General features: G+C 60.1%; 100 protein-coding genes, 1 other RNA gene and 1 pseudogene (2 of these 102 only partly in view). 55 read left to right on the forward strand and 47 right to left on the reverse strand.

What is annotated here, in order from left to right:
* The 4 genes from FPT15_RS05255 to hemN form a co-directional block, all read left to right on the forward strand.
* On the forward strand, nt 1-1,729 hold the 3' portion of the coding sequence (locus FPT15_RS05255) for a heavy metal translocating P-type ATPase (RefSeq protein ID WP_145159051.1). It extends 722 nt beyond the left edge of the window; only the last 1,729 of its 2,451 coding nucleotides appear in the window; the start codon falls outside the window, past its left edge; its stop codon occupies nt 1,727-1,729.
* A 22-nt stretch (nt 1,730-1,751) separates the two neighbouring features.
* Nucleotides 1,752-1,964 (forward strand): cbb3-type cytochrome oxidase assembly protein CcoS, encoded by a 213-nt coding sequence (gene ccoS / locus FPT15_RS05260; protein WP_017735332.1) that lies wholly within the window; start codon nt 1,752-1,754, stop codon nt 1,962-1,964.
* Entirely contained in the window at nt 1,957-2,640 is a 684-nt protein-coding gene (locus FPT15_RS05265; protein ID WP_145159053.1) for a sulfite exporter TauE/SafE family protein, read from the forward strand. The genes ccoS and FPT15_RS05265 overlap by 8 nt, the downstream gene beginning before the upstream one ends.
* Nucleotides 2,641-2,742: 102 nt before the next feature.
* Nucleotides 2,743-4,125: an oxygen-independent coproporphyrinogen III oxidase gene (gene hemN / locus FPT15_RS05270; protein WP_145159055.1), complete on the forward strand. Its 1,383-nt coding sequence runs from the start codon at nt 2,743-2,745 to the stop codon at nt 4,123-4,125.
* Between the two features lie 7 nt (nt 4,126-4,132).
* Here hemN and FPT15_RS05275 read toward each other — a convergent pair whose 3' ends face one another.
* Nucleotides 4,133-4,603 (reverse strand): hypothetical protein, encoded by a 471-nt coding sequence (locus tag FPT15_RS05275; protein WP_145159057.1) that lies wholly within the window; start codon nt 4,601-4,603, stop codon nt 4,133-4,135.
* 153 nt (nt 4,604-4,756) lie between these two features.
* Between FPT15_RS05275 and fnr the strand changes: the two genes are divergently transcribed.
* Nucleotides 4,757-5,491 carry a fumarate/nitrate reduction transcriptional regulator Fnr gene (gene fnr, locus FPT15_RS05280; RefSeq protein ID WP_106576340.1) on the forward strand — a complete coding sequence of 245 codons (735 nt, stop codon included), beginning with the start codon at nt 4,757-4,759 and terminating at the stop codon, nt 5,489-5,491.
* A gap of 81 nt (nt 5,492-5,572) precedes the next feature.
* Entirely contained in the window at nt 5,573-6,121 is a 549-nt protein-coding gene (locus FPT15_RS05285; protein WP_145159059.1) for an adenine phosphoribosyltransferase, read from the forward strand.
* Between the two features lie 132 nt (nt 6,122-6,253).
* Here FPT15_RS05285 and FPT15_RS05290 read toward each other — a convergent pair whose 3' ends face one another.
* The 5 genes from FPT15_RS05290 to dnaX form a co-directional block, all read right to left on the reverse strand.
* Nucleotides 6,254-7,402 (reverse strand): acyl-CoA dehydrogenase family protein, encoded by a 1,149-nt coding sequence (locus tag FPT15_RS05290; protein ID WP_145159061.1) that lies wholly within the window; start codon nt 7,400-7,402, stop codon nt 6,254-6,256.
* A 188-nt stretch (nt 7,403-7,590) separates the two neighbouring features.
* Nucleotides 7,591-8,193 carry a recombination mediator RecR gene (recR, locus tag FPT15_RS05295; protein ID WP_106576337.1) on the reverse strand — a complete coding sequence of 201 codons (603 nt, stop codon included), beginning with the start codon at nt 8,191-8,193 and terminating at the stop codon, nt 7,591-7,593.
* A 66-nt stretch (nt 8,194-8,259) separates the two neighbouring features.
* On the reverse strand, nt 8,260-9,294 hold the full coding sequence (locus tag FPT15_RS05300) for an NADP-dependent oxidoreductase (RefSeq protein WP_145159063.1): 1,035 nt from the start codon (nt 9,292-9,294) through the stop codon (nt 8,260-8,262).
* 133 nt (nt 9,295-9,427) lie between these two features.
* Nucleotides 9,428-9,766: a YbaB/EbfC family nucleoid-associated protein gene (locus FPT15_RS05305; protein ID WP_083357362.1), complete on the reverse strand. Its 339-nt coding sequence runs from the start codon at nt 9,764-9,766 to the stop codon at nt 9,428-9,430.
* A gap of 43 nt (nt 9,767-9,809) precedes the next feature.
* A complete protein-coding gene (gene dnaX, locus FPT15_RS05310) occupies nt 9,810-11,879 on the reverse strand; it encodes a DNA polymerase III subunit gamma/tau (protein ID WP_145159066.1) in 2,070 nt (689 codons plus the stop codon).
* Nucleotides 11,880-12,012: 133 nt separating this feature from the next.
* On the opposite strand from dnaX, the gene FPT15_RS05315 reads away from it, so the two are divergent.
* Together FPT15_RS05315 and FPT15_RS05320 are read left to right on the forward strand one after the other, a co-directional pair.
* Nucleotides 12,013-12,780: an ABC transporter substrate-binding protein gene (locus FPT15_RS05315; protein WP_145159068.1), complete on the forward strand. Its 768-nt coding sequence runs from the start codon at nt 12,013-12,015 to the stop codon at nt 12,778-12,780.
* A 55-nt stretch (nt 12,781-12,835) separates the two neighbouring features.
* A complete protein-coding gene (locus tag FPT15_RS05320) occupies nt 12,836-13,207 on the forward strand; it encodes a VOC family protein (RefSeq protein ID WP_145159070.1) in 372 nt (123 codons plus the stop codon).
* Here FPT15_RS05320 and FPT15_RS05325 read toward each other — a convergent pair.
* Nucleotides 13,121-14,080 carry a DMT family transporter gene (locus tag FPT15_RS05325; protein WP_145159072.1) on the reverse strand — a complete coding sequence of 320 codons (960 nt, stop codon included), beginning with the start codon at nt 14,078-14,080 and terminating at the stop codon, nt 13,121-13,123. The two genes, FPT15_RS05320 and FPT15_RS05325, sit on opposite strands and share 87 nt — an antisense overlap.
* Nucleotides 14,081-14,181: 101 nt before the next feature.
* On the opposite strand from FPT15_RS05325, the gene FPT15_RS05330 reads away from it, so the two are divergent.
* On the forward strand, nt 14,182-15,045 hold the full coding sequence (locus FPT15_RS05330; protein ID WP_145159074.1) for a LysR family transcriptional regulator: 864 nt from the start codon (nt 14,182-14,184) through the stop codon (nt 15,043-15,045).
* A gap of 59 nt (nt 15,046-15,104) precedes the next feature.
* On the forward strand, nt 15,105-16,001 hold the full coding sequence (locus FPT15_RS05335; protein ID WP_145159076.1) for a DUF2167 domain-containing protein: 897 nt from the start codon (nt 15,105-15,107) through the stop codon (nt 15,999-16,001).
* 56 nt (nt 16,002-16,057) lie between these two features.
* Here the strand turns inward: FPT15_RS05335 and FPT15_RS05340 are convergent, their stop codons facing one another.
* From FPT15_RS05340 to FPT15_RS05385, 10 genes are all read right to left on the reverse strand, one after another.
* The gene (locus FPT15_RS05340) at nt 16,058-16,381 is read right to left on the reverse strand and encodes a hypothetical protein (RefSeq protein ID WP_145159078.1); all 324 of its coding nucleotides are present in this window, start codon (nt 16,379-16,381) and stop codon (nt 16,058-16,060) included.
* Nucleotides 16,382-16,444: 63 nt separating this feature from the next.
* Complete coding sequence (locus FPT15_RS05345; RefSeq protein WP_145159080.1) at nt 16,445-17,035, reverse strand: hypothetical protein; 591 nt, start codon at nt 17,033-17,035, stop codon at nt 16,445-16,447.
* Between the two features lies 1 nt (nt 17,036).
* Complete coding sequence (locus tag FPT15_RS05350; protein WP_145159082.1) at nt 17,037-18,083, reverse strand: N-acetylmuramidase family protein; 1,047 nt, start codon at nt 18,081-18,083, stop codon at nt 17,037-17,039.
* A 156-nt stretch (nt 18,084-18,239) separates the two neighbouring features.
* Nucleotides 18,240-19,241 (reverse strand): N-acetylmuramidase family protein, encoded by a 1,002-nt coding sequence (locus tag FPT15_RS05355; RefSeq protein WP_145159084.1) that lies wholly within the window; start codon nt 19,239-19,241, stop codon nt 18,240-18,242.
* 217 nt (nt 19,242-19,458) lie between these two features.
* Nucleotides 19,459-19,555, reverse strand: an RNA gene (gene ffs / locus FPT15_RS05360) — signal recognition particle sRNA small type.
* Between the two features lie 115 nt (nt 19,556-19,670).
* Complete coding sequence (locus FPT15_RS05365) at nt 19,671-20,834, reverse strand: putative zinc-binding metallopeptidase (protein ID WP_145159086.1); 1,164 nt, start codon at nt 20,832-20,834, stop codon at nt 19,671-19,673.
* A 139-nt stretch (nt 20,835-20,973) separates the two neighbouring features.
* Nucleotides 20,974-23,340 carry an NAD-dependent DNA ligase LigA gene (gene ligA / locus FPT15_RS05370; protein WP_145159088.1) on the reverse strand — a complete coding sequence of 789 codons (2,367 nt, stop codon included), beginning with the start codon at nt 23,338-23,340 and terminating at the stop codon, nt 20,974-20,976.
* A gap of 87 nt (nt 23,341-23,427) precedes the next feature.
* Complete coding sequence (gene zipA / locus FPT15_RS05375) at nt 23,428-24,291, reverse strand: cell division protein ZipA (RefSeq protein WP_034119293.1); 864 nt, start codon at nt 24,289-24,291, stop codon at nt 23,428-23,430.
* Between the two features lie 285 nt (nt 24,292-24,576).
* Nucleotides 24,577-28,065, reverse strand: a complete 3,489-nt coding sequence (gene smc / locus FPT15_RS05380) for a chromosome segregation protein SMC (RefSeq protein WP_145159090.1) — start codon at nt 28,063-28,065, stop codon at nt 24,577-24,579.
* A 2-nt stretch (nt 28,066-28,067) separates the two neighbouring features.
* On the reverse strand, nt 28,068-28,727 hold the full coding sequence (locus FPT15_RS05385) for a GntR family transcriptional regulator (protein ID WP_145159092.1): 660 nt from the start codon (nt 28,725-28,727) through the stop codon (nt 28,068-28,070).
* A gap of 280 nt (nt 28,728-29,007) precedes the next feature.
* Here FPT15_RS05385 and xdhA point away from each other — a divergent pair, with 280 nt between their 5' ends.
* From xdhA to guaD, 4 genes are all read left to right on the forward strand, one after another.
* Complete coding sequence (gene xdhA, locus FPT15_RS05390; RefSeq protein ID WP_145159094.1) at nt 29,008-30,456, forward strand: xanthine dehydrogenase small subunit; 1,449 nt, start codon at nt 29,008-29,010, stop codon at nt 30,454-30,456.
* Nucleotides 30,449-32,848, forward strand: a complete 2,400-nt coding sequence (xdhB, locus tag FPT15_RS05395; RefSeq protein WP_145159096.1) for a xanthine dehydrogenase molybdopterin binding subunit — start codon at nt 30,449-30,451, stop codon at nt 32,846-32,848. The genes xdhA and xdhB overlap by 8 nt, the downstream gene beginning before the upstream one ends.
* Nucleotides 32,849-32,966: 118 nt before the next feature.
* Nucleotides 32,967-33,806 (forward strand): xanthine dehydrogenase accessory protein XdhC, encoded by an 840-nt coding sequence (gene xdhC, locus FPT15_RS05400; protein ID WP_145159098.1) that lies wholly within the window; start codon nt 32,967-32,969, stop codon nt 33,804-33,806.
* Between the two features lie 12 nt (nt 33,807-33,818).
* A complete protein-coding gene (guaD, locus tag FPT15_RS05405; protein WP_145159100.1) occupies nt 33,819-35,123 on the forward strand; it encodes a guanine deaminase in 1,305 nt (434 codons plus the stop codon).
* A 139-nt stretch (nt 35,124-35,262) separates the two neighbouring features.
* Here the strand turns inward: guaD and FPT15_RS05410 are convergent, their stop codons facing one another.
* Nucleotides 35,263-36,027 carry a GntR family transcriptional regulator gene (locus FPT15_RS05410; protein ID WP_017134778.1) on the reverse strand — a complete coding sequence of 255 codons (765 nt, stop codon included), beginning with the start codon at nt 36,025-36,027 and terminating at the stop codon, nt 35,263-35,265.
* Nucleotides 36,028-36,253: 226 nt separating this feature from the next.
* Here FPT15_RS05410 and FPT15_RS05415 point away from each other — a divergent pair, with 226 nt between their 5' ends.
* Complete coding sequence (locus FPT15_RS05415; protein ID WP_145159102.1) at nt 36,254-37,444, forward strand: benzoate/H(+) symporter BenE family transporter; 1,191 nt, start codon at nt 36,254-36,256, stop codon at nt 37,442-37,444.
* Nucleotides 37,445-37,481: 37 nt separating this feature from the next.
* On the opposite strand, the gene FPT15_RS05420 is transcribed toward FPT15_RS05415, so the two are convergent.
* Nucleotides 37,482-37,826: a YggL family protein gene (locus FPT15_RS05420; RefSeq protein ID WP_016979277.1), complete on the reverse strand. Its 345-nt coding sequence runs from the start codon at nt 37,824-37,826 to the stop codon at nt 37,482-37,484.
* Nucleotides 37,827-38,062: 236 nt separating this feature from the next.
* Between FPT15_RS05420 and dacB the strand changes: the two genes are divergently transcribed.
* Entirely contained in the window at nt 38,063-39,523 is a 1,461-nt protein-coding gene (gene dacB, locus FPT15_RS05425) for a D-alanyl-D-alanine carboxypeptidase/D-alanyl-D-alanine-endopeptidase (RefSeq protein ID WP_145159104.1), read from the forward strand.
* Nucleotides 39,524-39,661: 138 nt separating this feature from the next.
* Here the strand turns inward: dacB and FPT15_RS05430 are convergent, their stop codons facing one another.
* Nucleotides 39,662-42,046, reverse strand: a complete 2,385-nt coding sequence (locus FPT15_RS05430; RefSeq protein WP_145159106.1) for a diguanylate cyclase — start codon at nt 42,044-42,046, stop codon at nt 39,662-39,664.
* Nucleotides 42,047-42,195: 149 nt separating this feature from the next.
* Nucleotides 42,196-44,460, reverse strand: a complete 2,265-nt coding sequence (rlmKL, locus tag FPT15_RS05435; RefSeq protein ID WP_145159108.1) for a bifunctional 23S rRNA (guanine(2069)-N(7))-methyltransferase RlmK/23S rRNA (guanine(2445)-N(2))-methyltransferase RlmL — start codon at nt 44,458-44,460, stop codon at nt 42,196-42,198.
* A 532-nt stretch (nt 44,461-44,992) separates the two neighbouring features.
* Here rlmKL and rmf point away from each other — a divergent pair.
* Complete coding sequence (gene rmf / locus FPT15_RS05440) at nt 44,993-45,208, forward strand: ribosome modulation factor (RefSeq protein WP_002553055.1); 216 nt, start codon at nt 44,993-44,995, stop codon at nt 45,206-45,208.
* Nucleotides 45,209-45,392: 184 nt separating this feature from the next.
* Here rmf and FPT15_RS05445 read toward each other — a convergent pair whose 3' ends face one another.
* The 4 genes from FPT15_RS05445 to sctC all read right to left on the reverse strand — a co-directional run bounded on the left by FPT15_RS05445 (nt 45,393) and on the right by sctC (nt 49,035).
* A complete protein-coding gene (locus tag FPT15_RS05445; RefSeq protein WP_145159111.1) occupies nt 45,393-46,418 on the reverse strand; it encodes a quinone-dependent dihydroorotate dehydrogenase in 1,026 nt (341 codons plus the stop codon).
* Nucleotides 46,419-46,504: 86 nt separating this feature from the next.
* Nucleotides 46,505-46,960, reverse strand: a complete 456-nt coding sequence (locus tag FPT15_RS05450) for a transglycosylase SLT domain-containing protein (RefSeq protein ID WP_145159113.1) — start codon at nt 46,958-46,960, stop codon at nt 46,505-46,507.
* A complete protein-coding gene (locus FPT15_RS05455) occupies nt 46,953-47,354 on the reverse strand; it encodes a winged helix-turn-helix domain-containing protein (protein ID WP_145159115.1) in 402 nt (133 codons plus the stop codon). Before FPT15_RS05455 ends, FPT15_RS05450 begins: the two co-directional genes overlap by 8 nt.
* A 202-nt stretch (nt 47,355-47,556) precedes the next feature.
* On the reverse strand, nt 47,557-49,035 hold the full coding sequence (gene sctC, locus FPT15_RS05460; RefSeq protein ID WP_145159117.1) for a type III secretion system outer membrane ring subunit SctC: 1,479 nt from the start codon (nt 49,033-49,035) through the stop codon (nt 47,557-47,559).
* Nucleotides 49,036-49,294: 259 nt separating this feature from the next.
* Between sctC and FPT15_RS05465 the strand changes: the two genes are divergently transcribed.
* From FPT15_RS05465 to cobA, 8 genes are all read left to right on the forward strand, one after another.
* Complete coding sequence (locus tag FPT15_RS05465) at nt 49,295-50,521, forward strand: CmpA/NrtA family ABC transporter substrate-binding protein (protein ID WP_145159119.1); 1,227 nt, start codon at nt 49,295-49,297, stop codon at nt 50,519-50,521.
* 13 nt (nt 50,522-50,534) lie between these two features.
* Nucleotides 50,535-51,110 (forward strand): ANTAR domain-containing response regulator, encoded by a 576-nt coding sequence (locus FPT15_RS05470; RefSeq protein WP_083357333.1) that lies wholly within the window; start codon nt 50,535-50,537, stop codon nt 51,108-51,110.
* A gap of 211 nt (nt 51,111-51,321) precedes the next feature.
* Nucleotides 51,322-52,533, forward strand: coding sequence for a NarK/NasA family nitrate transporter (locus tag FPT15_RS05475; protein ID WP_145159121.1), 1,212 nt, complete (start codon nt 51,322-51,324; stop codon nt 52,531-52,533).
* Complete coding sequence (locus tag FPT15_RS05480) at nt 52,533-54,203, forward strand: bifunctional protein-serine/threonine kinase/phosphatase (protein ID WP_145159123.1); 1,671 nt, start codon at nt 52,533-52,535, stop codon at nt 54,201-54,203. Before FPT15_RS05475 ends, FPT15_RS05480 begins: the two co-directional genes overlap by 1 nt.
* A 235-nt stretch (nt 54,204-54,438) precedes the next feature.
* Nucleotides 54,439-56,892: a nitrite reductase large subunit NirB gene (gene nirB, locus FPT15_RS05485; RefSeq protein ID WP_145159124.1), complete on the forward strand. Its 2,454-nt coding sequence runs from the start codon at nt 54,439-54,441 to the stop codon at nt 56,890-56,892.
* Nucleotides 56,889-57,206 carry a nitrite reductase small subunit NirD gene (nirD, locus tag FPT15_RS05490; protein WP_145159126.1) on the forward strand — a complete coding sequence of 106 codons (318 nt, stop codon included), beginning with the start codon at nt 56,889-56,891 and terminating at the stop codon, nt 57,204-57,206. The genes nirB and nirD overlap by 4 nt, the downstream gene beginning before the upstream one ends.
* Nucleotides 57,206-59,914: a nitrate reductase gene (locus FPT15_RS05495; RefSeq protein WP_145159128.1), complete on the forward strand. Its 2,709-nt coding sequence runs from the start codon at nt 57,206-57,208 to the stop codon at nt 59,912-59,914. The genes nirD and FPT15_RS05495 overlap by 1 nt, the downstream gene beginning before the upstream one ends.
* Nucleotides 59,915-59,923: 9 nt before the next feature.
* Nucleotides 59,924-60,667 carry a uroporphyrinogen-III C-methyltransferase gene (gene cobA, locus FPT15_RS05500; RefSeq protein WP_145159130.1) on the forward strand — a complete coding sequence of 248 codons (744 nt, stop codon included), beginning with the start codon at nt 59,924-59,926 and terminating at the stop codon, nt 60,665-60,667.
* Nucleotides 60,668-60,727: 60 nt separating this feature from the next.
* On the opposite strand, the gene FPT15_RS05505 is transcribed toward cobA, so the two are convergent.
* The 8 genes from FPT15_RS05505 to ppsA form a co-directional block, all read right to left on the reverse strand.
* Nucleotides 60,728-61,711, reverse strand: a complete 984-nt coding sequence (locus FPT15_RS05505; protein ID WP_145159132.1) for an OmpA family protein — start codon at nt 61,709-61,711, stop codon at nt 60,728-60,730.
* A gap of 107 nt (nt 61,712-61,818) precedes the next feature.
* Nucleotides 61,819-62,409 (reverse strand): RNA polymerase sigma factor SigX, encoded by a 591-nt coding sequence (gene sigX, locus FPT15_RS05510; protein ID WP_003193286.1) that lies wholly within the window; start codon nt 62,407-62,409, stop codon nt 61,819-61,821.
* An 87-nt stretch (nt 62,410-62,496) separates the two neighbouring features.
* Nucleotides 62,497-63,321 carry a mechanosensitive ion channel domain-containing protein gene (locus tag FPT15_RS05515; protein WP_145159133.1) on the reverse strand — a complete coding sequence of 275 codons (825 nt, stop codon included), beginning with the start codon at nt 63,319-63,321 and terminating at the stop codon, nt 62,497-62,499.
* A gap of 2 nt (nt 63,322-63,323) precedes the next feature.
* Nucleotides 63,324-63,569, reverse strand: a complete 246-nt coding sequence (locus FPT15_RS05520) for a hypothetical protein (protein ID WP_005790375.1) — start codon at nt 63,567-63,569, stop codon at nt 63,324-63,326.
* An 86-nt stretch (nt 63,570-63,655) separates the two neighbouring features.
* Nucleotides 63,656-64,651 carry a zinc transporter ZntB gene (locus FPT15_RS05525; RefSeq protein WP_145159135.1) on the reverse strand — a complete coding sequence of 332 codons (996 nt, stop codon included), beginning with the start codon at nt 64,649-64,651 and terminating at the stop codon, nt 63,656-63,658.
* Between the two features lie 25 nt (nt 64,652-64,676).
* Nucleotides 64,677-65,168 carry a ribonuclease E activity regulator RraA gene (gene rraA, locus FPT15_RS05530; protein ID WP_145159137.1) on the reverse strand — a complete coding sequence of 164 codons (492 nt, stop codon included), beginning with the start codon at nt 65,166-65,168 and terminating at the stop codon, nt 64,677-64,679.
* Between the two features lie 230 nt (nt 65,169-65,398).
* Nucleotides 65,399-66,388, reverse strand: a complete 990-nt coding sequence (locus tag FPT15_RS05535; RefSeq protein WP_145159139.1) for an alpha/beta fold hydrolase — start codon at nt 66,386-66,388, stop codon at nt 65,399-65,401.
* 106 nt (nt 66,389-66,494) lie between these two features.
* Nucleotides 66,495-68,870 (reverse strand): phosphoenolpyruvate synthase, encoded by a 2,376-nt coding sequence (ppsA, locus tag FPT15_RS05540; RefSeq protein WP_106576300.1) that lies wholly within the window; start codon nt 68,868-68,870, stop codon nt 66,495-66,497.
* Nucleotides 68,871-69,048: 178 nt separating this feature from the next.
* Here ppsA and FPT15_RS05545 point away from each other — a divergent pair, with 178 nt between their 5' ends.
* Complete coding sequence (locus FPT15_RS05545) at nt 69,049-69,867, forward strand: pyruvate, water dikinase regulatory protein (protein WP_058412273.1); 819 nt, start codon at nt 69,049-69,051, stop codon at nt 69,865-69,867.
* A 127-nt stretch (nt 69,868-69,994) separates the two neighbouring features.
* Here FPT15_RS05545 and FPT15_RS05550 read toward each other — a convergent pair whose 3' ends face one another.
* Nucleotides 69,995-71,419, reverse strand: a complete 1,425-nt coding sequence (locus FPT15_RS05550) for a PLP-dependent aminotransferase family protein (RefSeq protein ID WP_106576709.1) — start codon at nt 71,417-71,419, stop codon at nt 69,995-69,997.
* A gap of 160 nt (nt 71,420-71,579) precedes the next feature.
* Between FPT15_RS05550 and FPT15_RS05555 the strand changes: the two genes are divergently transcribed.
* Genes FPT15_RS05555 through FPT15_RS05575 form a run of 5 tightly spaced genes read left to right on the forward strand, consistent with a single transcriptional unit; the run spans nt 71,580 to nt 77,068 of the window.
* Complete coding sequence (locus FPT15_RS05555) at nt 71,580-72,473, forward strand: DMT family transporter (protein ID WP_164487959.1); 894 nt, start codon at nt 71,580-71,582, stop codon at nt 72,471-72,473.
* 38 nt (nt 72,474-72,511) lie between these two features.
* Entirely contained in the window at nt 72,512-74,374 is a 1,863-nt protein-coding gene (gene moeB, locus FPT15_RS05560) for a molybdopterin-synthase adenylyltransferase MoeB (RefSeq protein WP_145159141.1), read from the forward strand.
* A 15-nt stretch (nt 74,375-74,389) separates the two neighbouring features.
* The gene (locus tag FPT15_RS05565; protein WP_145159143.1) at nt 74,390-75,304 is read left to right on the forward strand and encodes a PLP-dependent cysteine synthase family protein; all 915 of its coding nucleotides are present in this window, start codon (nt 74,390-74,392) and stop codon (nt 75,302-75,304) included.
* A 37-nt stretch (nt 75,305-75,341) separates the two neighbouring features.
* The gene (locus FPT15_RS05570) at nt 75,342-76,334 is read left to right on the forward strand and encodes a serine O-acetyltransferase (RefSeq protein WP_106576296.1); all 993 of its coding nucleotides are present in this window, start codon (nt 75,342-75,344) and stop codon (nt 76,332-76,334) included.
* Nucleotides 76,335-76,336: 2 nt separating this feature from the next.
* The gene (locus FPT15_RS05575; protein ID WP_145159145.1) at nt 76,337-77,068 is read left to right on the forward strand and encodes an alanyl-tRNA editing protein; all 732 of its coding nucleotides are present in this window, start codon (nt 76,337-76,339) and stop codon (nt 77,066-77,068) included.
* A gap of 57 nt (nt 77,069-77,125) precedes the next feature.
* Here FPT15_RS05575 and FPT15_RS05580 read toward each other — a convergent pair whose 3' ends face one another.
* Entirely contained in the window at nt 77,126-78,091 is a 966-nt protein-coding gene (locus FPT15_RS05580; RefSeq protein ID WP_145159147.1) for a hypothetical protein, read from the reverse strand.
* Nucleotides 78,092-78,421: 330 nt separating this feature from the next.
* Here FPT15_RS05580 and FPT15_RS05585 point away from each other — a divergent pair, with 330 nt between their 5' ends.
* Nucleotides 78,422-80,167, forward strand: a complete 1,746-nt coding sequence (locus FPT15_RS05585; protein ID WP_145159149.1) for an ABC transporter permease subunit — start codon at nt 78,422-78,424, stop codon at nt 80,165-80,167.
* Nucleotides 80,168-80,181: 14 nt separating this feature from the next.
* Nucleotides 80,182-81,501: an AAA-associated domain-containing protein gene (locus FPT15_RS05590; protein WP_145159151.1), complete on the forward strand. Its 1,320-nt coding sequence runs from the start codon at nt 80,182-80,184 to the stop codon at nt 81,499-81,501.
* Nucleotides 81,502-81,657: 156 nt separating this feature from the next.
* Here FPT15_RS05590 and prpD read toward each other — a convergent pair whose 3' ends face one another.
* The 6 genes from prpD to FPT15_RS05625 all read right to left on the reverse strand — a co-directional run bounded on the left by prpD (nt 81,658) and on the right by FPT15_RS05625 (nt 90,121).
* Complete coding sequence (gene prpD, locus FPT15_RS05600; RefSeq protein WP_145159153.1) at nt 81,658-83,142, reverse strand: 2-methylcitrate dehydratase; 1,485 nt, start codon at nt 83,140-83,142, stop codon at nt 81,658-81,660.
* A 213-nt stretch (nt 83,143-83,355) separates the two neighbouring features.
* Nucleotides 83,356-84,546, reverse strand: coding sequence for a 2-methylaconitate cis-trans isomerase PrpF (gene prpF, locus FPT15_RS05605; RefSeq protein ID WP_145159155.1), 1,191 nt, complete (start codon nt 84,544-84,546; stop codon nt 83,356-83,358).
* 10 nt (nt 84,547-84,556) lie between these two features.
* Nucleotides 84,557-87,151: a Fe/S-dependent 2-methylisocitrate dehydratase AcnD gene (acnD, locus tag FPT15_RS05610; protein WP_145159157.1), complete on the reverse strand. Its 2,595-nt coding sequence runs from the start codon at nt 87,149-87,151 to the stop codon at nt 84,557-84,559.
* 199 nt (nt 87,152-87,350) lie between these two features.
* Nucleotides 87,351-88,478 (reverse strand): 2-methylcitrate synthase, encoded by a 1,128-nt coding sequence (gene prpC / locus FPT15_RS05615; RefSeq protein WP_145159159.1) that lies wholly within the window; start codon nt 88,476-88,478, stop codon nt 87,351-87,353.
* A 42-nt stretch (nt 88,479-88,520) separates the two neighbouring features.
* Nucleotides 88,521-89,414, reverse strand: coding sequence for a methylisocitrate lyase (prpB, locus tag FPT15_RS05620; protein WP_025854214.1), 894 nt, complete (start codon nt 89,412-89,414; stop codon nt 88,521-88,523).
* An 11-nt stretch (nt 89,415-89,425) separates the two neighbouring features.
* Nucleotides 89,426-90,121, reverse strand: a complete 696-nt coding sequence (locus FPT15_RS05625) for a GntR family transcriptional regulator (RefSeq protein WP_119742083.1) — start codon at nt 90,119-90,121, stop codon at nt 89,426-89,428.
* Between the two features lie 270 nt (nt 90,122-90,391).
* On the opposite strand from FPT15_RS05625, the gene FPT15_RS05630 reads away from it, so the two are divergent.
* The 6 genes from FPT15_RS05630 (at nt 90,392) to FPT15_RS05655 (ending at nt 95,798) form a co-directional block, all read left to right on the forward strand.
* A complete protein-coding gene (locus FPT15_RS05630) occupies nt 90,392-90,928 on the forward strand; it encodes an ATP-dependent zinc protease (RefSeq protein WP_119742081.1) in 537 nt (178 codons plus the stop codon).
* Nucleotides 90,929-90,933: 5 nt separating this feature from the next.
* The gene (locus FPT15_RS05635) at nt 90,934-92,466 is read left to right on the forward strand and encodes an inactive transglutaminase family protein (protein ID WP_106576285.1); all 1,533 of its coding nucleotides are present in this window, start codon (nt 90,934-90,936) and stop codon (nt 92,464-92,466) included.
* On the forward strand, nt 92,466-93,452 hold the full coding sequence (locus FPT15_RS05640; RefSeq protein ID WP_106576284.1) for an alpha-L-glutamate ligase-like protein: 987 nt from the start codon (nt 92,466-92,468) through the stop codon (nt 93,450-93,452). The genes FPT15_RS05635 and FPT15_RS05640 overlap by 1 nt, the downstream gene beginning before the upstream one ends.
* A gap of 116 nt (nt 93,453-93,568) precedes the next feature.
* Nucleotides 93,569-94,912, forward strand: a complete 1,344-nt coding sequence (gene pabB, locus FPT15_RS05645; RefSeq protein WP_145159161.1) for an aminodeoxychorismate synthase component I — start codon at nt 93,569-93,571, stop codon at nt 94,910-94,912.
* 227 nt (nt 94,913-95,139) lie between these two features.
* Complete coding sequence (locus FPT15_RS05650; protein WP_145159163.1) at nt 95,140-95,442, forward strand: type II toxin-antitoxin system HigB family toxin; 303 nt, start codon at nt 95,140-95,142, stop codon at nt 95,440-95,442.
* The gene (locus tag FPT15_RS05655; protein WP_145159165.1) at nt 95,442-95,798 is read left to right on the forward strand and encodes a type II toxin-antitoxin system HigA family antitoxin; all 357 of its coding nucleotides are present in this window, start codon (nt 95,442-95,444) and stop codon (nt 95,796-95,798) included. Before FPT15_RS05650 ends, FPT15_RS05655 begins: the two co-directional genes overlap by 1 nt.
* Before the next feature lie 117 nt (nt 95,799-95,915).
* On the opposite strand, the gene thrH is transcribed toward FPT15_RS05655, so the two are convergent.
* The gene (thrH, locus tag FPT15_RS05660; RefSeq protein WP_145159167.1) at nt 95,916-96,533 is read right to left on the reverse strand and encodes a bifunctional phosphoserine phosphatase/homoserine phosphotransferase ThrH; all 618 of its coding nucleotides are present in this window, start codon (nt 96,531-96,533) and stop codon (nt 95,916-95,918) included.
* A 152-nt stretch (nt 96,534-96,685) separates the two neighbouring features.
* Here thrH and FPT15_RS05665 point away from each other — a divergent pair, with 152 nt between their 5' ends.
* The 3 genes from FPT15_RS05665 (at nt 96,686) to FPT15_RS05675 (ending at nt 100,161) form a co-directional block, all read left to right on the forward strand.
* Complete coding sequence (locus FPT15_RS05665) at nt 96,686-97,420, forward strand: phosphoadenylyl-sulfate reductase (RefSeq protein ID WP_106576281.1); 735 nt, start codon at nt 96,686-96,688, stop codon at nt 97,418-97,420.
* A 469-nt stretch (nt 97,421-97,889) separates the two neighbouring features.
* On the forward strand, nt 97,890-99,419 hold the full coding sequence (locus FPT15_RS05670) for an NCS1 family nucleobase:cation symporter-1 (protein WP_145159169.1): 1,530 nt from the start codon (nt 97,890-97,892) through the stop codon (nt 99,417-99,419).
* Between the two features lie 13 nt (nt 99,420-99,432).
* The gene (locus tag FPT15_RS05675; protein ID WP_145159171.1) at nt 99,433-100,161 is read left to right on the forward strand and encodes an aspartate/glutamate racemase family protein; all 729 of its coding nucleotides are present in this window, start codon (nt 99,433-99,435) and stop codon (nt 100,159-100,161) included.
* A 106-nt stretch (nt 100,162-100,267) separates the two neighbouring features.
* Here the strand turns inward: FPT15_RS05675 and FPT15_RS05680 are convergent, their stop codons facing one another.
* Nucleotides 100,268-101,191 (reverse strand): LysR family transcriptional regulator, encoded by a 924-nt coding sequence (locus FPT15_RS05680; RefSeq protein ID WP_145159173.1) that lies wholly within the window; start codon nt 101,189-101,191, stop codon nt 100,268-100,270.
* Between the two features lie 106 nt (nt 101,192-101,297).
* Here FPT15_RS05680 and FPT15_RS05685 point away from each other — a divergent pair, with 106 nt between their 5' ends.
* Nucleotides 101,298-102,044: a 3-oxoacyl-ACP reductase family protein gene (locus FPT15_RS05685; protein WP_145159175.1), complete on the forward strand. Its 747-nt coding sequence runs from the start codon at nt 101,298-101,300 to the stop codon at nt 102,042-102,044.
* 112 nt (nt 102,045-102,156) lie between these two features.
* On the opposite strand, the gene FPT15_RS05690 is transcribed toward FPT15_RS05685, so the two are convergent.
* On the reverse strand, nt 102,157-102,846 hold the full coding sequence (locus tag FPT15_RS05690; protein ID WP_145159177.1) for an HAD-IA family hydrolase: 690 nt from the start codon (nt 102,844-102,846) through the stop codon (nt 102,157-102,159).
* Between the two features lie 238 nt (nt 102,847-103,084).
* On the opposite strand from FPT15_RS05690, the gene FPT15_RS05695 reads away from it, so the two are divergent.
* Complete coding sequence (locus FPT15_RS05695; protein ID WP_145159179.1) at nt 103,085-103,441, forward strand: DUF2784 domain-containing protein; 357 nt, start codon at nt 103,085-103,087, stop codon at nt 103,439-103,441.
* On the opposite strand, the gene FPT15_RS05700 is transcribed toward FPT15_RS05695, so the two are convergent.
* A complete protein-coding gene (locus FPT15_RS05700; RefSeq protein ID WP_145159181.1) occupies nt 103,428-104,396 on the reverse strand; it encodes an NAD-dependent epimerase/dehydratase family protein in 969 nt (322 codons plus the stop codon). The genes FPT15_RS05695 and FPT15_RS05700 overlap by 14 nt on opposite strands.
* A gap of 92 nt (nt 104,397-104,488) precedes the next feature.
* Between FPT15_RS05700 and FPT15_RS05705 the strand changes: the two genes are divergently transcribed.
* The 6 genes from FPT15_RS05705 to FPT15_RS05730 all read left to right on the forward strand — a co-directional run bounded on the left by FPT15_RS05705 (nt 104,489) and on the right by FPT15_RS05730 (nt 108,782).
* Complete coding sequence (locus tag FPT15_RS05705) at nt 104,489-105,373, forward strand: LysR family transcriptional regulator (RefSeq protein ID WP_145159183.1); 885 nt, start codon at nt 104,489-104,491, stop codon at nt 105,371-105,373.
* A gap of 54 nt (nt 105,374-105,427) precedes the next feature.
* Nucleotides 105,428-106,006 (forward strand): DUF4337 domain-containing protein, encoded by a 579-nt coding sequence (locus FPT15_RS05710; RefSeq protein ID WP_145159185.1) that lies wholly within the window; start codon nt 105,428-105,430, stop codon nt 106,004-106,006.
* 207 nt (nt 106,007-106,213) lie between these two features.
* Entirely contained in the window at nt 106,214-106,873 is a 660-nt protein-coding gene (locus FPT15_RS05715) for a M24 family metallopeptidase (protein WP_145159187.1), read from the forward strand.
* A gap of 9 nt (nt 106,874-106,882) precedes the next feature.
* On the forward strand, nt 106,883-107,236 hold the full coding sequence (locus FPT15_RS05720; RefSeq protein ID WP_145159189.1) for a gamma-glutamylcyclotransferase family protein: 354 nt from the start codon (nt 106,883-106,885) through the stop codon (nt 107,234-107,236).
* Between the two features lie 101 nt (nt 107,237-107,337).
* Nucleotides 107,338-107,673, forward strand: coding sequence for a hypothetical protein (locus FPT15_RS05725; RefSeq protein ID WP_106576263.1), 336 nt, complete (start codon nt 107,338-107,340; stop codon nt 107,671-107,673).
* A gap of 68 nt (nt 107,674-107,741) precedes the next feature.
* Complete coding sequence (locus FPT15_RS05730) at nt 107,742-108,782, forward strand: DMT family transporter (RefSeq protein WP_145159191.1); 1,041 nt, start codon at nt 107,742-107,744, stop codon at nt 108,780-108,782.
* A gap of 427 nt (nt 108,783-109,209) precedes the next feature.
* On the opposite strand, the gene FPT15_RS05740 is transcribed toward FPT15_RS05730, so the two are convergent.
* A complete protein-coding gene (locus FPT15_RS05740; protein ID WP_145159196.1) occupies nt 109,210-110,184 on the reverse strand; it encodes a hypothetical protein in 975 nt (324 codons plus the stop codon).
* 505 nt (nt 110,185-110,689) lie between these two features.
* Here FPT15_RS05740 and FPT15_RS05745 point away from each other — a divergent pair.
* Both FPT15_RS05745 and FPT15_RS05750 read left to right on the forward strand, forming a co-directional pair.
* Nucleotides 110,690-110,959: a short-chain dehydrogenase gene (locus FPT15_RS05745; protein WP_145159198.1), complete on the forward strand. Its 270-nt coding sequence runs from the start codon at nt 110,690-110,692 to the stop codon at nt 110,957-110,959.
* A 187-nt stretch (nt 110,960-111,146) separates the two neighbouring features.
* Nucleotides 111,147-111,521, forward strand: coding sequence for a cytochrome c (locus tag FPT15_RS05750; protein WP_145159200.1), 375 nt, complete (start codon nt 111,147-111,149; stop codon nt 111,519-111,521).
* 432 nt (nt 111,522-111,953) lie between these two features.
* Here FPT15_RS05750 and FPT15_RS05755 read toward each other — a convergent pair whose 3' ends face one another.
* On the reverse strand, nt 111,954-112,145 hold the full coding sequence (locus FPT15_RS05755; protein ID WP_145159202.1) for a hypothetical protein: 192 nt from the start codon (nt 112,143-112,145) through the stop codon (nt 111,954-111,956).
* A gap of 873 nt (nt 112,146-113,018) precedes the next feature.
* Here FPT15_RS05755 and FPT15_RS05760 point away from each other — a divergent pair.
* The 3 genes and pseudogenes from FPT15_RS05760 to FPT15_RS05770 form a co-directional block, all read left to right on the forward strand.
* Nucleotides 113,019-113,235: pseudogene (locus tag FPT15_RS05760) on the forward strand (hypothetical protein).
* Nucleotides 113,236-113,903: 668 nt separating this feature from the next.
* Nucleotides 113,904-115,058 carry an AAA family ATPase gene (locus FPT15_RS05765; RefSeq protein ID WP_178119655.1) on the forward strand — a complete coding sequence of 385 codons (1,155 nt, stop codon included), beginning with the start codon at nt 113,904-113,906 and terminating at the stop codon, nt 115,056-115,058.
* A gap of 1 nt (nt 115,059) precedes the next feature.
* Nucleotides 115,060-115,343, forward strand: the beginning of a protein-coding gene (locus FPT15_RS05770) for a DUF4435 domain-containing protein (protein WP_145159206.1). 754 nt of this gene lie beyond the right edge of the window; the window shows 284 of its 1,038 coding nt (coding positions 1-284); its start codon is at nt 115,060-115,062; its stop codon lies off the right edge, out of view.

Raw genomic sequence — 115,343 nt, forward strand, 5'->3', positions numbered from 1 at the left:
GCGCACGCGCCACCTGACGATGGACGTGTCGGTGTCCCTGGCGATTGGCGGCGCGTATCTGGCCGGCATCTGGACCGCTATCACCGGCGTCGGCGAGCTGTATTTCGACGCGGTGGGCATGTTCGCGCTGTTCCTGCTGGCCGGCCGTTACCTGGAGCGCCGAGCGCGGGAACGTACGGCCGCCGCCACCGCTCAACTGGTCAACCTGTTGCCCGCCTCGTGCCTGCGCCTGAAAGCTGACGGCCAGAGCGAACGCATTCTGCTCAGCGAATTGGCCGTGGGTGACCGCGTGCTGGTACACCCCGGCGCGGTGCTGCCGGCAGACGGCGTCATCCTCGACGGCCAGTCAAGCATCGATGAAGCCCTGCTCACCGGCGAATACCTGCCGCAGCCACGCCACGTGGGCGATGTGGTGACTGCCGGCACACTCAACGTCGAAGGTGCGCTGACGGTTGAGGTCCGCGCCCTGGGCCATGACACGCGCCTGTCCGCCATCGTGCGCCTGCTGGAGCGCGCCCAGGCCGAAAAACCGCGCCTGGCGCAAATCGCCGACCGTGCTGCGCAATGGTTTCTGCTGTGCTCGCTGATCGCCGCGGCGTTGATCGGCCTGCTGTGGTGGGAATTGGATGCCTCGCGGGCGTTCTGGATTGTGTTGGCGATGCTGGTGGCGACCTGCCCGTGCGCGCTCTCTTTGGCCACGCCAACCGCCCTCACCGCCGCCACGGGTACGCTGCATAAACTCGGGCTGTTACTGACTCGCGGGCATGTGCTGGAAGGCCTGAACCAGATCGACACGGTGATTTTCGACAAGACCGGCACCCTGACCGAAGGCCGCCTGGCGTTACGTGCGACCCACCCCTTGGGCGCGCTGAACAGCGATGATTGCCTGAGCCTCGCCGCCGCCCTGGAAAACCGCTCCGAACACCCGATTGCGCGGGCTTTTGGCCGTGCGCCGCTGGCCGCCGAAGAAGTCCTGAGTTTCCCCGGCCTGGGCCTGGAAGGCCGTGTGGGTGAGCGCCAACTGCGTATTGGCCAACCGGGATTTGTCTGCCAATTGAGCGGTTGCCCAACTCCCGTCTCGCCAGACGACGCGGGCCAGTGGCTGCTGCTGGGTGATCGTGACGGCGCACTCGCCTGGTTCGTGCTGGATGACCGTCTGCGCAGCGACGCGCCGGCCCTGTTGGCGGCATGCAAAGCGCGCGGTTGGCGCACGTTGCTGCTGTCCGGTGACAGCTCGCCGATGGTCGCCAGCGTCGCCTGCGAACTGGGCATTGACGAAGCCCACGGCGGCCTGCGCCCCGACGACAAACTGCAGGTGCTGCAACAGTTGCACAAGGAAGGCCGCAAGGTGCTGATGCTTGGCGATGGCGTCAACGATGTGCCGGTGCTCGCCGCTGCCGACATCAGTGTGGCAATGGGCTCGGCCACGGACCTGGCGAAAACCAGCGCCGATGCCGTGCTGTTGTCCAATCGTCTCGACGCGCTGGTGCAGGCCTTTACCCTGGCGCGGCGCACCCGTCGGGTAATCCTCGAAAACCTGCTGTGGGCCGGGCTGTACAATGGCCTTATGCTGCCGTTTGCCGCGCTCGGCTGGATCACGCCGATCTGGGCGGCGATCGGCATGTCCCTCAGCTCGTTGACTGTGGTGCTCAACGCCTTGCGCCTGACTCGCCTGCCGAGCGCGCCGACTGCAAGCGCCCCCTTAGTAACCCGCCCGCTGCCGGCCTGAGCCGCGTGGGCATGGAGTGCAGATGCCAGCTCTATACGTGATGATTCCAGCGGCGCTGCTGTTAGTCGGCGTCGCCATCTACATCTTCTTCTGGGCAGTGGACAGCGGCCAGTACGACGACCTCGACGGCCCGGCCCATAGCGTGCTGTTTGACGATCAGGACCCGAACCACCTGGCGGCTGTCGACGAAGCCAACGGGCCCGAGCAACCGCCCAAAGATCCGCCCCATGCTTGAACTGGCGCCGCTGCTGGTCTCTGCGCTGATCCTTGGCCTGCTGGGCGGCGGCCATTGCCTGGGCATGTGCGGCGGGTTGATGGGCGCACTGACCCTGGCGATCCCCAAAGAGCAACGCAGTCGGCGCTTTCGCCTGCTGCTGGCGTACAACCTGGGGCGTATCCTCAGCTATGCCGCCGCCGGCTTACTGATCGGCCTGGCCGGCTGGGCGGTGGCCAACAGCCCGGCGGCGATGTTCATGCGTGTGCTTGCCGGTTTATTGCTGATCAGCATGGGCCTGTACCTGGCCGGTTGGTGGAGCGGCCTTACGCGCATCGAAAGCCTCGGTCGCGGCTTGTGGCGCTACCTACAGCCCGTCGCCAACCGTTTGCTGCCGGTGTCCAGCCTGCCGCGCGCGTTGCTGTTGGGCGCGCTGTGGGGCTGGCTGCCGTGCGGCCTGGTCTACAGCACGTTGCTGTGGGCGGCGAGCCAGGGCAATGCCGCGGACAGCGCGTTGCTGATGCTGGCGTTCGGGCTCGGCACCTGGCCGGTGTTGCTGGCGACCGGGCTGGCCGCTGAACGCGTCACAGCCGTGCTGCGCAAACGCAGCGTGCGTGTGGCGGGAGGCTTGCTGGTAATTCTATTTGGCCTGTGGACCTTGCCCGGTCCGCATCAGCACTGGCTAATGGGCCATTAATCGCCATGTGGCATAGCGCCGCTCCCCGTTGATGCAAATCAACATGCCCTGCCCGGCGCGCCCCTAGACTCGGCCCACTAGCCAATCCGGGGGACCGCCCGCATGCTCGACGCCATTCGTTGGGACACAGATCTGATTCACCGCTACGACTTGGCGGGGCCGCGCTACACGTCCTACCCCACCGCCGTGCAATTCGACAGCCAGGTCGGCACTTTCGACCTGCTCCACGCCCTGCGCGACAGCCGCAAGGCCGTGCGCGCCCTGTCGCTGTATGTGCATGTGCCGTTCTGCGCGAACATTTGCTACTACTGCGCCTGCAACAAGGTCATCACCAAGGACCGTGGCCGCGCCCAGGCTTACCTGCAACGCCTGGAGCAGGAAATCCAACTGGTGGCCTGCCACCTCGACCCGAAACAGCCGGTCGAGCAGTTGCACTTCGGCGGCGGCACACCGACCTTTCTGAGCCACGACGAACTGCGCCAGGTCATGGCACGCCTGCGCCAGCACTTCAATTTGCTCGACGATGATTCCGGCGACTACGGCATTGAAATCGACCCGCGTGAAGCCGACTGGGCGACCATGGGCCTGCTGCGTGAACTGGGTTTCAACCGTGTGAGCATCGGCCTGCAAGACCTCGACCCCGAGGTGCAGCGTGCGGTCAACCGCCTGCAGAGCCTGGAAGAAACCCGCGCCGTGATCGATGCGGCGCGCACCTTGCAGTTTCGCTCGATCAATATTGACTTGATCTACGGGCTGCCCAAGCAAACGCCGATCAACTTCGCACGCACCGTGGAGGAAGTGATCAGCCTGCAACCGGATCGCCTGTCGGTGTTCAACTACGCGCATTTGCCGGAGCGTTTCATGCCGCAACGGCGGATCAACACCGACGACCTGCCCTCCCCGGCGGAAAAACTGCTGATGCTGCAAACCACCATCGAGCAGTTGACCCGCGCGGGCTATCGCTACATCGGCATGGACCACTTCGCGCTGCCGGATGACGAACTGGCCATCGCCCAGGAAGAAGGCACGTTGCAGCGTAACTTTCAGGGCTACACCACCCACGGGCATTGCGACCTGATCGGGCTGGGCGTGTCGGCGATCAGCCAGATCGGCGACCTGTACTGCCAGAACAGCAGTGACCTCAACCACTACCAGAACGCCCTGGCCGGTGCGCAACTGGCTACCAGCCGTGGCTTGGTGTGCACCACGGATGATCGGTTGCGGCGCGAAGTGATTCAGCAGTTGATCTGCACCTTCAGCCTGAAATTCGAGCAGATCGAACAGGCCTTCAACATCGATTTTCGCGGCTATTTCGACGAGCTATGGCCGCAGTTGCAGACGATGGCCGCCGATGGCCTGATCGAGCTAGATGCTCAGGGCATTCGCGTATTGCCTGCCGGGCGTTTGCTGGTGCGCTCGGTGTGCATGGTGTTCGATGCCTACCTGGAGCACCAGAACAGGCAACGATTCTCGCGGGTGATCTAGGCCTGAATTATTTGGACAGCAGCGTCATTGCTTCCATTTGAGCTTCAGGCGACTCATCTTTCAGCGACTTGGACAACTGCCCCTGAGCGGTCATCAACCCGGACTGAATCGAAGCAATATCCCCCTGCAAACCGGCGACCTTCGCCTGGCGTGCCTCCGGGCTCAGGGCCGTGTCATTCATGGCTGCTGAAAGCTGAGCCATCTTCTCGGCAAGCTGTTTCCTGAGTTCGCGGATCATTTTCAGCAGCTGTTTGATGTTGTCTTTCAGATTGCTGTCGTCGATGTCCTGGTTAGGGTTGCTACCGGCTTGAGAAGCCTTGAGCCCTGCCCCGGATATCTTCACCACCACACCTTCGCCGGGCGTGGGTGGAGGCGCAGGTTTGTCATCGACCTTCTTGCCCGCAAGCGCATCAGCGGCCGTCAAAACCTGCGGGGCCTTGGTAGTAATGACAGGGTTATTGAAAGGGATTACCGACATGACCTGAGCTCCAGCTCATAGGGATTCACCTATGTATCGGCGTCGATACATAAACCTTTATGCACGTGCCGCTTTTTTGTACACGCTGGTCTGATCCCCCCTCGGTGCGTTACCCTTACGTCTTATGTGTGTTTTCCCACAAGGATTTAAGAAATGTCCGAGCCAGTCAAACTGCGCGCTCACAGCCAGGCTCACTGCAAGGATTGCAGCCTGGCTCCCCTCTGCCTGCCACTTTCGTTGAATCTGGAAGACATGGAAGCGCTGGACGAAATCGTTAAACGCGGCCGCCCGCTGAAAAAGGGCGAGTTTCTGTTTCGCCAGGGCGACAAATTCGATTCCGTTTATGCAGTGCGTTCAGGCGCGTTGAAGACGTTCAGCCTCAGCGACAGCGGCGAAGAGCAGATCACCGGGTTCCACCTGCCCAGCGAACTGGTCGGGTTGTCCGGCATGGACACCGAGATTCACCCGGTGTCGGCCCAGGCGCTGGAGACGACATCGGTGTGCGAAATCCCCTTCGAGCGCCTGGATGAACTGGCCCTGCAGTTGCCGCAGCTGCGTCGCCAATTGATGCGTGTGATGAGCCGCGAGATTCGCGACGACCAGCAGATGATGCTGTTGTTGTCGAAGAAAACCGCCGACGAGCGAATCGCCACGTTCCTGGTCAACCTGTCGGCGCGATTCCGTGCCCGTGGGTTCTCGGCCAATCAGTTCCGCCTGAGCATGTCGCGCAATGAAATCGGCAACTACCTGGGCCTGGCGGTGGAAACCGTGTCCCGCGTGTTCACGCGCTTCCAGCAAAACGAGCTGATTGCCGCTGAAGGCAAGGAAGTGCATATCCTCGATCCGATCCAGCTGTGCGCGCTGGCCGGCGGCTCCCTGGAAGGTTGATCCAGCCGCTTGCGGCCGCGCCAATCGGCGAGGCCGCAGGTATACTTCGAGTCCGTTTTCCGTTCCCAGGACTCTTCGACGATGACCTTCGATTCGTTCGACATCAAATCCCTGATCCGCCCTGTCATCGACTTCCCCAAGCCTGGGGTTATCTTTCGTGACATCACCCCGCTGTTCCAATCGCCCCGCGCCCTGCGCCTGGTCGCCGACAGCTTTGCCCAGCGTTATGTCGAGGCCGATTTCACCCACATCGGCGCGATGGATGCACGCGGCTTTCTGATCGGCTCGATCATCGCCTACCAACTGAACAAACCGCTGATTCTGTTCCGCAAACAGGGCAAGCTGCCGGCTGACGTGCTGGCCGAGGGTTATCAGACCGAGTACGGCGAAGCGTTTCTTGAAGTGCACGCAGACAGCCTGTGCGAAGGCGACTCGGTGCTGATGTTCGATGACCTGATCGCCACCGGCGGCACCCTGATCGCGGCGGCCAATCTGGTGCGGCGCATGGGCGCGAGGATTTTCGAGGCGGCGGCGATTATCGACCTGCCGGAACTGGGCGGCTCGCAACGCCTGCAAGACATGGGCATTCCGACGTTTTGCCTGACGCAGTTTGCGTTGACCGAGCGTTAGTCACTCAGTTGATCTGTGCGTTGCCTAGGTGGCCGTCTTCGCGAGCAAGCCCGCTCCCACATTTGAATGTGTTCACAAATCAAAATGTGGGAGCGGGCTTGCTCGCGAAGAGGCCCTCAAAAACACTGCAGATCAAAGCCCCATCTGCTTGCTGATGATTTCATTCATCACCTCGCGCGTGCCCCCGCCAATCGACAGGATGCGATTGTCGCGGTACAGCCGCTCCACCAAATTGCCGCGCATGTAACCCTGGCCGCCAAGGATCTGCACCGCGTCATAAGTCACGCGGTCGGCGGTGTCGGTGGCCAGGTTCTTGGCCATGGAAATCTCCTTGATCACACTCTTGCCGGCCGCCATCTTCGCCGCCTGGCGGTAGGTGAATTCCCGCGAAACCTCCACCGCCGTGGCCATTTCCGCCAGCCGGTGCTTGAGCACCTGGAATTTGCCGATGGGTTTGCCGAACGCTTCGCGCTGGGTGGCCCATTTGAGACTCTCCTCCAATGCAAGCTGCGCGGTCATATTGGCCATCAGCGCCAGGGCCAGGCGCTCACTCTGGAAGTTGCCCATGATGCAGGCAAAGCCCATGTTCTCGACGCCGATCAGGTTGCCCACCGGCACGCGGCAATCGTCGAAGAACAACTCAGCCGTGTCCGACGCCCACCAACCCATTTTCTTCAGCGGCTGGCCGACCGTGAAACCGGGCGTGTCTTTCTCGATGAGCAATAAGCTGATGCCGCCAAAGCCCGGCCCGCCGGTGCGCACCGCGACCGTGTAGAAGTCGGCACGCACGCCGCTGGTGATAAAGGTTTTGCTGCCGCTCACGCGGTAATGCTCGCCATCGCGGATGGCGCGGGTTTGCAGGTTGGCGACATCGGAGCCGCCACCCGGCTCGGTAACCGCCAGCGCGCTGATCTTCTCGCCGGCCAATACCGGAGGCGCAACACGCTCGCGCACCTCGGGCTGTGCCCATTTGACGACCGGTGGCAGGCCGATATCCAGCGACCCCAGGCCGGCCACCACACCACCGGAGCCGCAGCGCATCAGCTCTTCGCTGGCGGCGACCTTGGCGAACAGGTCACCCTCGTGACTGCCGCCCAGGCTTTCGGGGTAACCAATGCCGAGGATTCCCGCCGCGCCGGCCTTGAGGTACAACTCACGCGGAAAGCTTTGCGCTTCCTCCCATTGCTCAATGCCCGGCAACATCTCACGCTCGACAAAACGGCGCACGCTGTCGCGAACCAATTGGTGGCTGGGGTCGAAGTAGTCCTGATAGGCAGACATCGGCAAGCTCCACGGTGGGGTGGAGCGAAATTACCAAGCGCTTGCTTGGTTTTCAAGGTCCCCCTTACACCACAAAACCACTGTGGGAGCTGGCTTGCCTGCGATGGCGTTGGAGCAGAGACGTCGATGTCGCCTGACACTCCACCATCGCAGGCAAGCCAGCTCCCACATTTGAACAGCGGTGTGGCTTAGAGGGCGATCGGCTTGCGGCCTGCAAACGAATGCGCCAGCGTCCCGCCGTCCACCAATTCCAGCTCGCCGCCCAACGGCACGCCATGGGCGATGCGCGAGGTAATCAAGCCTTTATTGGTCAGCAGCTGGGCGATGTAATGCGCGGTGGCTTCGCCTTCCACCGTCGGGTTGGTCGCCAGGATCACCTCGGTGAACGTGCCCTGCTCTTCTATGCGCGCCACCAGTTGCGGAATGCCGATGGCTTCCGGCCCCAGGCCATCGAGCGGCGACAAATGGCCCTTGAGCACGAAGTAGCGCCCGCGATAGCCGGTCTGTTCCACCGCGTACACATCCATCGGCCCTTCCACTACGCACAGCAGCGTGTCGTCGCGACGCAGGTCGGCGCATTGCGGGCAAAGGTCTTCTTCGGTGAGAGTGCGGCATTGACGACAGTGGCCCACACCGGTCATGGCCTGGCTCAAGGCCTGGGCCAACCGGGTGCCACCGCTGCGATCACGCTCCAGCAGTTGCAGCGCCATACGCTGGGCGGTTTTCTGACCGACACCCGGCAAGGTGCGCAAGGCGTCGATCAGTTGGCGAATCAGGGGGCTGAAGCTCATGAGCGAATGGTCCGACAAAACAACGAGACGCGGTTTATACCCGCGCCCCGGATTAGCGTCAAATGGTCAATCCTGCGCGACGCGTACTACCAACTTGCCGAAGTTGCGTCCCTCGAGCAAACCGATAAAGGCTTCGGGCGCCTGCTCCAGGCCCTCCACCACGTCTTCGCGGAACTTGATCTTGCCGTCCCGCACCCACGGCGCCATGGCGCTGAGGAATTCGGGCTGGCGATCGCCATAGTCGTCAAACACGATAAAACCCTGGATGCGCACGCGTTTGGTCAGCAAGGTGCGCTGCAACGCGGGCAGTCGGTCCGGCCCGCTTGGGGCTTCATGGGCGTTGTAGCCGGCAATCAGGCCGCACAAGGGAATGCGTGCCTTGGGATTGAGCAGCGGCAACACCGCGTCGAAGACCTTGCCACCGACGTTTTCATAATAGATGTCCACGCCGTTGGAGCACGCCAGGGCCAGCTCTTGGGCAAAGTTGGCGCTCTTGTGATCGACGCAGGCGTCAAAACCCAGCTCGTCCACCACGTAGCGGCACTTGTCTGCGCCACCGGCGATGCCCACCACGCGCAAGCCCTTGAGCTTGGCCACCTGGCCCACCACCGAGCCGACTGCGCCGGACGCCGCCGCGACGACCAGGGTTTCGCCGGCCTGAGGCTGACCAATATCCATCAACCCCATGTACGCCGTCATGCCCGGCATCCCCAGCACACCCAGCGCCATCGACGGGCTGGCCAGGCCACCGGGCACCGGCATCAGGTTACGGCCGTCGCTGATGCTGTGGCTCTGCCAGCCCGTGGAACCGACGACCAGGTCGCCAACTTCAAATTTCGGATTACGCGACTGCTCAATACGGCTGACAGCGCCACCGGTCATTACCTCGTCGATTTCCACCGGCGCCGCGTAGGACGGTGCGTCGCTCATGCGGCCGCGCATGTACGGGTCGAGCGACAGGTACAGCGTTTTCAAGAGCACCTGGCCGTCCGCCAGCTCCGGCAGGTTCACGCGCTCCAGGCGAAAGTTTTCCGGGGTTGGCGCACCTTGCGGGCGCGAGACCAGCACGATGCGCTGGTTAAGAATGGGTTCTTGAGGCATGAGGGGGCTCCTTTATCGAATGCGTCGGTATAGGGTGCAGACCATGCTTGCCACGCCAGGGTTCGATTGGATCGGCACAAACAAAAATGCCAGGCACTGGGCCTGGCATTTGATTCTAGCCAAGGCTAGACCATCAGAACGGCATCTTCATGCCCGGTGGCAGTTGCATGCCAGCGGTCACGCCGGACATTTTGTCCTGACTGTTGGCTTCGATCTTGCGCACGGCGTCGTTGACGGCCGCGGCGAACAGCGCTTCAAGCATTTCCAGGTCATCTTCGCTGGTGCCTGGCAATACGCTTGGGTCGATGCTCACGCGCTTGATGTCGTGACGACCGGTCATCACCACGCTAACCATATCGCCACCGGCTTTACCGGTGACTTCGGCGTTGGCCAGTTCTTCCTGCATCTTGGCCATCTTTTCCTGCATCTGCTGCGCCTGCTTCATCAGGCCGGCCATGCCACCTTTCATCATGGGAATCACCTCAAAAGTACGTGGATCAATTAATAGCCCGGTGTCATGACGCTTGGGGCACCGGGGCTTCGACAGGTTCAATAGTATCGTGACGCACGACCGCACCGAACTGTTGCATCATTTGCTGGATGAGCGGATCAGCCTGGATCGAGTTCTCGGCATCACGCTGACGGTTGATGCGTCGGCGTGTCGCGGCCTGGGCCGGGGTTTCCTGCTCGGGCTTGATCAACTCGATGGTGATGGTCAGCGTGCGCTCATGGTACTGGTTCAATGCATCGTTGAGCCGACGTTGCTGGGTCGCGTTGAACAGCGCGCTGTGCGCCGGGTCCAGGTGCAACAACCAGTGGTCGCCATCGATGGCAATCAAGGTGCAGTTGGCGGCGATGCTGCCGGTCATGCCGGAGATCGGCAACTTCGGAAACAATTCCAGCCATTGCAGCGCCAGGCCGGTGGCCGGGGCCGCAGCCGGTTCCGCCTCGGGCTCGGGTGCAGGCTCAGCGGTGTGTTCGCTGGCCAGGTCATCGAGGTAGCTGTAGGCCGAATCCATGTCCGGCTCGATGTAATCTTCGTCCAGTGGCGGTTCATCATCGAGGTCGATACCGGGTGTTGCGGCTTCAACCTGGGCGACGGTCGGCTCTGGAACCGGGGCAGACACCCACTCGGGTGCGTCCGGCACCACGCTGTCGGGCGTCGGCGTCGGCATTGGTGTCAGTTCGGGCTGCTCACCGCTGGTTTCCAGCACAGGCTCCACGGCAGGCTGCAGTTCGACGTCGGGCTCGGCGTCTACCGGGTCATTCCACGGCAGGTCGACCACGGCTTCGGGCTCGGGCTCAGTCACCGGCGCCGGCGCGATGGCTGGCGTCACCGGCTCTGGCGCAGCCACTACCGGCTCAGGCGCGGGCGCCACGGGCGCAGGCGCAGCAACTACTGGCGCGACTACGGCCGCGCCAGCCACTGGTTTGGCGGAATCAACTGTGGCCTGGCTGATCCCCACTGGCTTTAGCGGCTGTCTCGGCGCGTCGGCCGCATCCGCCGGTCGGAACGCCAGCATCCGCAGCAGGACCATTTCAAAGCCACCGCGCGGGTCCGGTGCCAGCGGCAGGTCGCGGCGCCCGATCAGGCCCATCTGGTAGTAGAACTGCACATCTTCGGCCGGCAATGCCTGGGCCAGCGCCAATACGCGGTCGCGGTCGCCATGGCCGTTGTCGACACCTTCAGGCAACGCCTGGGCGATCGCAACGCGGTGCAAGACGTTGAGGATTTCCGACAGCACGCCGTTCCAGTCCGGGCCTTGTTCCGACAAGTGGCGCACCGCTTCAAGCAACGCCTTGGCGTCGCCCTCGATCAGCGCGTGCAGCACGTCGAACACCTGGCCATGGTCGAGGGTACCGAGCATGGCGCGCACGTCGGCGGCCATCACCTTGCCTTCGCCAAAGGCGATGGCCTGGTCGGTGAGGCTCATGGCATCGCGCATCGAACCATCGGCCGCGCGGCCAAGCAGCCACAGCGCGTCGTCTTCGAACGGCACGTTCTCGACACCCAGCACGTGAGTCAAATGCTCGACCACGCGCTCAGGGGTCATGTTTTTCAGGGAAAACTGCAGGCAGCGCGACAGAATCGTTGCAGGAAGTTTCTGCGGGTCGGTGGTGGCCAGGATGAATTTGACGTACGGCGGCGGCTCTTCCAGGGTTTTCAACAACGCGTTGAAGGAATGGCTGGAAAGCATGTGCACTTCGTCGATCAGGTAGACCTTGAAGCGGCCACGGCTCGGTGCGTACTGCACGTTATCGAGCAACTCGCGGGTGTCTTCGACCTTGGTGCGGCTCGCGGCGTCGATCTCGATCAAGTCGACGAAACGCCCTTCATCGATCTCGCGGCACACCGAACACGTGCCGCAAGGCGTCGAAGTGATACCGGTTTCACAGTTCAGGCATTTGGCGATGATGCGTGCGATGGTGGTCTTGCCCACCCCTCGCGTGCCGGTGAACAGGTAGGCGTGGTGCAGCCGTTGGCTGTCCAAGGCATTGATCAGAGCCTTGAGCACATGGGTCTGGCCGACCATTTCGCGGAACGAGCGCGGACGCCATTTACGTGCAAGAACCTGATAACTCATCGAAAACCGTCGCAACTGGGAAGCGGAAGCCGGTAATGCTAGCGGAGCAAGGGGGAAATTGCATCCGGCACGCTCGTCTAATCTGACTAAGCTCTGCTCAATGGGCCCGCAAAGGCCTGAACCCGGAGAGTGTATGCGCGTAGTCCTGGGCGCCTTATGGATGATTTCCCTTGCCAGCCTCGCGGCGCCTGCGCCGTTGCGTTTCTCGGTTTCCGACAGCTGGGCGATGCCGATGGCCCAGGTGGAGGACAGCCAGCCCACTCAGGGCATTTTGTATGACTTGATGTTAAGCCTGGCCACCCAGGTCGGGCGCCCGGCCGAGTTTCACGTGCTGGCGCGGGCACGCATCGCCAACGCCATGGCGCATGGCGACATTGATGTGCGCTGTTATGTCGCCCAGGCCTGGGTCGACAGCCTGTCCGGCGACTACACCTGGAGCGTGCCACTGATGGTGCAACGCAATGTGCTGGTAAGCCGCCACGCGACGCCGCAGCCTGCAGAAGTCGGCACGCTGACGCCTCAGCCGATCGGCACGGTGCTCAACTACCGCTACGCCGTCCTCGACCCGCTGTTTGCCACTGGCCAGCTCACCCGCGACGATTCGCGCAGCGAAGCCTTGGTGCTGCAAAAGCTGGTCGCCGGGCGTTTTGAATACGCCGTGATTAACGAATGGATACTCGAACGCTTCAATTTGAACCTGCCGCCGAACCAGCGGCTGCAAAAGATCGCGATCATCGACGAGCAAAGCCTGGGTTGCATCGTGCGCAACGACCCGAACGTGCCGGTACAGCGGATCTTGCGTACGCTGCTGCGGATGAAGATGTCGGGGGAAATCGACGACATCATCAACCTGTACACCGGCGAAGGTGAGCGATCACCGCTCACTCCTGACAAGAACTGACAGGGCATCCCTCTAGACTGGGCGCACTTGAACGCCCATTCCCAAGGAGCCTGCAATGCACACCGTCGCCCATTACTTCCTGCTCTACGTCGACAGCCCGGCCACCAGTGCCAACTTTTATAGCCGCCTGCTGGATAAGCCGCCGGTGGAACTGAACCCCACCTTTGCCCTGTTCATCCTCGACAACGGCGTAAAGCTGGGGCTGTGGTCGCGCCACACGGTGGAGCCTGCGGCCCGGATGACCGGCGGCGGCGGTGAGGTGGGCTTTTCCCTGCCAGACCAGGCCGCCGTAGACGCCCTGCACGCTCAGTGGGTGGCGCGCGGCGCAACTATCATTCAGTCACCGACCCGTTTGGATTTCGGCTACACCTTTGTCGCCCAGGACCTCGATGGCCACCGGCTGCGCGCGTTCTGCATGAGCGACTGACCGCCAGCGGCCCTCCAGGCTGATGGCCGCCACGCTGGCCAGCACCATCACACCGCCCAGCATCACCTGCACGGCAATGTGCTCGCCCAGCAGCGTCGCGGCCATCACCATGGCGACCGGCGGGATCAGGTACATCGCCACCGACGCTCGGCTGACCTCGACGTGCTTCAACACATAGGCCCAGGCGAGGTACGCCAGGGCGCTGGGGAAAATGCCGAGGGTCAGCACCGCGAGGTTTTCCGGCAGCGGTGCCTGCTCCACGGCATTGGCCAGACCTGGCAGGTTCACGCACAGCATCAGGGTGCCCGCCCACACCATGTAACACGCCATGGTCAGCGGGCTGTAGCGATGGGCATAGTGTTTCTGGATGGCGAAATACACGCTCCATGACACTGCCGCCAGCACAATCAGCAAACCGCGCGGGTCAATATCGCCCACGCCATGATCGCCCCAGATCACCACCAGCACGCCAAGCAAGCCCAGCAACACACAACCCCAGCGCCAGGCACTGACGCGCTCTTTCAAACACAAACACGCAATCAGCACACTGAACAGTGGCGCCGACTGCGCCAGCACGCTCGACGCCGCCGCCGTCACCCATTGCTGCCCATAATTGAGGCTGGTGTGGTGCAAAAACACGCCGAAGAACCCCAGCACCAGTAACCACGGCAGGTCGCGCAAACGCGGCCGGCCAATGCCTACCGCCAATGCCACACCGGCCATGAACACCGACGCAATCAGAAATCGCAGCAACGCCAATTGGCCGGGGCTGTAGCTGTGCAACCCCATGTGCACGCCAATCGGCGAATAGGCCCAACAGAGGATGACGCCGGAGATGACTAGCGTAAGCTTTGCGGGTGACGGGGTATTCATCGGCGGCGTCCGGCAACTGAGTAGGATGCCGTCAGTCTTGGCCCCGGCAAGGCGCAGGACAATTAAGCGTTTCTGACTTCTGAAATCACTGGAACTGAGCAATGGAACTGGCCCAACTGAAAATGGTGCGAGCCGTGGCGCAAACCGGCAGCGTGGCCCAGGCCGCCCTGCAATTGCATTGCGTGCCGTCCAACATCACCACGCGAATCAAGCAGTTGGAAAGCGAGTTGGGCACGCCCTTGTTTATCCGTGCCGGGCGCGGGCTGGCAATCAGTGCCGCCGGGGAAATCTTCCTGGACTACTGCGAGCGCATTCTGGCGCTGGTAGACGAATCCAAACGCGCAGTGGATGCCGACGCCATCCCCCGCGGCACCTTGCGCATCGGCGCGGTGGAATCCAGCGCCAGCGGCCGCCTGCCGCCCTTGCTGGCGGAATACCATCGGCGCTACCCGGACGTCTCGCTCGAACTGGTCACTGGCGCCTGGGCGCAGTTGCTGGACGACCTGCAACACCATCGCCTCGATGTGGCGCTGGTGGCCTGTGGTGGCAAACGCGCCAAGCTTGAACACAGCGTGGTCTACAGCGAACGCCTGGTGCTGATCGCCAGCGCGTCCAGCGCCCCGATCAACAGTGCCCAAGACTTGGCCGGTCGTACGCTGCTGGTATGGCCAGCGGGCTGTCCGTATCGCGCGGCGCTGGAGAACTGGGTCAAACCGCATGCTTTCAAACCGAGCATCGCCAGCTATGCCAGCTGGGGCACGATCATCGGTTGTGTCAGTGCGGGGATTGGCGTGGCATTGGCGCCGGAAGGCATCCTGGCCCGTTATGAGCAGGCCAATCAGTTGGCCTCCTACCGGTTTGAAGAGCTGCAGGCCGTGGACAACCTGCTGTTCTGGCACAAGGACACCCAGCGGCATTTGGCACGGGACGCGTTTGCCGGGCTGCTGCGGGAGACTTTTGGCTGACCCGGGCAGCAAATTTCAGTATTCTTCCGCGAAATTAATTCAAAATGTAAGGGACTACCATGAATTACTTCCGCGTGTTGATAGCGGCGGCTGCGCTGAGCCTGTCTGCCCTACCCGTCTTTGCTGCACCTGCGCCCGCCGACGCCAGCGCGCCGGCTGAAACGGCTGAACACTTCCTCGCCTCACTTAAGCAGAAGACCGGCACGGTCACGCTGCCCAGTGGCATTGCCACGCTAAAGCTCAACGACGAGTTCTACTACCTCGACCCCGCCGACACCGAGCGCCTGTTGACCGATGGCTGGGGCAACCCACCCGGCTTCAAAACCCTGGGCATGATCGTGCCAAAAGCAGTCAGCCCCTTGTCGGAACGCGGCTGGGGCGTGATCGTCAGCTACAAGGCTGACGGGCACGTTTCCGACGAGGACGCGGCAAAAATCGACTACGCCGAACTGCTCAAGCAAATGCAGGAAGAAGACGAGGAAGATAACAAGCAACGTCAGAAACAAGGCTACGCGGGCCTGCACCTGCTGGGCTGGGCCGAACCGCCGCACTACGACGATGCCACCCACAAAATGTACTGGGCCCGCGAGCTGAAAGCCGACGACGCCCAGCAAACCACCCTCAACTACAGCATCCGCGTGCTGGGCCGTGAAGGCGTGCTGGAACTCAACGCCGTCGCCGCCATGGCCGACCTGTCCACCATCAAGCAGGAAATGCCCAAGGTTTTGGCCTTTACCAACTTCACCGACGGCAACCTGTACACCGACTTCAACCCCAAGACCGACAAGCTGGCCACTTATGGCCTGGCGGCCCTGGTGGCCGGCGGGATAGCGGCCAAGGCCGGGTTGTTTGCCAAGATCGGCATCTTCCTGCTGGCGGCGAAGAAGTTCCTGGTGGTCGGCGTTGTGGCGCTGTTCGCCGTGATCCGCAAGCTGTTCAACCGCAACAAGGCCTGAACCCCGGGCATAAAAATGCCGCAACGTGCATGACACGTTGCGGCGCAGGGGTTGGCTCAGTGCTGCGCAGCAGGCTCTGGCGGCTGCGCGCCCGGGCATGGGTTGACGATCGCAAACTCATCCACAGCCGCCATCCCTGGCTTGTAGCCCGGCACCGTTACATAGCGCAGCACCCGATTACCGGTGAGCTTCACAAATGAGCCCTCGATACCGGTGAACACCTTCTGCTGATGGCTCAACAGGTAATCGAAGATCTTGTCCTTCATCGGCACGTTGATTGCGCCGCGCGGCGTGATCGGGGCAAGCATGAAGGCATCAGCGTGGGTAAACACGTAGAAGGTTTCGGGTTTGCCGCGCCCATCCGTCACTTTTGCGCACATCAACTCATCGACACGCAGCGTCCTGACCGGCAGGTAAGACTTGTCCTGATAGAGGGGCGCGGTTCAGCTTTTGGGCGCAGTCAGGCGGCTGTATTGATCCTGGCGGATCCAGCCGGTGAACGAGCGGTCCTTGGCATTGGTGAATTCAACCTGGGCCCAGCCATCTTTGAAAGCCAGTACGCCGACCACATCGTCCTTGACGATATACGGACGCTTGCCCGCACTTTCGCCAGGGGTTTTGAGCAGATAAGCCTTGTCGGCAGTGACCGTCACCAGGCCGATCCACTGTTTGCTGGCGGTTTGGGTCAGGTCCAGCCCGGTGGCGATTTCCGGCATCAGCACGCTGAGGCAACCGGGGTGCTGGCGGCCTTGTTCCACGGTCAGCGTCACGCCATCGGACGAGGCCGTCACGCTGCCAGGGTAGGCGTCGTCGACCCAGGTCGTCAGCGCTTCGGGCGCGCCTTGCAGGTAAAACGTACAAGTGCGGGTTACGCCCTCACCCAACGCTTCCGAATAGAAACCTTCGACTTGATGCTCAGGGGTGACCGCCAGCATCAGCCCTTCGTACTTGCCTGAGTGCAAGGCTGTTTCGTCTGCACATGCAGGCGCGATAGCGCACAACGACAAAACACCCACTGCCAGAAAACGCATCATCTTATTTCTTCCCTTCCAGTGCTTCGTAGGCCTTCTTGATACGGCGGTCATAGTCGCCGTAATCCTCGCCGTTATAGTTGCGCGCCATGGCCACGTAGTCTTTGTCTTTCATGGCTTTGATCAACGCCGGGCTTTTGCTGCAAAAACCGAGGAACGCCTTTAATTGGTTGCCGGCATTGATCTTTAATGCCGCGGCAAATTCGAACACGGTCTTGTAACCACAGGAGGCGTAGTTGAACCCCATGATCTGGAACATACCCCAGGACGCCGACATCAAGGCCGCTTTCTGATCCAGCGCAAAGGCGGTGGCCATGGTTTCCCAGGCCTTGGCCTGGTCCTTGTTGTTGACTTGCCACTGCGGCCCGGCCTTCCTCACGTAGACATACGACAGCAGTGGATGTGCCTGGTCGTAGATGTGCTTGGTGTACTTGCGAAACAGGTGCCCTTCAAAAGCGATCACCGGCAGCTGGGCCGGCCCGAAACCGGAACGCCCGCCGGACTCCACAGTGGCGAACGCCTTGATGATATTCACCGAAATACCGCTGCCCAACTGCGTGGCGGCGTTCTGGAAGTCGGTTTCGGTGAGCGTCATGCCGCCGTCGCACGTGGGCTGGAGCATCAATTGCCGGTTGCGTCGCTCGGCCTCGACCATCGCACGCATGCGGTCCAGGTACACATTGACCGTGGCCTGCACCGCATCGCCGTTGTTATTGCCGAACGCGTTGAGAAAGCTTGGAATGCGCATCGTCGGAAACGCCTTCACCGGCACTTTCACCGCTTCTTCGATCAGGCTGTTGAACGTACGACCGGTGGGGTCGATCACCCCATCGGGGTGCGCGTATTTAAGGTGGCGAAACTGATACTGGCTGATGCACTGCACCAACTGGCCGTCGCACTTGCCATTTTCGGCCAGCGGAAAACCCATCTTGGGAATGATCAAATTGAATAAATACTGGATGCACTGAACATCGGCAGGCAAGTTGCGCGCTTTACCGGGCGCGCCCACCGAAGCACTGATAAGACGGGGCAACCCTTGCAGGCTTTTCATCACTGACATCCTTGTAAGTTAAAGAAGTGCTGGCACTTCAATATCAATGCAGCGCTCTTGTTACACCTCGAAACAAGTGGCTGGCGGAAACTAACAAGATGGTTTTGGGTTGTCCAGTGGGCGCTTTGCACGTTGTGAAACAACCGTCATGCACGGCTACTTTTTCTTCTCCAGCGCCTCAAAGGCCTTCTGGATTCGCTTGTCGTAATCGCCATAATCCGCCCCGTTGTATTGGGCAGCCATGCCCGCGAAGTCCTTGTTCTTCATGGCCTTGAACAAGGCCGGGTTCTTGCGGCAAAAGCCGACGAACGCCATCAGTTGCTGGCCGGCGTTGAGTTTCATCGCGCTGACGAAATCGAAGACGCTCTTGTAACCGCAGGCGGCGAAGTTGAAGCCCATGATCTGAAACATGCCGTACGACGCCGACATCAACGCCGCTTCCTGGTTTAACTTGAACGCATCGGCCAGGGTCTGCCACGCCACCGCCTGGGTTTTGTTGTTGGCTTTCCATTGCGGGCCGGCTTTTTCCCGGTAGGGGTATGACAGCAGGGGATAGGCCTTGTCGTACTTCTGCTGGGTGTATTTGCGAAAGATGTGACCTTCATACGCGATCACCGGCATCTGGGCGGGGCCGAAGCCGGATCGCCCACCAGATTCCACAGTGGCGAACGCCTTGATGATGTTCACCGAGATACCGCTGCCCAGTGCTGTCGCGGCGCTTTGAAAGTCAGCATCGGTCAGCGTCACACGTCCATCACAGGTGGCTTTTGTAACCCAATGCAGTGTGTCTGGTTGGGCCGGAGCAGGCGCCGGAGGGCGTGGCGGGGTTGGGGCGACAGCGGCACCGGCCGAGTCGTTGGCCGGGGTCACGGGAGTTGCCTTGCGTGCATCTTCGAGCAGGGCGCTGAACGTTCGGCCTGCCGGGTCAATCACGCCGTCGGGTGTGGCGACCTTGAGACGATTGGATTGATAGTCCTTGATACGCTGGACCAGCAGCGGGCCGCACTTGCCATCCACCAGCAAAGGCGAAGCGGGTTTGGCGGTGATCAGGTTGAATAGATTCTGAATGGATCGAACATCATCAGAGTCATTGCGGGCCTTGCCGGCGGTGCCGACGGAACCGCTGATACGGCTGGGTATACCTTGGAGGCTGTGCATGGCAATCATCCTTTCTGATTGAAGGAGTGCCATCACTTCTTTACTACTCCAGCACCACGGTCATTTTTTGAAAAAAACCCATGATTGACGCTAGCAGACGGTCGAAGGTTGTCCAGCAAAAAGCCGTCATGGCTGCGCACTACAAATGGGCAGATGACTGAAGAAACGTTTTTTGATTTGAAACAGAGGGGGTTGCGGGAGAGCGTTATGGAGGCAACCCCACCAGCCACACCCCGGCACACAATGTTCCCGCTGTGGCTGCTGCCTTCCGGCTCTGACCAGGTTCACGGGTAATCGTTGCGGGGGGACCGATGGGGTCACCATAACGACGCTCGCCTCTCGGCAAGCCGCGCCATTGTACCGATCTCATCGGAAGTTACAACCGTTGGTTCAGGATTAAAAATTCAAGGGGCTCAAGCACTTGTGCCCCTACAGAATCACGGCTTCATCTGCCCTGCCGCCCTCTTCCTGGATGACCAGGTGAATAAAGTGCAGCTTGGCGATCACCGCCGGCGGCAGCACAAAGGGATAAAAATCCGGCTGGCCCATGCTGCGCGACAGTTCATTGAGCATGCCGGCCAGTTCAATCCAGGCGTTGACGAACGACAGGAACGCCGTACCGCCTGGGTGTTCGGGGTCGTAAAGGGTGCTGAGGGGAAATGGCTGGTAATCCAGGTCCATCTCGCGGGCACTCATGCCAAAGCCCAGGGCGGTGTCGACGGCGTCCATCATGTGCAGGTAGTGGGCCCAGGTTTCGGCCCAGTCTTCCCAAGGGTGCATGGTGGCGTAGGCGCTGACGCAAGTCTGCTGCCAGTCGGGGCGCGGGCCGTTCTGGTAATGATGGTCGAGTGCATCGGCGTAGCTGGCGCGTTCGTCGCCGAACAAGGCGCGAAAAGGTTCGAGCCAGTTGGTATCGGCGATCAGGCGGTCCCAGTAGTAATGGCCGACCTCATGGCGAAAGTGGCCAAGCAGCGTGCGGTAAGGCTCGCGCATTTGTACGCGAACTTTCTCACGGTGGGCGTCGTCGGCTTCCTTGATGTCGAGGGTAATCAGACCGTTGGCGTGGCCCGTCATCGGAGCATTGCCTTCCAGGTCGACGCCGACGAAGTCGAAGGCCAGGCCGTTGTCTTCATCGACGCTCTTGGGCACCACGTTCAGGCCGAGGCTGATCAGTTGCGCCACCAAACGGTGCTTGGCAGTTTCGACCTTGCGCCAGCGCTCGGCGTTTTCCGCGATCGACAGGTCGGGAATGGTGCGGTTCAGACTGCACGCCACGCACAGCGGCGCCGTACTGTGCGCCGGGATCAGCCAGTTGCAGGCGGCGGGAGTGTCGAGGTTGGCACAGCGACGGAAGGCGCCGGCGTCAAGGTTGTCGTCCTGCAGCCAGGTCCCGACAACCGGGCCCGGCTGTAAGGACGATACGCGGCTTTGCTGCGGCTGATAACCGAGCAGCGCCTGGCAAGCGAGGCACTGGCTGTTGCGAAAGAACAGCGATTGGCCACAGCGGCACTGCCACACCTTGCTGTTACGAGATGCGCCCGCCGTGAACGGTGCTGCGATGCGTGAACTGAGTTGCTCGAAGTAGCGGAACATGGCGATCTCTCTCTGGGTGACCAAGACTAGATCATTTCCCGTGAGAGATCGTTCCACTGGTGAGGGGGCTGCTGCGCAGGCCGACGCGGGGCAAGCCCGCTCGCCACAATAAGCAGCAGCTCACTCCCCGCACGCGCCATCAGACCGTGATGTTGTGCTTGGCCAGGAATGCCACGAACGCTTCTTCGTCCAACACCTTCAAGCCCAGTTCGCTGGCCTTGGCCAATTTCGAGCCGGCGCCCGGCCCGGCCACCACGCAGTGGGTTTTCGCCGAGACGGAGCCGGCGACCTTGGCGCCGAGGCTTTCAAGCTTGTCCTTGGCCACATCGCGGCTCATCAGCTCCAGTGAACCGGTGAGCACCCAGGTGTGCCCTGCTTCGGGCAAGCCTTCAACGACCTTCTTCTCGCTCTGCCAGTGCATGCCGAAGTCCTTGAGCTGCTGCTCGATGGCCAGGGCGTGTTTGGCGTTTTCCTGGATATCGAAAAACTCCCGAACGGTCTTGGTTTGTTTCTCGGGCAGTACTTGGCGGATATCGAACCAGGGAGCCTCGATCAACTTTTCAAGAGACTCGAATTTGTCGGCCAACTTTTGCGCAGCGCCCGGTCCAACCGAAGGAATATGTAGTTTGTCCAGAAAGCCACCGAATGTAGTACTGGCGGCGAACTCGGCACTCAGGTCGCCCTGATCCTGCAGTTGCAGGCCGCATTGCTCCGGCGACAACAGCGCGCCAATCACCTCCTGGTTATGGCTGTCTTCAAAGAAGCTGTGAATCTCGTGCGCCACTTCCAGGCCCACGTCGGGCAGGTACGTCAGCACTTCCGGCAAGGCCTTCTGCACACGCTCCAGAGACGCCAGGGAGCGCGCCAGCACCTTGGCGGTCTCCTCGCCCACATCCGGGATGCCCAAGGCGTAGATAAAGCGCGCCAGGGTTGGGGTCTTGCTGTTTTCGATGGCGGTGATCAGCTTCTTGCTGGAAATATCGGCAAAGCCTTCCAGGTCGATGATCTGCTCGTACTTGAGCTTGTAAAGGTCGGCCGGCGAACCGATGAGTTTTTCGTCCACCAACTGCTCGATGGTCTTGTCGCCTAGGCCGTCGATGTCCATGGCACGGCGCGAGACAAAATGGATAATCGCCTGCTTGAGCTGCGCGCCACAGGCCAGGCGCCCGACGCAGCGGTACACCGCGCCTTTGCTGACGGTTTCCTTGCCCTTGCTGCGCTTGACCAGTTGCGTGCGCTCCACGTGGGAGCCACACACCGGGCAGCTTTCGGGGACCTGCACCGCGCGGGCGTTTTCCGGGCGGCGTTCGGTGACCACCGAGACGACTTGCGGGATCACGTCACCGGCACGGCGGATGATCACCGTATCGCCGATCATCAGGCCCAGGCGCGCGACTTCATCCATGTTGTGCAAAGTGGCGTTGGACACGGTCACACCCGCGACCTTGACCGGCTTGAGGCGCGCAACGGGGGTGACGGCGCCGGTACGACCGACCTGAAATTCGACGTCGAGCAATTCAGTCAGCTCTTCCATGGCTGGGAATTTATGCGCGATGGCCCAGCGCGGTTCACGCGCGCGAAAACCCAGTTCACGTTGGGCAGCAATGCTGTTGACCTTGAACACCACGCCGTCGATTTCATAACCCAGGCTGTTACGCCGCTCGCCGATATCGCGGTAGTAGTCCAGGCATTCCTGGATACCCTTGGCCAACTTAAGTTCGTGGCTGATCGGCATGCCCCACTTCTGCAACTGCTTCAAGTTGCCGATGTGGGTGTCGCTGATGTCTGCGGTGACCTGGCCGATGCCATAGCAGCAGAACTCCAGCGGGCGGCTGGCGGTAATCTTCGAGTCCAACTGGCGCAGGCTGCCAGCCGCCGCGTTGCGCGGGTTGGCAAAGGTCTTGCCGCCGACTTCCAGCTGCGAGGCGTTCAGGCGCTCGAAACCGGCCTTGGACATGAACACTTCGCCGCGCACTTCCAGGGTCGCTGGCCAGCCGCTGCCGTGCAGCTTCAGCGGGATATTGCGCACAGTGCGCACGTTGACGCTGATGTCTTCGCCCGTCGTGCCATCGCCACGGGTGGCGCCGCGTACCAGTTCACCGTCTTGATACAGCAGGCTGACCGCCAGGCCATCCAGTTTGGGCTCACAGCTGTATTCCACCGCCGCGCCGCCGCCAAACAGATCGCCCACCGGCAGGTCGAGCCCTTCGGTGACCCGGCGATCAAATTCGAGCATGGTGGTTTCGTCAAAGGCGTTGCCGAGGCTGAGCATCGGTATTTCGTGCTTCACCTGAGTGAACGCCGACAACGCCGCACTGCCGACCCGCTGCGTCGGTGAATCACGCGTGACCAAATCCGGATGCTCGGCTTCCAGGGCTTTGAGCTCGTGGAACAGCCGGTCGTACTCGGCGTCCGGAATGCTCGGCTCGTCGAGCACGTGGTAACGGTAATTGTGCTGATCCAGTTCAGCGCGCAATTGGAGGATGCGGGTATGGGCGGCGGTCATGGGTGTTCTCTCAGAAAGCAAAAGAGCAGCCGAAGCTGCTCAATATGTTAGTGCGCTTATTCTACTGACAACGCTGAAGACCAATCCTCAGCGTTTCTGTGTCAGGGCGCGACGCTCGAACTCGACGATGCGCTGACGGTAGTGTTCGATGGTCTGGGCGGTCAGGACGCTGCGTTGGTCGTCCTTGAGCTCGCCGTTGAGTTCCTGAGACAGCTTGCGGGCCGCGGCCACCATCACGTCGAACGCTTGTTTGGGGTGACGCGGGCCTGGCAGGCCGAGGAAGAAGCTCACCGCCGGGGTGCTGAACAGGTCGATGTCGTCCAGATCGAAGGTGCCCGGCTTGACCGCGTTGGCCATGGAGAACAGCACTTCGCCGTTACCGGCCATGCTTTCGTGACGGTGGAAAATATCCATCTCGCCAAACCGCAAGCCGCTTTCCAGGATATTCTGCAACAGCGCCGGGCCTTTGAAACCGGCGGCGTCGCGGCAGATCACGCTGATCACCAAGACTTCTTCAGCGGCCGGCTGGTCATTGACCGACTGGCGTGGCGCGCTTTTGGTCGGGGTCTCGTCGGGGAAATCGTCATCGCGGCTGCTGAAGCTCGGGCCATCATCGACGTCAAGGTTCAGGTCGCCCTGATGCGGCTCGGCAACAGCGGCGCTGCCGCGTTTGCCACGCTTGGAAGAGGGTTCACGGGCTTCACGTACCGGCGCGCTCATCGACGGCAAGTCGTGTTCGTCCAGTTGCGGCTCTTTATGGGTATCCAGCACGCGAGGCGGCCCCAGCAGTTCGGCGCTGCCATCATCGTCAGGCAAGTTGGACAGGTTGCGGTCCAGACGGAACTTGAGCTTGCCCTTGCCACCGCGCATGCGGCGCCAGCCATCAAAAAGAATACCGGCAATGACAATAATGCCGATGACGATCAGCCACTCGCGCAGACCGATTTCCATGTAATCCCGTGCCTCTAATAAAAAATGCTGAAAAATAAGGGGTTTAGCAACATCCAAACCGCTTTAAAACGTGGCGCCAACTCTATGTTCTGACTGACGTTTTGCCCACGCATACGAGGAATTGACAATAAACTAGCACGACCTTCGATAACTTTACACAGTTGGCGCGAAATGTGTCGATTTGCCATGATTGGGCCACATGAAAGATCGCTTGCGCCAGCCGCCAACTGTGAGCTTCAAGCTGCAAGCTCTAAGCCTCAAACACGTGTAACCAGCAACTCGCCGCTAGGCATCCACCAGCGCCATCGCTTCTTCGACATCCACCGCCACCAAACGCGAACAACCGGGTTCGTGCATCGTTACCCCCATCAATTGATCGGCCATTTCCATGGCGATCTTGTTGTGGGTGATATAGATGAACTGCACGGTCTGGGACATCTCTTTAACCAACCGAGCGTAGCGTCCAACGTTAGCGTCATCCAGCGGGGCGTCAACTTCGTCGAGCATGCAAAACGGCGCCGGGTTCAACTTGAAGATCGCAAATACCAGCGCCAATGCCGTCAGTGCCTTTTCGCCACCGGACAACAAATGGATGGTGCTGTTCTTCTTGCCCGGAGGCCGCGCCATGATCGTCACCCCTGTATCGAGTAGATCTTCGCCCGTCAGTTCCAAGTAAGCGCTGCCACCACCGAAAACTTTCGGGAATAACGCCTGTAAACCGCCATTAATCTGATCAAAGGTATCTTTGAAGCGATTACGGGTTTCCTTGTCGATCTTGCGGATCACATTTTCCAAAGTGTCCAGGGCTTCCACCAGATCGGCGTCCTGGGCATCCAGATAACGTTTGCGCTCGGACTGCTGCTGATACTCGTCGATGGCTGCGAGGTTGATCGCGCCGAGTCGCTGAATACGCGCAGCAATTCGTTCAAGTTCTTCTTCGGCATCTTTCTCGTTGGCCTGGGCGGTCAACGTATTAAGCACGCCGTGCAGGTCGTAGCCGTCTTCCAGCAACTGGTCCTGCAGGGTCTTGCGGCGAACCGTCAGGGCCTGCCATTCCATGCGCTGCTGTTCGAGCTGGCCGCGAATCAACTGCGATTGCTGCTCGGCCTGGGTCCGGCGTTTTTCCGCATCGCGCAGTTCGCGGTCGGCGTCTTCCAGAGCGATTTGCGCAGTCTTGAGTTCTTCGTCGACGGTCATGCGCTTGTCGAGCAATTCTTCGAGCTTGAGCCGCAACTCTTCCAGCGGCGCTTCGCCCTCCTCCAGGTTGAGGCTCAGTTGCTCGCGCTTTTCGGTGAGGCGTTCGGATTGCATCTCCAGGCGCTCAAGGGCCTGACGCGTGGACGCGTGCTGAGCCTGCAACGAACCGAGGCGCACCGCCAATTGGTGAGCGTGATCCTTGTGCTGGCGCGCTTCCTGACGCACGCGGTCAAGGCGTTCGCGCAGGCTGTCGCGCTGGGCCAGCAGCAGTTCGCGCTGCTCGGTGTCCAGCGCCATGCTGTCGAGGGCTTCCTGCAGTTGCAGGCGCGCCTCACCGATTTGTTCGTGCTCAAGGGCGCGTTGCTCGCCCATCTCCGCCACTTCTTCGTCAAGACGGGTGCGGCGCAGGGTCAGCTGCTCGACCTTGGCCTTGCTCGCCGACAGTTGGGCCTTGAGTTCACCTTGCTGGCGCGCTTCGTCCTGCAACAGGCGGCGCAGGTGTTCGCGGCCAGTCTCTTGCTGGCGCTGGGTGGCGCGCAGGGTTTGCAGTTCGGTTTCCAGGCGCTCGAGAGTGGCTTCGCGTTCTTCGCGCTCGGCGCTCAGGTTGACGATTTCCTGGCCACGGGCCAATACGCCGCTTTCCGCTTCGCTGGCACGGCGCACACGCAGGAAGTGGCGACCCACCCAATAACCATCGCGGCTGATCAGGCTTTCGCCCGCGCCCAGTTGGCCGCGCTGCGCCAGGGCTTGCTCCAGGGAATCCACCGGTTTGACCTGCCCCAGCCAGGGCGACAGGTCAATCGCCGCCTCGACCTTGTCCAGCAGACTGCCCGGCACGCGCGTGCCATCGGCCGCCGGGCTGAGCAAACGCAGATCGCCCTGAGTAAAGCCAGCCAGGTCGAAGCCACCAAAATCGTCGACCAGCACCGCCTGCAGGTCGGCGCCGAGCACGGTCTCTACCGCCAGCTCCCAACCCGCTTCAACTGTTAACCCTTCAGCCAGGCGCGGGCGCTCGGCCAAATGCTGGTCGCGCAGCCACTCGGCAGTGCCGGTGCCGGGGTCCAGCGCGGCTTGCTGCAAGGCCTCCAGCGACGCCAATCGGCCGTTCAGCCGCTGCAAATCGCCCTGGGCCTGCTGCTGCGACTGGGTCGCCTGTTGCAGTTGCTGACGCAATTGCTCCAGGCGCTCCACTTGTTGTTCTTCGCTGGCTTCCAGCTCTTCCAGCGTCATCTCGCTTTCGGCCAGTTGCTCGCTCAGTTCCATGATCGCCGCGTCTTCCGGGTCGGCGGCGAGCAACACGCGCTCTTCCTGCAGACGCCGTTGGCGCTCGGCCAGACGCTCCATGCTGGTTTCCAGCTGCTGGATGCGCGACTGCTGCACCTCAGCCTGGCGGCGCGGCTCGGCGGATTGCAGGTTGAAAGCGTCCCACTGCTCCTGCCAGCCGTGCATGGTGGTTTCGGCTTCTTCCAGGGCGGCGGCGGCTTCTTCGGCGGCGGCGCTGGTGATTTCCTGCTCGGGGGTGAGCATGTCCAGCTCTTCGCCGAGGGTCAGCAGCAAGGTGCGGTCATGGCCCAGGTGCGATTCGGTCTCCAGGCGCGCGCGCTCGGCTTCCTTCAAATCATCTTGCAGTTGGCGCAGACGCTGCTGGCCATGCTGAATGCTCTGCTCGACCCGGGCGATGTCGCCACCCACCGAATAGAAGCGGCCCTGCACCAGATTGAAGCGCTCGGACAGGTCATGGTGACCGTCACGCAGGCGCTCGATGCTGGCGTCGGCATTGCGCTGTTCGGCCACCAGCGCTTCAAAGCTGATTTCCTGGGTGCCGATGATCGCTTCGCGCTGGCCGACCTGATCGTTCAGCGCCTGCCAGCGCAGGGCCGAGAGTTGCGCCTTGAGCTGGCGTTCTTCGCCCTTGTATTCCTGATACTTCTCGGCCGCCTGGGCCTGGCGGTGCAGGCGCTCCAACTGGCGCTCCAACTCTTCGCGCAGGTCGGTCAGGCGGGCGAGGTTTTCGTGGGTGCGGCGGATACGGTTTTCGGTCTCGCGGCGGCGCTCCTTGTACTTGGAGATGCCGGCTGCTTCTTCAATGAAATTACGCAGGTCTTCGGGCTTGGCTTCGATCAGCTTGGAGATCATGCCCTGCTCGATGATCGAGTAGCTGCGCGGGCCCAAGCCGGTGCCGAGGAAGATGTCGGTGATGTCCCGGCGCCGGCACTTGGTGCCGTTGAGGAAGTAGCTGTTCTGGCTGTCGCGCGTCACTTTGCGGCGAATGGAAATTTCCGCGTACGCCGCGTATTCGCCGATCAGGGTGCCGTCGGAGTTGTCGAACACCAGCTCGATGCTGGCCTGGCTCACCGGTTTACGGCTGGTGGAGCCATTGAAGATGACGTCGGTCATCGACTCGCCGCGCAGGTTTTTTGCCGAACTCTCGCCCATCACCCAGCGAACGGCGTCGATGATGTTCGACTTGCCGCAGCCATTGGGCCCCACCACCGCCGCCATGTTACTGGGGAAGTTCACCGTGGTCGGGTCGACGAAGGATTTGAACCCCGCCAGTTTGATGCACTTGAGCCGCACGTTTAGGCGTCCGCCAACGCAGCGATGACCAATGAACAACTGCGCTGGCCGTAGGCGGACAGCACCAGGCGAATCTGCGCCAGGTCACGCGCCAGCACGGCGGCGAGCAGTTGCTCGAACAGCGCCAGGTACTCGCTCATGGACGCCTTGCGCTGATCCAGCGCCAGGTAATAGGCGCGGTTCATCGCCGGCTGCAGGTTCTCGACGGTTTCCTGCAAATACGGGTTGTTGGCAAAAGGGTACGCGGCGCGCATCACGTTGAAGCTTTCTTCGACGAAGGCGCGGATGTCCTGACGCTCAAAACTGTTCACCAGACGCTGCTGGATCTGCAGGAACGGCGTCATGTCGGCCTGCACCTTCCAGCCCTCGGCCACCGCGTTGCCGAGCAGGATGTACAACTCGCCCATCAGCGTGCACAGGCTCTGCACCTTGTGCGCGGTGAGCTCGGTGACGTGGGCGCCACGGCGCGGCAGGATCGCGATCAGGTGGCGGCGCTCGAGGATCAATAAGGCTTCACGCACGGAACCACGGCTGACATTGAGCGCCAGCGTAACTTTCTGTTCCTGGATCCGCTCCCCAGGCTTGAGATCGCCGCGAATGATACGTTCGGCGAGGTGGTGAGCAATTTGCTCGGCGAGACTGTCCGGCGCCTTGAACGTCATGTTTTCCCTTCAGAATCTTCTATCAGTACAAGCGCGGCAGTGTAGCGCATTGGCCCGCTGATGGCGCTACGCCCACGGTGGCGAATTTGGCATGAAATAAGCAGCGATGAAAACCCACAAGCCGCCAAAAACAACGGTTCCAGAAGACTGGACCATAATTGAAAGTGTTGTGACCGCAATTTCTTGACCTCCTGGTCAGAAAATCATTGACCGAAAAGTCAGACATGACTAGATTCGGCGCAAAGCGGTTAACAACAATAATGAGTCTGCGAGGCCTTCCGTGATCCAGTTTTTACTCAACCAGGAACTCCGTAGTGAGCACGCCCTGGACCCCAACCTGACCGTGCTCAACTATTTGCGTGAGCACGTTGGCAAACCCGGTACCAAGGAAGGCTGCGCCAGCGGCGATTGCGGGGCGTGCACCGTCGTGGTCGGCGAGTTGCACCGCGACGAACAAGGCGCGGAGCAGATTCGTTATCGCAGCCTCAACTCATGCCTGACCTTTGTGTCGTCGCTGCACGGCAAACAGCTGATCAGCGTTGAAGACCTCAAGCACCAGGGCCAACTGCACAGCGTGCAAAAAGCCATGGTCGAGTGCCACGGCTCGCAATGCGGCTTTTGCACGCCGGGCTTTGTGATGTCGTTGTTTGCCCTGCAAAAGAACAGCGACGCCCCCGACAGCCAAAAAGCCCACGAAGCGCTGGCCGGCAACCTGTGCCGTTGCACCGGCTACCGCCCGATCCTGGCCGCCGCCGAACAGGCCTGCTGCAACAAACCCGTCGACCAGTTTGACAGCCGCCAGGCCGAGACCATCGCGCGCCTCAAAGCCATTGCGCCAACGCAGACCGGCGAACTCAACAGTGGCGACAAACGCTGCCTGGTGCCGCTGACCGTCGCCGACCTGGCCGACCTCTACGACGCCTACCCGCAAGCCCGGCTGCTGGCCGGCGGCACCGACCTGGCGCTGGAAGTCACGCAGTTTCATCGCACGCTGCCGGTGATGATCTACGTCGGCAATATCGAAGAAATGAAGCGCATCGAGCGCTTCGACGACCGCCTGGAAATCGGCGCCGCCACCGCCCTCTCCGACTGCTACACCGCGCTGCACCACGAATACCCGGACTTCGGCGACTTGCTGCACCGCTTCGCCTCCCTGCAAATCCGCAACCAGGGCACCTTGGGCGGCAACATCGGCAACGCTTCGCCGATTGGTGATTCGCCGCCGCTGCTGATCGCCCTGGGTGCACAGATCGTGCTGTGTAAAGGCAACGTGCGCCGCACCCTGGCGCTGGAAGACTACTTCATCGACTACCGTGTCACCGCGCGTCAGGACAGCGAGTTCATCGAGAAAATCATCGTGCCCAAGGGCCACACACTGTTCCGTGCCTACAAGGTGTCCAAGCGCCTGGACGATGATATTTCCGCGGTGTGCGCCGCTTTCAACCTGAAGATCGAGAACGGCGTGATCAACCAGGCACGCGTCGCCTTCGGGGGCATGGCCGCCACGCCCAAACGCGCGAAAAGCTGCGAAGCCGTGCTGGTGGGCGCCACCTGGAACGCCGCCACGGTGGAAAAAGCCTGCGCCGCCCTGGCCGAGGATTTCACCCCGCTGTCGGACTTTCGCGCCAGTAAGGAATACCGTCTGCTCAGCGCGCAGAACCTGCTGCGCAAATACTTCATCGAACTGCAAACGCCGCACATCGAGACTCGGGTGACCGCTTATGTCTAACCATCACGCCGTCGTTAAAACCCAGGCCGAACTCGCCGAGTTGTTCGCCCAAGACCTGACCTCCGGGGTCGGCCGCAGCGTCAAGCATGACAGCGCCGCCAAGCATGTGTCCGGCGAGGCGCAGTACATCGATGACCGCCTGGAATTTCCCAACCAACTGCACCTGTATGCGCGCATGTCCGACCGCGCCCACGCCCGCATCCTCAGCATCGACACCGCGCCCTGCTACGCCTTTGACGGCGTGCGCATCGCGATCACCCACGAAGACGTGCCGGGCCTGAAAGACATCGGCCCGCTGATGCCCGGCGACCCGTTGCTGGCCATCGACACGGTGCAGTTTGTCGGCCAGGTGGTGCTGGCCGTGGCCGCGCGCGACCTGGAAACCGCACGCAAAGCGGCCATGGCGGCGGTGATCGAATACGAAGACCTGGAGCCGGTGCTGGACGTGGTCGAGGCCTTTCGCAACAAGCATTTCGTGCTCGACAGCCACACTCACCAGCGCGGCGACTCGGCAGGTGCACTGGCCACGGCGAAAAACCGTATCCAGGGCACGCTGCACATCGGCGGCCAGGAACACTTCTACCTGGAAACCCAGATCTCGTCGGTGATGCCCACCGAAGACGGCGGCATGATCGTCTATTGCTCCACGCAAAACCCCACCGAAGTGCAGAAGTTGGTGGCCGAAGTGCTCGACGTGTCGATGAACAAAATCGTCGTCGACATGCGCCGCATGGGCGGCGGTTTCGGCGGCAAGGAAACCCAGGCCGCCAGCCCCGCCTGCCTGTGCGCGGTGGTGGCACGTCTCACCGGCCAACCGACCAAAATGCGCTTGCCGCGCGTCGAAGACATGCTGATGACCGGCAAGCGTCACCCGTTCTATATCGAATACGACGTGGGCTTTGACGACACGGGTCGCCTGCACGGGATCAACCTCGAACTGGCGGGTAACTGCGGCTGCTCGCCGGACTTATCGAACTCGATTGTCGACCGCGCGATGTTCCACGCCGACAATTCGTATTACCTGGGCGACGCTACGGTCAATGGCCATCGTTGCAAGACCAACACGGCCTCCAACACCGCGTATCGCGGCTTCGGCGGGCCACAAGGCATGGTCGCCATCGAGGAAGTGATGGACGCCATCGCTCGGCACCTGGGTCTGGACCCATTGGCGGTGCGCAAGGCCAATTACTACGGCAAGACCGAGCGCAACGTCACCCACTACTACCAAACCGTCGAGCACAACATGCTCGAAGAGATGACCGCCGAGCTTGAAGCCAGCAGCCAATACGCCGAGCGCCGCGAAGCGATCCGCCTGTACAACGCCCACAGCCCGATCCTGAAAAAAGGCCTGGCGCTGACGCCGGTGAAGTTCGGTATTTCGTTTACCGCCAGCTTCCTGAACCAGGCCGGTGCGCTGATCCACATCTACACCGACGGCAGCATCCATTTGAACCACGGCGGCACCGAGATGGGCCAGGGCTTGAACACCAAGGTCGCACAAGTGGTGGCCGAAGTGTTCCAGGTCGACATCGACCGCGTGCAGATCACCGCCACCAACACCGACAAAGTGCCCAACACCTCGCCCACCGCCGCGTCCAGCGGTGCCGACCTGAACGGCAAGGCTGCGCAGAACGCCGCCGAAACCATCAAGCAGCGCCTGGTGGAGTTTGCCGCACGCAAGTACGACGTGAGTGAAGCGGATGTGGAGTTTCACAATGGTCACGTGCGGGTACGCGACCAGATCCTGACCTTTGAAAGCCTGATCCAGCAGGCGTATTTCGCCCAGGTCTCGCTGTCGAGCACTGGCTTCTATAAAACCCCGAAAATCTTCTACGACCGCAGCCAGGCGCGGGGCCGGCCGTTCTATTACTTCGCGTTCGGCGCGGCCTGCTGCGAAGTGATCGTCGACACCCTCACCGGCGAATACAAGATGTTGCGCACCGACATCCTGCACGACGTGGGCGCCTCGCTGAACCCGGCCATCGACATCGGCCAGGTGGAAGGCGGCTTTATCCAGGGCATGGGCTGGCTGACCATGGAAGAGCTGGTGTGGAACAACAAAGGCAAGCTGATGACCAACGGCCCGGCCAGCTACAAGATCCCGGCCGTGGCTGACATGCCCCTGGATTTACGCGTGAAGCTGGTGGAAAACCGCAAGAACCCGGAGGACACGGTGTTCCATTCCAAGGCCGTGGGTGAGCCGCCGTTCATGCTCGGGATCGCCTCGTGGTGCGCGATCAAGGATGCCGTGGCGAGTGTGGGTGAGTATCGCCATCAGCCCAAGATTGATGCACCGGCCACACCCGAGCGGGTGTTGTGGGGGTGTGAGCAGATGCGGCAGTTGCAGGCGGCAAAGGCTGTTGAGGCTGAAACCGAGATGGCTTCGCTCTAAGACCGAGGCGCTGCCATCGCAGGCAAGCCAGCTCCCACATTTGATGGTGTTCACACATCAAAATGTGGGAGGGGGCTTGGCCCCGATAGCGGCCTGACAGACGCCACAAGAGGTGACTATGAACAACTGGATCAGCGCCCTCGCCGACCTGCAGAACCGCGGCGAACCCTGCGTGCTGGTGACCATCATCGAAGAGCTCGGCTCCACGCCGCGCAATGCCGGCTCGAAGATGGTGATCAGCGCCGCGCAGACCTTCGACACCATCGGTGGCGGGCACTTGGAATACAAGGCGATGCAGATCGCCCGCGACATGCTCGTGCGCGGCCAGCAAAACACGCATCTGGAGCGCTTCAGCCTCGGTGCAAGCCTGGGCCAGTGCTGCGGCGGTGTGACTGTGCTGCTGTTTGAACCCATGGGCCAGGTGCAGGCGCACATTGCAGTGTTTGGCGCCGGCCACGTCGGCCGCGCGTTGGTGCCGCTGTTGGCGAGCCTGCCGTGCCGGGTGCGCTGGATCGATTCCCGCGACCAGGAGTTTCCGGAAGACATTCCCCAGGGCGTGCGTAAAATCGTCAGCGAGGAGCCTGTCGACGAAATTGCCGACCTGCCAGTGGGCAGTTACTGCATCGTCATGACCCACAATCACGCGCTGGACCTGGAACTGACCGCCGCGCTGCTCAAGCGCAATGACTTTGCCTACTTCGGGCTGATCGGCTCGAAAACCAAACGGGTCAAGTTCGAACACCGCCTGCGTGATCGCGGCTTCGACACCGCGCAGCTGCAACGCATGCGCTGCCCGATGGGCCTCACCGAGGTGAAGGGCAAACTGCCGGTGGAGATCGCCATCTCCATCGCCGGCGAAATCATCGCCACCTATAACGCCAATTTCGGCCAGCACACCGCGAGCGCCGAACCCATTGCCAAACTGCTGCCGGCCTCGCGCCGCAGCCAAGCACTCTAAATTGAGATAACCATGCCTTTGACTCGCAAAGCCTACCGTGCCGCCATCCTGCACAGCATCGCCGACCCTGCTGAAGTGGGGATCGAAGCGTCCTATGAGTATTTCGAAGACGGCCTGCTGGTGATCGATAACGGCCAGATCAGCGCCCTGGGCCACGCCAGCGATTTGCTGCCGACGCTGCCCACCGATATCGACGTTACCCATTACCAGGATGCGCTGATCACGCCGGGCCTGATCGACACCCATATCCACCTGCCGCAAACCGGTATGGTCGGCGCCTATGGCGAGCAGTTGCTGGATTGGCTCAACACCTACACCTTCCCGTGCGAAAGCCAGTTCGCCGACAAGGCCCATGCCGAAGAAGTCGCGGATATCTTCATCAAGGAACTGCTGCGCAATGGCACCACCACGGCGCTGGTGTTCGGCAGCGTGCACCCGCAATCAGTCAATTCGTTTTTTGAAGCGGCCGAGAAACTCGACCTGCGCATGATCGCCGGCAAGGTAATGATGGACCGCAACGCGCCGGACTATCTGACCGACACCGCCGAATCCGGCTACCAGGAAAGCAAGGCGCTGATCGAACGCTGGCACGGCAAGGGCCGTTTGCACTACGCGGTCACGCCACGTTTTGCCCCGACCAGCACCCCGGCGCAACTGACGCTGGCCGGGCAATTGCTGGGCGAATACCCGGACCTGTACATGCAGACTCACATCAGTGAAAACCTGCAGGAAGTGGCATGGGTGAAAGAGCTGTTCCCGGAGCGCAAGGGCTACCTGGACGTGTATGACCACTACAAATTGCTGGGTGAGCGTTCGGTGTTTGCCCACGGCGTGCACCTGTGCGATGACGAGTGCGCGCGCCTCGCCGAAACGGGTTCGGCGGTAGCGTTCTGCCCGACCTCGAACTTCTTCCTCGGCAGTGGCTTGTTCAACCTGCCGATGGCCGAGAAACACAAGCTGAATGTCGGCCTGGGCACTGACGTGGGCGGCGGTACCAGCTTCTCGCTGCTGCAAACGTTGAACGAGGCCTACAAGGTCATGCAGTTGCAGGGCGCGCGGTTGAGCCCGTTCAAGTCGCTGTACCTGGCCACTTTGGGCGGCGCGCGAGCGCTGCGTTTGGCAGACAAGATCGGCACCTTGCAGCCGGGCACTGACGCGGACTTTTTAGTGCTGGATTACAACGCCACGCCGCTGCTCAGCTATCGCTTGAAGCAGGCGAATAATATTGCCGAGACGTTGTTTGTGCTGATGACGCTGGGGGATGACCGGGCGGTGTTGCAGACATATGCGGCCGGCAATCTCGTGCATCAACGCTGATCTAAAGCACACCGAGAAACAAATGTGGGAGCGGGCTTGCTCGCGAATACGGAGTGTCAGTCACCAGATGCATTGACTGATCTACCGCATTCGCGAGCAAGCCCGCTCCCACATTTCTGGCCCTGGTGAGTCAGGGAAATTACAGTTTTACGGACGAGCGTCCCGGCTTTTTCGTCTGCAACAAATGCGAGAACACCGCGTGCAAATCGTCCGACGCGCTTTCCTCATCGAGGTTGAGCTTGCTGTCGATGTGATCCATGTGGTGCATCATCAGGTTCACCGCCAACGTTGCATCGCGTGCTTCGATCGCATCGATCAGCTGCGTGTGCTCATCGTAAGAACAGTGCGAGCGGTTGCCGCTTTCGTACTGGGCGATGATCAACGAGGTCTGCGACACCAGGCTGCGCTGGAAGCTGATCAGCGGCGCATTCTTCGCCGCCTCCGCCAGCTTGAGGTGGAATTCGCCGGAGAGGCGGATACCGGCACCGCGGTCGCCGCGGGAAAAGCTGTCGCGCTCGTCGTTGACCATCTGGCGCAGCTCGGCCAGCTGTTCGGCCGTGGCGTGCTGCACTGCCAATTCCGTGATCGCCCGTTCGACCAGACGCCGGGCCAAAAATACCTGACGCGCTTCTTCTACACTCGGGCTCGCCACCACCGCACCACGATTGGGCCGCAGCAGTACCACGCCTTCATGGGCCAGACGCGAGAGCGCGCGGCGAATGATGGTGCGGCTGACGCCGAAGATTTCGCCCAGTGCCTCTTCACTCAACTTGGTTCCGGGCGCCAGGCGTTGTTCAAGGATGGCCTCGAAGATATGCGCGTAAACGATATCGTCCTGGGTTCCGCTGCGACCGGCCTTGCCGGCTCGCGGTTGTTTCTTGAGAGGTTGCAACTGTTCGTTCATGGGCACTCGGGTTTGGAGAACGGCGGCGAATTAACGGTAATACGGCAAGCGCGGGTTGCTGGCAAGTATCACCTAAAAACAGGGCACATTGTACACAACCCAATGCGCCAACACACTGTACGGCTGTTTGCAGCGTCGGCTGTATCGCAACGAGTAGTTACGTTTGAGTTTAGGCTTGAATCTGCGCCTTCACTGACAAATACCCAGGTAAAAGGAACACCTCTCCATGAACGACGCCACCCAAGCGCCTTTGCGCCCGTTGGCCGACACTTCTGCGTCGGCCATCGTCGCCGGCTTCATTGCCATGATGACCGGCTACACCAGCTCGCTGGTCCTGATGTTTCAGGCCGGCCAGGCCGCCGGGTTGACCACGGCGCAGATTTCTTCGTGGATCTGGGCCATCTCCATCGGCATGGCGGTGTGCAGCATCGGCTTGTCCCTGCGCTATCGCACGCCCATCACCATTGCCTGGTCCACACCCGGCGCGGCGCTGTTGATTACCAGCCTGGGCGGCGTGAGTTACGGCGAGGCCATTGGTGCCTACATCACCTGCGCCGTACTGGTGACGCTGTGCGGGCTGACCGGCAGTTTCGAAAAACTGGTCAAGCGCATCCCATCGTCGCTGGCGGCGGCCTTGCTGGCGGGAATCCTGTTCAAGATCGGCAGCGAGATTTTCGTCGCCGCGCAGCATCGCACCGGCCTGGTGCTGGGGATGTTTTTCACGTACCTGATCATCAAGCGCCTGTCGCCACGCTATGCGGTGCTCGCCGCGCTGGTGCTCGGCACTGTGCTGTCAGGGCTGATAGGGTTGCTGGATTTCAGTGGTTTTCACCTCGAAGTGGCGATACCGGTGTGGACCACGCCGCATTTCTCGCTGGCGGCGACCATCAGTATCGGCATTCCGCTGTTCGTGGTGGCAATGACCTCGCAGAACATGCCCGGCGTCGCCGTGCTACGTGCCGATGGCTACACCGTGCCCGCCTCGCCTTTGATCACCGCCACCGGCCTTGCCTCGCTGGTGCTCGCACCCTTCGGCTCCCACGGCATCAACCTGGCGGCAATCAGCGCGGCCATCTGCACCGGGCCGCATGCCCATGAAGACCGCAACAAGCGCTACACCGCCGCGGTGTGGTGCGGCGTGTTCTACGGGATTGCCGGAGTATTTGGCGCGACCTTGGCGGCATTGTTCGCAGCATTGCCAAAGGAACTGGTGCTGTCGATTGCAGCGCTGGCGTTGTTTGGCTCGATCATCAATGGCTTGAGCATCGCCATGAATGAGCCGAAGGAACGCGAAGCGGCGCTGATCACCTTTATGGTCACCGCGTCAGGCTTGACGTTGTTTTCCATCGGTTCGGCGTTCTGGGGGATTGTGGCGGGGGTGTTGACGCTGCTGATTCTGAACGGGCGCAAGGCATAAAAAAACGGCGACCCGAAGGTCGCCGTTTTTTTCAGTATCACTTAGCCGCGTTGATCGGCTTTTCTGGATACCACACGTCCAGCAACGGGCTGACTTCAGCCTTGGTCAGCTCGGAACGGGTTTTCAGCCAGGCTTCAACAGCAGCACGCTGCTCTTCGGAGACCGAGCCACGCTTCTGCAGGCAAACCAGACCGAAGTCATCGCCGCCGACATAGCCCAGACCGTTGGCTTCCATGGCTTCTTTGATGAATGCTTCGAGGAAAGCGTCGATAGCTTCTTCACTCAGGCCTTCGTTGAAGTCCAGGTTCAGTTCGAAACCCAGCTCTTGAAATTCATCAACGCACAGTTTTTTGCGCAGACGCTGGGAACGGTTAGTCGCCATTGGAACAATCCTCATAAGTAATAACGGGCGGCACTTTAGCAGTTTAAGGCAAGGATTGCCCGACTCTCTGGGACAGGCGGCTATCTGTCTGCAAAAAAACGCGCAATACCAGCTATCGTTCAGCTACAACTGGATCCACCTTGGGGCATAATGCCGACACTTTCGTGACCAATGAGGGATTTTCTTCCATACCCCTCGCCTTTTTCACCCTTCTCAGCAGTAGGGTTTTATTCCTTATGATCAAATCTTTTCGTTCCGTGTTATTGGCCAGCGTTCTTCTTCCACTGGCCTTTTCCGCCGCTGCCGCCCCAATCAACAACACCCTGCCACCCAACGTTGCGCAGGCCCTGCAGAAAGCCAAGCTACAAAATACCGCGCTGTCGCTGGTGATGCTGCCCCTCACCGGCCCCGGTACCCCCACCGTGTTCAACGCCGACGTGTCGGTGAACCCCGCCTCCACCATGAAGTTGGTCACCACCTACGCTGCCCTGGAAATGCTCGGCCCCAACCATCAGTGGAAGACCGAGTTCTACACCGACGGCACGCTCAGCGGTGGCGTCTTGCACGGCAACCTCTACCTCAAGGGCGGCGGCGACCCGAAGCTGAACATGGAAAAACTCTGGCTGCTGATGCGCGACCTGCGTGCCAATGGCGTGCAGCAAGTCACCGGCGACCTGGTGCTCGACCGCAGCTTCTTCAACCAGCCGCAATTGCCCGAATTCAATGACGACGGCAATGACGAGAACAAGCCGTTCCTGGTCAAGCCCGACGCCCTGCTGGTCAACCTCAAGGCCCTGCGCTTCGTAACCCGCAATGATTCGGGCCGCGTGATCGTATCGGTCGAGCCGCCGATTGCCAGCATTCGCATCGACAACCAGGTGAAAGTCTCCAACGCCAAGCAATGCACCGGCGACGTGCGCTACAGCCCGGTCACCGCCGCCGACGGCAGTGTCACCGTGACAGTCAGCGGCCAACTGGGCGATGGCTGCAGTTCGCAGACTTACCTGTCGCTGCTCGACCACGCCACCTACACCGCCGGCGCTGTGCGTGCGATCTGGCAGGAATTGGGTGGCACCATCCAGGGCCGCGACATCCAGGCGCCCGTGCCCAAGGACGCCAAAGTACTCGCCCGTGCCTTCTCGCCGGACCTGGCGGAAATCATCCGCGACATCAACAAATACAGTAACAACACCATGGCTCAGCAGCTGTTCCTGAGCCTGGGCGCGCAATTTCGCAACGATGCCGACGGCGACGACGCCAAGGCTGCGCAACGTGTGGTCCGTCAGTGGCTGGCGAAGAAAGGCATCACCGCGCCGCACCTCGTCATGGAGAACGGCTCCGGCCTGTCGCGCGCCGAACGTGTCAGCGCCCGCGAGATGGCGGCCATGCTGCAAGCCGCCTGGAAAAGCCCGTACGCGGCGGAATACATCAGCTCGCTGCCGATTGCTGGCACCGACGGCACCATGCGTAAACGCCTGAAGACCACCGCCATGCGCGGCGAAGCCCACGTCAAGACTGGCACCCTGAACACCGTGCGTGCCATCGCCGGGTTCAGCCGTGACAACAACGGCAACACCTGGGTGGTGGTGGCGATCCTCAACGATTCGAAACCGTGGGGCGCCTCATCAGTGCTGGACCAGGTGCTGCTGGACCTGTATCGCCAGCCGAAGCTGGCGGCGGCTGCGCCGGTGCTCTAAAGGCAACACAGATCAAATGTGCGAGCGGGCTTGCTTGCGATAGCGGTGTATCAGTATCAGATTCGCTGACTGACACGCTGCAATCGCAGGCAAGCCAGCCCCCAACATGAATGCGCGACGTCTGAAAAACTCTGTCAATCAAGCCCTGATTCGCTCAGCCTCCACCCGGTCCCTGCCCGCCTGCTTGGCCCTATACACCGCCGAGTCCGCCCGCAGCAGCAGCCCGTCAATGCCGTCATCGATCCGCCAACTGGCCACACCGAAGCTGGCGGTCACGATGCCCACCGTTTCCATCGGCGCACTGCGCAACGACTGCCACAACTCCATCGCCAGGCTGTACGCCTGCTCGCAATCAGTGTGCGGGCACAACACCACGAACTCTTCGCCGCCCAGTCGGCAAAACACATCCGTGCGCCGCAGGCGCTGACTGATGCGCTTGCACACCTCCTGCAACACCCCATCGCCTACCGCGTGACCGTACTGGTCGTTGATGCGCTTGAAGTGGTCGATATCCAGCATGATCAACGACAGCGCCCCACTGGTGCGGTTGAGCCTGAGCATCTCGACCTTGAGACGATCCTGGAAATAACGCCGGTTATGAATGCCCGTCAGCGAATCGGTGATGGACAGTGCCCGCAGCTCTTCCTCCACCCGTTTGAGATCGGAAATATCCGACACATAGCCATGCCACAGCGTACCGCCGCCCGGCAGTTCTTCAGGCGTGGCTTCGCCGCGAATCCAGCGCAGACCGCGTTGTGGCAACAGCACGCGGTACTCTTCGCGCCAGTGGCTCAGCTGCAACGCCGACAAGCGTATCGACAGGCGGACCCGCTCAACGTCTTGGGGATGAATGCGCTCGAAGACCTTGGCCGCGTCCTGTTGCAACACGCCGGTTTCGATTTCATAGATATCGCGCATGCCATCGCTGGCATAGATAAAACGCCCGTTGCCCTGAGGCTCGAGGGTGAACTGGAAGATCCCGCCGGGCACATGGGCACTGAGTTTTTTCAACAAACGATCGCGCACCGCCAACGCCTCGTAGGCGCGTTTCTGCTCGGTGACATCCAGGTAAATCGCCAGATGCCCGATCCACAAGCCATGGTCATCCAGCAATACGGTGCCGAGCATGTTCACCGTCAAGGGGCTGCCATTTTCGCGTAACAGGGTCCACTCGCGCGCCTGGTGCAGGTGGTCCGGGCTCTCCACCAGCATCGCCTGGCTTGGCGGGATGCGCTTGCCCATGGCCGCGCTCAAGCGGGTGGCGCGCGCTTCGAGTTCAGCGGCCAGGTGCAGGCTTTCCAGGGTCATGCGCCCCAGTACCTGGTCGGACGTGTACCCCAGCATTTGCTCGGCCCCCGCATTGAACGTGTTGATCACCCCGCGCAGGTCAGTGGCGATGATCGCGACCTGGGTGGCCGCATTCAGCACGCTGCGCAATTGCCCGTGCGCACCGCGCAATTCCTGTTCACGCAGGCGCAACTGCTCGGTGCGCTGTTCCACCAGTTTCAGCGCGCGCTGGCGTTGGCTGACCACCACATACAACAAGGCACTGAGCAGCAGGCTGAGCAACCCGCCCATGGTCAGGATGGTGCTCATCGAGGAGTGGTTGGCCTGATCGAAGACCTGGCTGCCACGCAACGTGAGGGCATACACATGGTCGCCGAGGGTCAAACGGCGCGCGGCGCTGAGGTCGCTGGCGCCTACCGCATTGCTCGAGGCATACAGCACGCGCTGCTGGGCGTCGGAGGTATCGACGATCTGCATCACCAGGTTGTCGCGGTTCGGCTTGGGCAAACCGTCGGCCACCAGCTGTCGCATGCTGATCACCGCCATCACAAAGCCGCTGGGCTCTGCCTCAGCCGGCTTGCGCACGGGCGCCACCAGCAAAACCCCGGCCGCATAGGCCGGTTCCACACCCACCAATTGCATCGGCTGGGATACCGCGGGCGTACCGCTTTCTTGCGCACGTTCAAGGACCGAGCGCCGAAGCGGCTGTGCCAACAGGTCGAAACCGAGCGGCGAGCCCAGCAGACTTTGGGTTTGGCTATACAACACCGGCACGTATTCATCGCGCTCGGCGGCAGGCGCCAACTCCCCTGACGAATTCAGTTCACGGATAGCAAAGGGCGCGCCGCGCTGGCGCGCGATCTCCTGTTCAAACGGCTTGCGCTGATCGCGAAAAATCCGCGGTGCCCAGGCATACGCGCGGGCGCGCAACAGCAAGGGTTGGGCAAATCCATCGAACTCGGCGCGGGACACATCACTGGAATTGACGAAGAAGCGCTGCAGGCTGGCCAGGCGTTGCTCCTGGTCTTCGAGGCGCTCCTGCAGGCGGGTGTAGCGTTCATTGACCAGCAACTGGAAACGCTGGCGAACCTGTTGCTGATACAGATCGGCGGCGGCCCAGGCAATAATTACCGTCAGCGCGCAACCTGCCAATAACACCACCAATGCCACCAGCCAAGCCGACGCCTGCTCACTGATAAAGCCTAGGATTTTGGGGCGTACGGCATGCATCGGCATAGGCAACACTCACAACGCCAGCGTGCGGGGCTGTCACTTTGGCTAGGGCTTCAGTTATAGCCATGAGGCCACTGTTTGACCAGCGCAAAAAAGCCGCAAACCCGGAATACGCCAGGCTTGCGGCTTTTTGTTCCAACTTGGTGCAGCAATCAGCGCGCAGTGATTTTCCACGCCCGGTGGATCTTCGCGTTACGCGCGAAATCCGGGTCGAGGGTCTTGTCGCTGATTTCCTCGACCGCATAGCGTTCGCTGAGGTTGTCCTCGAGCACGAACTTGCGGAAGTTGTTCGAGAAGTACAACACGCCGCCCGGTGCCAGGCGCGCCATGGCCAGGTCGAGCAACTGCACGTGGTCACGCTGCACGTCGAAGATGCCTTCCATGCGCTTGGAGTTGGAGAATGTCGGCGGATCAATGAAGATCAAGTCGAACTCATCGCGGCTGGCTTCCAGCCACGCCATCACGTCGCCCTGCTCCAGACGGTTCTTGTCGGAGAAACCGTTAAGCGAGAAGTTGCGACGTGCCCAGTCCAGGTAGGTCTTGGACAAGTCGACGCTGGTGGTGCTGCGCGCGCCGCCCTTGGCCGCGTGCACACTGGCGGTAGCGGTGTAGCAATACAGGTTGAGGAAGCGCTTGCCGGCCGCTTCCTTCTGGATGCGCATGCGCATTGGGCGGTGGTCGAGAAACAGGCCGGTGTCCAGGTAATCGGTGAGGTTGACCAGCAGCTTCACGCCGCCTTCGCTGACCTCGGTGAACTTGCCCTGGGCGCTCTGGCGCTCGTACTGCTTGGTGCCGCTTTGGCGCTCGCGACGCTTGACCACCACGCGGCTCTTGTCGACGTTCAGCGCCTGGGGAATCGCGGCCAGCGCATCGAACATGCGTGCGGAAGCTTTTTCCGGGTCGATGGATTTCGGCGCGGCGTATTCCTGCACGTGCACCCAGTCGTGGTAGAGGTCGATGGCCATGGAGTATTCCGGCATGTCGGCGTCGTACACACGGTAGCAATCCACGCCTTCGCGCTTGGCCCACTTGCCCAGCTGCTTGAGGTTCTTCTGCAGGCGGTTGGCGAACATCTGCCCGCCTTCGCTCAGGCGCGCCTGTTCAACCACCGGGGCCGGGGCTGGCTTGATCGGGTTACCGTTCTTGTTGTACTGGCGCTCTTGCGGCTCGGTCGGGGCCTGATCGTAAGCGGCTTGCTCACGTTCGGCCTGACGCTGCTCCGGGGTGCGGCGCTCGCCGGTGACGAACTGGTCCGGGTTGACTTTGATCAGCAGCAATTTGCACGGCAAGGCGCCGTTCCAGAACGAATACTGTTTGTGACTGCGAATGCCCATGCGCTTGCCCAGGTCCGGCGCGCCGGTGAACACCGCCGCTTCCCAACCCATGCACGCCTGACGCAGACGCTCGCCGAGGTTCTGGTAGAGGTACAAAAGGCTGGCTTCGTCACCCAGACGCTCGCCGTACGGCGGGTTGCAAATCACCAAACCTTTTTGATTCTGGTCAGGACGCGGCTCGAAGGTGCCGACTTCGCCCTGGTACACCTTGATCCAGTGGCTCAGGCCAGCGCGCTCGATGTTATTGCGCGCGGGTTGAATCAAGCGTGGGTCGGCTTCGTAGCCTCGCACCCACAACGGCGGCTTGTTCATGCCGATGGCAGCCCGCTCGGTCGCTTCGGTGTGCAGCTTTTTCCACAGCGCCGGAACGTGGCCGAGCCAAGTGGTGAAGCCCCACAGTTCGCGATTGAGGTTGGGGGCCATGTCGGCGGCGATCATTGCGCCTTCGACCAGGAAAGTACCCACGCCACACATCGGGTCGGTCAGCGCGCCGCCTTCGGCCGCAATGCGCGGCCAGCCGGCGCGAATCAAAATCGCCGCCGCCAGGTTTTCCTTCAACGGTGCCGCGCCCTGCTGCAGGCGGTAACCGCGCTGGTGCAGGCTGTGGCCGGACAGGTCGAGCGACAGGATCGCTTCGCCGCGGTCCAGGCGCAGGTGAATACGCAGGTCCGGGTTGATCTTGTCGATGGAGGGGCGTTCGCCGGTCGGGGTGCGCAGCTTGTCGACGATCGCATCCTTGACCTTCAGCGCGCCAAAGTGGGTGTTGTCGATGCCCGAGCCGTGACCGCTGAATTCCACCGCCAGGGTGCCATCCGGGACCATGTGGTCGGCCCACTCGATGTCCAGCACGCCATGGTAAAGGTCTTCAGCGTCCTTCATCGGGAAGCGCTTGAGCACCAGCAATACGCGGTTGGCCAGGCGCGACCAGAGGCACAGGCGGTAGGCGGTTTCCATGTCGGCCATGCCGCGCACGGCCGAGGTGTGCTCGCGTGCGTCCTCAAGGCCAAGCCCGACGGCTTCCTCGATCAGCAGGCCTTCGAGGCCCTTGGGGCAAGTGAGGAAGAGTTCAAAACGGTCCGACATGGGGCATTCCAGGCTTTTCAGCAATAAATGAACAGGCAACGCATCGCCGGCTCGGTTTTTAATCAAGCACTTTTCTCGAAGAGTGCTCGCGTGGCACGAATGTGCCGTCCCACCCCGGCTGCCGGGCCTTTGGGCCAGAATTTCCGGGGCAGAGAAATAATTGATTGCAACAAAAAGAAATATTCCGACCCTTCGTCGAATAATAACCGACTGCAACGGGCGGACATTCTTACTAAAGGATTAAACCCATCCTCTATGCAGGGCACATCATAGCTGGCTTTGCCCGATAAAAGGGGCGAAGAGCCATCCCAGCTTATGGCTATAGCATCGTTATCGTTACGTGCTTATGACAAAACGATCATTGAATCCATGTGACCTATTGGTTAGAACTCAACACAGGTTGGCGCCGTAACGACGCCGACACATCGGCTCGCCACGCCGGCAGCGAGCCCACCAACGGCAGAAAAACTCTGCCCGGCCTCAGACGAGGCCGAAGGATATCAAGACAGTCAACAAGTGAGGGAAACACCCTATGAGAAGACTTAAGCGTGATCCGTTGGAAAGAGCATTTTTACGCGGATATCAATATGGCGTTCATGGCAAATCCCGTGAGCTTTGCCCATTTACTCTACCGTCGGTACGCCAAGCCTGGATCAACGGCTGGCGAGAAGGACGCGGCGACAACTGGGACGGTATGACTGGCACTGCGGGAATCCACAGACTCAACGAACTTCACGCCGTCGGCTAACACAGGGCACTTAATCCGACACACCACCTTGAATATGTAACGACTTAACCACGCACGCCCCATCAGGGCGGCGGGCTTCGGCCCAGGGGCTCCTTTAGGGAGCCCTTTTTATTGGGTCGGTGGCGATGCGGACTACACACTCACAGGTGTATTTTTAGCCTGCCATCGCCAACAAGCCGGGCGCCTACCTTTTTGGCAAGGCCGCTATCGCATCCACCGACTCGCGAATCAGCGACGGTCCTTTATAGATAAAACCTGAGTACAGCTGCACCAGGCTTGCACCGGCGGCGATCTTCTCGGCCGCGTGCTTGCCTTCGGTGATGCCGCCCACGGCGATGATCGGCAAGCGCCCGGCCAACTCAGCCGCCAGCACCTTGACGATGTGAGTGCTCTTGTCGCGCACCGGTGCGCCCGACAGCCCACCCGCTTCATCACCATGCGCCAGCCCTTCGACACCCACACGGCTGAGGGTGGTGTTGGTGGCGATCACCGCATCCATGCCCGAATCCACCAGCGCCTGAGCGACCAGCACGGTTTCTTCATCGCTCATGTCCGGTGCAATCTTGATGGCCAACGGCACACGTTTGCCATGACGTATGGCCAGGTCTTCCTGGCGCTGACCCAAGGCTTCGAGCAGTTGCTTGAGCGAGTCACCGAACTGCAGGCTACGCAGACCCGGCGTATTCGGCGAGCTGACGTTGACGGTGACGTAGCTGGCGTGGGCGTAGACCTTGTCCAGGCAAATCAGGTAATCATCGACGGCGCGCTCTACGGGCGTGTCGAAGTTCTTGCCGATATTGATGCCGAGGATGCCCTTGTATTTAGCGGCTTGAACCCGTGAAAGCAGATGATCAACGCCCAGGTTGTTAAAGCCCATGCGATTGATGATCGCCTCGGCTTCCGGCAGGCGGAAGATCCGTGGTTTTGGGTTGCCCGGTTGCGGGCGTGGCGTCACGGTGCCGATTTCGACAAAACCGAAACCCAATTGCGCAAACCCGTCGATGGCCGCACCGTTCTTGTCGAGGCCGGCAGCCAGCCCGACCGGGTTGGGGAAGTCGAGTCCCATCACCGATACCGGCATTTTTGCCGGTGCCTTGCATACCAGGCCATTGAGCCCCAGACGACCACCGGCACCGATCAGGTCCAGGGACAGATCGTGGGAAGTTTCCGGAGAGAGTTTGAACAACAGCTGGCGGGCCAGGGTATACATGGGCGGGCTAGACTCGGATGGCGGCGAAAGGTGGCGCCGATTATAGCCGGGGTGGCGCGCCAGGTGCGAGGTGCGCCGTCCAATCGTCAATGACGTTGTGCCACCAACGCCTCATACCGCGCCCATATTTTTTCTGCGTAACGCAAACGCAACGCTTCACGCTCAGGTGCCGCGCCGGCGTTGTAGGAGCCCACGGCTGTCCAGTTGTAACCGAAACGCTGGATAAACCCGGCAAGTATCGAGGCGCCCACCTCGACCGACAAGCAGGGCTCACTCAATAACCGCTCCTCGGTAATGCCCTGCTTGGCCAGGCGAGGCAAGTGCATGCTGTTGATCTGCATCAGACCAATATCCCGGGAGCCATCGCTGTTGAGCGCGTTCACAGCGTGCGCGCGGTAACCCGATTCCACAGCGGCGATGGCCTGTAAAAGCTCAGGTTCGAGGTCATAGCGGCTAGCCACCTCTTCCCAGCAATTGGCCCAGGCCTGATGGCTGCCCATCAGCAGGCTCAACACCAACGCTTTGCCCAATCGATTAATCATGAGTCACCTGCCCACAAGCCGAGCAGATGCGTTGCACGCGCCCTGGCCCCGTCTGGAGAATGGCGTGCTGCTCGGCTTTCACGGCACAGGTAAAGCGATACCCCCTGCCGTAAATTGTCTTGATAAAGCCCTTGTCCTTCTTCAGCTGCTTGCGCAATGCGTAGATACAGCGCGTCAGCGATTCCTCTGCAACCTCCCCTCGGGGCCAGACCAACTCAAGCAGACGATCCTTGGTCATCAACGCTCCGTCAGACGCCAACAGCAGCCGCAGTACATGCCACTCCTTGGGCGGCAACTGAATATCCGCGCCTTCGCCGATCAATCGGCCATCGCCCTGCAAGGTCCACCCGGCAAACACCCAGGCAGCCGTCAGCCCATCATTCACGAGGGTCATGCACACCTCTGCACCCGACTACTGACATTGAATTCCTTGTTTCCAGAAACGGCCGATACGCCAACATCACGACTATAAAAACCCGAGCCGCGAACAACGTTAGGAAAAAACCCATGTCATCAAGGCTTTCGGCGGGCACCACGTAGGACTTTTCGCAGTCGCCGACCACAAAGCGTTTCAGGGCTCTGACCAACGGGTTGTGTCACTCAAGGACATCACGGCGTTCGCGCACAAACGCACGCTGCACACGCTCATATTGGCTCGGGGTCAGCGGCGGCGGGCCGACAGCACCGGCCAGCATCCGCGGCTCACTGCCAACCGCCCGCGCCTGGATCACAAAGAGCCGCACCTGCGCGCGTCGACCACGGAGGGTCGCCTCGCCCTCACGGTGAAAACCACCCAGCCACAAGCGTCTGCCTTGAGGTACGCGCACCACAGAGCTGACCGCCATTCGCCCCACCGCTCCTGCCGAGCCGGGCTTGAATGTGCTGTCCATCTGACGGCCATCCTCGAGGTTCACCAGCATCTCGATCTGATGCGCTCCGGCGAAGCGCGGGAGCACACTGGCTTCAATGCCATACCGCACGGGCTGCCAATCACCCTTATCGTCGCCGGGCCGTGGCAGGTAAAACGTATGGTTATCCTGGAAAACCGCAGGCACGTTTTCCTGGGTAAGGATTACGGGAAACGCGACGACTTTGGCCTTGCGCCGGCGCTCCAGTACACCGAGCTGTGCCATCAAGCGGTTGTCTTCCAAAGGTTCCAGTACGCGCGTCACGAAAGCCCCGGTCTGGGTTTCCTGAGCCCAGGCCGCGCCCATTCTGGCGAATTCACTGCGCTCCACCTCCACTTGCCACAGCGACACCTCAATCGGTCGCTTGGGCTTGTCGAGCTCCGCCACCAGCTCCTCAAGCACCTTCACCTGAGCAGGTTTGCCCTTGATCAACAGGCTGTTTGAATCCGGATAAGCCATCACCACCAGGCTCTTGTCGGCCAGCAAACCCGGGGGTCGTTGCGTGTCCTTCTTTTGCTCGCTGGCCAGCACGGTTTCGATCATCGAGGCCATGCCCGGAACGTTGACCTGGTCGTCGCCCATCGAATACGTGCGATCCGCCACGTGCGTGTTGAACACCTGCACCACGCCGAAGGTTTGCGTGCCGACGCGGACCTCAGTGCGCTGCTTGTCCATCAGTTGAGCCAAGTGCAATACCTGGTCGACATAGTTAGGTGGCCCGGACACATAGAACGTCCGCCCGCCGCTCTCCCTCAGGGGAAAGCGCGACTCATCAAGCCCGGAACGGCGCATGAACCCGCGCAGCCTGTCGACCGAGATATGCCGCAGCGCTACCGCCGAGCTTTTTGCCTCCCCGGCGTCATACAGGTAAAGCACTTGCCCGTCGCTGTACCAGATCAGGCCTTGCTGCTCGGCGACGGTTTCCAGCGTGTGCTGCGCCGCCCCAAGGTCGAATTGCCCGGTGATGGTTTTACGCGCCACCTCGCGGCTGACAACGACAGGCAAGCCCAAGGGCACCGACAGCGCGGTAAAAAAGGTATGCAGGCTTTCATCCCGCGCCTGATAGCTATCCCCCAAAGCGCACGCGTTTGCCAACAGCAGTGCACCGCACAGCAGCCAGCGGCATAACCTGCGGTAACTGCGCATAGTTGGGGAATAGATAGACACCGTGGATGTTCCTCGCCGCCTGACGCAAAGAGGCGGCCATACTGGAAGGCAGCTGAGTTTCAATCTTGATGGAAAACTGACGGCGGACTGCGCTTGAAGCCCCGTGGCATGTGCCTTGCTAAGGGCTATGTATTAAAGCCTGCACCAACGTCGGAGCAGGCTTACGGACAATGGCGTCGTTTCCCTGCAATGGCTTGCGCTGCCACCCGCGCAACCCTCAAGGGTTACGACGCTTTTTTTTGAGCAAAGGTGAGTGTTGATGAACGATTCGGTCGGCAACAGCCCGGTGAGCCATCCGCTGGCCTGGGTGAACGGCAGTGACGCCCCGGAAAAGAGCAGCCTCGACCTGGGCTTCATGGCGCTGACCGATTGCGCCTCGCTGGTGGTCGCCGCCACCCAGGGCTTCGCCCAACCCTACGGCCTGACGCTGAACCTCAAGCGCCAATCGTCCTGGGCCAACCTGCGCGACAAACTGGTCAGCGGCGAACTGGACGCCGCCCATAGCCTCTATGGGTTGATCTATGCCGTGCACCTGGGCATCGGCGGCGTAGCGCCGACCGACATGGCCGTTCTGATGGGGCTCAACCAGAACGGCCAGAGCATCAACCTGTCCCGCGGCCTGCAACAGCAAGGGGTGATCACTCCTGAAGCACTGGACCGCCACGTGCACCAAAGCCGCACAAAACTGACCTTTGCACAGACATTTCCCACAGGCACTCACGCCATGTGGCTGTATTACTGGCTGGCGAGCCAAGGCATTCATCCGTTGCAGGACGTCGACAGTGTGGTGGTGCCGCCGCCGCAGATGGTCGCGCACCTGCAAGCCGGGCGCATCGACGGGTTTTGCGTGGGCGAGCCCTGGTGTGCCAGCGCGGTGAAGCAAAACCAGGGGTTCACCCTGGCGACCACCCAGGCGATCTGGCCGAATCATCCGGAAAAGGTTCTAGGTTGCACCCAGGCGTTTGTCGATCAATACCCGAACACCGCTCGCGTCCTGGTCATGGCGATTCTCGAGGCCAGCCGCTTTATCGAGCAAAGCCAGGAAAACCGCCGCTCCACCGCACAATTACTCAGTGCTTGCGACTACCTCGATGCGCCGCTCGACTGCATCGAACCACGCCTGCTGGGTGCTTATGACGACGGCCTCGGCCACCAGTGGCAAGACCCGCATGCCCTGCGGTTTTTCGGCGATGGCGAAGTAAACCTGCCGTACCTTTGCGACGGTATGTGGTTCATGACCCAGTTTCGGCGCTGGGGCTTGCTGCGCGAAGATCCGGACTACCTGGGCGTCGCCCGCCGCGTGCAGCAACTGGCTTTATACCGTCAGGCCGCTGCCGCCGTCGGCGTCAACGCAAACGCAGCGGACATGCGCAGCAGCCAGCTGATCGACGGCAAAATCTGGGACGGCTCCGACCCCGCCGCCTACGCGCGCAGCTTCCGACTGCACGCCATGGCAGACCACCCCAGCCACGAAGCGCAGCGCTGACAGGACGACCTTTATGTTACGCATCCTGTTAATCAACGATACGCCGCGCAAGGTCGGGCGCCTCAAGGCCGCATTGATCGAAGCCGGGTTCGAGGTGATCGATGAGTCCGGCCTGACCATCGACCTGCCCGCGCGCGTCGAAACGGTGCGCCCGGACGTGATCCTGATCGATACCGAGTCACCTGGCCGAGATGTAATGGAGCAGGTGGTACTGGTCAGCCGCGATCAGCCCCGGCCGATCGTGATGTTTACCGACGAACACGACCCGAACGTGATGCGCCAGGCCATCAAATCCGGGGTCAGCGCTTATATCGTCGAAGGCATTCAGGCCCAGCGCCTGCAGCCGATCCTGGACGTGGCCATGGCCCGCTTTGAAAGCGACCAGGCCTTGCGCGCCCAGCTCCAGGCGCGCGACCAGCAACTGGCCGAGCGTAAACGCATCGAGCTGGCCAAAGGCATGCTGATGAAAATGAAGCACTGCAACGAAGAAGAGGCCTACACGCTGATGCGCCGCCAAGCCATGAGCCGCCAACAGAAACTGATCCAGGTGGCGGAGCAGATTATCGCCATGAGCGAGTTGCTTGGCTGATCTGGCGCAGCTCTTGCTAAGCATTCACCACAGGTAACCAACGGCGGTTGCCCCTTCTACGACAAAGACGTCGCCCATCCGGTTTGCCCTCGCGAACCCGATGGCGGCGTTTTTTCGTTTTGGCCCCAGCGCCTGGGGCCGATGGGGCGGCTTTTAGCCAGCGGCCCCATCACTCGGCCTTCTTACAAGACCCCAACCGTTGAGGTGCGTGATGAAATCAAGCTTCTGGAAATCCGGGCACACCCCGACCCTGTTTGCCGCGTTCCTGTATTTCGACCTGAGTTTCATGGTCTGGTACCTGCTGGGCCCGCTGGCGGTGCAGATCGCCGCCGACCTGCACTTGACCACCCAACAGCGCGGGCTGGTAGTGGCCACGCCGATCCTGGCCGGCGCGGTGCTGCGTTTTCTGATGGGCATGCTGGCCGACAAACTGTCGCCTAAAACCGCCGGGCTGATCGGCCAGGTCATTGTGATTGCCGCACTGTTCGGCGCCTGGCAACTGGGCATCCACAGTTACGAGCAGGCCCTGCTGCTGGGCGTGTTCCTGGGCATGGCGGGCGCGTCGTTTGCGGTCGCCCTGCCGCTGGCCTCTCAGTGGTATCCCGCGGAACACCAGGGCAAGGCCATGGGCATCGCCGGTGCCGGCAACTCCGGCACCGTGTTTGCTGCATTGCTGGCACCGGTACTCGCCGCCGCGTTTGGCTGGAGCAATGTGTTCGGCTTCGCGCTGATTCCATTGGTCATCACGCTGATCGTCTTCGCCTGGCTTGCGCGCAATGCCCCGGAACGCCCGAAGGCCAAATCCATGGCCGACTACTTTAAAGCCCTGGGCGACCGCGACAGCTGGTGGTTCATGTTCTTTTACAGCGTGACGTTCGGCGGTTTTATTGGCTTGGCCAGCGCCCTGCCCGGCTACTTTAACGACCAATACGGCTTGAGCCCGGTGACCGCAGGCTACTACACCGCCGCCTGTGTGTTTGGCGGCAGCCTGATGCGCCCGTTGGGTGGTGCCCTGGCGGACCGTTTCGGCGGGATTCGCACCTTGCTCGGCATGTACAGCGTGGCGGCAATCTGCATCGCGGCGGTGGGTTTCAACCTGCCAAGCTCTTACGCGGCCTTGGCACTTTTCGTCTGCACCATGCTCGGCCTCGGCGCAGGTAATGGCGCGGTGTTTCAACTGGTGCCCCAGCGTTTTCGCCGCGAGATCGGCGTGATGACCGGCCTGATCGGCATGGCCGGCGGAATCGGCGGCTTCGCCCTCGCGGCAGGCATGGGCGCGATCAAGCAAAGCACCGGCAGTTATCAAATGGCCCTGTGGCTGTTCGCCAGCCTCGGCGTGCTGGCCTGGTTCGGGCTGCACGGGGTCAAACGTCGCTGGAGAACCACCTGGGGTTCGGCCGCCGTGACCGCCGCACGCGTCTGATGGGCTTGCAACTGAGTGTCGCGCAAGCCAGCGCCATTGGCCCTCGAGCCGAAAACCAGGACGCCCTGCGCGTCGTCACACCCGTGGCGGAACTGGCGGCGAGTAAAGGTTACCTGTGCGCCATCGCCGATGGCGTCAGCCAATGCGCCGACGGCGGCCTGGCGGCGCGCTCGACCTTGCAGGCGCTGGCGATGGACTACTACGCCACGCCGCAAACCTGGGGCGTGGCCCAGGCGCTCGAGCGTCTGTTGCTGGCGCAGAATCGCTGGTTGCAGGCCAACGGCGGCGGCCAGCCGCTGCTGACCACCTTGAGTGCGCTGGTGTTTCGCGGCCAACGCTTCACCCTCGCGCATGTCGGCGATTGCCGGGTGTATCGCTGGCTGGACGGCGAGTTGCAGCGCATCAGCGAAGACCACGTGTGGGAACAACCGGGCATGCAGCACGTGCTCAAGCGCGCGCTCGGCCTGGACCAACACCTGGTGCTGGATTTTCTCGACGGTGAACTGCGCGCAGGCGAATGTTTTTTATTGCTCAGCGATGGCGTGTGGGCCGCCTTGGGTGAGCACAGCATCAGTTCGATCCTGCGCGAGCAAACTGACCTCGATGTGGCGGTCAACACGCTGGTCAACGCCGCGCACCTGGCCGCCAGCCAGGACAATGCCAGCGCCCTGCTGGTGCGCATCGACCAGCTCGGCGCCGCCACCCTGGGCGATGCGCTGGTGCAGTTGCAGCAATGGCCGCTGCCCCCTTCGCTCAAACCCGGGCAGCGCTTTGAAGGCTGGCAGGTTGAAAGCCTGCTGGCGCAGAGCCGACAGTCGTTGCTGTACCGGATACGTGATGCCCAGCAGCAACCCTGGCTGCTGAAAACCTTGCCGCTCAACCGCGACGATGACAGCGATGCCGGCCAAGCGTTGCTATCTGAAGAGTGGTTTTTGCGCCGGGTTGCCGGGCGCGCGTTTCCTGAAGTTCACGCGGCCAGTGGGCGACAGCATCTGTACTACGTGATGCGCGAATACCCGGGGCAAACCCTTGCCGAACTGTTCCGGCACCAGGGGCCATTGCCCCTGGCGCAGTGGCAGTCCATCGCCGAGCGGTTGCTGCGGGCGATGGGCCTGCTGCACCGGCGACAAATCCTGCACCGCGATATCAAGCCGGAAAACCTGCTGCTGGGTGACGATGGCGAACTGCGCGTGCTGGATTTTGGCCTGGCCTATTGCCCGGGGCTCTCCGAAGACCGCGCTCATTTGCTGCCCGGCACGCCAAGTTTTATCGCACCCGAGGCGTTCAGCGGCGAGCCGCCTACGCCGCAACAGGATTTATACAGTGTCGGCGTTACCTTGTATTACCTGCTGACCGGGCATTATCCCTACGGCGAAATCGAAGCTTTCCAACGGCCGCGTTTCGCCCAGCCCGTCAGCGCCAGCCGCTATCGTCCCGACCTGCCTGACTGGTTGCCACTGAGCCTGGAACGCGCCGTGGCGGCTTCACCCGCGCAACGTTATGAAACCGCCGAAGAATGGCTGCTGGTGCTGGAGCAGGCCGACCGCCGTGAACTGAGCGTGCGACCACGGCCCTTGCTGGAGCGCGAACCGCTCAAGGTCTGGCAAAGCCTCGCCGCCATGTCGCTGCTGGTCAATCTGGTGCTGCTGTACTGGCTGTTGCACCACTAGAGGGCAAATTCCCAGGCAGCGCTGACTCAAAGCCCCAATAAACCCGCAAGCTGGCCAACTTGGCACAGCCACTGCATTAGCTTCCCCAACAACACACATACAGCCGTCCCTTCAACGTCGAAGGAGCGAGCTTCCCGAGAGAACGGGACCAGGACAAAGGCGTCCTCGCTAGATCACTAGCGGGGACGCCTTTTTTTGTTTGCGCGTAATTGGTCGAGCCATTGCGGAGAACGACATGAAAAAACTCAAATTGGTGATGATCGGCAACGGCATGGCCGGGGTTCGCACCCTTGAAGAATTGCTCAAGCTGAGCAGCGACCTGTACGACATCACCGTGTTCGGCGCCGAGCCCCACACCAACTACAACCGCATTCTGCTGTCGCCGGTGCTGGCCGGCGAGCAAACGTTCGAAGAGATCGTGCTCAACGATCTCGACTGGTACCTGGATAACCACATCAAGCTGTTGCTCAACCGCAAAGTGGTGCAGATCGACCGTGTCAAACGCCTGGTCATCGCCGAAGACGGCACCGCAGCCGAGTACGATCGCCTGCTGATCGCCACCGGCTCGACGCCATTTATCCTGCCGATCCCAGGCAATACCTTGCAAGGCGTGATCGGCTACCGCGACATCGCCGACACTCAGGCCATGATCGACACCGCCAAAACCCACAAGCACGCTGTGGTGATCGGCGGTGGCTTGCTCGGCCTGGAGGCCGCCAACGGCCTGATGCTGCGCGGCATGCACGTGACCGTGGTGCATATCGGCGAATGGCTGTTGGAGCGGCAGCTGGACAAGACCAGCGGCCAACTGCTGCAGGCCGAACTGGAAAGCCGTGGCCTGGTGTTCCGTCTACAAGAACAGACCCAGGCGCTGCACGATGCCGGTAACGGCCGTGTCGGCTCGGTGCAATTCAAGAACGGCGACGTCATCCCCGCTGACCTGGTGGTGATGGCCGCCGGCATCCGCCCCAACACCGAACTCGCAGAAAAATCCGGCATCCCGTGCAACCGCGGGATTCTGGTCAACGACACCTTGCAGACCTACGACCCACGCATTTATGCCATAGGCGAATGCGCCAGCCATCGCGGCATCGCCTATGGCCTGGTTGCGCCACTGTTCGAGCAAGCCAAAGTCTGCGCCAATCACCTTGCGCAGCTGGGCTTTGCCACCTACAAGGGCTCGGTCACCTCAACCAAATTGAAGGTCACCGGTATCGACCTGTTCTCCGCCGGCGACTTTATGGGCGGCGAAGGCACCGAAACCATCACCCTCAGCGACCCGATTGGCGGCGTGTACAAAAAACTGGTGATCAAGGACGACATCCTGGTCGGCGCCTGCCTGTACGGCGATACCGCGGACGGCGGTTGGTATTTCCGTCAGATCCGTGAGAACCATGCGATAGGCGAGATCCGCGATCACCTGATGTTCGGCGAAAACGCTTTAGGCGATGTCGGCCATCAAGGCCAGGACAAGGCCATGAGCATGGCCGACAACGCCGAAGTCTGCGGTTGCAACGGCGTGTGCAAGGGCACCATCGTCAAGGCGATCCAGGCGCACGGGCTGTTCAGCGTTGACGAGGTCAAGAAGCACACCAAGGCCGCCAGCTCCTGTGGCTCCTGCGCCGGGCTGGTGGAGCAGATACTGATCAACACCGTGGGCGGTGCCGCGGACGTCAAACCAAAGAGCGAAAAGGCGATCTGCGGTTGCAGCGACCTCAACCACGGGCAAATTCGCCAGGCCATCCGCGATCAGCACTTGCTGACCATCGCCGGCACCATGAGCTACCTGAACTGGCGCACACCCAACGGCTGCGCCACCTGCCGCCCGGCGCTCAACTATTACCTGATCTCCACTTGGCCAGGCGAAGCCAAGGATGACCCGCAATCGCGCCTGATCAACGAACGCGCCCACGCCAACATTCAGAAAGACGGCACCTACTCCGTAGTCCCGCGGATGTGGGGCGGTGTGACCAATCCGTCAGAGCTGCGGCGTATTGCCGACGTGGCCGACAAGTACAACGTGCCGATGGTCAAGGTCACCGGCGGTCAACGCATCGACCTGCTGGGTATCAAGAAACAGGACCTGCCAGGGGTTTGGAAGGACCTCGACATGCCTTCCGGTCACGCCTATGGCAAATCCATCCGCACCGTGAAGACTTGCGTCGGCAGTGAGTTCTGCCGTTTTGGCACACAGAACTCGACGCAGTTGGGCATAGAGCTGGAGCATGACCTGTTCAATATGTGGTCGCCGCACAAGGTCAAGCTGGCGGTGTCCGGTTGCCCACGCAATTGCTCGGAAGCGGGCATCAAGGACGTGGGCATCATCGGCGTGGATTCCGGCTGGGAGATGTACATCGGCGGCAACGGCGGGATCAAAACCGAAGTCGCGGAGTTCTTCGTCAAGCTGAAAACCGCCGACGAAGTCCGTGAATACAACGGCGCTTTCCTGCAGCTTTACCGCGAAGAAGCCTTCTACCTCGAGCGCACCGTGCACTACCTGCAACGCGTGGGCATGGAGCACATCAAGAAGGCCGTACTGGAAGACCCGGCTCGCCGCCAAGCCCTCAACGAGCGTCTGCAGTTTTCGCTGTCGTTCGAACAAGACCCCTGGAAAGAACGCCTGGAGCAGCCGCTGCTGAAAAAGGAATTCGAGGTCATCCCCGTCAAACAGCTGGAGGTGCCGGTATGAACTGGCTGGATATATGCGCACTCGATGAAATCAACGCCCTGGGCTCGCGCATCATCAATGGGCCCAAAGGTGATATCGCGATTTTTCGTACCAGTGATGACGAAGTGTTCGCCCTCGATGACCGCTGCCCGCACAAGGGCGGTCCGTTGTCCCAAGGCCTGATCTACGGCAAGCGCGTAGCCTGCCCGCTGCACAACTGGCAGATTGATCTGGCATCCGGCGAAGCCCAGGCACCGGACATCGGCTGCGCACACCATCACCACGCCCGCGTGGAAAATGGCCGGGTCATGCTGGCCCTGCGGGACGCGGGTTGATGAACCGCCAGGTCACCGCGTCCACCTGCTGTTACTGCGGGGTGGGTTGCGGCGTGCTGATCGAGCACGATGGCGCGCAGATCCTCGGTGTACAAGGCGACCCGAACCACCCGGCGAACTTCGGCAAGTTGTGCAGCAAAGGCTCCAGTCTGCACCTGACCGGCGACCTGGCGGCCCGCGCCTTGTACCCGGAGCTGCGTCTGGGCAAAGGCCTGGCGCGGGCACGCACCGACTGGGAAACCGCACTGGAGCACGCGGCCAACGTGTTCGCCGAGACCATCAGCGAACACGGGCCGGACAGCGTGGCGTTCTACATTTCCGGGCAATTGCTGACCGAGGACTACTACAGCTTCAACAAGCTGGCTCGCGCGCTGGTCGGCACCAACAACATCGACAGCAACTCGCGGCTGTGCATGTCCTCGGCAGTGGTGGGCTACAAGCGCAGCCTGGGCGCCGATGCGCCGCCGTGCAGTTATGAAGACCTGGAGTGCAGCGACTGCGTAATGATCGTCGGCAGCAACATGGCCTACGCCCACCCGGTATTGTTCCGACGCCTTGAGGAAGCCAAAGCGCGGCGCCCGCAGATGAAAGTGCTGGTGATCGACCCACGTCGCACGGACACCTGCGATTTGGCTGACCTGCACCTGGCCATCCTGCCTGGGACGGATGTGGCGTTGTTCCATGGGATTTTGCATCTGTTGCTGTGGGAAGACTGGATCGACCGAGACTTTATCCAGGCGCATACCGATGGACTGGCCGAGCTGAAACGGCTGGTGCATGACTACACGCCGCAAATGGTCACGCAGCTGTGCGGGATCAGCGTCGAGCAGCTGCGCCTGTGCGCCGAATGGGTCGGTACCTCCAGCAGTTTTCTGTCGCTGTGGTGCATGGGGCTCAACCAATCCACCGCCGGCAGCGCCAAAAACAGCGCGCTGATCAACTTGCACCTGGCCACCGGCACGATTGGCCGAGCGGGCTGTGGGCCGTTTTCCCTGACTGGCCAGCCGAATGCGATGGGTGGGCGCGAGACCGGCAGTTTGTCGAATCTGCTGCCCGGCCATCGCGAGGCGGCCAACCCGGAACATCGGGCCGAAGTGGCCGCGTATTGGGGTGTTGAACAACTGCCCGCCAGCACCGGGCTGACCGCCATCGAACTGTTTGAACAGGTACAGGCCGGCAAGATCAAGGCCTTGTGGATCGCCTGCACCAACCCTGCCCAATCCTTGCCCGACCAGAACACCGTGCGCATGGCCTTGGAGGCGTGCCCTTTCGTGGTGCTACAGGAGGCTTTTCGTACAACCGAAACGGCCCGTTTCGCTGACTTGCTGCTGCCGGCGGCCAGTTGGGGCGAGAAAGAAGGCACGGTAACCAACTCTGAACGGCGCATTTCCCACGTGCGACGGGCCATCGCCCCACCTGGGGAGGCGCGCCCGGATTGGGCAATCACTGTGGATTTTGCCCAGCGCCTGGAGCGACGTCTTTGTCCCGGAAAACCGGGGCTTTTCGCCTTTGAACACCCCTCGCAGCTCTTTGATGAGTACAAACTGCTGACCCGCAACCGCGATCTTGACTTGTCGGGCATCAGCCATGCCCTGCTCGATCGGATGGGTCCGCAGCAATGGCCGTTTCCCGCGGGCGCGCAATCTGGAACTGCGCGCCTGTACACCGACGGCGTATTCCCGACCGAGAGCGGCCGCGCGCACTTTGTTGCCGACCCCTACCGCGCCGCCAAAGAGCAGCGCGACGCACGCTTCCCGCTGACGCTGATCACCGGCCGCCTGCGTGATCAATGGCACGGCATGAGTCGCACAGGCACTGCAGCCCAGTTATTTGGGCATGTGAGCGAGGCACTGCTGAGCGTGCACCCGGATGAGTTGCGCCGCCATCGCTTCAAGGACGGTGACCTGGTCAACCTCAAGAGCCGTCGCGGCAGCGTGATTATTGCCATCAACAGTGATGACAGCGTGCGCCCCGGCCAAGCGTTCCTGCCGATGCATTGGGGTGACCGTTTTCTCAAGGGGGGCGTGAATACGCTGACCCAGCCAGCCTTCGACCCTTTGTCGAAACAGCCGGAACTCAAACACAGCGGTGTGCGCCTGGAGGCTGTGCAACTGCCGTGGCAGCTGTTTGCGTTGATCGAAGGCGATGTGCAGCAACACGTCGAGGCACTGCGCCCCCTGTGCGAGGGCTTTGCCTACGTGAGCCTTAGCCTGGCCGGGCGCGAACGGCCGGCACTGGTGGTGCGCGCGGCACATACCGAGGCGCCCGACCTGCAACTGCTGACCCGTATCGACGCACTGCTGGGGCTCAACGACGGCCCAGTGATGGCGTACGACGACCCGCGTCGCTCGATCGGTAAACGCGTAAAAATCGAAAAAGGCCGGATTACCGCGTTGCGCCTGGCCGGTGAAACCCTGGCTCGGCATTGGTTGCAAAGCCTCTGGCTGGAAGGCCGCACTGACGATCAACTGCGCCGCTGGCTGCTGGCACCGCTCAGTGCGCCGCCGGGCGGTGCGGCAGCCAGCGGCAAGATTGTGTGCAACTGCAAGAACGTCAGCGAAAACGCCGTGTGCGCAGGCATCACTCGCGGCCTGGACCTTAACGGGCTCAAACAGGCGCTGGGCTGCGGCACGCAATGCGGCTCGTGCGTACCGGAAATCAAACGTCTTTTGGCCAGCAACCCGCAGCCAATCGCAATCAGTGTGTGAGGGAAAAACATGAGCGCAAAAATCTGGCTGGTGGGTGCGGGGCCCGGTGATCCTGAACTGCTGACCCTGAAGGCGGTGCGGGCCCTCCATGAGGCCGACGTGGTATTGATTGATGACCTGGTCAACCCGGCTGTGCTGGAGCACTGCCTTGAGGCGCGGATTATCAGCGTAGGCAAACGCGGTGGCTGCCGTTCGACACCACAGGATTTTATCCATCGCCTGATGCTGCGTTATGCCCGGCAAGGCAAATGCGTGGTGCGATTAAAGGGTGGTGACCCGTGCATTTTCGGGCGTGGCGGCGAAGAAGCGATGTGGTTGCGCGAACGTGGTGTGGACGTGGAGTTGGTCAACGGGATCACGGCGGGCCTGGCCGGTGCAACAAACTGCGATATCCCGCTGACATTGCGTGGGGTCAGTCGCGGTGTAACGCTCGTTACGGCACATACCCAGGACAACAGCAGCCTGAACTGGCGTGCACTGGCCGAAAGCGGGACGACGTTGGTGGTGTACATGGGCGTGGCGAAGCTGGAGGAGATCCGTCAGCAGTTGCTGGAGAGCACCATGGCAGAGGATATGCCGGTGGCGATGATCGAAAACGCATCGCTGACTCAGCAGCGAGAATGCCGTAGCACGTTGGGGCAGATGCACAAGGATGCGCAGGCGTTCGCCTTGAAGAGCCCGGCAATTCTGGTGATCGGCAGTGTCGCCGCGGCTGCACAGGCGGCATGCGTGACCGTATCCGCCAGCGCCTGAGGCAAACGCCAGGCGAAAAAAAGCCCGGCCTAAGCCGGGCTTTTTTTTACCACTCAATAATTACTGAGCAGCTTGAGCTTCTACCGAGGCTTCTACGCGACGGTTGATAGCACGGCCAGCTTCAGTTGCGTTGTCAGCAACTGGGCGGGATTTGCCATAACCAACCGAGCTTACACGGTTAGGAGCAATACCGTCTTTGACCAGAACTTGCTTGACCGCGTCAGCACGACGCTGGGACAGCTTCTGGTTGTAAGCGTCAGGACCGACGGAGTCAGTGTGACCTTCAACAACGGTGGTGGTTTGTGGATACTGTTTCATGAAGTCAGCGAGGTTTTTCACGTCGCCGTAGCTGTTAGGCTTAACAACCGACTTGTCGAAGTCGAACTTCACGTCCAGCTCAACACGAACAACCTGAGCAACTGGAGCTTCTGGCTCTGGAGTTGGCTCTGGAGCTGGTGCTGGGGTAGGAGCTGGAGCTACTGCGCCGGCGTTGCCGCCGAAGTTCACACCCAGGCCGACCAGTGCGGAGTAATCCCACTTGCCGTTGTCCAGGTTGTAGTCAGACTCAACACCGGCACGTGCGAACAGGTTGTTGGTGAAGTAGTACTTCACGCCAGCGCCAGCGATAGCCAGGGTGGACTGGTCGCGACCGCTGTGGCCATCGTCTTTAACGTTAGTACGGCTCTGGTGACCGAAACCACCTTCAACGTATGGACGCAGGGAGTCAACACCGGCCTGACCGAAGTGGTACTGAGCAGTCACGCTGCCAGTGTCACCTTTGATCTTCTGGCTACCAGTACCGTCGTTCGAACGGGTGTGGTTGGTAGTGTCGTAGTTCAGGTTGATCGACACGTCGTCGGTCAAGAAGTAACCGATGCTTGCGCCAGGGTTGAAGCCGTCTTCGATGTGCTTAACGCTATCGTTGTACTGCTTCTTGTAGAACAGCTGGCCTTCAACTGCGCCTTGGCCTTGTGCCAGAGCGCCGAAAGAAGTGGCAGCAATAAGAGAACCAATGGCAAAGCCCAAGGTGTTTTTCAGTTTCATCCGTTAAATCCCCATCTGGTGATTGTAAAGCAGTCCCACAAACCGGGGGACAACTCGGCGACAAGTCTAACAGAACTTGCCTACACGTAAGAGATATTTGCCACGCACTAAGTTTCAGTCTCGCCCGCAAATTTCTCACGTAATTTATCAAGAGCACGCTTGTAACGCATTTTTGTAGCACTCAAACCCATGTGCATGATGTCAGCAATTTCCTGAAACTCCAGCTCTGCGACAAATCGTAGCACCAAAATTTCGCGGTCAATTGGGTTCACATGCACCAACCAGCGATCGAGTCCGCCCTTTTCCTCGGGTGCCGGCGCCTTTTCTTCAGACGCTTCCTCAAGGGGGTCGAGACTCAAAGCGTCCATCAACCGACGCTTTCGCCGCTCCTTACGATACTGCGTGATGCACTCGTTATACGTGATGCTGTAGAGCCATGTCTTGAACTTCGATTTGCCCTCGAAGTTCTTCAGGCCATACAGCACCTTGAGCATCACTTCCTGACAGACATCGTCCGCATCTCTATCGTTCCCTAAATACCTTGAACAAACGTTGAACAGAGTGCGTTGATATCTGCGCATCAATTCTTCGTACGCGCGTGTTACGTGAAACAGCTCCGTGTGCGAGCGCGCGACCAACTCCTCATCAGAGAGCTCACGGGGGTCATAGCGCGTAGACAGCGTTTGGGCTTTATTCAAAACAAGTCGTGCCGACAGTCAGGTCAATGTCCGCTACAGCCCGGTCACCCGGGTTTGCGGCGGCGTACATTAGCAGGGTTTGCCGGATTAGCGGCTACTGACCTGCTGCTCCAGGAGAATCCGATTGGACAGCGATACCAGCTCACCGTCATCGGTCAGCACGGTCGTCTTGACTGTGCCGATCTCCTCGATTTGCCCTTCGACCTCGCCCACACGCACCTGTTGCCCAACCTGATACAGCTCACGCACATAGATTCCCGCAAGAATCTGACCGGCAATTTCCCGGCTTCCCAACCCCATGGCCAGCGCAACGGCCAGACCAACGGTAATCAAAACAATCACAATCACATGGTTGAGCAGGTCAGTTTTGACCTCGAGCTGGCTGATCGCGACGGAAATACTGATGATGATCACCAGCCCCTGAGCGATCCGCCCCAGGCCCGCAGCATAGTCCAGCCCCACGCCTTCGGCGCCTCCGCGCACCAGCCCATTGGCCAGTTGCGCCAGTAAAACGCCTACGAGCAGCACCAGCGCGCCGCCGAAAACCTTCGGCAAATACAGCGCCAGCATGTCGAGCGTAGCTGAAACTCGCTCAAGTCCAAGGGATTGAGCTGCAGAAACCAGAAAAATAAGTAAAACGAACCAGTAAACGATCTTCCCGATGAGGGTCGAGATCGGCACTTGCAGCCCGGCACGACCCAACAGCTTGGTCAGGCCCGTGCCTGCCATCAAGCGGTCCAGGCCCAGTTTGGCGAGCAATTTGGACAGCAGGGTGTCGAGCAGCTTGGCCACGACAAAACCCAGCAAGACCAAAACCAGAGCACCAAACAGGTTGGGAATGAAATTCGCCACCTTGGTCCACAATGCAGTCATCGCAGTGACCAGGCTCTGGGTCCAGAGATCAAGTTCCATATTCAATCAGCCTTATCAGCAGTGCGAGCAAGAGGTTTACGACGGGAAACCGGCGACACATGGGCCGAACCATTGTTCAGAGCCATCATCAGCGCCGGCAGCCAACGACCGAGCAGCCCGAACAGATCTCCCGCACCTACCTGACGGTTGGCGGTTTTCAACACGCGACCCAGGCAGGCGTCGTCGTCACGGTTGGACGGCGAAGCATTAAGCATGTCACGCAATGACTGTTCGAACGGATCGTGCATAAAGACCTCTCGCAAGTGATTTAAAAGACGAGGGTTAAATTCCTGGGGTCACATGTACCCCCTACTACGTTCAGGTCATATTCAGGTCAAACCCAGCGCAATCGTCGAAATAGCCACCATTGGCCCAAGGCGACGACCACCATCATCAGGCACGCAATCATGAATCCGTAGGGACTGGCGGAGAACGGAATCCCGCCCACATTTATCCCCAGCAAACCGGTGAGAAAACTCATCGGCAAAAAAATCCCGGTGATGATACCGAAGCGGTACATGGTGCGATTCATCCGCAGGCTCAATCGCCGGTCTTCGGTCTCAAGCACAAGCCCCACGCGCTCTCGAGCCAATTCGAGCTCTTCCAGGTAACGCGTCAGGCTATTGTGTAATTCGTTCCAGTAGTCAGCATCGTCATCACAAAACCACGGCAATTTGGTTCGCGTCAGCTGGGCAAAAATATCTCGCTGAGGGGCGAGGAAACGCTTGAGCCCCGCCGCGCGCCGACGGATCTGCAGGACGCTGCCATGTTCCGGAGTATACCGTTCGTCGGCATCCAATTTTTCTTCTTCGATATCGACGACTTCAGACAGATCGGTAACCAGATCCTGCACTTTGTTGGTCAGGTACTGCGCCATATAAAGGATGAGTTCCGAAGCGGTTTTCGGCCCTTTGCCCTCCGCCAGTTGCACCAGCAACTCATCGGTTGCGCGCAGCGGACGCAGGCGCAAGGAAATCACGCGATCGGCCGCTGCGAAGATCCGCACCGACACCATGTCTTCCGGCTCGGCGCCCGGGTTCAGGTTGACCCCGCGCAGAAACAGCAGCAATTGCGCTTCGGGCAGCGGCAACAGGCGCGGACGGGTGTTTTCCTCCAGCAGCAAATCGCAGGCAAACTCGCTCAAGCCGCTGGACTTACGCAGCCAGGTCTGGGTCTGCGGATGGCTGCGATCCCAATGCAGCCACAGGCTTTCCTGAGGCTGAAGTTGCAAGTCGTCGAGCTCAGTCCGGGCAATCGAACGCGCACCGCCTTTACCGTCCAGCACCAGGGCATGCACCAGCCCCCATTGCGCGTTTTCTTCCTCGAACATCCTCACCCCTATCGGCAACAGCAGTTTATTCAGGCATTTTCAGCGGGCTGGGCGAGACGATCACGCCGTTATTGTCCGCATAAATGTATTCACCGGGGCGGAACGTCACGCCGGCGAAGGTCACCACCACGTTCAGGTCGCCAATGCCACGCTTGTCGGTCTTCATCGGGTGAGTGGCCAGTGCCTGTACGCCCAAATCGGTTTGGGCAATGACATCGACATCACGGATGCACCCGTAGATCACCAGCCCTTCCCAGCCGTTTTTTGCGGCTTTCTCGGCAATCATGTCGCCGAGCAACGCGCGACGCAGGGAGCCACCACCGTCGACCACCAGCACCTTGCCGGCGCCCGGCTGATCGGCCTGTTCCTTGACCAGGGAGTTGTCCTCGAAGCATTTGATGGTGACGATCTCGCCGCCAAAGGAATCCCGGCCACCGAAATTACTGAACATCGGCTCAACCACCTGCACCAGCTCCGGGTAGGCGTCGCACAGATCGGGCGTCACGTAATGGTTCATCGTGAAACTCCTGTCATCAAAGAAGAGGTCGAACATCCCACGGTGTACATCAGAAAAACGTGTCGCAACAGGCAATCTTTAACGGTTCACCGGTTGGCGGCGGCCATGATCGGACTCGCTTCGTCGCAACGCAATAGCGACTGCGCGACTGAATATGACCAGAAGCGTTTAACGCGTCATATCTTAGCCGCAACCACACACGAGTGAAACGCCCTTGGCAGAGCGCTTGATCAAACAGCTGCCAGTACCTGCGGGTACGCCCCGGCCAAGGGTGTCAGTGGATCGTTCAACCACCGCACCACCATTGGCCATACCTCGGCTTGAGCAGCTTTGCTGACCAGCATATCGACATGCCCGAAATCCCCGCTGAAGCCCTGCTGGCGCCCCAGACACAGGTATTGGCGGTGCTCGGAGCCGACTTGCTCGAACAACTTGCGGCACGCCCAATCCGGGTCCTGCTGGTCACCGGCGGCACTCACCGCCAACAACGGCACATCGACTTCGGCGAGGCCCTTCCACCAATCCTGTTTGCCATCGCCAAAGCGACCGAACAGGCCGTTCCAGCGCATGGCTTCGATCATCACGCCCGCAGGTTCATCCTCCGGACCACGCTTGAGCCGCGCGCCGGACACCTCGCCAAATCGTTTCAGGAGCAAACGAGCGGTCCACTCCACCGGTGGAATTTTCAACGGCCAGTGGGTACGGCTCACCTGGCAACCAAACAACGCCACCGAGGCCGCCGCTGGCGCCCCCAGGTGCTGCCCGCCGAGGGCCGCGGCCAGTGCGGTGCCGCCCAGGGAATGCCCGATCCAGTGCGGGATTTGCGCACTTTGCTCATGCACAAACGCGCCGATGGCCGGCAAATCGTAACGCGCGTAGTCGGCAACGCGATTCTTCGCGTAGTCCTGGTTGCGCTTGGACAAGCCATGCCCGCGCATTTCCGCAATCCACACATCAAAGCCCTGGCGCGCCAGATAAGCGCCCAAACCGATGCCTTTGGGCGAATACCAGAAACGTCGGTTGGAAAAACTACCGTGCAACAAAATGACCGGCGTGCCCCGGTTTTCCGGGGCATCGGCCAGGCCCAAACGCGTCACGGCCAGCTCGACGGTGCCGTCGGGGCTATTGCCGGGTTTGAGGCGATACACATCTTCACTCAGGTCGCCGCGACGTTCAGCACTGATCAGGGCGACGGGAAACAGGTTGCTGCTGCTTTGCATAATGCTCTTGCACAAAAAAGGGCGGCGTCCGGAAGGAGTTCCGCCCTGCACAGATAAGAATGCCGGTCACCCTTGAGGAGTGACCGGCACTTTTTAAGTCACGACCTTAGGCGGACGCTTGCCCTTCCGCCAGGAAGAACCAGGTTTCCAGCACCGAATCGGGGTTCAGCGAGACGCTTTCGATACCCTGTTCCATCAGCCATTTGGCCAGGTCCGGGTGGTCGGAAGGGCCCTGGCCGCAGATGCCGATGTACTTGCCGGCCTTATTACAGGCCTGGATGGCGTTGGCCAGCAGCTTTTTGACCGCAGGGTTACGCTCATCGAACAGGTGGGCAATGATCCCCGAGTCACGGTCCAGGCCCAGGGTCAGCTGAGTCAGGTCGTTGGAACCAATGGAGAAACCGTCGAAGAACTCCAGGAACTCTTCGGCCAAAATGGCGTTGGACGGCAGCTCGCACATCATGATGACGCGCAGGCCGTTTTCACCACGGCTCAGGCCGTTTTCTGCGAGCAGGTCGACCACTTGGCTCGCCTCGCCCAAGGTACGCACGAACGGCACCATGATCTCGACGTTGGTCAGGCCCATCTCATTGCGCACGCGCTTGAGAGCACGGCACTCAAGCTCGAAGCAGTCGCGGAAGGCCTCGCTGATATAACGCGAGGCGCCACGGAAGCCCAGCATCGGGTTTTCTTCTTCCGGCTCGTAGAGCTTGCCGCCGATCAGGTTGGCGTATTCGTTGGACTTGAAGTCCGACAGGCGCACGATGACCTTTTTCGGGTAGAACGCCGCCGCCAGGGTGCTGATGCCTTCCACCAGCTTCTCGACGTAGAAGCCCACCGGGTCGTTGTAGCCGGCGATGCGCTTGTCGACGCTTTCCTTGATGTCCAGCGGCAGGCCGTCATAGTTCAGCAGGGCCTTGGGGTGCACGCCGATCATGCGGTTGATGATGAATTCCAGGCGGGCCAGGCCCACACCGGCGTTCGGCAACTGCGCGAAATCAAAAGCGCGGTCCGGGTTGCCGACGTTCATCATGATCTTGAACGGCAGGTCCGGCATGGCATCGATGGAGTTTTGCTTGATGTCGAAGCCCAGCTCACCTTCAAAGATGAAACCGGTGTCGCCTTCAGCGCAGGATACGGTCACGCCCTGGCCGTCTTTCAATAGTTGGGTCGCGTTACCGCAACCCACCACCGCAGGAATGCCCAGCTCACGCGCAATGATCGCCGCGTGGCAAGTACGCCCGCCCCGGTTGGTGACGATGGCGCTGGCGCGTTTCATCACCGGCTCCCAGTCCGGGTCGGTCATGTCGGACACCAGCACGTCGCCCGGCTGGACTTTGTCCATCTCGGACACGTCCTTGATGATCCGCACCTTGCCGGCGCCGATGCGCTGGCCGATGGCACGGCCTTCCACCAGCACGGTGCCGGTTTCTTTCAGCAGGTAGCGTTCCATGACGTTGGCGGAAGTGCGGCTTTTCACGGTTTCAGGACGCGCCTGCACGATGTACAGCTTGCCGTCATCACCGTCCTTGGCCCACTCGATGTCCATCGGGCACTTGTAGTGCTTTTCGATGATCATCGCTTGCTTGGCCAACTCGCTGACCTCAGCGTCGGTCAGGCAGAAACGCGCGCGCTCGGCCTTGTCGACTTCAACGGTTTTTACCGAGCGACCGGCCTTGGCCTCGTCGCCGTAGATCATCTTGATGGCCTTGCTGCCCAGGTTGCGGCGCAGGATCGCCGGGCGACCGGCCTCAAGCGTGTGTTTGTGTACGTAGAATTCGTCCGGGTTGACCGCGCCCTGCACGACGGTTTCGCCCAGGCCGTAGGCGCCGGTGATGAACACCACGTCACGGAAACCGGATTCGGTGTCCAGGGTGAACATCACGCCGGCGGTGCCGGTTTCCGAACGCACCATGCGCTGCACGCCGGCAGACAAAGCCACCAGCTTGTGGTCGAAACCTTGGTGTACGCGGTAGGAAATGGCGCGGTCGTTGAACAGCGAGGCGAACACTTCCTTGGCGGCGCGGATGACGTTTTCGACGCCGCGGATATTCAGGAAGGTTTCCTGCTGACCGGCAAAGGAGGCATCCGGCAAGTCTTCGGCGGTGGCCGAAGAGCGCACGGCGACGGCCATGTCCGGGTTGCCGGCCGACAATGTAGCGAAGGCGGTGCGGATTTCTTCGTTGAGCTTCTCGGGGAACTCGGCGTCCATGATCCATTGACGGATCTGGGCACCGGTCTTGGCCAGGGCGTTGACGTCATCGACGTCCAGGGCGTCCAGCGCGGCGTGGATCTGGGCGTTGAGGCCGCTCAGCTCGAGGAAGTCGCGGTAAGCCTGGGCCGTGGTGGCGAAACCACCGGGCACCGAGACACCAGCGCCTGCAAGATTACTGATCATCTCGCCGAGGGATGCGTTCTTGCCCCCCACATGCTCTACATCATGGACGCCGAGCTTATCGAGGGAAACTACGTACTCTACCAAGGTGATCTCTCCACTTTCTGTGTTGGAAAAGCTCAGGACGCCAGCGACTCAGTAGGAGCAAACGCCAGCGCTTGTGGCCTGGACCTGGAAAATAAGTGAGAATGCGGCCCACTGCGGGACGGCAAAATCGCGCCTATCATATCCAAGATTCGCCATCAGCTTAAGGCCCAGGGCTCAAATGAAACGATCTGCTTTCTTTATCTCCGACGGCACCGGCATCACAGCCGAAACATTGGGTCAAAGCCTGCTCGCGCAGTTCGAAAACATTACCTTCGCCAAATTCACGCGGCCCTACATCGACAGCGTGGATAAAGCGCGAGCTATGGTACAACAAATCAATCTGGCGGCTGAAAAAGACGGTTTTCGGCCGATCATTTTCGACACCATCGTCAATCAAGACATCCGTGAGATCCTCGCCACCTCCAATGGTTTCATGATCGACATCTTCTCCACGTTCCTGGCGCCACTGGAACAGGAGTTGAGTGAACACTCCTCCTACTCAGTAGGAAAGTCCCATTCCATTGGCCACAACTCCAACTATATGGAGCGTATCGAGGCGGTCAACTTTGCCCTCGACAACGATGACGGCGCCCGCACTCATTACTATGACAAGGCCGATTTGATCCTGGTGGGCGTGTCCCGCTGCGGCAAAACCCCAACGTGCCTGTACATGGCCATGCAGTTCGGTATCCGCGCCGCCAATTACCCGCTGACCGAAGACGACATGGAACACCTGACGTTGCCGGCCGCCCTGCGCGCGCACCAGCACAAGCTGTTCGGCCTGACCATTGACCCGGACCGCCTCACGGCGATTCGTAACGAACGCAAGCCCAATAGCCGCTACTCCAGCTACGCACAGTGCGAGTTCGAAGTGCGCGAGGTGGAAAATCTGTTCCGTCGCGAAAATATTGCGCACATCAATTCCACGCATTTTTCGGTGGAAGAGATATCGGCGAAGATTTTGGTGGAGAAGGGTGTAGAGCGCAGGTTCAAATAACTGCACTGTCTGAACTGACGCCTTCGCGGGCAAGCCCGCGCCCACATTTGACCGAGTTCCAACACTGGAATGCATTCAAATGTGGGAGCGGGCTTGCCTGCGATGAACGATAACGCGGTAAACCTGCCTACAGGTGAAACCTGCCACCACCCTGCCCCAACGCCGTCGCCAGCGCATCGAACCCAGCCCGCAACAACTGATCGTCACCCGACGTATTACAGATACTCGCCCGAATAAACTGCGGCACCGCCGTTTGCCCTACCGCAAAGGCTTCGGCCGTGGCGATCAGGTAATTATTCTGCTTAAGTTCCGCCTCGATTTCCGACGCGCGCCAGGGCTCCGGCACTTCAATCCAAAAATGCGGGCTGTTGAGGTGGGTGCGGTACTCCAGGCCGGTCAGCAGGTCGCGCACCAGGGCTTTGCGGCGGCTGATCTCGTTTATCTGCTGACGTAGCAGGTATTCCGCCGTGCCGTTTTCGATCCACTGGGTCGCCAGTTCCAGAGTCACTGGCGTGGCCATCCAGCAGGTCGAGCGCAAGGCCGCCGAAATACGACTGACCAGCGCCGGTGGCGCATGCACGTAGCCCACCCGCAACCCCGCGGACACCGCTTTGCTCAGGCTACTGATCAAAATCGTACGTTCAGGCGCGAAATGGCTGAGGGGCGGCGGCCGATCTTCTACCAATACGCCGTGGGCTTCGTCTTCAAGAATCAGCAGATTGTGCTCGCGACACACCTTGACCAACGCTTCCCGGCGCGCGACCGATAATACCGCCGTGGTCGGGTTCTGGATGGTGGGCGTGCAGTACAACGCCGAAACCCGGTGATTACGACAGACTTCATCCAGCGCGCCCGGCAACACGCCTTCTTCGTCCATCTCCAGGCCGATCAGGCGCACGCCGAGCATGCGCGCGGCCGTGATCAGCCCGGGATAGGTCAGCTGTTCGGTGACCACCGTATCGCCCGCCCGCAGCAATGCCATCATCGCGCACAGCAGGCCATGCTGGCCGCCATTGACGCAGATGACCTGCTCGGGAATCGGGTGAAAATCACGCTGCACCAGCCACTGCGCCCCGGCCTCACGGTAGCGCGGCAAACCGGCATCCGGGGTGTAGGCGCTGATGTCCTGAAGGAACTTGGCGTTGGTCGACAAGGTTTGGAAGCTCTGGGCCAGAAACACCGTCTCCTGACCAGGTATATGCATGTTACGGCTCATGTCGAAGTAGTGGCGCGGCTCCTCGCTGACGTTGCGAAAACCTTCATCACGCTGGCGCTCCATCCCACGCTTGCGCACGAAAGTGCCGTCACCTACCCGCGCCACCACCAACCCGAGGCGTTCCAGTTCGCCGTAGGCTCGGCTGATAGTGCCGATGGTTACACCCAGATTGTCGGAAAGCACCCGATGGGGCGGCAGTTTTCGTCCGGGTTCAATCAAGCCTTCAAGGATGCCCCGTTCCATCACATCGGACAGGCGCTTGTACTTCACGCCCTGACCGCTGGACAACCCCTCACGCATAATTGACACCATGTCAATATTTGTTTTGACAGCCATCATTCGCCCTAATAGTGTGCTTTTACGGGTTCAATCACCGAATGAAACAACTTAATACACAGTCAATATAGAGTTCAATTCCGGCTCAGGGAAGCAATAAACGATGCCAATGTCCGCCGTTCTTGAAAACACAACAAAAACAAAAACTCAGAAACAGTGGTTGGCCGGCCTGGTAACCAGCGTGATGTTTCTTATCGTGTGCCTGAGTTGGGGCACTACGTGGCTGGGGATCAAGATCGCCGTCGAGAGCGTGCCACCGCTGACCTCGGCGGGCCTGCGCTTCCTGATCGCCTTCCCGTTGTTCCTGTGTTTCGCCCTGGTGCGCCGAGAGCCGATCCTGTTCCCGCGCGAAAGCCGCTGGTTCTTCGTATTCGTGACACTGTCCTACTTCAGCGTTCCCTATTACCTGCTCAACTACGGCGAGATGCATGTCTCTTCCGGCCTCACCGCGCTGCTGTTCAGCTGCATGCCGGTGTTTATCCTGATTTTCTCCGCGCTGTTTCTGCGCGAACGCATCTATTTTTCCCAGGTGGTCGGCATCGGCATCGGTTTCGGCAGCCTCTACATGATCATCAAGAGCCAGGGCCTGCACCTGGACCATGCTGAATTTTTCGGGGTGCTGGCAATTCTGACCGCCGCGATCATGCATGCCTTGTGCTACGTCATTACCAAGCAAAAAGGCAGCGCCATCAGCGTGATCACCTACAACACGCTGCCCATCGGCATTGCCGGGTTGATGCTGTTTGTGGCCGGCTTGTGGTTTGAAACGCCCACCTTCGAAACCATCACGCTGCGTTCCTGGAGCGCGCTGTTCTACCTGGGGCTGGTGGCGTCGGTGGGCGGGTTTATCGTGTATTTCATGCTGCTCAAGCGCTTGAGTCCGATCATTCTGTCGTTCGTGTTCATCATCTTCCCGGTATTCGCGGTGATCATCGGCGCCTGGTACGAAGGCGTGGAAATTTCCCGTGACCTGATGCTGTACTCCGCCATCCTGCTGGCTGGTTTCGCGATCACCAAGCTGCCTGTCGAAAAACTCCTGGCCAAGAAAAATTGAGCCTCCTGACCCACCCCTATCAGCAACGCGAGAGAAACATGGACGTCCTCCGCCCCAACGCCCTGGAGCAGATCTATGCCCACGCCAGCCGCAGCTACCCAGAGGAATGCTGTGGTTTTGTCTTCGCCGACGGCAGCGTGTACCTGGGCAGCAATATCCAGAACGAATTGCACCGCAAGAACCCCCAGATGTACGCGCGCAGCGCGGCCAACGGCTACACCTTCTCGGTGGCCGACACCCTGTTGATGAACAAGGCGTTGCGCAGTGATAACCCGGTGGTGGTGATCTATCACTCGCACCCGGATGTCGGAGCCTATTTCAGTGACGAAGACCAGGACAAGGCGCTGTTCCTGGGTGAGCCGATCTACCCCGTGAGTTACCTGGTGGTGGATGTACGCCAGGGCAAGGCCCTGGGCTCAAAGCTGTTTGCCTGGGATGGCAAGCATTTCGCCCCTCAACCCTTCAACGACCTGCACACGGAGTTGTCCATGAACGCTGTCTCTTTCCCCGACATTCTGGTTCGCGTGGCCAAGCTGCCGGAATCGACCCTCGAGGGCACCGGATCGACATTGCGCGAAGTCATTGAAAACCTCTGCAGCAGCCACCCGCAACTGCGCCCGCACCTGTTTCACGAGAAGAACAATCAGCTCAAGGAACACTTCCTGTTCACGGCCGAGGAAGAACTGATCGACGCCGACGAGCCCTTGCCGGAAAAAGCCAGAATCGAAGTGCTGCTCGCCACCTCCGGCGGCATGGACGTCGAGGCTTTAAGCAACGAAGAAGTGCAGCGCTACGTGCGCCATATCACTCTGCCAGGCGTCGGGCGCGAAGGTCAGTTGAACCTGAAAAAGGCCAAGGTATTGATCATCGGCACCGGCGGTCTCGGCTCGCCCATCAGCCTGTACCTGGCGGCGGCCGGCATTGGCACCCTGGGCCTGGTGGACTTCGATGTGGTGGAAAGCAGCAACCTGCAACGCCAGATCGTTCACGGCAACAGTACACTGGGCATGCCCAAGGTCGAGTCAGCCAAACAGCGCCTGCAGGATCTCAACCGGCACATCCAGATCAACGCGCACAACACTGCCCTCAACGCCGACAACGCCCTGGAACTGGTGGGCGCCTACGACTTGGTGATCGATGGCACCGATAATTTCGACACACGTTACCTGGTCAACGACGCCTGCGTGCAGCTGGGTAAACCTCTGGTCTACGGCGCCATCTACCGCTTCGACGGGCAGATCAGTGTGCTCAACTATAAAGGTGGGCCGTGCTACCGCTGCCTGTTCCCCTCAGCACCGCCTGCCGAGCTGGCACCCAACTGCAGCGCCGGCGGCGTAATCGGCGTATTGCCGGGTGTGGTTGGCATGATTCAAGCCACCGAGGCCATCAAATTGCTGATCGGCATCGGCGAGCCGCTGTCCGGTCGGTTGATGCGCTTCGATGCGCTGGCGATGAAATTCAGCGAAATCCGCTTCAAGCGCCGCGCCGACTGCCCGTGCTGCTCGGCGCTGCGTCACAGCGAACCGGTGGCGCCGACAGTGTGCGCCGATGCCGTGCCCAGCCAACCGTCCCTGGCCGAAGAACGCTACATCAAGCCGCGAGTACTCAAGCAAGTGCTTGAACACCAGCGCAGCGCCGATGTGCTGCTGGACGTGCGTGACGCCACTGAGCTGGAGGTGTGCAAACTGCCGGGCGTGGTGCATATCCCCCTGGCCGAACTGGATGAGCAACTGCACAGCCTCAGCCGCGACAATACCCATTACCTGATCTGCTACGCCGGCTCCCGCGCCGAGCAAGCCGCCAGCACCTTGCTGGCCGCCGGTTTCGCCAACACCAAAGTCCTGCAGGGCGGCATGAAACACTGGGTTCGCGACGTCGAACCCGACATGCCTTTGTACTGATCCGGGGGCTGAGCGATGTTGCATAACTCCATTCTTGACGTGATCGGCCACACACCGATCGTGCGTCTGGCGCAGTTTTCCGAAGACCTTGGCATCGAGGTCTACGCCAAGCTGGAATCCCTCAACCCAGGTGGCAGCCACAAGGCACGCATCGCCCTGGGCATGATCCTCGACGCCGAGCGCCGCGGCGTGCTGATGCGCGATTCCGGGCAAACCATCATCGAGCCCAGCGGCGGCAACACCGGCATTGGACTGGTGATGGCCGGCAACGTGTTGGGTTACAAAGTGGTGCTGGTGATCCCGGACAACTACAGCCCCGAAAAACAGAAACTGCTGCGCCTGTACGGTGCCAAGGTGGTGCTGTCGGACAGCCGCCTGGGGAACAATTCCCACGGCGAAAAGTGCATGGAGCTGCAGCTCGAAAACCCCAGCTACGTGATGCTTAACCAGCAGCGTAACGGCGCCAATCCGCAAACCCACCGCGACACCACCGCACCGGAAATCCTCCGCGCGTTCGGTGAACGGCGCGTGGATTATTTCGTCAGCGGCATCGGCACCGGCGGCCACCTCACGGGCATCGGCGAAACGCTCAAGGCCGCCTGGCCTGCACTGCGGGTCATGGGCGTGGAACCGGAGGAATGCGACCTGCTGAAAAACCAGCACGCGCCGCACCATATCCAGGGCCTGTCGATTGGCTTGATCCCGAGCATTCTCAACCTGGACGTGATCGACGGCATGCTCAAGGTGTCGCACCAGGCATGCATGGACATGATCAAACGCATCATGCGCACCGACGCCATCAGCCTGGGCTTGTCCTCGGCCGCCAACATGGTCGCCATCGCCCAACTCGCCCCCGAACTGCCGCCCGAAACGGTGGTGTTGACCATGGTCTACGACAATGCTGACAGCTACCTGCCCAGTTTCGAATAACCGGTTTCCCAACCATCCAGAACGCGGGGGTGCCTCCATGGGGGGCTTTATCGACATGCAACAGCTGCACGATGAGTTGCTCACCCACCTCATCAAGACCCTGACGCCTGCGCAGATCAAGCAGCTGGAACCGCACCTGGCGCCGCTGATCCAGAACGCCGCCCAGGCGGTGGCCGAGGACCTGATCGCCTATGCCTATCGCGACCCGGCGTCACGCGGGCGCGGCGAGTTGATTCTGGAATCCTATGCCTCGTTCAAGGCCGTGCTGTTTTACCGCCTTGCGCACCTGGTATGGCATTTCCCCGATCAAACCAATGGCGAGTTTTCGCGCATGGCTCTGAAGCTCAGCAACCAGGGCAAAATCCTCTCTGGAGCCGAAATCCATCCCGCTGCGCGCATAGGCCGGCGCTTCGTGCTGGACCACGGTTACGGCACAGTGATCGGCGAAACCTGCGAGATCGGCAACGACTGCTACATCCTCTGTGGCGTGACACTGGGCGCCCGCGGGATCGCCAACAACCCGGATGGCAAACGCCACCCGCGCCTGGGCAACAACGTCGAGGTCGGCGCCGGTGCCCGCGTGTTGGGGTATGTGCTGATCGGCGACAACGTGTTTATCAGCCCTTCGTGTGTCATCACCCAGGACGTGCCTGCCGGTACCAAGGTCAAGGTGGTCAATCAGGTTCAACTGCAGAAAAACGATGAGTCAGACCACAGCAACTACCTCGGGGCTTTCGCCCTGGACGAGCGTTTGCACGTGGTCGGCGAAGTGAATGCCAGCCACAAGGTCACGGTGCTCGACGCCGACTTTCACCCGTTGCAGGGGCTGATGCTGGAGCCCACGGTGAAAGAGCGTCATCACCTGCAGTTTCGCCTGCGCCGCCTCGATGTCGGCGAGCAACTGCCACGCTTGCCGCTGAACCTGAAAATCTGCGGGCCGGAATTTGAAATCACCCTGCTCTCGCCGCCTGGCTTGAGTGCGATGGTGCGTCACCTGTTGCAAGCCAGCCCACTGATTGTCGGAGGTTGAACATGTCTGTGCACACCATGGAAACCCTGGCGCTGTTCGACAGCGCGCCCTACCAGAATGCCTTCAGCGCGCGGGTAATTGCGGTCAGCGAACACGGCGTTGCCCTGGAACACACGCTGTTCTACCCCACCGGCGGCGGCCAGCCGGGCGACACCGGGCACCTGACACTGGCCGATGGCACGCGCGTCGAGGTGATCGGCACCGTACGCGACCCGGTGCTGCGTTCGATCATCTGGCACCAAGTCCAAGAGTGCCCGCCGCAGTTGATTGCCGGGGTGCAGGTAGACGCGGGTCTGGACTGGGAGCGCCGCTACCAGCATATGAAGATGCACACCTGCCTGCATTTGCTGTGCTCGATCATTGATGCCCCCGTTACCGGTTGCAGCATCAGCGCGGACAAAGGCCGGCTGGATTTCGACTTGCCGGAAATGACCCTCGATAAAGACAGCATCACCCGCGACCTCAACGCCCTGATCGAGCAGGCCCACGTGGTAAAAACCCTGTCGATGCCCGCCTCGGAGTACTCAACCCTGCTGCAGATCACCCGTACCCAGGCAGTAGCGCCGCCGGTGATCCAGGGTTCGGTGAGGGTAATTGAAATCGCCGGCATCGATATCCAGCCATGCGGTGGCACCCATGTGATCAACACCGAGGAAATCGGCCGGGTGTTCTGCGAGAAAATCGAGAAGAAGAGCAAGCACAACCGCCGGGTGATCCTGCGGTTCGAGGGATAGATCAACCCTGACGCGGCCCGTATGGGGTGCCCCATACAAGGCCGACGCGGTGCAGCCTTATTGCTTTTGCTCGCTGACTTTCTTGCTCAAGGTCTCGATCTGCGCTTGAAGCTGCGCAATTACGGCCTTGAACTGTGCTTCCATTTGATCAAGCCCGGCCTGTAGCTGTGCGTTTTCACTCATGAGTGCTTCAACGCCACGCGCAGCAGTCGCTTCTGGCTCATCGCGCGGGGCCGGCGTTGGATCATTCGCGGGGGCCGCTGCGTCGGGTGACGGACCAGGCTCAACGGAATTTTCCGGCTCAGAAAGCACCGCGTTCTGAGGCGTGCCAATCGCGTCAATGCGTTGAGCCAAGCCCTGGATTTGCTCTTGCAGTTGCTGAATCACTGTCTTGAGCTCCCCGAAAAACGCTAACACTTCCTGGCGAAACGCTTGGCTCTCACGGTTCAACGCTTCAAGACTTTGAGCCTGGCCCGGCTCAGTCCCCGATGGGTTCGGTGTAACCGGCGAAGCCTGCGACGGCGCAGTGTGCTGCTCACCTGCAGAACGGTTCTGCGGCGTAGCCTCAGGCTGATTCGAGGAGTGTTGAGTGGCTTCACGTGGCGTATTGAGTTGCTGAGTCAGGTCGACAACTTGCTGTTGGAGGCTCTGGATCTGTGGCCCAACCTCAGCGGCAAACCCCTGGAACTTGGCACGAAGCGCCATATTTTTTTGCGTCAGTTCTGCCAGCGAGTCCGTCGCCTCCGAACCCTGTGACGGTGGCGCGTTCACGATCGCGCTGTGGCTTGAGAACTGGCCGCGCTGCTCGGGCGTCATCGCGGGACGCAGCGGCGCCAGATCGGGCTGGGTACTGGCTCGTTCGGAAGCGCGGGCGCTGTCCTGGTAGCTGATGGGCGACGGCTTTTGAGGCTGTTCATAGCCAACCGTGTAGGGTGCTGGCCGAGTATTTACGCTAGTCATAGGGACCTTCCCAGATTCAGGTAGTGAAGTCGTGATTGCCGATTTGAAGGCCTGCGTTCGCACGCCGTCTGGTTACCTGATTGGCGTTTCTCTGAAAGAGGGTTCCGGAACCGTAGGGCGGGTAAGTGGCTATTTGTATCTCAGGCAAAAACAGCGGTGCCTTGCGCTTGTGTCAGGGGCGGACGCCCGGCGCACCAACACATAAGCCGCAGTTCGTACAGGAAACTGACAGCAAATTTATGTGCTTGTAACATTCAGAAACGTACAATCCCGCCTGCAACGCCTCGTTGCCCCTGACTCACGAAAACAGCGCCCGCCCTTCTCGGTGGGTCATTCGTGCAGCAGCTAAGCTCACTCCCATCACGCCCCTGAACGCTGCAGGACTGACTGCCTATGAACAGAGTGTTTCGTCACTATTTACCGGCGTCCACGCTGCGCTTGCTACCCAATCGCTGGGATTTGGTCGCCTTGCCTCTGGTGATCGGCTTTTTATTGTTTTTCTCCATTACGGCGCGGGAAACCTGGGCACCAATCGCCACGTTGCAAAGTGAAGTCATCTCTCTGGACCCGGCCAACCTGCCGGAATACGCCATGCGCACCACCCTGCGCATGCTCGCAGCGATGGTCGCCGCACTGGTCTTCACCCTGTTGTACGGCACATTGGCCGCCAAAAGCCGGCGTGCCGAGAAACTGCTGGTGCCGGTGCTCGACATCCTGCAATCGGTGCCGGTGCTCGGCTATATCTCTTTTACCGTGACGTTTTTCCTGTTGCTGTTTCCCGGGCGTGTGCTGGGCGCCGAGTTCGCCGCGATCTTTGCGATCTTCACCAGCCAGGCCTGGAACATGACGTTCAGCTTCTACCAGTCGCTGCGCATGCTGCCCCACGACCTGGTCGAAGTGTCGACCAACCTGCGGCTTTCCGGCTGGCAGAAATTCTGGAAGCTCGACGTACCCTTCGCCATGCCCGGGCTGGTGTGGAACATGATGATGAGCATGTCCGGCGGCTGGTTTTTTGTGGTCGCCTCCGAAGCCATTACCGTCGGCGACAAGACCATCACCCTGCCGGGCGTGGGTTCTTACCTGGCCCTGGCCATTGCCCAGAAAGACCTGCACGCCGTGGGTTACGTGATCCTGGCGATGATTGTGGTCATCCTGATGTATGACCAGTTCCTGTTCCGTCCGCTGGTGGCCTGGGCCGACAAGTTTCGCATGGAGACCACGGCCTCTCAGGGCGCCGCGCCGCAATCCTGGCTGTTGAACCTGATCCAGCGCACGCGCGTGGTTCAGCGCATCCTGCGCCCGATCACCCGTGCCATCAGCCGTATCGGTAACAAGCGTTTCAGCCTCGCGGGCAGTGCGCTCAAGGCGTTGCCGGCAGAAACACCGAAGGCCTCAAAAGTGATCGATTGGGTGTGGGGCACACTCATAGCGCTGCTGGCCGCGTATGCGCTGTATCACATCGTGCAGTACGTCGGCACCGAAGTGACCTTTGCCGAGGTCGGCCATGTATTCCTGCTGGGCCTGATCACGCTGCTGCGGGTAACCGGGCTGATCCTGATCGCATCACTCATCTGGGTGCCGCTGGGCGTGATGATCGGCCTGCGCCCCCGCCTTGCGGAGAAAATCCAGCCACTGGCGCAGTTCCTCGCCGCCTTCCCGGCGAACCTGCTGTTCCCGGTATTCGTCATCGTGATCCTGCACTACAAGCTCAACCCGGACATCTGGCTGAGCCCGCTGATTGTGCTGGGCACCCAGTGGTACATCCTGTTTAACGTGATCGCCGGGGCCAGCGCGTTTCCCAATGACTTCAAGGAAGCTGCCGCCAACTTCCGCATCCGCGGCTGGTTGTGGTGGCGCAAGGTGATGCTGCCGGGGATCTTCCCCTATTACGTTACCGGCGCCATTACCGCTTCGGGCGGCGCGTGGAACGCCAGTATCGTTTCCGAGTACGTGTCCTGGGGCCAGGACAACGTGGTCGCCCACGGGCTGGGCGCCTACATTGCACAGACCACCGCCGCCGGCGACTTCCCGAAAATCGCCCTGGGCGTGGTGGTGATGTCGATCTTTGTGGTGGCCTTCAACCGCGCAGTCTGGCGGCCGATGTACGCCCTGGCTGAAAACAAACTTCGCTTGAATTGACGGGATTCGCTGTGATGAATACCAATACCGAACACGCTGCTGATACCCCGCAAATCTACTCGCTGAAAAACGTCAACCGGGTTTTCGGCAAGGGCAAAGACGAGCTGCAAGTGCTCAGCGGCGTGGACTTGAGCCTGCACGAAGGCGAGATCGTCGGCATGCTCGGCCGCTCCGGCTCGGGCAAGTCCACCTTGCTGCGCATCATCGCCGGGCTGATTCAGCCGTCGTCGGGCGAAGTGCGCTACAACGGCGCCCCGCTCAACGGCCCGGCCGAAGGTGTGGCCATGGTGTTCCAGACCTTTGCGCTGTTCCCCTGGCTGACCGTGCTGGAAAACGTGGAAGCCGGCCTGCAAGCCTTGCAAGTCGAGCGCAAGGAAAGCCGCCGCCGTGCCCTGGCCGCCATCGACCTGATCGGCCTGGACGGGTTTGAAAACGCCTACCCGCGCGAGTTGTCCGGCGGCATGCGCCAGCGCGTGGGTTTTGCCCGTGGCCTGGTGGTCAACCCGACGCTGCTGCTGATGGACGAACCCTTCTCGGCCCTCGACGTGCTCACCGCTGAAACCCTGCGCACCGACTTGCTGGACCTGTGGAGCGGCAAGCAACTGCCGATCAAATCGATCCTGATCGTGACCCACAACATCGAAGAAGCGGTGCTGATGTGCGACCGCATCCTGGTGCTGTCGTCCAACCCGGGCCGGGTGGTCGCCGAAATCAAGGTGCCATTTGCGCACCCGCGCAACCGCCTGGACCCGACCTTTCGGCAAATGGTCGACGACATTTACGCCTTGATGACCGACCGGCGCAGCGCCGATGCCAAAGGCATCCCCGAGCTGAAAATGGGCAGCCTGCTGCCGGAAGTGTCGACCAACCTGATGGCCGGCCTGATCGAAACCCTGGCCGCCGAGCCTTACAACGGCCACGCAGGCTTGCCCACGGTGGCCGAGCGCCGCCTGCTGGAAGTGGACGATTTATTCCCGGTGGCCGAGATGCTCGAGCATTTGGGTTTCGCCGAACTCAAGGGCGCCGACATCACCCTCACCGACGCCGGCAAACTGTTTGCCGACTACGGCACCCAGGAACGCAAAACCCTGTTCGCCGAGCATTTGATCCGGCACGTGCCATTGGCCGCGCGCATTCATCAGGTATTGCTTGAGCGCAGCGGGCACCGCGCGCCACGGGTGCGCTTCGAGCAGGAACTGGAGGACTCGATGACCGAAGCCTTTGTGCAAAAAACCCTGGAAAGCGTGGTGGCGTGGGGGCGGTATGCGGAGATTTTCTCCTATGACGACCATACCGAGACCTTCAGCCTGGATGATGTGGAAGGCAGTATGTAAGCCGAACACTTTTTATTGAGCACACAGGGCAAATGTGGGAGCTGGCTTGCCTGCGATAGCATCACCTCGGTGTATCTGAAAGACCGAATTGCCTGCATCGCAGGCAAGCCAGCTCCCACAGTGATTGGGTTTACACGGTGAGTGTTGTGGTGGTGTTCAGATCACAAACAGGTCCACAAACCGATTCACTGGCGTGGCCTCAAGCTTCGCCTGATCCTTGCACAGGGCAAAAATCTCGGCACTGCGCTGCGCGGTAAACCGGGTCGCCAGGTTGGCCTTGAACTTGTCCTCCAGCAATGGAATGCCATCCACCCGACGCCGACGATGGCCGATCGGGTATTCCACCGCCACCTGCTCGGTGCTGGAACCATCCTTGAAAAACACTTGCACCGCGTTGGCGATGGAGCGCTTGTCGGCCTCCAGGTATTCGCGGCTGTAGCGTGGATCTTCGACGATCACCATCTTCTGGCGCAGCTCATCGATGATCGGGTGGGCCGCGTGAAACGCGTCCTCGTACTGCTCGGCCACCAGATCGCCGAAGGCCAGCGGCACCGCGGTCATGTATTGCAGGCAGTGGTCGCGGTCGGCGGCGTTGGCCAACGGGCCGACCTTGGAGATGATGCGAATCGCAGACTCGTGGGTGGTGATCACGATGCGCTCGATTTCATGCAGGCGCGCTTTGACCTGCGGGTGCAAGGTCACTGCGGCTTCGCAGGCGGTTTGCGCATGGAATTCGGCCGGGAAGCTGATCTTGAACAGGACGTTTTCCATCACATAAGTGCCGTAGGGCTGCGACAGGCGGAACGCGCGCTTGTCCTCAGGCTTGAGCGCCAGGTCGTTGTTGGTGTGACTGAACAGCACGTCATAGAACCCCCACTGCGGCGCACTCAACACACCCGGAATGCCCATCTCGCCGCGCAAGGCGATATCGGCCAGGCGCACGCCACGGCTCGACGCATCGCCAGCCGCCCAGGATTTGCGCGAGCCCGCATTGGGCGCGTGGCGGTAAGTGCGCAGTGCCTGGCCGTCGACAAACGCATGGGACAACGCTGCGAGCAACTGCTCGCGGTTGGCGCCCATCAGCTTGGCGGTGACCGCCGTGGAGGCGACTTTCACCAGCAGCACGTGGTCGAGGCCGACACGGTTGAAGGAGTTTTCCAGGGCGATCACGCCCTGGATTTCGTGGGCCATGATCATCGCTTCCAGCACCGCGCGCACGGTCAGCGGCGCGTCGCCATTGGCCACGCGCTTTTGCGAAAGGTGGTCGGCCACGGCGAGGATGCCGCCGAGGTTATCCGAAGGGTGGCCCCATTCGGCGGCGAGCCAGGTGTCGTTGTAGTCGAGCCAACGCACGATGCAGCCGATGTCCCAGGCGGCTTTGACCGGGTCCAGACGCAACGAAGTGCCCGGCACGCGCGCACCGAACGGCACGACGGTGCCCTCGACGAGTGGCCCCAGGTGCTTGGTGCACTCGGGAAACCGCAGGGCCAGCAGGCCACAGCCGAGGGTGTCCATCAGGCAGTTGCGGGCGGTGTCCAATGCGGCCTGGGAGTCGATGCGGTAATCGAGGACATAATCGGCGATGTCCTGCAGGACCTGGTCGTAGTCGGGGCGGTTGTTCTGGTCGACGTTGGCGCTCATGGCAGTTCTCCAAACAGTTAGGGGGTTGTCCATCCTCAGGGTCAGGGTTGATCATGTGTTGGCGGGTCTGATTGCCCACCTTGGTCGTGCGGATAGCACCATTCCCTGTGGGAGCGGGCTTGCCCGCGATGGCGGTCTGTCAGTGGCACATAAGGTGACTGGTCCACCGCATTCGCGGGCAAGCCCGCTCCCACATGGGTTCGGTGCTGGCGATTAAAAGGCGTCGCCGGGCACGCGTACGAAACCTTCCATCAATACCCGCGCGCTGCGGCTCATGATGGCTTTCTTAACGACCCATTCGCCGTTCACCTGGGTCGCCTCCGCGCCCACACGCAAGGTTCCGGACGGATGCCCGAAGCGCACCGCATTACGCTCGACACCACCGGCTGCGAGGTTGACCAAGGTGCCGGAAATCGCCGCCGCCGTGCCAATCGCCACCGCCGCCGTGCCCATCATGGCGTGGTGCAACTTGCCCATCGACAAGGCGCGCACCAGCAAATCCACATCACCGGCCTTGATAGCCTTGCCGCTGGACGCCACGTAGTCCAAAGGCTTGGCCACAAAGGCGACCTTGGGCGTGTGCTGACGCTGGGCGGCTTCGTTAAGATGCTTGATCAGGCCCATGCGCAATGCGCCATAGGCACGCACGGTTTCAAACATCGCCAGGGCTTTGGGGTCGCTGTTGATCGCGCCTTGCAGCTCGGTGCCGGTGTAGCCGAGGTCTTCAGCGTTGATGAAAATCGTCGGAATGCCCGCATTGATCAGCGTCGCTTTGAAGGTGCCGACACCGGGCACCTCCAAGTCGTCGATGAGATTACCGGTGGGGAACATCGAGCCACCGCCGCCCTCCTCTTCCGCCGCCGGGTCCATGAACTCCAGCTGCACTTCGGCAGCCGGGAAGGTCACGCCGTCGAGCTCAAAGTCGCCGGTTTCCTGCACCGCGCCGTCGGTGATCGGCACATGGGCGATGATGGTCTTGCCGATATTGGCCTGCCAGACCCGCACCACGGCCACGCCGTTGCGGGGCACGCGGGCGGGGTCGACCAGCCCGGCGCTGATGGCAAACGAACCCACCGCCGCCGACAGGTTGCCGCAGTTGCCGCTCCAATCGACAAAAGGCTTGTCGATGGAGACCTGGCCAAACAAGTAGTCCACGTCATGATCGGCGCGGGTGCTCTTGGCCAGGATCACGGTTTTGCTGGTGCTCGAAGTGGCGCCGCCCATGCCGTCGATTTGCTTGTCGTAGGGATCGGGGCTGCCGATCACCCGCAACAGCAAGGCATCGCGCGCGGCACCCGGCACCTGCGCGGCTTCGGGCAGGTCCTTGAGGCTGAAAAACACGCCCTTGCTGGTGCCGCCACGCATGTAGGTGGCGGGAATCTTGATTTGCGCTGCGTGTGCCATGGTTAACCCCTCAGGCGGTCGCCGCCGATTCCAGGAAGTCCTGGGCAAAACGTTGCAACACGCCGCCCGCCTCGTAGATCGACACTTCTTCGGCGGTGTCCAGGCGGCACGTCACCGGCACCTCGACACGTTCGCCATTTTTGCGGTTGATCACCAGGGTCAGTTGCGCACGCGGGGTGCGTTGGCCGACCACGTCATAGGTTTCGCTGCCGTCGATGTTCAGGGTGTGGCGGTCGGTGCCCGGCAGAAACTCCAGCGGCAACACGCCCATGCCCACCAGGTTGGTGCGGTGGATACGCTCAAAGCCTTCGGCGGCAATCGCCTCCACACCGGCCAGGCGCACGCCCTTGGCCGCCCAGTCGCGGGACGAACCCTGGCCGTAGTCGGCGCCGGCAATGATGATCAGCGGCTGTTTGCGCTCCATGTAGGTTTCAATGGCTTCCCACATCCGCGTGACCTGGCCTTCCGGCTCGATACGCGCCAGCGAACCCTGCTTGACCTTGCCGTTTTCCTGGACCATTTCGTTGAACAGTTTCGGGTTGGCAAAGGTCGCGCGTTGCGCGGTCAAGTGGTCGCCGCGGTGAGTTGCGTAGGAGTTGAAGTCGACTTCCGGCAAGCCCATTTTCGCCAGGTACTCGCCAGCGGCGCTGTCGAGCATGATCGCGTTGGACGGCGACAGGTGGTCGGTGGTGATGTTGTCCGGCAGCACCGCCAGCGGCCGCATGCCCTTGAGTGGGCGTGCACCGGCCAGCGCGCCTTCCCAGTACGGCGGGCGGCGGATGTAGGTGCTTTGCGGGCGCCAGTCGTACAGCGGCGCCACTTTGGGGCCGGTGTCTTCGTGGATCGCAAACATCGGGATGTAGACCGCGCGGAACTGCTCCGGCTTGACCGAGGCTTTAACCACCGCGTCGATCTCTTCATCGCTGGGCCAGATGTCCTGCAGGCGGATTTCCTTGCCGTTGGCGTCGAGACCCAGCACGTCCTTTTCAATGTCGAAACGGATGGTGCCGGCAATCGCGTAAGCCACCACCAGCGGCGGCGAGGCCAGGAACGCTTGCTTGGCGTAGGGGTGAATGCGCCCGTCGAAGTTGCGGTTGCCCGACAACACGGCGGTGGCGTACAGGTCGCGGTCGATGATTTCCTGCTGGATCACCGGGTCGAGTGCGCCGGACATGCCGTTGCAGGTGGTGCAGGCAAACGCCACAACACCAAAACCCAGCTGCTCCAATTCGTGGGTCAAGCCCGCTTCGTCGAGGTACATCGCCACGGTTTTCGAGCCGGGCGCCAGCGAGGATTTGACCCACGGCTTGCGCGTCAGCCCAAGCTTGTTGGCATTACGCGCCAGCAGGCCGGCGGCGATCACGTTGCGCGGATTACTGGTGTTGGTGCAACTGGTGATAGCGGCGATGATCACCGCACCATCAGGCATTTGCCCCGGCACTTCGTCCCACTGGCCGGAGATGCCCTTGGACGCCAGATCGCTGGTGGCCACGCGCGCGTGCGGGTTGCTCGGGCCGGCCATGTTGCGCACCACGCTGGACAGGTCGAAGGTCAGGCCGCGCTCGTATTGCGCGCCTTTCAAGTCATCCGCCCACAGGCCGGTGTGACGCGCGTACTGCTCGACCAGGGTGACTTGTTCGTCTTCACGGCCGGTGAGTTTCAGGTAGGCGATGGTCTGCGGGTCGATGCAGAACATCGCCGCGGTGGCGCCGTATTCCGGGGCCATGTTGGAGATGGTCGCGCGGTCGCCCAGGGTCAGCTTGGAGGCGCCTTCGCCGAAGAATTCCAGCCACGCCCCCACCACTTTCTGCTTACGCAGGAATTCGGTCAGCGCCAGCACCATGTCGGTGGCAGTGATACCCGGCAGCAGCTTGCCGGTGAGTTCGACGCCGATGATTTCCGGCAGGCGCATCCACGACGCGCGACCGAGCATCACGCTCTCGGCCTCCAGGCCGCCAACGCCGATGGCGATCACGCCCAGGGCGTCCACATGCGGGGTGTGGCTGTCGGTGCCGACGCAGGTATCCGGGAACGCCACGCCGTCACGCACCTGAATCACCGGAGACATTTTCTCCAGGTTGATCTGGTGCATGATGCCGTTGCCCGGCGGGATCACGTCGACGTTCTTAAAGGCCTTCTTGGTCCACTCGATAAAGTGAAAACGGTCTTCGTTGCGACGGTCTTCGATGGCGCGGTTTTTCTCGAACGCATCCGGGTCAAAACCACCGGCTTCGACCGCCAGGGAGTGGTCGACGATCAACTGGGTCGGCACCACCGGGTTGACCTGGGCCGGGTCACCGCCTTGCAGGGCGATGGCGTCGCGCAGGCCGGCGAGGTCGACCAGGGCGGTCTGGCCGAGGATGTCGTGGCACACCACACGCGCCGGGAACCAGGGGAAGTCGAGGTCGCGCTTGCGTTCGATCAGTTGGCTCAGGGACGCATTGAGCGTGGCCGGGTCGCAACGGCGCACCAGGTTCTCCGCGAGCACGCGGGAGGTGTACGGCAAAGTGGCGTAGGCGCCGGGGGCGATTGCATCGACTGCCGCACGGGCGTCGTAGAAATCCAGGCGGCTGCCAGGGAGCGGTTTGCGAAATTCAGTGTTCATCGTCAGGACTCGGTCACGGTAGTTGCAAAAGGAAGACCTGCGCAGATCCAGAATTGGAATGTGATCAACATGTGGGAGGGGGCTTGCCCCCGATGGCGGTTGCTCAGTGCCAGCTGTATCAACTGACAGACTGCTATCGGGGGCAAGCCCCCTCTCACATTTGACCTCATACCCATCCCGGGCTCGTCGGTCTCCTCACTCAGCGACGTTCGATTGGCACGAACTTGCGCTGCTCAACGCCGATGTACTCGGCGCTTGGACGGATGATGCGGTTGTTGGCGCGCTGCTCGAACACATGCGCGGCCCAGCCTGTCAGGCGTGAGCACACGAAAATCGGCGTGAACAGCTTGGTCGGGATGCCCATGAAGTGGTACGCCGAGGCATGGTAGAAGTCGGCGTTGGGGAACAGTTTCTTCTGCTCCCACATGGTCTTGTCGATGGCTTCGGAGACCGGGAACAGCACCTTGTCACCCACTTCGTCAGCGAGCTTTTTCGACCAGCCCTTGATCACTTCATTACGCGGGTCGCTGTCTTTGTAGATCGCGTGGCCAAAGCCCATGATCTTGTCTTTGCGCGCCAGCATGCCGAGGGTGCCTTCGACGGCTTCTTCAGCCGAGCCGAAACGCTCGATCATTTCCATCGCGGCTTCGTTGGCGCCGCCGTGCAGCGGGCCGCGCAGCGAACCGATGGCGGCGGTGACGCAGGAATACAGGTCGGACAGGGTCGAGGCACACACACGGGCGGTGAACGTCGAGGCGTTGAACTCGTGCTCGGCGTAAAGGATCAGCGACACGTTCATGACCTTCTCGTGCAACTCGCTCGGCTTCTTGCCATGCAACAGGTGCAGGAAATGGCCGCCGATGCTCGGCTCGTCGGTCACGCAGTCAATCTTTTTGCCATCGTGGCTGAAGCGATACCAGTAGCACATGATCGCCGGGAAAGCGGCAAGCAGGCGGTCGGTGACATCGCGCTGCACGCTGAAGTCTTTCTCGGGCTCGATATTGCCCAGGAACGAGCAGCCGGTGCGCATCACGTCCATCGGGTGGGCGTCGACGGGGATGCGTTCCAGCACTTCTTTAAGTGCCTGCGGCAAGTCGCGCAGCTTGCCGAGTTTGGCGGTGTAGGCCGCCAGTTCGGCTTTGGTTGGCAATTCGCCGTACAGCAGCAGGTAGGCGACTTCCTCAAATTGCGCATCGGCGGCCAGTTCACGCACGTCGTAGCCGCGATAGGTCAAGCCGGCGCCGGCCTGGCCCACGGTGGACAGTGCGGTCTGCCCGGCCACCTGGCCACGCAGGCCGGCGCCACTCAATACTTTTGCTTCAGCCATGGTTGTTCTCCAATTTTGTAGTTATTCAGGGAGGCGCGTTCTTTACTTTTTCGCGGCGAACAGCGCGTCGAGCTTCTGCTCGAAGGTGTGGTAGTCGATGCGATCGTAGAGCTCCATGCGGGTTTGCATGGTGTCGATCACGTTCTGTTGAGTACCATCGCGACGGATCGCGGTGTAGACATTCTCGGCGGCCTTGTTCATGGCGCGGAAGGCCGAGAGCGGGTACAGCACGATGGAAACATCGGCAGATTTCAACTGTTCGGTGGTGTACAGCGGCGTCGCGCCGAATTCGGTGATGTTGGCCAGGATCGGTGCCTTCACGCGGGAGGCGAAGAGCTTGTACATCTCCAGCTCAGTGATGGCTTCGGGAAACACCATGTCAGCGCCGGCTTCGATGCAGGCGGCGGCGCGTTCCAGTGCCGACTCCAAACCTTCGACGGCGAGGGCGTCGGTGCGCGCCATGATCACGAAACTGTCATCGGTGCGCGCATCCACGGCGGCCTTGATGCGGTCGACCATTTCCTGCTGGGACACGATTTCTTTGTTCGGGCGATGGCCACAGCGCTTGGCGCCGACCTGGTCTTCGATATGGATAGCGGCCGCGCCAAACTTGATCATCGACTTGACCGTGCGCGCCACGTTGAAGGCCGAGGAGCCAAAACCGGTGTCCACGTCCACCAGCAGCGGCAGGTCGCACACGTCGGTGATGCGGCGCACGTCGGTCAATACGTCATCCAGGCCCGTGATGCCCAGGTCTGGCACGCCCAGAGAACCCGCCGCCACGCCGCCACCCGACAGGTAAATCGCCTTGAAACCGGCGCGCTTGGCCAGCAGCGCGTGGTTGGCGTTGATCGCGCCAACGACCTGTAACGGATGTTCGCTGGCGACCGCGTCACGGAAACGCTGGCCGGGTGTACTTTTATTGTTAGAACTCATGACTCACCTCTTCAGGAAGTGCCGTCGGGGAAGTGACGGGCAATGTTGCGTTTGGAGGCGCCGATATGCCGGCGCATCAGCAATTCGGCCAGTTCACCGTCGCGATCGGCAATCGCGTCAAGAATGCGGTGGTGCTCGGCAAAAGCCTGGCGTGGACGATTGGGCGTAGCGGAGAACTGGATGCGGTACATGCGCACCAATTGGTACAGCTCGCCGCAGAGCATTTGGGTGAGGGTGCGGTTGCCGGCGCCTTGAATTATCCGGTAATGAAAATCGAAGTCGCCTTCCTGCTGGTAATAGCCCAGGCCGGCCTGGAACGCTTCGTCGCGTTCATGGGTATGAAGCACCTGGCGCAGCTCTTCGATTTCCGCGTCGGTCATGCGCTCGGCGGCCAGGCGGCAGGCCATGCCCTCCAGGGATTCGCGGATTTCATAGAGTTCGATCAGCTCGGCATGGCTCAAGGACACCACTCGCGCGCCAACGTGAGGCACGCGCACCAGCAGGCGCTGGCCTTCCAGGCGGTGGATGGCTTCGCGCAGCGGGCCACGGCTGATGCCGTAGGTGCGGGCCAGTTCCGGCTCGGAAATCTTGCTGCCGGGGGCGATTTCGCCTTTGACGATGGCGGCCTGGATGCGCCGGAAGACGTTCTCGGACATGGTCTGGGAATCGTCTTGCGCCACCACTGGGGTTTCCAGTTGATCCAGCATATTGTCGACACCTTTAAAAGCAATGCCGCAAAAACTAGCCACTCAAGCCAAAATAGTCAAAGAATAAATCAACATTGTCGACAATCGTCTAATAACCCCTTCTGCGCTGAATAGGGGCATGGCCGCCTGCCAGCGCTGGCGCCAAAAAAGCATCATGTTAGAATGCCCGCCGCTTTTGCCTGACATCACTTGATGAAACGGCGCACCCGAGATTGCGCAGCAATGCCAGTCGCCTTGAATTAAACATCGCACTGCAGCGCCTCAGGATCTATGAGACTCAAGCCCTTCCTTTTAATGTTTTGCCTAGCGTGCATACCCAGCCTTGGCGGCGCCGCCGAGAAGACCGTGTATGGCCTGAATGAATACGCGAAACTGGCGGGCATTGACCTGGAAGTGGCGGCCAAACTCGACACCGGCGCCAAGACCGCCTCGTTGAGCGCCCGCGACATCAAGCGCTTCAAACGCAACGGTGAATCCTGGGTACGTTTCTACCTGGCCATCGACACCGCCCATTCCCACCCCATCGAACGCCCCCTGGCCCGCGTCAGCAAAATCAAACGCCGCGCCGGTGACTACGACCCCGATGAGGACAAGAACTACACCGCCCGCCCAGTGATCGCCCTGGACATCTGCATGGGCACTGCTTTACGCAGCATCGAAGTGAACTTGACTGACCGCAGCGCATTCCAATACCCGCTGCTGATCGGCTCCGAAGCCTTGAAACGCTTTGATGCGCTGGTCGACCCCAGTCTTAAATACGCAGCGGGCAAACCTGCCTGCGCCGCTGACGCTCCTACCGCCGAGTAAACCGAATGCGCTCTTTGACCCTGCACCTGAAAATCCTCATCACCATTTTGGTGGTGCTGGGTATTTCGGTCACCGCCTACCAGATTTTCGTGCTGGGGATTCCCGTCACCGAGGACGCCACCGACGACCTGTGGAACATCGACGCCAAGGTCGAGTTTGTCGCCAGCCCCAAAGACCCGGTGAAGATCTCGATGTTCGTGCCGCCCCTGAGCCGCGACTTCGTCAGCCTCAACGAGAGTTTCATCTCCAATAACTACGGCGTGAGCGTCAACCGCACCGACGGTAACCGTAAGGTCACCTGGTCGGCGCGCCGCGCCAAGGGCAACCAGACGCTGTATTACCGCCTGGTGCTGACCAAGCGTTACAGCGGCGAAAAGGTCAAGGTCAAAGGTCCGACCTTCCGCGACAGCATTGCTGTGGAAGGCCCGGAAAAAATCGCCGCCGAAGCCTTGCTGGCGCCGATCCGCCAGCATTCGGCCGACGTCGAAACCTTTATTACCGAAGCGATCAAGCGCACCAACAACCTCAACGACGACAATGTGAAGCTGCTGCTGGCGGGCGACCCGTCGACGCCGCACAAGGCCAAGATCGTCGAGTTATTGCTGTCCATAGCCCATGTGCCGGTGGAAAAAGTCCACACCATCCGACTCGTCGCCGACCAGCCACAAACCCCGGAACTGTGGCTGCGCAGCTTCAATGGCAATGATTGGCTGTATTTCAACCCGGAAACCGGCGAGCAAGGCCTGCCCGCTGACCGCCTGCTGTGGTGGACCGGCGATGAAAACCTGATCACGGTGGATGGCGGCAAGAAAGCCATGGTGACCTTCAGCCTGAACAACAGCGAAATGAACGCGATTCGCCTGGCCAAGCTGACCGACGAGAACACCGACGCCAACTTCCTCGAGTACTCGCTGTACGGCCTGCCGCTGCAAACCCAGCAGACCTTCATGATCATGGTGATGATCCCGATTGGCGTGCTGGTGATTCTGATCCTGCGCAACCTGATCGGCCTGCAGACGCTGGGCACCTTCACCCCGGTGCTGATCGCCCTGGCGTTTCGCGAGACGCAACTGGGCTTTGGCATCGTGCTGTTCACCATTATTACCGCGCTGGGCTTGTCGCTCAGGTCGTACCTGGAACACTTGAAGCTGCAGATGCTGCCGAGGCTGTCGGTGGTGCTGACCTTCGTGGTGGTGCTGATTGCAGCCATCAGCCTGTTCAGCCACAAGCTGGGCCTGGAGCGCGGGCTGTCGGTGGCGCTGTTCCCAATGGTGATTCTGACCATGACCATCGAACGCCTGTCGATCACCTGGGAAGAACGCGGCGCCAACCATGCGCTGAAGGTGGCGATTGGTACGCTATTCGCCGCCTCGCTGGCGCACATCATCATGAGCGTGCCGGAGCTGATCTACTTTGTGTTCACCTTCCCGGCAGTCCTGTTGATCCTGGTGGGTTTCATGCTGGCCATGGGTCGCTATCGCGGCTACCGCCTGACCGAACTGGTGCGTTTCAAGGCCTTCCTCAAGGCTGACTCGTAATGTTCGGCTTCTGGAAAACCTGGAAGGCCCTGGAAGCGCGGGGCATCATGGGCATCAACCGGCGTAACGCCGACTACGTGCTCAAGTACAACAAGCGCAGCCTGTACCCGATTGTGGATGACAAGATCATCACCAAGGAACGGGCCATGGCGGCCGGCATTCATGTGCCGGAAATGTACGGGATCATTTCCACCGAGAAGGAAATCGACAAGCTCGACGAGATCATCGGTGGGCGCAGCGACTTCGTGATCAAGCCGGCCCAGGGCGCCGGCGGCGATGGCATCCTGGTGGTGGCCGACCGGTTTGAAGGGCGCTATCGCACGGTGTCCGGCAAGATCATCAGCCATGAAGAAATCGAACACCAGATTTCCAGCATCCTCACCGGCCTGTATTCCCTGGGCGGCCACCGTGACCGCGCGCTGATCGAATACCGCGTGGTGCCCGACCAGATCTTCAAGAGCATCAGCTACGAAGGCGTGCCGGACATCCGCATTATTGTGCTGATGGGTTACCCGGTAATGGCCATGCTGCGCTTGCCGACGCGCCAATCCGGCGGCAAGGCCAACCTGCACCAGGGCGCGATTGGCGTGGGTGTCGACCTGGCCACGGGTTTGACGCTGCGCGGCACCTGGCTGAACAACATCATCACCAAACACCCCGACACCACCAACGCGGTGGATGGCGTGCAACTGCCCAACTGGGACGGTTTCATGAAGTTGGCGGCCAGCTGTTATGAGCTGTGCGGGCTGGGTTACATCGGCGTGGACATGGTGCTGGACCAGGAAAAAGGCCCGCTGATCCTCGAGCTGAACGCGCGGCCAGGGCTGAATATCCAGATTGCCAACGACTGCGGCCTGACGTTGCGCACCCATGCGGTAGAAGCGCGGTTGGAAGAATTGAAAGCTGCGGGCGTGACCGAAACGCCGGAAGAGCGGGTTAAGTTCGTGCAGGAGATGTTCGGGCATATTCCCGCCGTTGAAGGCTGACGCCACTCAACTGTGGGAGCGGGCTTGCTCGCTGCCCCATTTAACCCGCGCTCTAGGACCAAACCCTTCGGAGGACTACAATCGCCTCCCCCAAGCCAACAGCTGATCCACCCCGCATGTCGACCTGCTCTGTACATCCGCTGCCCTACCGGGCCAACCCCGCCGACTACTTCGCGGCGATTCGTCATGCCCCCGGCGCAGTGTTGCTCGACAGCGGCCGCCCGGCTGCCGAACGCGGGCGCTATGACCTGCTCAGCGCCTGGCCAGTGGAAACGCTGACGGTACGGCCCGACGAAAACGGCAGTGATTTCCTGCAACGCTTGCGCGAAAACCTCGCGCAGTTGGGTGAGGCGGGTTTACCTGCTGGCTATGAGTTGCCGTTCGCTGGCGGCTTGATCGGCTACCTGAGCTACGACTTCGGCCGCCACCTGGAACACATGCCGCACTTGGCGGTGGACGACCTGCACCTGCCGGACGCGCGCTTTGGGCTGTACGCCTGGGCGCTGATCAGCGACCACCGGGTGCAGAGCAGTCAGTTGGTCTTCCACCCTTCGCTGATCGACAGCGAACGACAACGCCTGATTGCGCTGTTCAACGCTGAAGTTGTCGACACCCAGGCCAGCTTCAAACTGCACGGCCCCATGGTTGCGGACCTGACCGCCGACGCTTACCGGCAGGCCATCGTGCGCATTCAGGAGTACATCCAGGCCGGCGACTGCTACCAGGTCAACTTTGCCCAGCGCTTTCGCGCGCCGTGCGTCGGCGATCCGTGGGCGGCTTACTGCGCCTTGCGTGAGGCGTGCCCTACCCCGTTTTCCGGGTTCCAGAGCCTGCCGGACGACGGCGCAGTGCTGAGCCTGTCGCCGGAGCGCTTCGTGCACATCAGCGAGCGCCGCGTCGAAACCCGCCCGATCAAAGGCACCCGCCCGCGTGGCCTGACACCCGAAGAAGACGCGGCCCACGCCGCCGAGCTGCTGGTCAGCCCCAAGGATCGCGCCGAAAACCTGATGATCGTTGACTTGCTGCGCAACGACCTGGGCCGCACCTGCCGCACCGGCTCGGTGAAAGTGCCGGAGTTGTTCAGCCTGGAAAGCTACCCCAACGTGCATCACTTGGTGAGCAGCGTCACTGGCACCTTGGCCGACGACAAGGACGCACTCGACCTGATCGCCGGCAGCTTCCCCGGTGGTTCCATCACCGGCGCACCGAAGATTCGCGCCATGCAGATCATCGATGAGCTTGAACCCACGCGGCGCGGGTTGTACTGCGGCTCGTTGGTGTACCTGGATGTGCGCGGCGAGATGGACAGCTCCATCGCGATTCGCAGTTTGCTGGTCAAGGATGGGCAGGTGTGCTGCTGGGGCGGTGGCGGGATCGTGGCGGACTCGCAGTGGGAGGCGGAGTATCAGGAGTCGCTGACAAAAGTGCGGGTGTTGTTACAAACGTTGGAAAGCTTGTAGCAGCCCAGCCCTGCCTGAGGCTCAGACGCAGAGCCGAGCTGCCGAAAAAGCCTGCATCAGAACAGTCGTGGACGACGTGTGGCCTGGAGGATAGCGTCCAGCGTCCACGTCCACCCGCCGTTTGTGAAGGATCACATGAAGCGACTGCCTACTCGTCAGAAATTATTTCCGCGATTGCATATCCACCTCACCGGGCCTACCATCTCCCAAATTGGGAGGTTGCAGCGATGCGCATAATCGCTCTGTCTGCCTTACGAACATTCTGGGAAAGCCATCCCGCCTGTACCGATGCCAAAACACCCCTGGTCGAGTTGTACCGTCATATGGAGAAGACCACTTACCAGACGCCACAGGCACTCAAAGCAGAGCTCAGAACAGCCAGCATTCTCAAAGGCGGCAGGGTTGTGTTCAACGTGGGTGGCAACAAGTATCGAGTGATCATGGCAATCGATTATCAGCGCCAGCTGGGGTTCATACGCTTCGTGGGAACCCACGCGCACTACGACCAGATCAACGCGGAGACCGTGTGATGAACATAAAACCCATTCATTCCCAGCAAGACCTGGCGGCGGCGCTCGCACGCGTCGAGCAATTATGGGGGGCCGAGATCGGCTCGCCGGAGGGTGACGAGCTGGAGATCCTCGCTGTCCTTATTGAGAAATACGAAGCGGAACACTATCCCATGCCGCCCTCGGACCCGGTGGAAGCGATCAAATTTCGCATGGAGCAGCTAGGCATGACCGCCCGTGACCTTGAGCCTTTCATCGGCACGAGCGGGCGAGTGTCTGAAGTGCTGAACCACAAGCGCAAGCTGAGCCTGGCGATGATCAAGCGCCTGCATGAGGGCTTGAGTATTCCTTATGATCGGTTGCTCGCAGGGGCCTGACCTGGCCGTACCGACCCTGTCGCAGGCAAGCCAGCCACCACAGGTTGAACTGTGTGAACCCAACCAAATGTGGGAGCTGGCTTGCCTGCGAAGGAGTCATCAGCAACGCTGAAAAACTTACAGGCTCAACGCCCGATTCGACGCCTTGATGAACTCTTTCTTCAAATCCTCAAACGTATGCACCGCGGGAAATTGCGGGAACTCGCGAATCACGTTCTGCGGCGCATGGAACAGAATCCCACGATCAGCTTCGCCCAGCATCGTGGTGTCGTTGTAGGAATCGCCGGCGGCGATCACGCGGTAGTAGAGGGTCTTGAATGCCAGCACGGATTGGCGCTTCGGGTCCTTTTGACGCAGTTGGTAACTCACCACCCGGTCGTTTTCATCGGTGATCAAGCGGTGGCACAGCAAGGTCGGAAAACCCAACTGGCGCATCAGCGGTTGGGAGAATTCGTAAAAGGTGTCGGACAGGATCACCACCTGGAAACGCTCGCGCAGCCAGTTGACGAACTCGATGGCGCCGTCCAGCGGCTCAAGGGTGGCGATCACTTCCTGGATGTCGGCAAGCTTGAGCCCATGCTCATCGAGGATGCGCAGGCGTTGCTTCATCAGCACGTCGTAGTCGGGAATGTCGCGGGTAGTGGCGCGCAGGGATTCAATACCGGTTTTTTCGGCGAAGGCGATCCAGATTTCCGGAACCAGCACCCCTTCCAGGTCGAGACAGGCAATTTCCACAAGACACTCCCATTTAGATGTTGTTAGTTGAGCGAGCAAAAGGACTGCCGAACTCTAGCGACTCAAGCTCTGCGCCGCAACGCAGGGCGGATTTTGGTACCATCGCTTCCCTATAGAGCGCTCAGCGCCACTGACCTGTAGGAACCGTCCTGATGAACCAAGCCTTCGACGTCGTTGAACTCGCCACGACTTATGCCAACAAATCCGCCCAGGACATTCTCAAACTGGCGTTCAGCCAGTTCGGTGATGACCTGTGGATTTCCTTCAGCGGCGCCGAGGATGTGGTGCTGGTAGACATGGCTTGGAAGCTGAACAAGAACGTCAAGGTGTTCAGCCTCGACACCGGGCGCCTGCACCCGGAGACCTACCGGTTCATCGAACAGGTGCGCGAGTTCTACAAGATCGACATCGAGTTGATCTCGCCGGACCAGAGCAAACTGGAACCCTTCGTCAAGGAAAAGGGCCTGTTCAGTTTCTACAAGGATGGCCATGGCGAATGCTGCGGTGTGCGCAAGATCGAACCGCTGCGCCGCAAACTATCCGGCGTGAGCGCCTGGGCCACCGGCCAACGCCGTGACCAGAGCCCCGGCACCCGCAGCCAGGTGGCGGCGTTGGAAATTGACACGGCGTTCTCAACACCCGAGCGCACCCTGTACAAATTCAACCCACTGGCGCAAATGACCAGCGAGGAAGTCTGGGGTTACATCCGCATGCTCGAGCTGCCTTACAACAGCCTGCATGAGCGCGGGTTTATCAGCATCGGCTGCGAGCCGTGCACCCGCCCGGTACTGCCGAACCAGCACGAACGCGAAGGCCGCTGGTGGTGGGAAGAAGCCACGCAGAAGGAATGTGGGCTGCACGCTGGGAATATCATCAGCAAGGCCTGAGGTCTGTCGCAGTAAAAAATGTGGGAGCGGGCTTGCTCGCGATGAGGGTGTGTCAGTCAATGAATTGTTGGCTGATAGATCGCTATCGCGGGCAAGCCCGCTCCCACGTTTGCTTTGTGGTGAATAAAAATTCTGTACACACTCATGTAACTATCGGTGCCATTTATGTGTGCAATTTATATTGCACCGCACCAAAACGTAACACCCATCCCCGCGTGCCGTTTGCCTCTCCAATAGCGCGCCTCCCCACTTAAAAATAAATACCTGTTCAAACGGTCAATTTATATCGCTTTAAATTCAGCTAGTTATTTTAATAATCAGTAAAAACGAAATTAAACACGGTTTTTATAGATCGAAAACTGGCACGTATGTGGCTTAAGGAGAATTACGCTTTGTATACAATAAATACAAAACCTACATACACTTTGCCATCTGCGACGTTGAAGCAGATGCGCCGGAGCCTGCCGGAATGCGTACAAGCCTCTCGAATAACATCGCACTGGATCTGCCCTCCTCCGTCCTGAACCCTGTGGCCGCAAGCCCCGGCCCGCTCGTGCTCAGCCCGCGCTTGCACAACAAAGACCTGGCGCCCACCAAGGTTGAAGGCCGACGTTGGGGCCGCTACAGCATCTTTGCGCTGTGGACCAATGACGTGCACAACATCGCCAACTATTCATTTGCCATCGGCCTGTATGCCTTGGGCCTCGGCGGCTGGCAGATTCTGATGTCGCTGGGGATCGGCGCAGCGCTGGTGTACTTCTTCATGAACTTGTCGGGGTTTATGGGCCAGAAGACCGGAGTGCCCTTCCCGGTGATCAGCCGCATCAGTTTCGGCATCCACGGTGCACAGATTCCGGCGTTGATTCGCGCGGTCATTGCGATTGCCTGGTTTGGTATCCAGACCTACCTGGCCTCGGTGGTTTTCCGCGTGCTGCTGTCGGCCATTCATCCAGGATTTGCCGACTATGACCACAACTCCATCCTCGGCCTGTCGACCCTCGGTTGGGCGTGTTTCGTGGCGATCTGGTTTGTGCAGCTGGTGATCCTGGCGTACGGCATGGAAATGGTACGCCGCTACGAGGCGTTCGCCGGGCCGGTGATTCTGGTGACGGTGGCCTCGCTGGCCGGTTGGATGTACTTCCAGGTCGGCGGCAATATTGCCTGGTCGATCCGCGAACCGCTGAGCGGCGGCGAGATGTGGCGCAATATCTTTGCCGGTGGCGCGTTGTGGCTGACGATCTACGGCACGCTGATCCTCAATTTCTGCGACTTCGCCCGTTCCTCGCCCTGCCGCAAGACCATCCTGGTCGGCAACTTCTGGGGCTTGCCGGTAAATATCCTGGTGTTTGCCGCAATCACCGTGCTGCTCTGCGGCGGGCAGTTCCAGCTCAATGGCCGGGTGATCGAAAGCCCGACCGAAATCATCGCGGCCATTCCCAATACCTTCTTCCTGGTGCTCGGCTGCCTCGCCTTCCTGATCGTTACCGTGGCGGTCAACATCATGGCCAACTTCGTCGCCCCCGCGTTTGTGCTCAGCAACCTGGCGCCCAAGTACCTGAACTTTCGGCGCGCCGGGTTGATCAGCGCCACGCTGGCAGTGCTGATCCTGCCGTGGAACCTCTACAACAGCCCGCTGGTGATCGTGTATTTCCTCTCGGGCCTGGGCGCGCTGCTGGGGCCGCTGTACGGGGTGATCATGGTCGATTACTGGCTGATCCGTAAAAGCCAGGTGGACGTATTGCAGCTGTATAGCGAAGACCCCAATGGCGTTTATTACTACAGCCGCGGAGTCAATTTACGTGCGGTCGCGGCGTTTATTCCCGCAGCGGTGATCGCAATTCTGCTGGCGCTGTTGCCCGGCTTTGCCAGCGTCGCCCCGTTTTCCTGGCTGTTTGGCGCCGGTATTGCTGGGCTGTTGTACCTCTTGATCGCCAAGCGTCGGCCGCACTACGCCGATGTCAGTGGCGAAAGCATTGCAGTCGATAACGTCAGTCATTAATCAAGGACATTCCATGCGTATCCTCGTGGTCAACGTCAACACTACCGAATCCATCACTGAAACCATTGCCCAGCAGGCGCGGGCCGTCGCCTCGCCAGGCACTGAGATTGTCGGGCTCACGCCGTACTTCGGCGCCGAATCAGTGGAAGGCAATTTCGAAAGCTACCTGGCCGCCATCGCGGTGATGGACCGCGTGATGGCCTACGACCAGCCGTTTGATGCGGTGATCCAGGCCGGCTATGGCGAACATGGCCGTGAAGGGTTGCAGGAGTTGTTGAACGTGCCAGTGGTGGACATCACTGAAGCAGCCGCCAGCACAGCAATGTTCCTGGGACATGCCTATTCAGTAGTCACCACCCTGGATCGCACCGTGCCGTTGATTGAAGACCGCCTGAAACTCGCCGGCCTGTACCAGCGCTGCGCCTCGGTACGCGCCAGTGGCATGGCAGTGCTGGAACTGGAAGAAGACCCGCTGGCGGCGATGGAAGCCATCGTGCGTCAGGCGGAACGGGCCATTCACGACGACAAGGCCGAGGTGATCTGCCTGGGCTGCGGCGGCATGGCCGGGCTGGATGAACAGATTCGCCAGCGCACCGGCGTGCCGGTGGTGGATGGGGTGACGGCCGCGGTGACCATTGCCGAATCGCTGGTGCGGTTGGGGTTGTCGACGTCGAAGATCAGGACTTACGCCACGCCGAGGCCGAAGAAAGTCATTAGCTGGCCGGGTCAGTTCGGCCGGTAGACCGCGTCGCCTGCATCGCGGGCAAGCCCGGCTCCCACAGGGGAATGCGATTAAAAGTGGGAGCCGGGCTTGCCCGCGATGCAGGCGACGCGGTAGGCCGCCGGGATCAAATGGCGCTGAACCGTCGCCCCAGTTGCTGCTCGGCAAACTGCTCAATGATGAAATCCACAAACACCCGGGTCTTGCCGGGCAGCAGTTTGTGCTCGGCGTAGTACAGGGAGATGTTGCCGTCGTCGACGTACCAGTCGGGCAACACCCGCACCACCGCACCGCTGTCCAGAAACGGCACGGCCATCGGCATGCTCACCAGCGCAATGCCCAGGCCTTGAGCGCTGGCGCAGCAGGCGGCTTCGGAGTCGCTCATGGTCATGCGCGGTTTGAGTACCAGCGGGCGTTGTTCACGGTCCGGGCCGGTGAGTTGCCAGGTACGCACGCGGCCGGTTTGCGGCGAGCGGATCAGGATGCCCAGGCACCGCGATAAATCTTCGGGCGCGTGCACCGGCAGGCGTTGCGCCAGGTAATCCGGGGAGGCCACCAGCACTCGATGCGCGGGGCTCAGCTTGCGCGCCACCACGCCCTGGGGCAGTTCAAAACCACCGCCGATGGCAGCGTCGAAGCCTTGACCGATCAGGTCGACCTGACGGTTATCGAAATGCCAATCCGGGCTTATATCCGGAAAGCGCCGCATAAACTCCGCCAGCAGCGGCACCACATAACGATTGCCGAACACCGTGCCCATGCTGACTTTAAGCGTGCCCACCGGCCGCCCTTCGGCGCTGGCCAGGTTGGCCACGGCGTTCTGGATGGTGGTGAGGCTGCCACTGACCTCTTCGAGGAACAACTTGCCGGCCTCGGTCAGGGTCAGGCGTCGGGTGCTGCGCTGGAACAGCCGCACACCCAGGCGTGCCTCCAGCTTGGCGACGCTTTTACCCACCGCCGCCGGCGTCAGGCTCAAGTGCCTGGCGGCCTCGGCAAAGCTGCCGCCTTCGGCGCTGCGTACAAAACATTCGATACTGCCAAAGCTTTCCATATCGCCCCATTACAAACTTTTGGTTTACACAGACTATAGCAATCACGGTCTACCGGGTCGGCGGGACGAGGTCGATACTCACCCCATCAACTACTTGGAGATCGACATGACTGCACACAACCTCACTGGCAAAGTCGCCTTGATTCAAGGCGGTTCCCGCGGCATCGGTGCCGCCATCGTCAAACGCCTGGCCGCGCAGGGCGCAGCCGTCGCCTTTACCTACGTCAGCTCGGCCGCAAAAGCCGAAGCGTTGCAAAACAGCGTGATCAGCGCAGGCGGCCAAGCCCTGGCGATACAGGCCGACAGCGCCGATGCCACAGCGATTCGCGCTGCCGTCAACGCCACCGTCGACGCCTTCGGGCGCCTGGATATCCTGGTCAACAACGCCGGGGTGCTGGCCATCGCGCCGCTGGAAGACTTCAAGCTGGAAGACTTCGACCAGACCCTGGCGATCAATGTGCGCAGCGTGTTCATTGCCACGCAGGAAGCGGCCAAACATATGAGCGAAGGCGGCCGCGTGATCAACATCGGCAGCACCAATGCCGAGCGCATGCCGTTCGGCGGCGGCGGGCCGTACGCGATGAGCAAGGCGGCGCTGGTGGGGCTGACCAAGGGCTTGGCACGAGACCTGGGGCCGCGTGGCATCACGATTAACAACGTGCAGCCTGGGCCGGTGGACACCGATATGAACCCGGCGAGCGGCGAGTTTGCCGAAACATTGATCGGGTTGATGGCAGTGGGACGTTATGGCCACGTGGAGGAGATTGCCAGTTTCGTGGCGTATCTGGCGGGGCCGGAAGCCGGGTATATCACGGGTGCCAGCTTGACCATCGATGGTGGCTTCAGCGCCTGAGGGTTCTGGAGAACAGCAAAACCCAATGTGGCAGCTGGCTTGCCTGCGATGGCGTCCTCAAGGTCGCTATCGCAGGCAAGTCAGCTCCCACATTTTTTTGGCCTGTGCTGAGTCAGCGCATGGGAGGGAGGCCGTAGGCGGCCAGGTCAAAGTCTGCGAGTTTGCGGATGATCTGGTCGGCATGCGCGTACTTGCTGTCGGCCATGGCTTCATCCGGCACGGCGATCGCAGTCATGTTGGCAGCTTTTGCGGCCGTCACGCCGAACGGTGAATCTTCGAACACCAGGCAATCTTCTGGCGCTACGCCCAAGCGGCGTGCAGCGGTGAGGAAGATATCCGGTGACGGTTTGGCGGCGCCGACTTCCGGGTCGTCAGCGGTGACGATGGTGCCGAACAGGCCAAACCATTCGCGGTGCAGCGTGGTTTTGTGGCCAAACGAATGACGCGACGAGCTGGTGCCCACCGCAATCGGGATGTTATGCGCGTTCAAGTGCCGCACCAGCGCTTCGGCGCCGGGCATGCCCAAGGCCTTGGGGAAACGCTCGCTCATCAGCGGTTCGCGTATTTCCAGAAACTCAGCCGGCGTGATCGGCAAGTCCAACGCTTTCACCACATAGTCCGCCAAGTCCTGGGCACCTCGGCCGATGATGTGCTGCTTGATCCCCCAGTCATAGGTGCGACCGTAACGTTCGGCGATGATCTGCGTCACTTCGGTGTAGATGCCTTCAGTGTCCAGCAACAACCCGTCCATATCGAAAATCACGGCCTTGATTGGACCGACTGCAATACGCGGTGCATTCATCACAACAGAACCTTGGGGGAAGGACTAAAAGGATTCAGCACAATAACGGTCATGGTTGCCTGCAAGCAACCGTTGCGATGGCCAATCCGCCCTTCACCTCCTGCCTTACTGAACACACCGAAAAAACTGCCGAGCTTATCGACTACCCGCAAGAACAACTCAGTTAAGGAACAACACTGTCATTATGCTGAGGTGTTGCTTGTTCTGTCTGTGACTCACTTTTAAAAGCGAACCCGACATGCTCTATCGCGTAGCCGCCGACAGCCTGGTGCTGTTTCACCTGTGTTTCATCCTGTTCGTGTTGTTCGGCGGGCTGCTGGCGCTCAAGTGGCGGCCAGTCATGTGGCTGCACTTGCCCGCTGCCGCCTGGGGCGTGGCCGTGGAAGTGTTCCACCTGCCCTGCCCGCTCACCCGCTGGGAAAACCTGTTTCGCCACCTCGCCGGGCAGGACGGTTATGGCGGCGGGTTTATCGAGCATTACCTCCTCACGCTGATCTACCCGGCCGGGCTGACTCCGAACATTCAACTGGTGCTTGGCGCGCTGGTGTTGCTGATCAATATCGCGGTGTATGTGCGCCTGATCAGGCAGGCTTAGGCAGGCAGCCCAGGTCAGCCAGGGTGGCTTCGACCGCTTGATCCAGCGGCGTGTGTGGCTCACAGCCCAAGGTATCGACCAAACGCTGGTTATCCATCCGCAGCGGGGTTTGCCACAGGTAGCGCATCTCCAGCATCTCGCGAACCGTGACCACGAAGGGCGCGATCACTCGCATCAACCACCAGGGGAAGCGGCCTGCGCGGGGTTGATGACCGGTCCTGCGCAAGACTGCCCGCTGGATCGCCTGAGTCATCTGCGTGCCATCCACATCCTCATGCCCCGCCATATGAAAGCGCGCGAACGCCTCGAGCGTTTCGCGGCGTTCAATCAGCGCGAGCATGGTGCGCGCCACATCCGGCAAGTACGCCCATTGGTGCGCCACACCTGGCGCGCCCGGGTAGCTGACGGCATGCACCGGTTTGCCGGGTTTGACCAGGCCTTGGGCAAACCAGTTGTTGGCGACACGGGCGCCAAAGAAATCCCCAGCCCGTACGATCAACACGCGAGCGCCCTGGCGGGACGCCTGTTCCAAACGCTGCTCCAATTGCACCCGGATCGCGCCCTTGCGGGTTTGCGGGTGCTGAGGCGACTCTTCGTGCAACACGGGAAACGCATCCGGCCCGAAGTTATAGACCGTGCCGGGCAGCACGATGGTCGCGCCCTCGGCGATGGCCGCCGCAACCGTGTTGTCGATCATCGGCATCACTAATTCAGCCCAATTGCGATAGCCCGGCGGGTTGACCGCATGCACGATCACCGCACAGCCACGCGCCGCGGCAAGCACGTCTTGACGATTGAGCGCGTCGCCCTTGATCCAGGAAAAAGTCGAGTTCTCACGCCGGGCCTTGTCCACATCCCGGGTCAACGCACACACTTCCCAACCCGCCGCGCGCATCTGCCGCGCCACTTCACCGCCAATCCCGCCCGTTGCACCCAGTACCAGAACTTTGCTCATGACCTGCTCCCATGTTGTCGGTGAGGTCATTTTGTGTGCAGCGTCGCTATAGATAAATTGCCGAAGAGCATCCAGCCGCTATACATTTATGCATGGCTACACATATTGGTTGGGAGCTTTACCGATCGTTCCTTGGTGTACTCAAGGAAGGCTCGTTGTCGGGGGCCGCACGGCAGCTTGGCATTACACAGCCCACGGTCGGCCGGCACATTGCCGCGCTTGAAGCGGCGCTGGGCGTGGTGCTTTTTACCCGTTCACCCACGGGGCTGTTGCCAACTGCCGTGGCGCACACCTTGCGCGCCCATGCTGAAACCATGGAGCGCACCGCCGCCGCCCTGGAACGCGCGGCGTCTTCTCAAGGCGATGAAGTGCGCGGGGTGGTGCGGGTCTCGGCCAGTGAAGTGATCGGCGTGGAAGTGCTGCCGCCGATCATCACCGCGCTGCGCCGCCAGCACCCGCACCTGCGGGTTGAACTGATCCTGACCAACCGCCTGATCGACCTGCTGCAACTGGAGGCCGACATCGCTGTGCGCATGGTCCGCCCCAGCCAGGAGCAACTGCTGGCGCGGCGTGTCGGCTTGATTGAAGTCGGCCTGCACGCCCGCGACGATTACCTGCAAGAACGCGGCATGCCTGTGCAAATGCAGGATCTGGTCGGTCATTCAGTGATTGGCTTCGATCAGGAGAACGCGTTTATCCGCAGCCTGGCCATCAAGGGCTTTGAACGCAGCGCCTTCGCCATCAGCAGCGACAGTGACCTGGCGCAATTGGCGCTGATCCGCGCCGGCGCCGGCATCGGCGGGTGCCAGGTGCAATTGGCCAAACAGAACCCGCGCCTGCAACGGGTATTGCCGCAGGCGTTCGCGTTCAAGATGGACACCTGGGTGACCATGCACGAAGACCTGCGCAACAGCCCGCGCTGCCGCGTGACCTTTGATGCGTTAGTGGCGGGTTTGCAGCGTTACGTACAGGCTTGAGACAGCTTGGTTGGTAAAGAATCAGTCTCCCTCATTCCGTTCGTAGACGCCCCCATGTCCGAAGCCTTCGAAGTCCCCAGCCCCCACGAAAAACACATCGAACACACCACCGAACATGCGCACGGGCGCGGTGACAATTTTGCCAGCCGCATCGCCGTGATGACCGCGCTGATGGCCACCCTCGGCGCCATGCTCAGCTACCAGGCCGGCTCCACCGAAAGCGAAGCGGCGATGGACAAGAACAACGCCGCCATCATCAAGACCGAAGCCGCCAACCAGTGGAACTACTACCAGGCCAAATCCAGCCGGCAGAACCTGGCCGAACTGGCCACGCATATTCCCGGCGTGGACGCTGCGCATTACAAGGATGAGATCGAGCGTTACAAGAGCCAGAAGGAAGACGTGCGCAAACAGGCCGAAAAGCTTGAGGCGACCTCCAAGGAATGGGATCAGAAATCCGAAGAGGCGCTGCACCAGCATCACCGTTGGGCGCAGGCGATGACGGCGATTCAGATCGCGATTTCGTTGGCGGCGATTACGTTGCTGACGCGCAAGGAGTGGCTCAAACGCATGTCCTACACCGCTGGCGGTGTGGCCGTAGTACTGGGCGCCTTGGCGTGGCTACACCTCTGACAGACTGAACACAGTCAAAAATGTGGGAGCGGGCTTGCCCGCGACGTCGGTGGGTCAAGCAGCATTAATGTTTGCTGTGCCACCGCTATCGCAGGCAAGCCAGCTCCCACCTTTAATCTCCAGTGTTTTCGGAGTTGGGTTCGGCCATCACATCGCTATATAGTAAAACGCATAACGCCTGATGCTGTTCAACGCGAGGGGAAACCGGTGACTGCACAACCCCAGGAAGCCGTGGGCGCCGCCTACAGTATCGACGCCATGCGCTACGCCCAGGCCATGACCTGGCAAGCCATCGACCAACTCGCCCAACGCATTCGCCCCGGCATGCTCGAATCCCAAGCGCGTGAGCTGGGCAAACAGGTACTCGCCGAGCTCGACATGCAGCGCATCTGGCATCCGCTGCTGGTGCGCTTTGGCGCCAATACCCTCAAGGCTTTCAACCAACGCTCGGACGGCGACCCGGTGCTGGGTGAAAACGATATCTTCTTCATCGACATGGGCGCCGTGTGGCAAGGCCACGAAGGTGACGCCGGCGCCACCTTTACCACCGGCGACGACCCTGAAATGATCGCCTGCGCCAGCGCCGCCAAAGTACTGTTCGAGCGCGTACAATCGCGCTGGAAAAATGACCAGGTCGTAGGCCTTGAGCTGTACCGCTACGCCGAGGAACACGCCAAGGCCATGGGCTGGCAACTGAACCTGGACATCAAGGGCCACCGCGTCAGCGACTTCCCCCACGCGATCCACCGTGGCGGCGACCTGGGGGATTTCGAGCACTGCCCGAACGCCGGGCTGTGGATCCTGGAAATTCAGATTGCCCACCCGAGCAAGCCCTACGGCGCTTTTTACGAAGATCTACTCGCTTAAGGAATACCCATGGAACACTCCACCCAATTCCCCGTGCTGTTGTTTTCCTACGGCACCTTGCAAGACAAGGCCGTGCAACTCGCCAACTTCGGCCGGGAACTGGTCGGCCAGCACGACGCGATGCTCGGCTATTCGCAAAGCTGGGTCGAAATCACCGACCCCGAAGTGCTGGTCACCAGCGGCAAGACCCACCACCCGATTGTCGCGCCGACCGAAGAACAGGCTGCCAGCGTTGAAGGCATGGTCTTTCAGATCAACGAGCAGGAACTGGCGGCAGCCGATGCCTACGAGGTGTCGGACTACAAGCGTGTGTCAGTGGCATTGGCTTCGGGGCTGACAGCGTGGGTTTACGTGCAAGCCTGAAGATGAAATTGCGGGCAATTGATTTCAATCTGCCAGTGCGCAGATTAAAGTGGCGCCCCCTCGAGAATTGAATCTCGAGGGTCAGTCCATGGAGTTATACAGTGAAGTACGTCAGTAAAGTGGTTGCAGCAGCTGTTCTCGGTTTTACCCTCGCAGGCTGCACCGGCACCGCCATCAAATCCCCGCAGTACGACAGCAGCCAATACACCGTTTTGGGCCACAGTGAAGCCAGCGCTACCGGCATCATGTTGTTCGGCGTCATCCCGATTGGCCAGAACAGCCGCTTCGTGCGCGCCCAGACTGCGGCCATCAAGGCCAAAGGCGGCGACGCGCTGATCAACACCCAAGTGCAGGAAAACTGGTTCTGGGCCTGGGTGCTGAGCGGTTACACCACCAAAATCTCCGGTGATGTGATCAAGCTGAAAACCGCGCAATAAGCCGGAAGTTGCCAGGGCGTTGAGCCCGACAAGCGACGTATCATGGGCCAGACCTTCGAGGACGGCCCATGAACCTCAGTATCTTTCACGCACTCGCCGCTGCCGCGCTGTTCGGCGCCAGCACCCCGCTCGCCAAAACCCTCGGCCTGGGCCTCTCGCCCATACTGCTCGCCGGCCTGCTCTACCTCGGCAGCGGCGTCGGCCTCGCAGGCGTGCGCCTCATCCGTGACCGTGGCTGGAAACCCACCGGGCTCACCCCGGCTGAATGGCCGTGGCTGATCGGCGCCATCGCGTTCGGCGGCATCCTCGGGCCGGTGGCACTGATGTTCGGCCTGACCCGCACCGCCGGCACGACCGCCTCGCTGATGCTCAACCTTGAATCGGTGTTGACCGCTGTCATCGCCTGGCGGGTGTTCAGAGAAAATGCCGACCGGCGCATTGTGTTCGGGATGATCGCCATTGTGCTGGGCGGCGTGGTGCTGTCCTGGTCCGACGCCGGCGGCGCCAGCCACGATTGGCTCGGGCCGGTGGCCGTGGCAGTGGCCTGTTTGTGCTGGGGCATCGATAACAACCTGACGCGCAAGGTATCCGCGTCGGACGCGCTGTTTATCGCCGGGGCCAAAGGGTTGATTGCCGGGTTGGTGAACTGCAGCCTGGCGCTGTACCTCGGGGCGCAGATGCCGGGTGTGGCGCAGTTGGGGCCGATCTTGCTGGTGGGGTTTCTGGGGTACGGCATCAGCCTGGTCCTGTTTGTCCTGGCCTTGCGCGGGTTGGGCAGTGCGCGCACCGGAGCGTACTTCTCGACGGCGCCGTTCCTTGGGGCGGCGGTGGCCCTGCTGGCATTCGGGGAGTCGATGACGGTGGCGTTCTGGATTGCGTCGGCGCTGATGGCCGTGGGCGTGTGGTTGCACCTGACAGAGCGGCATGCGCATGAACATCTGCATGACGCGACGGAACACGGGCATCGGCACGTACATGATGAACATCATCAACATGAGCATGGGGTCGAGTGGGACCCGACGCAGCCGCATAGTCACGTGCATGTTCACAGCGTGATGAAGCATAGCCATGCGCACTTTCCGGATGTGCATCATCGGCATCGGCATTGAGGCACTGACGGCAAAGCGACCGGGCATTGTGGGAAAGGGCGAGGTAGAGTCGCCCTTCTTTTCAAGGCCAATCGTCAATAAAAAAACAGCTGATGATGAGACCGAAGAGGGAGAGACAGGTCACGAAAGTTGGTATGACCATCCAGTACTTTAGGTGCCGAGGTATTTTTTCAACATCCTCAACAAGTACCATGCCTCTCCACTGAATGACTTTTGGGATAAGAATGACGGTAGCCATGGCGTATACGCGTTGAGGCCTTCCCTGAAAGGGCGCATTACGAAAAGTGTGCCTGCATCCGACTATGTAGCTGCTGTATTGCAGATAGCGCTCCGCAGCATCGAGTTTTTTGAACATGGCAGAAAACATGATTGGGAAGCTTAGTAGCAAGAGGGCGCATGAGCCTAATACAAAATATTCCAGATACATTCAATTCTCCACGGACTTATAGAGAAATTTACCTACGAACTCTCCAGCGCTGCTTCCGAGCTTACCTGAGGCGAGGCCGCCCGCAGCACCGCCGACGATGGCGCACGCCAAAGCTCCGGCGCCCGCTGTAGGTATGCCAAAAACGATGGCGCAAGCACTGGTACCGACAAGAGTACCAAGTGTCCCGCCTATGGATGCGCCGCCCACTCCCATCACCAACTTGCCTGCTTCAACATATTTCGCCTGCGTACACTCTTGCTCACGGCCCGTGGAACACGCCTCCGATATCTCCAGCGCCGTGGCCCCAACATCCAGTGCTATACCAATATAAGTCCCCGCCTTTAACATCTGCGAAGCCTTGGCTAGACGCTTGACCCTCTCCTCATACCCACTGATTTCTCCATGGTGCCAGTAGCTTTTACTGGAAATCCCGAGCATTTTTTTAATCGAACCTTCGTTTCTCAAGCCCGTACCCAAACGCGCCATCCCCGAAATTTGAGTATCCAACCTTGCAAACAGCGCCCTACGCTTAACCAGAAACTCTTCCCTTGCCCCCGTGGTGCCCTTTCTCAAGTACTGCTTATGCAAATCCTCGATTTCCATAAGGGTCTTCTCGACCTGCGCTAGATGCTTACTCCAGGCACTGCTGGCACTGCCGATGCCAACAGACGAATAGGACAATATGGACTGCAATTGATCATGGTTTTTGATCAGAAATTGGTCAGTTGCGGAGTATGCCAACAGGGCGAGCTTTGTATTCTGCGCCGAGCGCATCAGCTGTGCCTCTGCAGCGGTGCAATCGGCAGTTCGGCTATCGCCAATGATCACCAACTGCCCAGGCAACACCAGCGTGTTGCGGATGTGCTGGTTCAGGGCGTCGAATTTGGTGTGAGTATGCGGATCAAGCGCCAAGCTCATTTTGAGCAAGGGATAAGGCTGCGGTCGTTCGTTGATAAATGCGTACGGTCCCTGCATGCGTGCACTTCCAAGTGACTGAGGCGCACGACTATAAGAAGGCGCTACTGCCGAGGTAAGACGCGTATAGGGGTGGTTTTGATGTTTCAGAAACAGGCCACTTCAATCGAGGCCAATTCCTACGATTGCAGGTTCTGGCTGATCACCTGCCCCAATCATTCAAGGGAGTTGCGTGGATCTGATCGAGATAGATTACCTAGGCAACGTCCTACAGCCCATTGGGAAGCGTCGACCTACCGCTTCAAAATCGCCAAGCCTATAGTCGCTCGGTCGCCCACATGGCGATCGGGTTTGGCGACTCGACGATAAATCGAAAGAAACGTCCACGTGTATTTGCGGGATGCTTCTGCGCCCAATAAGCTGCTCAACGGTAGCTGTGCGCGGGAGACCTTCGGGTCTGCCGGTTTTTCCGATTGTCCCGGTTCGCCAACCTGCGTACAGCTGCCACCCTTTTGTTTGGCGACAAATGTGTGGCTGCTATTCTCTGACAACCGGAGTTTCACACATGAACCAATACACTGCCCTCACCAGCAACGACAGCGCCACCCCTGCCCTTTTTATCGATACCACCGTGCCGTTGGAAATCCTCCTCGACGCCGCAAGTTGTCGGCTTCGGGCTGTCACCCAAGTTCTTGAGAACCTTGCCCTACGTAGTGAAATAAGTAGTGATGCAGTTGTGCTCAGCGATTTTGCGTTGCTTTGCTCAATTCCGCTGCGCGATGGGTGCGATTTGCTGGATGTCATCGCGCGGCGGATGGATATGCCACGCGCATGATCTAAGAACGCTACGCTTTCAAACTTCCCCCTAGGTCTCTGCCGAAACCTGGGGGGTTTGTTTTCTCGTATTTGACGCCACGTCCCTCGCTTTAGAATTTAAGGGCACGCCTATACACTGAGCTGCAATGGCACCTGCCGGATCCCTCTCGATTCAGACCTGACTCATACAACAAGACCCTATAAAAATGAAAATAGTGTTCATCGCTACGCTGGGAATGTTATCGCTGATTCAACCATCACTGTCCTTCGCGGATAACGCCAATGGGAAAAACCTCTTCTTACAGCGATGTGCCATGTGCCACGGCGCTGATCTCAAGGGAACAGGGCCATTAGCGCATAGGAGCAATCCGCCTACGCCTGATTTGACAACGCCTGCTTTCAAGAAACGACTGAGTGATTATCCGGGCGTTATTGTATCGTCGGTAATACTTCGGCCGAATGGAGAGTTGATTCCGAGAACGTTGCGAGAGAATGGTGTGAAGGTGCCGCCACATGCATGGACGGTTAATGATTTTCGTGATTTGAATCAATATATGAGTGGCGCTATTTTAAAAAAATGATGCTTTTTAAACAGTAATCCAAGTATCAATTACTTTGTCATTTACCAAGTAAATGTGGATAACCCTCGCAAAACAAGCTCTCTCACCGAGCGAGCGTGTGAGGGCCTGTATTAAATAAGTGGCGTTATTCGAATTCAGCGTTCAGCCACTACAAAGTTCTTTTATCGCCTTGCTGATAACGGCCTGCCGTTTACAAATCGAAGGGCGGCGCATGGCCAAGGTCTAATGCCGTCAATTGCGGTTTGTCAGAAGCTTCCTAACTTCGATCTATCTCAAGCGCCAGCGCCCAGCGTTTAAAGGGTGCTATGCCCGCCAAACCCAGCACATCAAAAAACACCCATTTGCGGGTCCGTACCGAAAAAGCCTGAACGGCTTGCCCCGGGGTAAGGCTCTGAGCATTGCTGATCGATATGAGCGCACCAGACAAGCTTCCTACATAAGGCGAATTGCGGGGTCAAGCAGACCGACTTGCAACGTCCCGCAAGTGTCCGGAAGGACCAGAGATAATGTTTCACCCGTTTCCAGGCGCCCTACGACCTTACCGTCAAACAAGATTGCCAGCGCAATAGCTTGACCATAAGCGCTATCAAACAGGCCTTTCTTGCGATGAATTGTGATATCCATGCGCTGTCCTGAGAGTGCTCGATGCACAAAGTGTAGTTGTAGGTTTACGACGCACCGGGGGCAAGGGCACTGAGGACTGAACGCCGCTGATTTGTGATAGCTGAATAGCCGCTTGGGTGGGATCCGTCACACATAGACAAAGTCGTCAGCGGCAGATGGATCGACCCTGCCAATTCAGTTATTGGCTGTACTTATGTACCCACCTAGCACACCCGTCCCATGGGCTATTTTGCGGACGCCAGAAACCACAAATCCCCGACTTTCTCTAGGAAAATCAGGGGTTTGTGTTTACTTAATGTGGCGGTGAAGGAGAGATTCGAAACTACCCGCAAAGTAACTTTCATAATGCAAGTGCCCGGTTTACGGGGGCTGCAGAGGTGCTGGCTCCCCAAAAATTCGTCATTTCCAGTCCCATGGTAGTCCCATGGGTTTTGCACCAAGTTAGTGCGTCAGGGTCGAATGGAAGCAAAAGGTGGCGTAACACCGGATTTATGTTGAGGCGTGGGAAAAAGGTAATATTGGTAATACGCCTCAATAAATTCAATAAAACCCTTTAAATTCAATAGCTTGATAGACATTCAGAAAGGTAATAATTTGGTAATTTATAGGTTAGGTCATTACCTTTTCACCTAGTAATACCCGTCACTCCCTAACCCCAGTAAAATCGGGGTCTTGGGTGAATATTACCTTTGCCATTACCAAATATTACCCCTCAAGGTAATACGCCAAACCTACGGAATACGGGGGCTACGGCAGCATTCGTACCTCATCTAACCAAAATCACCTTTTTCCCAGCCTGGTTCCAAAATAGCCGGCAATAGACAAGACCTGGTGCTGGGATCTAGTCTGTTAATTCATGACAAGGAGTCTCACATGCCCCATGAATATTCGCTCTCAGATGTGCTTGAGAGGATGTATGAAAAATCAGTTGGCCCTTGAGGCCGCAGTAATGGAAATCACCCTCCGCCTCGAGGAATATGGCTCAGCAGAAGTGGGCAATAACGTCAGAAGTGCGCTGGAAACGATCGGCGAGAATGCCGGCCACATCAAGCAAGGTTTGGCCCGCCTCAAAGGGTCTGGCGCGGCTTAGCAAAGAAAGCCATCGAGTGAAACGCCCCTATTACAGTGGAGACCTTATTTTCCCTGGCCTGGGACAGATTTGACATCAGATCCACGATAGAGAGTATCGTCGGCAAAATGATGTCTCTCGATTCGAAAAACAGCTGCGTTCCTACTTTTTGATCAATAAACCTTGGGAATCCCCATCCCTCGCCCGCCAGCGTCTCTGCTATCCGTTTTGAAACCTGGCTGCACTCCTTCGCAAAACTTTGCACTTTGTGAAATGGACATTCGCCCTACGGCCCCCCAGCGGGCCTGGGCTGCGCCGCTGATTGCACCAGCCTAACCTTTGCACAAAAAACCGACGCAAACCCCGTCGGCGGGAGGGGGATAAGTACTTTTCTAAAGAGAATTTTCGCCTGCGTGAGCTTTTCTAACTATCAAATCAAAATTTTTTTAACATACAAAATTATTTAATTAGAAATTTAGTGACATTATTATTGCAAGACTTCGGTGACTTTGAAATGCACTCTACTTAAAGCTGATGCATGATATCTTCTCATCCAACTATCTCCTAACCTCGTGAGTATAGACCCAGATCAAAAATCTGGTCTTTTTTTAGATTTTATGTTATACGTGCGCAGAATAATGCTACGCAAAATATTTGCACAACTAGTCAGACTTTGCGTCGAAGGTGATATGAGAACGATTTCTAAGGTTGCAATACATAATGTATACACGGAAGGTAAAACTGCGGTAATTGATTTTCCGACACCAGTAACCATACTTACTGGATATAATGGTATTGGAAAATCTACCACACTAGCAGTCATCCATAGCACTTTGTCCATATATGGGAAAAGAGAGTTTTTATTTCCAAGAACGAACTGGGCCAGTCAGATCCATTTTGATAGCGGGCTTATCGTTAATCACGCAAAGATAGGTCGGGTTCTGGAAAGTACTTACGGCACTTCCCTAGCTGGCAAAAACAATAATACAACAGAATCGCTGAAAGATTTCTATCAGAGAATTTTTTCTGCCGTCACAAATATTGTAAAAAACAGAAATATTCTTATTAGTAAAGAAGGTGAGCGCAGAGATTCAAGATCCACAAACTTTATGGCTCTAGCGCAATCTCCAAAAAAGAGAGGCAGGGAAGATAGCCACTTGAGCGATCAAGATGGAGAAGTGCAATCTATTCTCTATTGCGATGAACTTTTTAACTTCAGTCTAATTTCTGATGAAATTGAAAATTTAGATGACCTGGATATATTTTCTAAAAAAAACACTCTAGATAAAACTTTATATAGATTGATGCGCCGATTCGCTGCGCTTGATCAAAGCTCTATAGTCAATGAAAACCTTACAGCGTTAATAAACAGTATTAAGGGAGTTTTTGCTGCCAGCAATATGCCCGATGAACTGCGTCGCAAGCTTGATGTTTACGAATCCAATCTTTATATAAATCGCCACGAGCATTTCCTGAAAGAAGCGAATGTTTTTTTTCGCATGACAGGAAGAGAAGTCTTTTTGGATAACGAAGGGTTTCTGAGTGTCAGATTAGATCCCATCGAGGTCAATAAAGATGAAGTAAAATGGTTTAACTTATCCAAGGGTGAAAAAACCCTCTTAAGTTTGCTTCTGGCTGCATTTCTCAGCCGTGGTAAAAGCACTATATTTTTGTTAGATGAGCCTGACCTCTCCTTGCATCTAAAATGGCAAAAGCAGCTTTTGACAAGTTTGTGTCGCTTGGCTCCTGAGGCGCAATTCATCATTTCCACTCACTCACCGGCGATGGTCGGGACAATTGATGATGAAAGAATCTTAAACATCAGCTCGTTTAGTAAGGCTTAACATGGAAAACTTAGGCTTTGCCTTTGATGCAGATTATGTTGAGAACCAAAAATTCTTTATGGAAGATACGGACCTTCCAGAGGTTGTTGTGTGGGTTGAATCCCCCGACGATACTAAGTTGTGGATGCCTGCTTTCTCTGAAATCACCAAATATCAGTTCAGCTTCAAACCCGCATCTATTTTCCCAGCCAATGACGATAAAAATGCTAATGGGTGCAGTCGACTTCTTGGTCTTGTAGATAGCGGTGATTTGATTTTGGGCAAACACCAGATTCTATGTCTGGA

The organism is Pseudomonas sp. RGB (assembly GCF_007713445.1).
Taxonomy (GTDB): domain Bacteria; phylum Pseudomonadota; class Gammaproteobacteria; order Pseudomonadales; family Pseudomonadaceae; genus Aquipseudomonas.

Coding starts and splice junctions, on each gene's coding strand:
- guaD (WP_145159100.1), top strand. CDS start 33,819: ATGCCTTTGACTCGCAAAGCCTACCGTGCCGCCATCCTGCACAGCATC.
- recR (WP_106576337.1), bottom strand. CDS start 8,193: ATGAGCTTCAGCCCCCTGATTCGCCAACTGATCGACGCCTTGCGCACC.
- FPT15_RS05300 (WP_145159063.1), bottom strand. CDS start 9,294: ATGCCTCAAGAACCCATTCTTAACCAGCGCATCGTGCTGGTCTCGCGC.
- moeB (WP_145159141.1), top strand. CDS start 72,512: ATGGACGTCCTCCGCCCCAACGCCCTGGAGCAGATCTATGCCCACGCC.
- FPT15_RS05730 (WP_145159191.1), top strand. CDS start 107,742: ATGAACCTCAGTATCTTTCACGCACTCGCCGCTGCCGCGCTGTTCGGC.
- rlmKL (WP_145159108.1), bottom strand. CDS start 44,460: ATGTCGGACCGTTTTGAACTCTTCCTCACTTGCCCCAAGGGCCTCGAA.
- rmf (WP_002553055.1), top strand. CDS start 44,993: ATGAGAAGACTTAAGCGTGATCCGTTGGAAAGAGCATTTTTACGCGGA.
- xdhC (WP_145159098.1), top strand. CDS start 32,967: ATGAACAACTGGATCAGCGCCCTCGCCGACCTGCAGAACCGCGGCGAA.
- FPT15_RS05420 (WP_016979277.1), bottom strand. CDS start 37,826: ATGGCGACTAACCGTTCCCAGCGTCTGCGCAAAAAACTGTGCGTTGAT.
- FPT15_RS05355 (WP_145159084.1), bottom strand. CDS start 19,241: ATGCACAGCCTCCAAGGTATACCCAGCCGTATCAGCGGTTCCGTCGGC.
- FPT15_RS05650 (WP_145159163.1), top strand. CDS start 95,140: ATGCGCATAATCGCTCTGTCTGCCTTACGAACATTCTGGGAAAGCCAT.
- FPT15_RS05470 (WP_083357333.1), top strand. CDS start 50,535: ATGTTACGCATCCTGTTAATCAACGATACGCCGCGCAAGGTCGGGCGC.
- FPT15_RS05590 (WP_145159151.1), top strand. CDS start 80,182: ATGAATACCAATACCGAACACGCTGCTGATACCCCGCAAATCTACTCG.
- FPT15_RS05480 (WP_145159123.1), top strand. CDS start 52,533: ATGGGCTTGCAACTGAGTGTCGCGCAAGCCAGCGCCATTGGCCCTCGA.
- FPT15_RS05665 (WP_106576281.1), top strand. CDS start 96,686: ATGAACCAAGCCTTCGACGTCGTTGAACTCGCCACGACTTATGCCAAC.
- FPT15_RS05635 (WP_106576285.1), top strand. CDS start 90,934: ATGCGCTCTTTGACCCTGCACCTGAAAATCCTCATCACCATTTTGGTG.
- FPT15_RS05340 (WP_145159078.1), bottom strand. CDS start 16,381: ATGTGCGCAAAAGTGACGGATGGGCGCGGCAAACCCGAAACCTTCTAC.
- FPT15_RS05335 (WP_145159076.1), top strand. CDS start 15,105: ATGAATTACTTCCGCGTGTTGATAGCGGCGGCTGCGCTGAGCCTGTCT.
- FPT15_RS05285 (WP_145159059.1), top strand. CDS start 5,573: ATGACCTTCGATTCGTTCGACATCAAATCCCTGATCCGCCCTGTCATC.
- FPT15_RS05705 (WP_145159183.1), top strand. CDS start 104,489: ATGGCTACACATATTGGTTGGGAGCTTTACCGATCGTTCCTTGGTGTA.
- FPT15_RS05325 (WP_145159072.1), bottom strand. CDS start 14,080: ATGAATACCCCGTCACCCGCAAAGCTTACGCTAGTCATCTCCGGCGTC.
- FPT15_RS05685 (WP_145159175.1), top strand. CDS start 101,298: ATGACTGCACACAACCTCACTGGCAAAGTCGCCTTGATTCAAGGCGGT.
- FPT15_RS05640 (WP_106576284.1), top strand. CDS start 92,466: ATGTTCGGCTTCTGGAAAACCTGGAAGGCCCTGGAAGCGCGGGGCATC.
- FPT15_RS05675 (WP_145159171.1), top strand. CDS start 99,433: ATGCGTATCCTCGTGGTCAACGTCAACACTACCGAATCCATCACTGAA.
- FPT15_RS05430 (WP_145159106.1), bottom strand. CDS start 42,046: ATGCCGATGCATGCCGTACGCCCCAAAATCCTAGGCTTTATCAGTGAG.
- FPT15_RS05680 (WP_145159173.1), bottom strand. CDS start 101,191: ATGGAAAGCTTTGGCAGTATCGAATGTTTTGTACGCAGCGCCGAAGGC.
- FPT15_RS05345 (WP_145159080.1), bottom strand. CDS start 17,035: ATGATGCGTTTTCTGGCAGTGGGTGTTTTGTCGTTGTGCGCTATCGCG.
- ccoS (WP_017735332.1), top strand. CDS start 1,752: ATGCCAGCTCTATACGTGATGATTCCAGCGGCGCTGCTGTTAGTCGGC.
- FPT15_RS05710 (WP_145159185.1), top strand. CDS start 105,428: ATGTCCGAAGCCTTCGAAGTCCCCAGCCCCCACGAAAAACACATCGAA.
- hemN (WP_145159055.1), top strand. CDS start 2,743: ATGCTCGACGCCATTCGTTGGGACACAGATCTGATTCACCGCTACGAC.
- prpD (WP_145159153.1), bottom strand. CDS start 83,142: ATGAGCGCCAACGTCGACCAGAACAACCGCCCCGACTACGACCAGGTC.
- FPT15_RS05750 (WP_145159200.1), top strand. CDS start 111,147: ATGAAAATAGTGTTCATCGCTACGCTGGGAATGTTATCGCTGATTCAA.
- FPT15_RS05455 (WP_145159115.1), bottom strand. CDS start 47,354: ATGACCCTCGTGAATGATGGGCTGACGGCTGCCTGGGTGTTTGCCGGG.
- dacB (WP_145159104.1), top strand. CDS start 38,063: ATGATCAAATCTTTTCGTTCCGTGTTATTGGCCAGCGTTCTTCTTCCA.
- rraA (WP_145159137.1), bottom strand. CDS start 65,168: ATGAACCATTACGTGACGCCCGATCTGTGCGACGCCTACCCGGAGCTG.
- FPT15_RS05525 (WP_145159135.1), bottom strand. CDS start 64,651: ATGTTCGAGGAAGAAAACGCGCAATGGGGGCTGGTGCATGCCCTGGTG.
- FPT15_RS05550 (WP_106576709.1), bottom strand. CDS start 71,419: ATGGCTGTCAAAACAAATATTGACATGGTGTCAATTATGCGTGAGGGG.
- FPT15_RS05565 (WP_145159143.1), top strand. CDS start 74,390: ATGTTGCATAACTCCATTCTTGACGTGATCGGCCACACACCGATCGTG.
- acnD (WP_145159157.1), bottom strand. CDS start 87,151: ATGAACACTGAATTTCGCAAACCGCTCCCTGGCAGCCGCCTGGATTTC.
- zipA (WP_034119293.1), bottom strand. CDS start 24,291: ATGGAAATCGGTCTGCGCGAGTGGCTGATCGTCATCGGCATTATTGTC.
- FPT15_RS05740 (WP_145159196.1), bottom strand. CDS start 110,184: ATGCAGGGACCGTACGCATTTATCAACGAACGACCGCAGCCTTATCCC.
- FPT15_RS05320 (WP_145159070.1), top strand. CDS start 12,836: ATGCACACCGTCGCCCATTACTTCCTGCTCTACGTCGACAGCCCGGCC.
- cobA (WP_145159130.1), top strand. CDS start 59,924: ATGAGCGCAAAAATCTGGCTGGTGGGTGCGGGGCCCGGTGATCCTGAA.
- FPT15_RS05515 (WP_145159133.1), bottom strand. CDS start 63,321: ATGGAACTTGATCTCTGGACCCAGAGCCTGGTCACTGCGATGACTGCA.
- pabB (WP_145159161.1), top strand. CDS start 93,569: ATGTCGACCTGCTCTGTACATCCGCTGCCCTACCGGGCCAACCCCGCC.
- prpB (WP_025854214.1), bottom strand. CDS start 89,414: ATGAGTTCTAACAATAAAAGTACACCCGGCCAGCGTTTCCGTGACGCG.
- FPT15_RS05720 (WP_145159189.1), top strand. CDS start 106,883: ATGGAACACTCCACCCAATTCCCCGTGCTGTTGTTTTCCTACGGCACC.
- fnr (WP_106576340.1), top strand. CDS start 4,757: ATGTCCGAGCCAGTCAAACTGCGCGCTCACAGCCAGGCTCACTGCAAG.
- ligA (WP_145159088.1), bottom strand. CDS start 23,340: ATGACCGCCGCCCATACCCGCATCCTCCAATTGCGCGCTGAACTGGAT.
- FPT15_RS05385 (WP_145159092.1), bottom strand. CDS start 28,727: ATGACGTTCAAGGCGCCGGACAGTCTCGCCGAGCAAATTGCTCACCAC.
- prpF (WP_145159155.1), bottom strand. CDS start 84,546: ATGGCACACGCAGCGCAAATCAAGATTCCCGCCACCTACATGCGTGGC.
- FPT15_RS05265 (WP_145159053.1), top strand. CDS start 1,957: ATGCTTGAACTGGCGCCGCTGCTGGTCTCTGCGCTGATCCTTGGCCTG.
- FPT15_RS05585 (WP_145159149.1), top strand. CDS start 78,422: ATGAACAGAGTGTTTCGTCACTATTTACCGGCGTCCACGCTGCGCTTG.
- FPT15_RS05315 (WP_145159068.1), top strand. CDS start 12,013: ATGCGCGTAGTCCTGGGCGCCTTATGGATGATTTCCCTTGCCAGCCTC.
- FPT15_RS05745 (WP_145159198.1), top strand. CDS start 110,690: ATGAACCAATACACTGCCCTCACCAGCAACGACAGCGCCACCCCTGCC.
- FPT15_RS05465 (WP_145159119.1), top strand. CDS start 49,295: ATGAACGATTCGGTCGGCAACAGCCCGGTGAGCCATCCGCTGGCCTGG.
- FPT15_RS05670 (WP_145159169.1), top strand. CDS start 97,890: ATGCGTACAAGCCTCTCGAATAACATCGCACTGGATCTGCCCTCCTCC.
- FPT15_RS05655 (WP_145159165.1), top strand. CDS start 95,442: ATGAACATAAAACCCATTCATTCCCAGCAAGACCTGGCGGCGGCGCTC.
- nirB (WP_145159124.1), top strand. CDS start 54,439: ATGAAAAAACTCAAATTGGTGATGATCGGCAACGGCATGGCCGGGGTT.
- FPT15_RS05535 (WP_145159139.1), bottom strand. CDS start 66,388: ATGCAAAGCAGCAGCAACCTGTTTCCCGTCGCCCTGATCAGTGCTGAA.
- FPT15_RS05415 (WP_145159102.1), top strand. CDS start 36,254: ATGAACGACGCCACCCAAGCGCCTTTGCGCCCGTTGGCCGACACTTCT.
- FPT15_RS05575 (WP_145159145.1), top strand. CDS start 76,337: ATGTCTGTGCACACCATGGAAACCCTGGCGCTGTTCGACAGCGCGCCC.
- FPT15_RS05445 (WP_145159111.1), bottom strand. CDS start 46,418: ATGTATACCCTGGCCCGCCAGCTGTTGTTCAAACTCTCTCCGGAAACT.
- nirD (WP_145159126.1), top strand. CDS start 56,889: ATGAACTGGCTGGATATATGCGCACTCGATGAAATCAACGCCCTGGGC.
- FPT15_RS05330 (WP_145159074.1), top strand. CDS start 14,182: ATGGAACTGGCCCAACTGAAAATGGTGCGAGCCGTGGCGCAAACCGGC.
- FPT15_RS05625 (WP_119742083.1), bottom strand. CDS start 90,121: ATGCTGGATCAACTGGAAACCCCAGTGGTGGCGCAAGACGATTCCCAG.
- FPT15_RS05305 (WP_083357362.1), bottom strand. CDS start 9,766: ATGATGAAAGGTGGCATGGCCGGCCTGATGAAGCAGGCGCAGCAGATG.
- FPT15_RS05695 (WP_145159179.1), top strand. CDS start 103,085: ATGCTCTATCGCGTAGCCGCCGACAGCCTGGTGCTGTTTCACCTGTGT.
- FPT15_RS05350 (WP_145159082.1), bottom strand. CDS start 18,083: ATGAAAAGCCTGCAAGGGTTGCCCCGTCTTATCAGTGCTTCGGTGGGC.
- FPT15_RS05545 (WP_058412273.1), top strand. CDS start 69,049: ATGAAACGATCTGCTTTCTTTATCTCCGACGGCACCGGCATCACAGCC.
- dnaX (WP_145159066.1), bottom strand. CDS start 11,879: ATGAGTTATCAGGTTCTTGCACGTAAATGGCGTCCGCGCTCGTTCCGC.
- FPT15_RS05290 (WP_145159061.1), bottom strand. CDS start 7,402: ATGTCTGCCTATCAGGACTACTTCGACCCCAGCCACCAATTGGTTCGC.
- FPT15_RS05570 (WP_106576296.1), top strand. CDS start 75,342: ATGGGGGGCTTTATCGACATGCAACAGCTGCACGATGAGTTGCTCACC.
- FPT15_RS05365 (WP_145159086.1), bottom strand. CDS start 20,834: ATGTTCCGCTACTTCGAGCAACTCAGTTCACGCATCGCAGCACCGTTC.
- FPT15_RS05450 (WP_145159113.1), bottom strand. CDS start 46,960: ATGATTAATCGATTGGGCAAAGCGTTGGTGTTGAGCCTGCTGATGGGC.
- FPT15_RS05495 (WP_145159128.1), top strand. CDS start 57,206: ATGAACCGCCAGGTCACCGCGTCCACCTGCTGTTACTGCGGGGTGGGT.
- FPT15_RS05520 (WP_005790375.1), bottom strand. CDS start 63,569: ATGCACGATCCGTTCGAACAGTCATTGCGTGACATGCTTAATGCTTCG.
- FPT15_RS05630 (WP_119742081.1), top strand. CDS start 90,392: ATGAGACTCAAGCCCTTCCTTTTAATGTTTTGCCTAGCGTGCATACCC.
- FPT15_RS05505 (WP_145159132.1), bottom strand. CDS start 61,711: ATGAAACTGAAAAACACCTTGGGCTTTGCCATTGGTTCTCTTATTGCT.
- FPT15_RS05275 (WP_145159057.1), bottom strand. CDS start 4,603: ATGTCGGTAATCCCTTTCAATAACCCTGTCATTACTACCAAGGCCCCG.
- FPT15_RS05475 (WP_145159121.1), top strand. CDS start 51,322: ATGAAATCAAGCTTCTGGAAATCCGGGCACACCCCGACCCTGTTTGCC.
- FPT15_RS05410 (WP_017134778.1), bottom strand. CDS start 36,027: ATGAACGAACAGTTGCAACCTCTCAAGAAACAACCGCGAGCCGGCAAG.
- xdhB (WP_145159096.1), top strand. CDS start 30,449: ATGTCTAACCATCACGCCGTCGTTAAAACCCAGGCCGAACTCGCCGAG.
- prpC (WP_145159159.1), bottom strand. CDS start 88,478: ATGGCTGAAGCAAAAGTATTGAGTGGCGCCGGCCTGCGTGGCCAGGTG.
- FPT15_RS05690 (WP_145159177.1), bottom strand. CDS start 102,846: ATGAATGCACCGCGTATTGCAGTCGGTCCAATCAAGGCCGTGATTTTC.
- FPT15_RS05765 (WP_178119655.1), top strand. CDS start 113,904: ATGAGAACGATTTCTAAGGTTGCAATACATAATGTATACACGGAAGGT.
- FPT15_RS05700 (WP_145159181.1), bottom strand. CDS start 104,396: ATGAGCAAAGTTCTGGTACTGGGTGCAACGGGCGGGATTGGCGGTGAA.
- FPT15_RS05755 (WP_145159202.1), bottom strand. CDS start 112,145: ATGGATATCACAATTCATCGCAAGAAAGGCCTGTTTGATAGCGCTTAT.